Source organism: Tenacibaculum sp. M1.3A (assembly GCF_057732375.1).
Genome location: NZ_JBYJEF010000001.1, coordinates 461,370 through 576,712, shown reverse-complemented (window position 1 = coordinate 576,712; position 115,343 = coordinate 461,370). Strand labels below are relative to the sequence as shown.

Genomic DNA, 115,343 nt, shown 5'->3' with positions numbered 1-115,343 from the left:
TTTTAATTTTGATACAGAAGAAGGTGAGAAAATTAATATTAAGTTTGCTCTTTCTCCAGTAAGTACCAATGGTGCATTAAAAAATTTAGAAGCTGAAATACCGCATTGGAATTTTAATAAAACGAAAGAAGAAACCAAAACTAAATGGAATAATGAACTTTCAAAAATAGAAGTTACTTCTTTAACAGAAGGAGATAAAACAAATTTTTATACAGCGATGTATCATTCCAATCTTTCTCCAATACTATATGAAGATGTAGATGGGAAATACAGAGGTTTGGATCAAAATATTTATACTTCTGAAGGTTTTACTAACTATACAATTTTTTCACTTTGGGATACTTACCGTGCCTTACACCCATTATTCAACATTACACAACCAGAACGTAATAATGATATGATAAAATCTATGCTAGCACATCATGATCAAAGTGTTCATAATATGCTGCCTATTTGGAGTCATTACGCAAATGAAAATTGGTGTATGATAGGATATCACGCCACATCAGTTATTGCCGATGCTATGGCTAAAAACGTTGGTAATTTTGATCATAAACGAGCATTACAAGCTTCTGTAAACACAGCAAAAGTGCGTTATTTTGCTGGTTTAGGTGATTATATGGATTATAAATATGTACCAGATGATAAAAGTAGTTCTTCGGTTTCAAAAACATTGGAATATGCATATAATGATTGGTGTATTGCGCAAATGGCAAAAGAAGTAAATGCACCTTCTGTTGAAGATGAATTTACAAAACGTTCAGAATATTATAAAAATGTGTATGACTCTTCAATTGGTTTTATGCGACCAAAATTAGCAGATGGTACTTTTAGAAAAAACTTTGATCCAATGGATACACATGGACAAGGTTTTATTGAAGGAAATGCATGGAATTATGGGTTATATGTACCGCAAAATATTAACAAAATGATTAGTATGATGGGAGGTAAAGAACGTTTTGCAAAAAAATTAGATTCTTTATTTACCATGGAAATAGAAGAAAAATATATTGCAAACCACGAAGATATTACACGTGATGGTATTATAGGTAATTATGTGCATGGTAATGAACCAGGACATCATATTCCTTATTTATATAATTGGACAGGGTATCCTGAAAAAACACAAGCACGTGTTCGTATGATCATGAATACTATGTATGCTCCAACAGTTGAGGGTTTATGTGGAAATGATGATGCAGGTCAAATGAGTGCTTGGTATATTTTTAGTTCTTTAGGATTTTACCCTGTAATTCCAGGAGCTCCTGAATATGCTTTAGGTAGTCCGCTTGTTAAAGAAGCAATTATTCATTTAAATAATGGTGAAACATTAACTATAAAAACCGAAAATCAGCATAAAGAAAATGTTTATGTACAAAAAGTAGTCATTAATGGAAAGGAAATTACTGAATCTATATTACGTCACAAGGATATTATAGAAGGAGGTACTATTACTTTTCATTTAGGAAATAAACCTAAAAAATAAAAAAGTACAACGAGAAGTTATTTAAAAAACCATTATTCTGATGAAAAAAATAGTTTTAAGTCTTGCGGTTATCTTAATAATAGCTTGTACAAAAGATAGTACAAAAACACCTGTAGATTATGTAGATGTTTTTATTGGTACAAAATCTCCTGGGCACACTTATCCAGGAGCTACATTGCCTTTCGGTATGGTACAATTAAGTCTAGATACGAGAAACGATCACACAAGCTGGCCTACATGTGCGGGTTATGATTATACAGATACATCTATCTTTGGCTTCTCACATACACATTTATCTGGAACAGGAGTTCCTGATTTAGGTGATATTTTATTAATGCCAACAACTGGTAAAATTCATACAGAAACAGGAACTATTGAAAATACTGAAGCAGGATACCGTTCTAAGTTTAAACATGAAAATGAAACTGCTTCTCCAGGGTATTACAGTGTTGTTTTAGATGATTATAATGTAAAAGCTGAGTTAACTACTACATTAAGAACAGGTGTACATAGATATACATTTCCAGAAACCGATGCTGCTCATATTATTATAGATTTAGAGCATAGAGATCCTGTTATTGAAGCAGTGTTTAATATTATAAGTGATACTGAAATTTCTGGATATCGTAGATCAAAAGCTTGGGCAGGGAATCAACGACAGTATTTTGTAGCTAAGTTTTCAAAACCTTTTGTTTCTTATGAAGTTCTTCATGGAAATACAACTTCTTCAGAAGGAAAAAAGTTCAACAATAAAAAAATAATAGCAGCTTTAAATTTTGATGCCTCAAATAGTGAAATTTTAGTACAAGTAGCTCTTTCTGCGGTTAGTATTGAAGGCGCTAAAAAAAATTTAGATGCTGAATTTGCTAATTGGAATTTTAACAAAGTAAAGAAGGATGCTAAAGAAATATGGAATAAATCATTAAGCAAAATAGCGATTACTGATACGAATGAAGATAAAAAAGAAATATTTTACACTGCATTATATCATAGTCTTTTAACGCCAAATTTATATAGTGATGTAGATGGGAAATACAGAGGTATGGATGATGGTATTCATATTGCAGATGATTTTAATAACTATACGGTTTTTTCACTTTGGGATACTTTTCGTGGACTTCACCCTTTATTAACTATTGTAGAGCCTGAGGTTACTAGAGATATTGTAGTAACTCTTCAAAAAAAGTATGAACAATTTGGAGAACTTCCTATGTGGGAATTAGCAGGGAATGATACGCGTTGTATGATTGGTTATCATGCGGTTTCTGTGATGGCTGATGCCTATGTAAAAGGAATTACTAATGTCGATGCAAATAAAGTGCTAGAAGCCATGGTTGCCAGCGCAAATGTAGAAAAAAGAGGTGTTAATTATTATACTCAATTAGGTTTTGTACCTACAAATAAAAGCAGCCAATCCGTTTCAAAAACATTGGAATATGCATATGATGATTGGTGTATTTCTCAAATGGCAAAAGCAATTGGGAATACTAAAATTTATGAAGAGTTCTCTAAAAGAGCACGTTTTTTTGAAAACTTGTTTGATGCGGAAACTAATTTCATGCGCCCTAGGTATTCTGATCGAAAATGGTATGAAGATTTTGATCCAACTTCAGTAGGACAAACATATAATTTTAATTTTACCGAAGGAAATTCATATCAATACAGCCTTTTTGTTCCGCATGACATAGCTACCATGGTGAACTTAGTAGGAGGGGAGAAACAATTTGATAAATGGTTAGATAATTTATTTAATGCATATTCAAAACAGGAAGAAGAAGATTCAGACGTTTCTGGTTTAATTGGTCAGTACGCACATGGCAATGAGCCAAGCCATCATATTGCTTACTTGTATAATTATGTAGGTAAACCATGGAAAACACAAGAAAAAGTTCATGAGATATTAAACAAGTTATATACATCTGAGGCAGATGGTTTATGTGGTAACGACGATGCAGGTCAAATGTCTGCTTGGTATGTATTAAGTAGTTTGGGTTTTTATTCTGTAACCCCAGGAAGCCCGTATTATGTTATTAGTAGTCCAACTTTTACAGAGACTACTCTTAATTTAGATAATGGCAAAAAATTTACTATTAAGGCAAATAATGCTTCAAAAGAAAATATTTATTTTTCTTCTTTAACTTTAAATGGAAATCCATATCCATACTCTTATTTAAAGCACGAAGATATTTTAAAAGGAGGTGAATTGATTTTTGAAATGACTAATAAACCAAATAAACAATGGGCTACAGAAAAAGAATATTGGCCACTTTCTGATACTCAAAAAACAGTTAAAATTCCATACCTAAAATCTGATCACAATGTGTTTTTAACTGATTTGATTATTGATTTAGATTGTGACACAAAAGGTGCAGAAATTTTTTATACGACAGATGGTTCAGATCCATCAAAACAGAGTGAAAATTTTACAAAACCTTTTAAAATTAATAAAAGTACCACTGTAAAAGTAAAAGCTTTTCATAACAGTTTAAATCCAAGTTATATTGCGACTTATACATTAGAAAAGCAAAAACCAGTTAGTAATATAGATAGAAATGAATTGATACAAGGGCTTAATTATAATTACTACGAAGGTATTTTTCGCTCGGTTTATGATTTTTCAAGAGAGAAACCAATATGCACAGGTTCGATTAATAATGTTAACATTTCTAAAAGATTACGTGATGAATGGATCGGTTTTTATTTTGAAGGTTATATTGATATTCCTAAATCAGGAACTTATAATTTTGAAATAGTAGCAAATGATGGAGCTCAACTCTTAATTGATGGAAAAGAATTATTTGAAAGTGATGGTAGAAAGTCTTTTAGTTTTACTCAAAAAAATGATATCATCTTATCTAAAGGATTGCATAGATTCGAAGTTAAGTATTTTCAATGTTCAGATAATATAGGGGTATCTGCATTTTGGCGAGGACCTAATTTTGAAAGAGAAGAGATTCCAATAACTTCTTTTTATAGTAAACGATAAGTTTAAAAATATTTAAAGTCATAGTAAATGACAATTTATCAATAAACAAAATTGAATTATCTGAAGAGTAATAGTAAGAAATATTTTTCTGATAAAAAATAGTATAAACTTCTTAGTGCATTCAAAATATAAAAATAAAATAACCTTCACTTTTTTATGAATAAAAAAATAAAATTTAAACAAATGAAAAAAACTATTTTACTTATAGCTATACTATCCCTTTTTTTAGCAGGATGTGAAAACAAAAGTAAAAATGTAAATCCATTTAAACAAGGCTATAAAAATATTGTAGATGAACAAACGATAATAAAAAGTGAGCAATCAAGTTTTAGTAAAACTGAAAGTTTAAAAAAGGTATTTGATACAGATAGAAATACCAAGTTTTTGGTTAATAAACCTAAGAATATAATAATTGTAAAAAATAAAGCTAAATCAGTACTTAAAAAGTATGCGATTACCTCAGCTAATGATGCGCCAGGAAGAGATCCTAAAAACTGGATATTAAGCGGCTCAATAGATGGTGCTTCTTGGGATGTTTTAGATAAAAAAAATAATCAAAAATTTAAAAAAAGGAGCACAGCTAACCAATACGTTTTAGAAAGTAATGAGAAGGCATATTCTATATATAAGTTAGAAGTAGAACATTCACATACTTCTGTTTTTGGAGATGATTACCTCCAAATAGCAGAGATTGAATTGGTTGCTTTAACTAACGAGCCAGTTACTGAGTTTACAGTAAACTCTACCAAAGCAAAAATAAAAGATACAATTCACTTTAAAGATATATCAGCAAATTTGCCAGATGCTTGGCATTGGGTTTTTGAGAATGGAACACCTAGTACAAGTAATTTACAAAATCCAACAGTTATTTATAATACACCAGGAAATCATAATGTTACTTTAATAACTAAAAATAAGTTTGGGGTAGATACTTTATCTATAAAAAGAAAAGTAAAAGTTTATGACCCTGAAAACCCGTGGAAAGGTTTTTATTATCCTGAGATAACATTAACACCAAAGGATACGATTTCTGATGGTTATAAAAGAGCAATTTCTGTAATTCCAGATTTTAAAAAGGCTATTAATGAAGTTACTTTAGGAGTTTGTAAACAATTGTATCGTAATATATCCGAAGTTCCTGACTTTGAAAAAGTGAACTTCACATTTAATTGGAGTAATGTTTTAGCTGCCAGAGGAGGGAATGGATCAGCTATGGAGCTTTGGTTTAGTACAAAGTATATTCAAAATGCATTAAAAAACGAACCAGATGCGGCTGTAAAGTATGAACTGTATGGTGTACTTTGGCATGAACTGACGCATGGTTATCAATTTAGTCCATCAACTACCGATAATCAGTACAAACGAGGATATGATTATTTTGCTTTCTTAGAAGGAGAAGCAGATTTAGTGAGGATTAATGCAGGGTACCATAAAACAAGACATCCTGATTTGGGGGTTGATGAACATAAATATCTTTCGGGGTACACTTCTTCAGGATTTTTCTTAAAGTGGATTGTAGATACTTATGATGATGATTTCATTTATAAGTTTAATGCTTCCGTAAAAACTATTAAACCATGGAGTTATAAATTGGCAATACAAGAAATTCTAAATAAGAATATTGATGATCTATGGAAAGAATATGAAGGGTATATAGCCATTTATAATAAAAATAAGAAATCAATGAAAAAGAAAAGAATAGATTGGATTAATATGGGAGTTTAAAAGGTAAGAACTTTATTGACTAAGTTTGCATAACAGTAGTAGTAAATTTAAAAATATAGATCAAATTGAATATTTTTTATAGAGCATTATTAATAATAGTATGTCTTCATGGTAGTTTGTTGCTTCATTCGCAAACTACCAGAAAAGATTCAATACATGATTATTTTAAACGGGTTAAAACTTTAATTGATGAAACAAATAAATCGAAAAAGGAAGAATTACTTGATAAGGTACTCTTAAATAAGGTAGAAAGTACGCAAGATAGGGAAAAGGTACATGTCTTTTTGGATCTTTACACATTTTATAAATACAAAAATATTAGTTATGCGAGCAAGTATAATAACGAAGCTTTAGAACTTTCTGCAAAAATAAAATTTAAAAAAGGGGAATTAGAAGCGAGTTGTAATAATGCTTATTTATTGTTTGTTAATGGCGCTTTTGAAGAATCTATTAGTTTATTAAATAGAATTGACTTACCGACAAATTATGCTAATTTCCCTAATTTACACTCAGATATTATTTGTTTGAAATCATATATTTACTCAGAAAAAGGAGAATATGATATTGCTTTAGACGTATCTTTAAAATTATTAAGTTTAGGAGAAAAAGATAATAATGATTACATTTTAATGAGAGCACATGGAGCCTTATTTCATTATTATTTAAGGAATGAAAATTATTCTAGAGCATTAAATCATTGTTTAAAAGGTTTAGATTATATAATTAAAATTAGAGAAGTTCAATATTTATATTTTAAAATTGATGAAATTGCTCGGGTTTTATTTAAACTTGGTGATACAGAACAAGCTATAGAAACTTATAATTTTTATTTAAAATTAGAAAACAAAATGCCTCATTCAGGAGGATATATACAAAGTATTGTGTATATGAATATGTCTGATATTTATACTTCAAATAATCAATTTAATGAAGCTCAAAATTATATATCAAAAGCTTTAAATCTAAATTATAAAAATGATTTTAGATTTAGAATTCCAAGAGCTCTAATTTTACAAGCTAAGTTATATTTAAAAGAGAAAGATACTATAAAAGCAATAGAATTTTATGAGAAAAGTTTAAGTGCAGCAGAAGATATTAATGCTTTTGATGTAGTTCAATCGACAAGCAAAATTTTAGGAGATTTACATAAAAAAAAAGGAGATCCTTCTAAAGCTTACGAGTATATAGCGTTGCATAACTCTATTAAAGATTCACTTTTCACAAATGAAAAAGAGCAAAAAATTGTTATTCTAGAAGCAAAAAGAAAGTTAAAAGAGATTACACAAAAACAAAAAATTTTAGCACTTGAAAACAAAGCTCAAAAAGCTAAAATCCAAACGATAATAAGCATTTTATTAGGAATATTTATTTTAAGTCTAATAGTAGTTTTTGCATATTTAAAAGTAAAAGGTAAAAATAAATTATTGTACATAAGAACAGTTGAGTTAGCAAAAATTCAATTAGAAATGCGTGATAAAATTGCAAAATTAGAAAGTAAATATTCTTTACAAGAGGTTAATCAGTCAGAGCAATTTTTAACAAAATCAAGTACAAATAATGTAATAGATGACAATGTAAAAGCAATTATATTGAATAAATTAAATAAACTAGAAAAAGAATTATTTTTTATTGATCAAAATTGTACACTTAGAAATATTGCAGCGGAATTAAAAACAAACCCAAAGTATTTATCGCAGGTAATTAATCAAGAAAAAAAATCTAATTATAGTAATTACATAAATGAGTTAAGAATAAACTATTTATTAACGAAGTTACTTAAAGAAAAAGATTTTAGAGAAAGCAAATTAAGCTATATAGCGGTATCTATAGGTTATAATAATTTGAATACGTTTAATGCGGCTTTTAAGAAAAGACAAGGGATATTGCCATCTTATTTTATTAGAGAACTGATACAAGAAACTACTTAGTTTTCTAAAATAAAGAGGTTGTAACTTCCTATAATTTTTTACTTAATTTATACTTGTCTAACTACTTTTTTTAGATTGTATAGAGTCGGTAATATATTTATTAGGATAAAAAAATAACGTATTTCTACATATAAAAACACAAAAAATAAGTCTTAAACGCTAAGATTATTGGGTTGTTTAGGAGTATAAATAGTTTTTTTAAAAAAAATAGTAAAATAAATTAGGATATTAACTTTTTATAATTGAATATTTGTGTTCACGAAGTTCAATAACTTATTGACAATGTTATCAAGAAAGGTGGAGGGATTAGACCCTTTGAAACCTTAGCAACCCTTTGTTTAAGACAAAGAAGGTGCTAAATTCTACTTAATTTTAGATTCATTTATTTAAAATTGGATAGATAACTCAAAAGTAATTATTCATCTATAATTGCTATAATTCTTCATAACATTTTTCTAGTAGGTACGTCAAAATTTTGGCGCGTTTGGCTTTTGTTTTAATTTTTTATTAACTCAAAAAACAAGAAAAATGAGTACACAAAAATTCGCAACTAATGCGTTGCACAAAGGACATGATGTAAAACAAACAGGAGGTACAAGAGCAGTTCCTATTTATCAAACAACATCATATGTTTTTAATGATTCAGATCATGCAGCTAATCTTTTTTCATTAAAAGAATTAGGATTTATTTACACAAGATTAAATAATCCTACAAATCAAATTTTACAAGAACGTTTAGCCTCTTTAGAAGGCGGAACTGGAGCTGTAGTATTCGCATCTGGTACGGCAGCAATTTCAACGGGGTTATTAACCTTGTTAAGAGCTGGAGATCATATTGTAGCATCAAGTAGTTTATATGGTGGTACTTACAATTTATTAAGTGTTACTTTACCTCGATTGGGTATTACAACAACATTTGTTGATGCTTCTGATACTGATAATTTTGCAGAAGCAGTACAAGATAATACAAGAGCTTTTTTTGTAGAATCATTAGGTAATCCGAAGTTAGATGTGTTAGATTTAAAAGCAATATCTGTACATGCAAAAAAAGCTGAAGTTCCTTTTATTGTAGATAATACAGTCGCTACACCAGCATTGTTAAACCCAATAGCGCACGGAGCTAATATTGTAATACACTCTTTAACTAAGTATATTGGAGGGCACGGAAGTTCTTTAGGTGGCGCAATTATTGATGCAGGAACTTTTAATTGGGCAAATGGTAAATTTCCAGAATTTACAGAACCATCAGCAGGCTATCATGGTTTAGTATATCATGAGGCTTTAGGTGCTACATCTTATACATTCAAATTAATTTTAGAAGGCTTACGAGATTTTGGAGGAGCTTTGAGTCCGACCAATGCGTTTAATATTATTCAAGGATTAGAAACTCTTGATATCCGAATAAAAAAGCACAGTGAGAACGCATTAGATTTGGCTAAATGGTTGGAGGAACAAAGTGAAGTAACTTGGGTAAACTATCCTGGTTTAAAGAGTAGTTCATATAATGATTTAGCTAAAAAATACCTTCCAAAAGGACAAAGTAGTATAGTAACATTTGGTGTAAAAGGTGGTTATGAAGCAGCAAAAAAAATAGTAGACAACACCAAACTTTTTTCATTATTAGCAAATATTGGAGATACTAAATCTCTAATTATCCATCCAGCAAGTACAACCCATCAACAATTAAGTACAAAAGAGCAAGCAAGTGCAGGAGTAACGAATGATTTAATTCGTTTGTCTGTAGGGTTAGAAAATATAGAAGATTTAAAAAATGATTTAAAAGAATCTTTTTCTAAAATTTTAAACATAGAAAATCTAACATATTGATTCTTTTTTAAGAGGAATAAATTAACGTAAATCATTCGATCTTATATTAAAAAATAAACAAAGTTGACAGACAATTTACTACATATAAATATTATTGATTTTACCACAGAAAGCGGTATTTCAATGCCTAAAATACCATTAACCTATGAGGTTTTTGGAGAAGAGTTGGGAAGTACTCCTGTAGTATTAATCAATCATGCTTTAACAGGAAATAGCAATGTAGCAGATTCTAAAAATGGTTGGTGGAAAGATTTAATAGGGAAAAATAAAGCCGTAAACACAAATAAATATTCAGTCTTATGTTTTAACATACCAGGAAATGGATATGATGGTTTTTTAATAGAAAATTATAAAAATTTTATAGCAAGAGATATTGCTAAGCTATTTTTAATCGGATTAGAAAGACTGAAAGTTAAGCAATTATTTGCTTTAATAGGTGGATCTTTAGGAGGTGGAATAGCTTGGGAAATGGCTGTTCTTAAGCCAAAAATAACAAAACATTTAATTCCGATAGCAACCGATTGGAAAGCAACCGATTGGTTAATTGGTAATTGTCAAATTCAAGAACAATTATTATTAAACTCGATTAATCCTGTGAACGATGCTCGTATGCATGCAATGTTATGTTACAGAACTCCTAAGTCTTTTAAAGAGCGTTTTAATCGATCTAAAAATGAAGATTCTAAAGTGTTTAATGTAGAGCGTTGGTTGTTACATCATGGTAATAAACTACAAGAACGTTATCAATTAGCTTCCTATAAATTAATGAATCAATTATTAAAAACGATTGATGTTACAAAAGGAAAAAATAATTCAGAGATTTTAAAAACAATTGAAGCAGATATACATATTGTAGGTGTAGATTCTGATTTGTTTTTTACGGCTGAAGAAAATAGAGAAACTCAAAAAGAGCTAGCTTTAGTCAATGCCAACGTTACTTATAATGAAATAAATTCGGTTCATGGGCATGATGCTTTTTTGATTGAATATGAGCAATTAGAAAAAATAATAGCTCCAATTTTCAATTTAAATTCAAAAAATAACAAAATGAAAATAATAAAATTTGGCGGGAAATCGCTGTCTAATAAAGGAATTTCTAATGTGATTTCGATTATAAAACAAAAAGTAAACGAACAAGAAAATATAGTAGTTGTAGTATCAGCAAGAGGAAATGCTACAAATCAATTAGAAGAAATTTTAGAAAAAGCTGCAAAAAATATTCCTTATCAAGATGAATATGAAATACTGAAATACGAACAATCTCAATTAACACCGTTAGTTGATTTTTATCCTGAATTTTCTCGTTTAGAAAAACTTTTTGAAGGAGTTAGTTTATTAGGAGATTATAGTCAGAAAATAAAAGACGAAGTTTTAGCACAAGGAGAATTATTATCAACCAAAACAGTAGCTGCACTTTTAAATGAAAAAGGTATAAAAACAAATATTACAGATGCTAGAACGTTGATAAAAACAGATGATAATTTTGGAAACGCTCAGCCTATTTTCAATATATCTAAAGAAAATGTGGTTAATCATTTCAAAAAATACAATGATGATACTGTAAATATTGTAACTGGTTTTATCTCATCTAATTTAAAAGGAGAAACTACTACTTTAGGACGAAATGGTAGTAATTATACAGCGGCATTATTAGCTAATTATTTAGATGCTGAAGAATTACAAAATTATACGCATGTTGATGGTATTTTTACTGCGAACCCTGATTTGGTTGCAGATGCAAAGAAAATAGAAGAGTTATCTTTTTCTGAAGCCAATGAATTAGCAAATTTTGGAGCCAATATTTTACATGCGAAAACGATTATTCCTTTATTAGAAAAAAATATCAATCTTCGAATTTTAAATACTTTTAATTTAGAGGATAAGGGAACATTAATTACAGCTAAATCAAAATCAAAAGGCATTAAATCATTATCGGTTATAGATAATGTGGCACTATTAAATTTCGAAGGAAGAGGATTGTTAGGGAAAGTAGGTGTAGATGCACGTATTTTTAGAACCTTAAGTAATAACGGAATAAGTGTGAGTATTATTTCGCAAGGTTCATCAGAAAGAGGAATTGGTTTAGTAATTGATAAAAAGAAGGCAACAGCAGCTGTAAAAGCTTTAGAACAAGAGTTTGAAAGCGATTTTTATACGAAAGATGTAAATAAAATTTCGATAATAGAAAATGTAGCTGTAATATCAATTATAGGCCAAGATTTAAGTGAGTTTCATCACCCCTATAATGCGTTGATAAAAAATCAAATTGTACCGTTATTATTTAATAATACAATTTCAGGTAAAAATGTAAGTTTGGTTGTTAAAACAGCGCAATTACACAAAGCCTTAAACGTAATTCACGGACAAGTATTTGGAGTTACAAAAAAAATAAATATAGCCGTATTCGGTAAAGGGTTAGTTGGTAGTGCTTTAATTAATCAAATTATAAAAAATACGGAATCGATTTTAGAAAGAAAGAAAATTCAGTTAAATATTTTTGCGATAGCAGGCTCAAAAAAAGTGCTATTAAACAGGCTTGGTCTAGGTAAAAATTGGCAAACAATTTTAGAAAATAATGTAGAAGAAGCACATATTGTTGATACTGTAATAGATTTTGCTAAAAAACATCATTTAGAAAATTTAATAGCTATAGATAATACAGCAAGTAGTGAGTTTATAGAAAACTATTTACCGTTAATAGAACATGGTTTTGATTTAGTATCATCAAATAAAATTGCAAACACGGTATCTCACAATTTTTATAAAAAATTACGAGAAAAATTAGAAGTTAATAATAAATCATACTTATACGAAACCAATGTTGGTGCAGGATTACCATTAATTGATACGATTAAGTTATTACATGATTCTGGCGAAAATATAACCCGTATTAGAGGAGTTTTTTCAGGGTCTTTAAGTTATTTATTTAATAAGTTTTCTTCGGATGAAGTTCCATTTTCAAATGTCTTACAAGAGGCAATTGATAGCGGATTTACAGAACCAGATCCTAGAGAAGATTTATGTGGAAACGATGTAGCAAGAAAATTATTGATTTTAGCACGAGAATTAGACTTAGAAAATGAGTTTGAAGATATTGTTATAGAAAATTTAATTCCAACAGAATTTAGAGATATTTCATCTGCAGCATTTTTGTCAGGTTTAGATAAATTAAATGTATTATTTAAAGACAAAAAAGAAGGGCAAGAAAAAAATAACGTATTACGATATATAGGAGATTTACATGGCGATTTATCAAAAACAAAAGGAGAACTAGATGTAAAATTAGTATCCGTACCAACTAGTTCACCATTAGGAAGCTTAAAAGGATCGGATGCTATTTTTGAAATTTACACAGAGTCGTATGGTGCCCAACCAATTGTAATTCAGGGAGCAGGAGCAGGAGCAGAAGTAACTGCAAGAGGAGTCTTTGGTGATATTTTGCGATTAGCAAACAAACAATAATTAGACGCTAAGCGTCATTTGAATATACTAGATGTTGTTTAATCAATATCTATAAAAAATTAATAAATATGAGCAAGAACTTCGAAACCGTAGCAATTAGAACACAAACTGAACGGTCACAGTTTTCAGAACATTCTACACCATTATACTTAACCTCTAGTTTTGTTTTTGATGATGCTGAAGATATGCGCGCGTCATTTGCTGAAGAAAAAGATAAAAATTTATATAGTAGGTTTTCTAACCCAAATACAACAGAGTTTGTAAATAAAATTGTTGCTATGGAAAAAGCAGAAGCAGGTTATGCTTTTGCAACAGGCATGGCAGCAGTTTTTTCTACATTTGGAGCATTATTAAATGCAGGAGATCATATTGTTTCATGTCGTTCAGTTTTTGGATCTACTCATAGTTTGTTTACAAAATATTTACCAAAATGGAATATAGAAACTAGTTATTTTAATATTACAGAAGTAGATACAATTGAGAGCTTAATTAAATCAAATACTAAAATTTTATATGCTGAAACTCCAACAAATCCAGCAGTAGATATTATTGATTTAGAATTGTTAGGTGAGATAGCAAAAAAGCATGGTTTGTTATTGGTTATAGATAATTGTTTTGCTACTCCGTATCTACAAAATCCTATTAAGTTTGGAGCTGATTTAGTTTTACACTCAGCAACTAAGTTAATTGATGGACAAGGAAGAGTTTTAGGAGGTGTAGCTGTTGGACGTAAAGATTTAATAAAAGAAATTTATTTATTTTCAAGAAATACAGGACCTGCAATGTCGCCTTTTAATGCATGGGTTTTATCAAAAAGTTTAGAAACATTAAGTATTCGAGTAGATAGGCATTGTGAAAATGCTTTAAAAGTAGCCAACTTTTTAGAAGAACATCCGAAGGTAAATTTAGTAAAATACCCTTTTTTAAAATCGCATCCTCAATATGAAATAGCAAAAAAGCAAATGCGATTAGGAGGTAATATTGTTGCTTTTGAGGTTAAAGGAGGTATTGAAGCCGGACGTAAGTTTTTAAACGCTATAAAAATGTGTTCATTGTCTGCTAATTTAGGTGATACAAGAACTATTGTTACCCACCCAGCATCTACAACACACAGTAAATTAAGTGTTGAAGATCGATTAGAGGTGAGAATTACAGATGGGTTAGTAAGGTGCTCTATCGGTTTAGAAAATGTATTAGATATTATTAATGATTTAAAGCAAGCTTTAGAGAATTAACAATTAAATAAAAGTGTATTTTTGTAGTATGCTTTCTAAAAAAACAAAATACGGCTTAAAAGCGCTAGCATTTATTGCTAGGCAAGAAAAAGGAGATAAAGTTCAAATAGCAACGATTTCTAAGAGCGAAAATATTTCTCATAAATTTTTAGAAAGTATATTACTTACCTTAAGAAAAGCTGGGTTTTTAGGAGCTAAAAAAGGAAAAGGTGGAGGTTACTATATGTTAAAAGAAGCATCAGAAATTAAAATGACAGATGTTATAAGAACATTGGAAGGCCCTATTGCTATGCTACCTTGCGTAAGCTTAAATTACTATGAAAAATGTAGCGATTGTCCTGATGAAGAAACATGTTCTGTGCATAAACTTATGTTACAGGTTAGAGATAATACACTTTTAGTTTTACGAAACAATACACTTGCCGATTTAGTATAATTTTTTTTGTAAAAATATATAATTAAAGCGTTTTTATTTAAAATGGAAACATATATTTGTGCTTTATTAAAACCTACTTACTCTATAGGGTAAATATTTAATTATGATTTTAAAACAATTAATAGTAGATAAAAAAAAGTATAAACCAAATAAAAATTCAGAGAAAACTACTCGTAGTATGGTTAAATCGGTTAGTTGGAGGTTTATCGGTACTATTGATACCGTTTTAATTTCTTGGATAATAACTGGCGAACTGGCATTAGCTTTTTCTATAGGAAGTATAGAGTTGATAACAAAAATGGTTTTGTATTTCTTTCACGAGAGAATTTGGAACAAAATAAAATGGGGAAAATAATGAGTTTACAAGACAAATTTAATGTTGAAGAGTTAAACAAAGGATTAGAGAAATTAAGTCCAAAAGAAATTGTGGAATGGGTTTTTGAGTTAAACAAAAAAACAATAATTACTACTAATTTTAGACCTTACGAGGTAGCTCTTTTATATTTAGTAACTAAAGAGAATCCATCAATAAAAGTTGTTTGGTGTGATACAGGTTATAATACCCCTCAGACATATAAGCATGCAGAAGAGTTAATTGATAAGCTGAGTTTAAATGTTCGTTTATATGTGCCAAAACAAACTGTGGCTCATCGTAATATAACTATGGGACTTCCTTCTGTAGAAGATGAAAATCATGAAAAATTTACTGAACAAGTAAAGTTAGAACCATTTAAAAGAGCCATGGAAGAACATCAACCAGAAATATGGTTTACTAATTTACGTAAAGGGCAAACAGCTTTTAGAGATAGTATTGGTGTAATTTCATTTAGTAAAGAAGGAATTTTAAAAGTAAGTCCTTTTTATAACTGGTCAGATAAAGATTTAGATGAGTATTTAAGCGATAATAAGCTTCCAAACGAGTTTAAATATTTTGATCCAACAAAAGTAGAGAGTAACAGAGAATGTGGTTTACATATTTAATAATTTTATAATGAGTACAAAAACAATAAAAGTAGGCCCTTTAGAAAGTGAAGCCATATACATACTTAGAGAAGTAGTTTCTCAGTTTGAAAAACCAGTATTGTTATTTTCAGGAGGAAAAGATAGTATAACATTGGTAAGACTTGCTCAAAAAGCATTTTATCCAGCAAAAATCCCTTTTCCTTTAATGCATATAGATACAGGACATAATTTTCCTGAAACTATTGAATTTAGAGATCGTTTAGCAAAAGAGTTAGGTGTTGAATTAATTGTTAGAAACGTTCAAGACAATATTGATAAAGGAAGAGTAAAAGAAGAAACAGGTAAGTACGCTAGCCGAAACATGCTACAAACCGAAACATTATTAGATGCAATTGAAGAGTTTGGTTTTGATGCATGTATTGGTGGCGCGCGTAGAGATGAAGAAAAAGCAAGAGCAAAAGAACGTATTTTTTCTGTTCGTGATGATTTTGGTCAATGGGATGAAAAAAATCAACGACCAGAATTGTTTGATATGCTAAATGGAAGAATTGATTTAGGACAAAATGTACGAGTTTTTCCTATTTCAAATTGGACAGAGCTAGATGTTTGGTCATATATTAAAAGTGAAGAAATTGAAATTCCATCAATTTACTTTGCACATAAAAGAGCTACTTTTTTAAGAGATGGATTAATATGGTCAGCAGAAGACGATGTTGTTTATAGAGATGAAAATGAAGAGGTAGAAGAAAGAATGGTGCGTTTTAGAACTGTTGGAGACATGAGTTGTACAGCAGCTGTACTTTCTGATGCTGTTGATATAAATACAGTTGTAGATGAAATTAAAGTATCAACTATATCAGAGCGAGGTGCTCGTATAGATGATAAACGATCAGAAGCGGCAATGGAGAAACGTAAGCAACAAGGGTATTTTTAAAATTCACTAAAGTGAATTTTCCATTTAACTAAAGCATTTTAGTCTTTAGTAATTTAAATATAGGCAAATAGTAAAATATTGCTATGAGCCAAAAGCATAAAAAAATGAATGTATTAAAAATAGCAACAGCAGGTAGTGTAGATGATGGTAAAAGTACCTTAATCGGACGTATTTTATATGACACTAACTCATTAACAGATGACAAGCTAGAAGCAATTGAAGAAAAAAGTAAGCAAAGAGGTTTTGATTATTTAGATTTTTCATTAGCGACAGATGGTTTAGTTGCAGAAAGAGAACAAGGTATTACGATTGATGTAGCACATATCTATTTTTCGACTCCAAAAACGAGTTTTATTATTGCTGATACTCCAGGGCATATTGAGTATACACGAAATATGGTTACAGGAGCATCAAACTCACAAGCATCAATTGTTTTAATTGATGCACGTAATGGAGTAATTGAGCAAACTTACCGTCACTTTTTTATAAATACACTATTAAGAGTTGAAAACGTAGTTATAGCTATTAATAAAATGGATTTGGTTGATTTTTCAGAAGAGAAATTTAATCAAATAAAAAATGAAATTGAATATTTAGCAGGTAAAAGCTCTTATAAAAGTCAAAAATTAACTTTTATACCTATGTCAGCTTTACAAGGAGACAACGTTGTTAAAAAATCAGAAAATACACCTTGGTATAAAGGAGAAACATTATTAAACCATTTAGAAGGTTTAGTTTCTGAAGATTTACAAGAAAAGTCTCAAACACGTTTTCCTATACAAACTGTTATTCGACCTAAAACAGATAAATATCATGATTTTAGAGGGTATGCAGGTAAAATTTATGGAGGGGATTTAGCCGTAGGAGATTCGGTAACCGTATTACCATCAGCAACAGCATCTAAAATAAAAAGTATTCACTTTTTTGAGAAAGAGTATTTAGAAGCTAAAAGGGGAAGTTCAGTTACAATTACTTTAGAAGATAATGTAAATGTAAGCAGAGGTGATATGTTGGTAAAAACAAACGAACAGCCAACAGTTGCTAAAGAGTTAGATGCAACTATTTGTTGGATGGATAAAGACCCTTTAGAAGCTTCTAATAAGTATTATGTAAAACATGGAGTAAACGATGTGCAAGCAAAAATCATGTCATTATCATCCATTATAAAAACTGATTTTTCAGGAACAGAAGAAAACCCATCACAATTAACATTAAATGAAATTGGAGATGTAACTTTAAAATTAAGTAAACCGTTATTTTTTGATTCTTATGATAAAAATAAAGCAAACGGAACTTTTATTTTAATCAACCCAAAAACAAATAATACTGCCGGAGTTGGCTTTATTAAGTAATTCAGAATAGTATGGCAATTATAATAACCGACGAATGCATCAATTGTGGGGCATGCGAACCAGAATGCCCAAATACAGCTATTTATGAAGGGGCTGAAGATTGGAAATATAGTGAAGGAACTTCATTAACAGGAAATGTTAAATTAAAAGATGGTATTGAATTAGATGCAGATGAAACACAAGAAGCTGTATCTGACGAATATTATTTTATAGCACCTGATAAATGTACAGAATGTATAGGGTTTCATGAAGAACCACAATGTGCGGCGGTATGCCCAGTAGATTGTTGTGTGCCAGATGACAACCATGTAGAAACAGCAGAAGAATTATTGGCAAAACAAAAATTCTTACACAATTAAAAAGTAACGCTTACGAGCTTTAAGATATACAGTAATGCAAAGTTTTAGAACCGAAATAGAAAACCCAATTGTAGAAAAAGATATTCTAGAATTAGAGAGAAAAATCCAACTTTTTAAAGAAGGAAAAATAGACGAAGAACGTTTTAGAAGTTTACGTTTGGCAAGAGGAGTTTACGGTCAGCGTCAATTTGGAGTACAAATGATTCGTATAAAATTACCTTATGGTAAAGTTACTAGCGAACAATTACATAGAATTTCAGACGTTTCAGATGAATATTCTCGTGGAAGATTACATATCACTACAAGACAAGATATTCAAATACATCACGTAAGTTTAGATAGAACGCCAGAATTATGGGCGCAACTAGAAAAAGATGATATTACTTTAAGAGAAGCTTGTGGTAATGCAGTAAGAAATATTACAGCATCAGAAACAGCTGGGATTGATGTAAATGAGCCTTTTGATGTTTCACCATATGCAGATGCTACGTTTAAGTTCTTTTTAAGAAATCCTATATGTCAAGAAATGGGACGTAAGTTTAAAATGTCTTTTTCAGGAACAGATGATGATACTGCTATTAGTTTTATTCATGATTTAGGATTTATTGCAAAAGTAAAGACTGAAAACGGAGTAACTAAAAAAGGATTTAAGGTTTTATTAGGTGGTGGTTTAGGTTCACAACCAAGACATGCTGATGTTATTTACGATTTTTTAGATGAAGATATTTTAATACCAACAATTGAAGGTGTTTTAAGAATTTTTGATCGATTTGGAGAGCGTGCAAAAAGAGCAAAAGCAAGATTAAAGTTTTTAGTTAAAGAATTAGGTGTTGAAGCTTTTTTACAATTAGTTTCTGACGAAGTTAATGCTTTAGAGAATAAAACATTTAAGGTCGATACAACTGAATTTGAGAAACCTACACTTTTTCAAGAAATAACAATTCCTTCAGTAAAAATTGAAGATGAAGAAGCGTATGATAAATGGAAAGAAACGAATGTAATTAAACAAAAACAAGAAGGTTTATTTGCAATTGGAATTAAAGTTCATTTAGGAGATTTTTACACTCCAAAAGCAAGATTGTTAGCCAATTTAGTTAAAAAGTATGCAGCAAATGAAATTCGTTTAACATTACGTCAAAATATTTTAATTCGCCATATTAAAGAAGAATTGTTACCTTTTTTCTATGTAGAATTACAAAAATTAGGCTTTGCAAAAGCAGGTTATAATTCTACAGCTGATATTACAGCGTGTCCTGGAACAGATACTTGTAATTTAGGTATTTCTAGTAGTACAGGAATTGCTGTTGAGTTAGAAAAAGTATTAGAAGAAGAGTACCCAGCATATTTAAACAATAAAGAAATAGCTATTAAAATTAGTGGATGTATGAATGCATGTGGGCAGCATAATATGGCGCACATTGGTTTTCAAGGAATGTCTATAAAAGTAGGTAATTTACAAGCACCGGCTTTACAAATTTTAATAGGAGGAGGTATATTAGGTGATGGAAAAGGTCGTTTTTCTGATAAATTAGTTAAAATTCCAAGTAAAAAAGGACCAGAAGCATTACGCGTTTTATTAAATAATGTAGCTGAAAATCAACAAGAGAAAGAAACTTTTTTAGAATATTACGACAGACAAGGAAAAACGTATTTCTACGATCTATTAAAAAAATTATCTGATACGAGTGATTTAGTACCAAGTGATTTTATAGATTGGGGTCATTCAGAGAACTACGTAAAAGCAATTGGAGTAGGAGAATGTGCAGGAGTTGTGATTGATTTAATAGCGACACTTTTATTTGAAAGTGAAGAGAAAATAACCAATTCAGAAGAGGCGTTAAAAGAAAATTTATTTTCAGATAGTATCTATCATTCATATACATCTTTAGTTAATACAGCAAAAGCATTATTAATTGCAGAAAATGTAAAAACAAATACACAAGCAGGTATTATTACTAGCTTTCAAGAGTATTTTATAGCTACAGATAAAGTTAGTTTAGAGACCAGTTTTGAAGATTTTGTATATCAAATAAAGAAAGAAGCACCAACAAAAATATTTGCAGAGAGCTATTTAAACGATGCGAAAGCATTTTATAAAAAGATTGATGCTTATAGAAAAACAGCAGTAAGTAATGTATAATAAGATTCCGAAATTAACCGTTGTTGGCGCTGGTCCAGGAGATGTAGATTTAATTACGCTAAAAGCTATTAAAGTTCTAAAAACTGCAGATGTTGTTTTATATGACGCCTTGGTTAATGAAGAGTTATTAGATTTTATAAACCCAAATGCAGAATTAATTTTTGTAGGAAAACGTAGAGGTTGTTATAAATACCAACAAGAACAAATAAACGAGTTGATTGTTGAAAGAGCAAAAACTCATGGACATGTAGTTCGTTTAAAAGGCGGTGATCCTTTTATTTTTGGAAGAGGAGCAGAAGAAATGGAGTTTGCAGCAGCCTTTAATATAGAAACAGCAATGGTTCCAGGTATTTCATCTTCTTTAGCAGTACCAGCATATCAAAATATACCTGTTACAAAACGTGGAAGCGCAGAAAGTTTTTGGGTAATTACAGGTACAACAAAAGAACATAAACTATCTAACGATGTAGCTTTAGCAGCAAAATCTAAAGCTACAGTAGTTGTGTTAATGGGAATGGGGAAACTAGCTGAAATAGTAGCATTATTTCAAAAAGAAGGTAAAAATGAATTACCAGTAGCTATAATTCAAGACGGAACAACTTCTAGAGAGAAGGTAGGTATTGGAACTGTAGATACTATTTTAAATATTGTAAAAGAAAATGAGTTAAGTAACCCTGCAATTATTGTTTTAGGAGAAGTTGTAAAACATAGAGAAGCTTTAAAAAAGGCAAAAGAAGAATATTCAAGAGAGTTAATAGCTGTATAATGGAACAAAACGAATTATATCCAATTTTTTTAAAAACCAAACAGTTAGAAACACTTATTGTAGGAGGCGGTTTTGTAGCTTTAGAGAAATTAACATTTTTATTAAAGTCAAGTCCAAATTCTAAAGTAACAATGGTTTCTACATTTTTTAGAGAGGAAACACAAGCGTTAGCAAATAAGTTTGGTATACAAATGGTTATTAATAAGTATGATAGCTCTTTTTTAAAAAATAAACACGTGGTTATTGCAACAACAGACAATGTTGATGTAAATGTGCAAGTTTATAAAGATTGTAAGCAAAGAAATATTTTAGTAAATGTGGCAGATAACCCACCTTATTGCGATTTTTATATGGGAGGTATTGTAACAAAAGGAAATGTGAAAATTGCAATTTCTACCAATGGGAAATCACCAACTACGGCAAAAAGATTACGACAATTCTTTGAAGAAATAATTCCAGAAGACATTAACGAATTAGTTCAGAATTTAAATAAGTTTAGAAAAACAATTAAAGGAAACTTTGAAAATAAAGTAGTACAGTTAAATCAATTAACAAAAAGTTTAATCAGTTAAAAGATTATAACTTTTACAGAATAAGAAATAAAAGAATTAAAGTTCCTGTATCGCAGGAATAATACAAACACCAATGATACATACAGATATATTAATTATAGGGGCAGGACCTACAGGATTATTTACCATTTTTGAAGCAGGATTGTTAAAATTAAAATGTCATTTAATAGATGCATTACCACAACCAGGAGGGCAGTGTTCAGAAATATACCCTAAAAAACCTATTTATGATATTCCAGCATATCCAGAAATTTTAGCAGGAGATTTAACTGATAAATTGATAGAACAAACAAAACAGTTTAAACCTGGTTTTACGTTAGGAGAACGTGCAAATACTATTGAAAAACAAGAAGACGGAACTTTTATTGTAACCACCAATAAAGGAACAGAGCATCAAGCACCTGTGGTAGCTATTGCAGGAGGTTTAGGTAGTTTTGAGCCACGTAAACCACCGATTCCTAATATTGCTGATTTTGAAGATAAAGGAGTTGAGTATATTATTAGAGATCCAGAATTATATAGAGATAAAAAAGTAGTAATTTCTGGAGGTGGAGATTCAGCTTTAGATTGGGCAGTTTTTTTATCTGACGTAGCATCTGAAGTAACATTAATACACCGTAGAAATGAATTTAGAGGAGCTTTAGATAGCGTAGATAGAGTACAAGAGCTAAAAAACTTAGGAAAAATTAATTTAATAACTCCAGCTGAAGTAAAAGGGATTTTAGGAAAAGAACACGTTACAGGTGTTGCTGTTGAGAAAAAAGGTGAAGAACCTTTTATTATAGATACAGATCATTTTATACCGTTATTTGGTTTGTCTCCAAAATTGGGACCTATTGCTAATTGGGGATTAGAAATTGAGAAAAATGCAATTAAAGTGAATAACGCTCTAGATTATCAAACGAATATTCCTGGTATTTATGCTATTGGTGATGTAAATACATATCCAGGTAAGTTAAAATTAATTTTATGTGGATTTCACGAGGCAACCTTAATGTGTCAAAGTGCTTATAAACGTATCCATCCAGATAAAAAATATGTAATGAAGTATACTACTGTTGGTGGGGTTGAAGGTTTTGATGGGACTAGAAAAGAAGCGCCAAAAGCAGTTGTAAAAGCAATTCAGTAAAATGATTTAATAGTATTATAATGTCAGATATCAATATAAAAATAATAGATAGAAAAGGAGTACTTCATAAAATTATAGCGCCAACAGATATGGCAATGAATTTAATGGAAGTAATTCGTTCTTACGAATTAGCAGAAGAGGGTACTATTGGGGTTTGTGGTGGTATGGCAATGTGTGCTTCTTGTCAATGTTATGTAAAATCTGAACATGAATTACCAGAAATGGGAATTGATGAAGATATGATGCTTGCAGAAGCGTTTCACGTAGAAGATAATAGTCGTTTAGGTTGTCAAATTCAAATGAAGCCAGAATTAGAAGGATTAGAAGTTGAATTAGCACCCGAAATGTAATATGTCATTTAAAAACTACACACTTACATTAAAAGATACTGTAGAAGAGTTTACAAAGAAATTATTTTATGCCCTTTTTGATGAGCAGTATTACGAAGAGAATATAAAAACGATAGAAAATTTATTTTTTGACATAACTGGTAAATTAGACATAAAGGAAGCAAGTATAACTTGGTTACTTTATAAAGCTAAATTTAAAGAAATTCGTCAGAAATTAGATTTAGATGCTATTGCCTTTGAAAAAACCGACCCAGCAGCAAAAAGCTTAAGGGAGGTATATTTAGCATATCCTGGCTTTCATGCGATAGCAGTATATCGTTTAAGTCATGAATTAATAAAATTGAAAGTACCAGTTTTACCAAGAATGATGAGCGAATATACACATGGGGTAACAGGTACAGATATTCATCCAGGTGCAACGATTGGAAATTCTTTTTTTATAGATCATGCTACTGGAATTGTTATTGGTGAAACGACATTAATAAAGGAGAATGTAAAAATATATCAAGGAGTAACATTAGGAGGAATTCAAGTTAAAAAGAGTTTAGCAGAAACAAAAAGACACCCAACAATAGAAAACAACGTAACTATTTATGCAAATGCTACTATTTTAGGAGGCGAAGTTATTATTGGTGAAAGTAGTATTATAGGAGCTAATGTATGTGTTACTGAATCTGTGCCACCGAAATCGTTAGTAATCTATCAATCAGAAAATAAAATTATTTCACTAGAAGAAAAATAAATTATGAAAGCAAAAAAAATAACAGATTTTGTAGGTAATACACCTTTAATAGAGGTAAGTAATATTTTAAATAAAGAAGGAGTGCGTCTGTTTTTAAAACTAGAAGGAAATAATCCAGGAGGAAGTGTCAAAGACAGAGCTGCTTATAATATGATTTTTGAAGCTTTAAACCGAAGAAATATAAAAAAAGGAGATCATTTAGTAGAAGCAACAAGTGGTAATACAGGAATTGCTCTGGCGTTTATATCAAAAGTACTAGGGTTGCATATGACATTGGTAATGCCAGAAAATGCTACAGAAGAACGAGTGAAAACAATGAAGGCATACGGAGCAGAAGTATTGTTAACACCAAAAGAAGAAGGTATAGAAGGAGCAAGAGATCTAGCTCAGAAATTACGATATAAGAAAGGCTATTTTATGTTGAATCAATTTGAAAATAGTGATAATTGGAAAGCACATTATAAAACTACGGGACCAGAAATTTGGAAAGATACTGAAGGAGGGGTAACACATTTTGTGTCGGCTATGGGAACTACGGGAACAATAATGGGGGTTTCTACCTATTTAAAAGAACAAAACCCAAATATTCAAATTATTGGAGCACAACCAACTGATGGTTCAAGTATACCAGGAATTAGAAAATGGTCGGAAGAATATTTACCAAAGATTTTTGATAGATCAAAAGTAGATGAAATTATTGAAGTAAGTGAGAATCAAGCACGAAACATGACACGTAAATTAGCTAGTCAAGAAGGTGTATTTGGAGGAATGAGTAGCGGAGGTGCAGTGCATGTAGCGCTTCAGGTTGCAGAAAAAATTGAAAGTGGTATTATTGTGGTCATTATTTGCGATATCGGCGATAGATATTTATCATCTAATTTATATAATTATTAAAAAAGCGAGGTAAAAACAAAAAAAAATTGTTTATTTGTGTTTTAGTTCATTAACTTAATACGAATGTTATCAAGAAAGGTGGAGGGATAGACCCTATGAAACCTTAGCAACCCTTTGTGCAAACAAAGAAGGTGCTAAATTCTACTTAAATACTAATACAATAGTACTTAAGAGAGATAACGGAAAGAACTTTCCTCTTTTTCCTGATAACTTCTATAATACAATATCAGGAATGCCAAACATTTATAAAGAAATACAAAAACGAATTCTCGTACTCGATGGAGCTATGGGAACTATGCTACAAGCATATAAGTTTACTGAAGAGGATTTTCGAGGAGAACGATTTAAAGAATATCCAACACCACTACAAGGAAACAATGATTTATTGTCTATAACGCAACCTAAGGCAATTAAAGAAGTGCATGCAAAATATTTTGAAGCAGGTGCAGATATTATAGAAACGAATACTTTTTCAGGGACTACTATTGCAATGGCCGATTACCAAATGGAAGATTTGGTATATGAATTAAATTATGAGTCTGCAAGAATAGCGAAAGAAGTCGCAGATAAATTTACCGCAAAAGAACCCCACAAGCCAAGATTTGTAGCAGGCTCAATTGGACCAACAAATAGAACTGCAAGTATGTCTCCAGATGTTAATGACCCTGGTTATAGAGCGGTTACTTTTGATGAATTACGTATAGCTTATAAACTACAAGTTGAAGCTTTGATAGATGGTGGTGCTGATCTTTTACTAGTAGAAACTGTTTTTGATACATTAAATGCTAAAGCAGCTTTATTTGCAATAGAAGAAGTAAAAGATGAACGTAAAATTGACATTCCAATAATGTTAAGTGGTACGATTACCGATGCAAGTGGTAGAACTTTATCAGGGCAAACAGCCGAGGCATTTTTAATTTCGGTGTCTCATATTCCGTTATTGTCTGTAGGATTTAATTGTGCACTAGGTGCTAATTTATTACAACCACATTTAGAAGCAATTTCATCAAAAACAGAATTTGCTATATCTGCGCATCCTAATGCAGGACTACCAAATGCTTTTGGAGAATATGATGAAACTGCTGAGGAAATGGCAGATCAAATTGAAGATTATTTAAAGAAAGATTTAATCAATATTATAGGTGGGTGTTGCGGAACAACACCTGAGCATATTTCTGCAATTGCAGAATTAGCAGCTAAATATCAACCAAGAAAATGCAAATAAAACAAGATAAATATTTAAAGCTATCAGGTTTAGAACCTTTAATTTTAAGTGAATATACTAATTTTATTAATGTAGGTGAACGGACTAACGTTGCTGGTTCTAGAAAATTCTTACGATTAATAAAAGAAGAAAAATTTGATGAAGCATTAGCAATTGCTAGGCATCAAGTAGAAGGAGGTGCACAAATCATTGATGTAAATATGGATGATGGTTTGATTGACGGAAAGGAAGCAATGGTTCGTTTTTTAAATTTGATTGCTGCCGAACCAGATATTTGCAGAGTTCCATTAATGATCGATAGTTCGAAGTGGGAAATCATTGAAGCAGGTTTACAAGTTGTACAGGGAAAATGTGTTGTAAATTCTATTTCTTTAAAAGAAGGAGAAGAAAAATTCATCTGGGAAGCAACTCAAATAAAACGTTATGGAGCAGCAGTAATTGTAATGGCATTTGACGAAGTTGGTCAAGCTGATAATTATGAAAGAAGAATTGAAATTGCTGAACGATCTTATCGAGTTTTGGTTGATAAAGTTGGTTTTGCATCCGAAGATATTATTTTCGATTTAAATATTTTTCCTGTAGCAACAGGAATGGAAGAGCATCGTAAGAATGCTATTGATTTTATTGAAGCAACACGTTGGGTTAGAGAAAATTTACCAAATGTAAGTGTAAGTGGAGGTGTGAGTAATGTGTCATTTTCATTTAGAGGAAATAATACTGTTAGAGAAGCAATGCATTCTGTTTTCTTGTATTATGCTATTCAGGCAGGAATGAATATGGGAATTGTAAACCCTGCATTGTTGGAGATTTATGATGATATTCCGAAAGATTTATTAGAGCATATTGAGGATGTTGTTTTAGACCGAAGAGATGATGCTACTGAGCGTTTATTGGATTTTGCTGAAACAGTAAAAGGAGTTAAAAAACAAGATGAAACAAAAGTTTTAGAATGGAGAAGTTTCCCTTTACAAGAAAGAATTACACATTCTTTAGTGAAAGGAATAGATGAATTTATTATTGAAGATGTAGAACAAGCAAGACAAGAATCTGAAAAACCAATTCAGGTAATAGAAGGTCATTTAATGATTGGAATGAATGTGGTTGGAGATTTATTTGGTGCAGGGAAAATGTTTTTACCTCAAGTTGTAAAATCAGCTCGTGTAATGAAAAAAGCGGTAGCGTATTTAAACCCATTTGTTGAAGCAGAAAAAGGAGAGAAGCAACAAGCTTTAGGTAAAGTTTTAATGGCAACGGTAAAAGGTGATGTGCATGATATTGGTAAAAATATTGTGAGTGTTGTTTTAGGATGTAATAACTATGAGATTGTTGATTTAGGAGTTATGGTTCCGCCAGAAAAAATTATTGAAGCTGCTAAAAAAGAGAATGTAGATATAATTGGTTTATCTGGCTTAATTACACCTTCGTTAGATGAAATGGTGTATTTGGCAAAAGAAATGGAGCGCCAAGATTTTTCGGTGCCTTTGTTAATTGGTGGAGCAACAACATCAAAAGCACATACGGCTGTAAAAATAGATCCACAATATAAAAATGCTGTAGTGCATGTAAATGATGCTTCAAGAGCAGTAACTGTTGTAAGTGATTTATTAAATAAAGAAACAAGTAACGCTTACGTAACGAAATTGAAAAAAGATTATGATGAGTTTCGTGAAAAGTTTTTAAAGAGAGGAAAAACCAAAGCATATGTTTCTATAGAAGAAGCTCGTAAAAGGAAGCTTAAAATAGATTGGGAAACTACGATAATTGGAAAACCGAAAGAATTAGGTATTCAAATATTAGAGCAAGTAAGTTTAAAAGAACTACTGCCGTTTATTGATTGGAGTCCTTTTTTTAGAAGTTGGGATTTACACGGTAAATACCCAGATATTTTAACTGATGAGGTAGTTGGTGAACAAGCAACGCAATTGTATGAAGATGCGAAGGTGATTTTGGATAAAATAATTACGAAACAATTATTAAAACCAAAAGCAGTATTTGGGTTGTTTGAAGCAAATACAATTAATGATGACGATATTTCTATTCAGAAAAAAGGGGAAGAAATTGCTGTTTTTAGAACCTTACGTCAACAACTTAAAAAGAGAGAAGGAAAACCAAGTATTGCTTTGTCAGATTTTATAGCGCCAAAAGAATCTAAAAAGCAAGATTATATGGGAACATTTTGCACGGCTATTTTTGGAGCAGATGAATTGGCGAAAACGTATAAAGAAAAAGAAGATGATTATAATGCAATTATGGTACAAGCAATTGCTGATCGTTTTGCTGAAGCATTTGCAGAATATTTACACCATAGAGTTAGAACTCAACATTGGGGATATGCAGCTGATGAAACATTATCAAATGATGAATTAATAAAGGAAACTTATAAAGGAATTCGTCCTGCACCAGGTTATCCAGCCTGTCCAGATCATTTAGAAAAAGAAACGATTTGGGATTTATTAAAAGTTGAAGAAAAAATAGGAGTAACATTAACAGAAAGTCTAGCAATGTGGCCTGCAGCAGCAGTTTCAGGATATTATTTTGGTAATGAAGAAGCAAAATATTTCGGGTTAGGAAAAATTACAGATGATCAAGTACGTGATTTTGCTAATAGAAAAGGAATTAAGCTAGATAAGGCTAGAAAATGGCTTCATCCTGCAATAGCTGACAATTAAAAATAAACATAATGAGTGTAAAATTCATAGAATTAAATTTAAGGAATCATATTATTTCTCATGGATATGATGAAAATAATAAAGAGATAACTGAAGAATTTATTGCAGATGTTTTCTCACCAAAAACAATTGCCATTAGTAGAATTAAATCTTTGAGTGATAAATACGTTTTAACAGATTATATAGATGGTAGATGGATTTATTGGGAATATGAAGAATCGTACGAATCGGTTAAAAACAAATTATTAAAATAATAATATAAAACATAAAAATAATGCATATTTAATTAACAATAAATTATCCTTTAGGTAAGATTAAAACTGAAAAACGATAGTAATTTTGAAGCATAAAAAAATCAATAAAATTAGAACAAATGAAAAAGTATAGTTTAGAGATTAAGTTTGTGATTCAGATACTTATAATGTTTACGGTGTCATTATTTATAGCGTCATTTATGTAGTTAAATATGCCTTTGTACTTAAATTATGAAGGTAACTGAACATATTAAAAAAGCAAAAGGGAAAACATTATTCTCATTTGAAATAATTCCGCCAAAAAAAGGAAATAATATTCAAGATTTATATAACAATATAGATCCGTTAATGGAATTTAATCCGCCTTTTATAGATGTAACAACATCTAGAGAGCAACATTTATATATTGACAAAGGAAACGGTTTACTTGATAGAAAGATAACAAGAATGCGACCAGGAACTGTGGGTATATGTGCTGCAATAAAACATAAATATGATGTAGATACTGTACCGCATGTTTTGTGTGGAGGCTTTACGAAAGAAGAAACAGAATATTTATTGGTTGATTGCCATTATTTAGGTATTGAAAATGTAATGGCTTTACGTGGAGATGCAATGAGTCATCAACGTTATTTTGAAGCAAGTAAAAATGGCCATAAATACGCAATAGAGTTAGTAAATCAAATTGAAAACTTAAATAAAGGTAAATATTTACACGATGTAATTGAAGCAAACCACAAAGCAGATTTCTGCATAGGTGTTGCGGGTTATCCAGAAAAACATTTAGAATCACCGTCGCTACAAACCGACTTAAAGAGGTTAAGAGAAAAAGTTGATGCAGGAGCAGATTACGTGGTAACACAGATGTTTTTTAACAATCAAAAATATTTTGAATTTGTAAATGCTGCTAGAGAAATAGGAATTACAGTACCTATTATACCAGGTATTAAACCTATTTCGGTAAAAAGACATTTGCAACTATTACCACAAGTTTTTAAAATTGATTTACCAGAAATATTAATTAATTCGTTAGATAACTGTAAAAATAACAAAGAAGCTAGGCAAGTTGGTGTAGAGTGGTGTATAGAACAATCTAAAGAATTATTAGAAGCCGGAGTGCCGCTATTACATTATTACTCTATGGGAAAAAGTGATAATATTAAGGCAATTGCAAAAGCATTATTTTAAAATTACCTTTTATTTTGAATAAGCTTTTGCTTTATAACTACTGCAACTGGTTTATTTTCTATTTTAGATTCTAGCCAAGAAAGTATGTCTAAGTATAAAAAAGCTCTTTTCTCATAAGGATGATTTTCATAAATTTTTAAACGATCATAAATCTTTTTAAACTCTTTTTTAATTTGATGAGGAAAAACATCACCTAGCGCTTTTATTGATGAAATGAATTCTTTTTGAACTTCTTGAAGATTTTCCATTTTTAATAAAAAGCGATAGGTGTCCTTAAATTGTCTTTCAAAATCGTAATCTAAACCACATTCATAATGCGCAATTAAGCTTAAAATTCTAGCAAAACATTGTAAATCTTCAGCAACATGAATTTTTTTAGATTTAATAATTTTATTTAAATAAAAAATACACTCTTTATTTTTGTTCATACCAAAGTATAAACTAGCTATTTTATATAATAAAACAACAATGTGATGGTTATCAAGCCTGTTTTTATAGATTTCAATTTTAGTATTTATTGTTTCTACTAAATATTCACCTTCAGAAAAACTACCCTCTAAAAAATGTAAGTGTAATTTATTAGCATAATAATATTGAAAAATTAAAATTTCGGTATTACTATTTATTGGTATTAAGTTATTTTCAATTTCTTTTTCAAAAAAAGTTAGCTCTTCTTTAAATTTAGAATAGTGTTTTATAAAAAATAAACTTTCTAGTAAGTAATTTTTTCCTTTTAGATAAAAAACGGGGTGAATAGCAATATTTTTAGAATTGTTTTTAAACAAATCTACCCATTTGTTAGCATATTTATAACTTTGAAGAAAATCTTGTGTTAAAAAACTATGCCATAAATTAGCTTTATATAGCCATAACCTTTCTCTAAAACCTAAGTTGTCATATTCATAACTAGGTAATTTAGATTCAAAATAAAAATTAACTTTTTTAAGCTCGGCATCATTTCTTACATATCCAGTTTTTAATAAAGTACCGTATAACTTTAGCGATAAATTAGAAAGCTTACTAGCAATTACGTTTTGCTGACTTAATTTTTTAGCCTGAATAGTTAGTTCATCACCCCTAGTACTAATACTTCTGGTTATGTACTGACTTTCAATAACTTTTTCTAACTCAACAATTTCATAAGCAATATTTTTTTCCTCATTATCAATAGCAGTATTCTTAGCTTTGTCTAATAATTTTAAACTTTGCTTATATAGTCCTTTTTGATATAAGATAGTAGCAAAATCTAATAGCTCTCTTATTTGAATTCTTATATTTTTATGAGCAGGGTTCATTCGCAAACTAATTAATATTTGCTTATATAAATGAGCTTTTAAATTAGAAAGTTGTTGTTTACTTACAATACCGCTTTTTATAATTATTTTTTCATCATACTTTTTTTGTTTGTCTAAAAACTTAAAAAGAGAAAAAAATTTAGCGTCATTATTTCCATCTAAACGACCTACATAAAGATTAAATTGACGCTTTTCAGACTTAGATAAAGATTTTATTAAAACAAAAAGAGCATCGTTTTGTTGGTTGGATAGTGTAACGAGTTTCTTCATAACGTATTTGTTTTCAGTCTTTTGTGTTTTAATTTTTCAATTTTAATGTCGTAGGCAATAAGTTTGTAAACGACTTATTGAAGAATCTAATATATACATTTGGATTAATAAAAGGTAAATAAATTAATAGAGATGCAAAACGATAAAGTCCAAATTTTTGACACCACTTTACGAGACGGAGAGCAAGTCCCTGGATGTAAATTAGATACTAAACAGAAGTTAGTTATTGCTGAAAGACTTGATTTTTTAGGAGTTGATGTTATTGAAGCGGGTTTTCCTGTTTCTAGTCCAGGAGATTTTGCATCAGTAAGTGAAATAGCTAAGATTGTAAAAAATGCTACAGTTTGTGGGTTAACAAGAGCGATTGAAAATGATATTAAAGTTGCAGCAGAAGCTTTAAAATACGCTAAATTACCTAGAATTCACACAGGAATTGGAACTAGTGACTCTCATATAAAATTTAAATTTAACTCAACAAGAGAAAAAGTAATTGAACGTGCAATTGGTGCCGTTTCTTATGCTAAATCATTTGTAGAAGATGTAGAGTTTTATGCAGAAGATGCTGGTAGAACAGATAATGCTTTTTTAGCTAAAATATGTGAGGAAGCAATTAAAGCGGGTGCAACTGTTTTAAATATTCCTGATACTACAGGATATTGTTTGCCAGAAGAATATGGTGCTAAAATGAAATATTTACGAGAGAATGTAAAAGGTATTGAAAATGTAATTCTATCTTGTCATTGTCATAATGATTTAGGAATGGCTACTGCCAATTCTATAGCAGGAGTTATGAATGGAGCACGCCAAATAGAATGTACAATTAATGGTATAGGAGAACGTGCAGGGAACACTGCTTTAGAAGAAGTAGTTATGGTTTTAAAACAACACCCGTATTTGAATTTACAAACAGACATTAATACTCAGCTATTGTATGATACAAGTATAATGGTTCGTGAAAGTATGGGAATGCCAGTACAGCCAAATAAAGCAATTGTAGGAGCAAATGCATTTGCACATAGTTCAGGAATTCATCAAGATGGTGTGATTAAAAATCGCGAAACATATGAAATAATGGACCCTGCCGATGTAGGTGTAACTGAAAGTGCTATTGTATTAACAGCAAGAAGTGGTAGAGCAGCATTAGCATATAGAGCTAAAAAAATAGGATACGAGTTAACCAAATTACAATTAGATTCAGCTTATAAAACTTTTTTAAATTTTGCTGATAAACAAAAAGAAGTAATTGATGACGATCTTCATTTAATTATGCAAAAAGTAAATAAAATATCTAAAATAGTAATGGCATAATGGGAAAAACATTATTTGATAAAGTATGGGATGCCCATGTGGTAGATTCAATAGAAAATGGTCCACAGATTTTATATATAGACAAACATTTAATTCATGAAGTTACAAGCCCTCAGGCTTTTAATGAATTAAAGGAGCGTAACATACCAGTTGCACGTCCAAATAAAATTGTTGCAACGGCAGATCATAATACGCCAACAGAAAACCAACATTTACCAGTTAAAGACGAGTTGTCTAGAAATCAGTTAGAACAATTAACGAAAAATTGCAATGAAAATGATATTACTTTATATGGCTTAGGGCATAAAAATAATGGAATTGTACACGTTATAGCCCCAGAATTAGGGGTTACACAACCAGGAATGACAATGGTTTGTGGAGATAGTCATACCTCTACACATGGTGCTTTTGGTACAATTGCTTTTGGTATTGGTACAAGTCAAGTAGCTCAAGTATTTGCAAGTCAATGTTTATTATTACAAAAACCTAAGAGTTTACGAGTTTCTGTTAATGGAAAATTAAAGAAAGGAGTATCACCTAAAGATGTTATTCTTTATATCATAGCTCAATTAGGAACCAATTCAGGTACAGGTTATTTTTGTGAATATGCAGGAAATGTATTTGAAGAAATGTCTATGGAAGGTCGTATGACAGTTTGTAATATGAGTATTGAAATGGGAGCAAGAGGAGGAATGATTGCACCAGATGAAACTACTTTTAATTATGTAAAAGATAGAGAATTTGCACCAAAAGGAAGTGAATTTGAAAAGAAAGTAGCTTATTGGAAAACATTACCATCAGATACTGATGCTATGTTTGATCAAGAATATAGTTTTAATGCAGAAGACATTGAACCGATGCTTACTTATGGTACAAACCCTGGTATGGGGATAAAAATTTCAGAAACCATACCTAATGAAGTTGATGCTTCTTTTGAGAAATCATTAGCATATATGAACTTTAAAAAAGGGGAAAGTCTTATTAACAAAGAAGTTAATTATGTGTTTATAGGTAGTTGTACTAATTCTAGAATAGAAGATTTTAGAGAAGTAGCTAATTATGTAAAAGGAAAGCAAAAAGCAGGAAATGTAAATGCTTGGTTAGTACCTGGCTCACAAAAAGTAGCACAACAAATTCAAAATGAAGGGCTACAAACTATTTTTGAAGAAGCAGGCTTCGAATTACGACAACCAGGATGTTCAGCTTGCCTAGCAATGAATGATGATAAAATTCCTGAAGGAGAATATTGTGTTTCTACCTCTAATAGAAATTTTGAAGGAAGACAAGGACAAGGAGCAAGAACAATTTTAGCAAGTCCTTTAATGGCAGCCGCAACTGCAGTAGAAGGAAAGATTATTGATATAACGAAACACTTAAATTAAGATGGAAAAATTTGTAAAATTAATTGATACAGCAGTTCCATTAACAACTGAAAATGTAGATACAGATCAGATTATTCCTGCTCGATTTTTAAAAGCCACAGATAAAAAGGGGTTTGGAGATAATGTATTTAGAGATTGGCGTTTTCATAAGGATGGAAGCATAAATAACGAATTCATTTTAAATAATAAAAACTATAACGGAAGTATATTAATTGCTGGTGATAATTTTGGATGTGGATCGAGTAGAGAACATGCAGCATGGGCTTTAGCTGGTTATGGATTTAAAGTAGTTATAAGTAGTTTTTTTGCAGATATTTTTAAAGGAAACGCATTAAATAATGGTATCTTACCAGTACAAGTTTCTAAAGAGTATTTAGAGAAATTACTAAAAAAAGTAACAGAGAAGCCAGAAGCAGTTGTAATTATTGATTTAGAAGAGCAAGTAATTAAAACAGATGTTGGTATTAGTAAATTTGAAATTAATGCATATAAAAAATTATGTATGATTAATGGATATGATGACATTGATTTTCTAGTAAGTAAAAAAGATAAAATAGAAGCTTTTGAAGCATCATTATAAAAAATATAAGAATGAAATTTAATATAGCTGTAATTCCAGGAGACGGTATTGGACCAGAAGTAACGATACAAGCTCAAAAAGTTTTAGAAGCAGTTGCAAATGTATACGATCATACGTTTATATTTAAAGAAGCGTTAATGGGCGCTTGTGCTATTGATAAAATAGGTAATCCTTTGCCTGATGAAACAATTACTTTGTGTAAAAAAAGTGATGCTATTTTGTTTGGTGCTATTGGAGATCCTAAATATGATAATGATCCAACGGCAAAAGTTCGTCCAGAGCAAGGTTTATTAAAACTAAGAAAAGAATTGGGTTTATTTTGTAACGAGCGTCCTGTAAAAGCATATCAGCAATTGATAGATAACTCTCCATTAAAAAGAGAAATTATTGAAGGAACGGATATTACTATTTATAGAGAGTTAACAGGTGGGATTTACTTTGGAATTAAAGAAATTAGTGATGATAAGCAAATAGCTTTTGATGGATGTTCTTATTCAGTAGAAGAAATAGAACGTATTGCTCATTTAGCTTTTAAGGCAGCACAGAAAAGACGTAAAAAACTAACATTAGTTGATAAAGCAAATGTTTTAGAAACTTCAAGATTATGGAGAAAAACAGTTACTGCTTTAGCTAGTAATTATCCTGATGTAGCGTTAGATTTTATATTTGTAGATAATGCAGCAATGCAGTTAATTTTAAACCCAAAACAGTTTGATGTAATTCTTACCGAAAATTTATTTGGAGATATATTATCTGATGAAGCTAGTGTTATTGGAGGATCTATAGGGTTGTTAGCCTCGTCATCTATAGGAAAAGAGAATGCGTTGTTTGAGCCAATTCATGGATCTTTTCCACAAGCAAAGGGAAAAGATATCGCAAATCCATTAGCATCTATTTTATCGGCAGCGATGTTATTAAAGCACCTCGGTTTAAACGAAGAAGCTTTAGCGATTGAGAGCGCTGTTGAAAAATCATTAGAATTAGGAATAACTACAGAAGATATTAGTTCTGATAAGAATTTTGGAACAAGTAAAGTTGGAGATTTTATTGCAGATTATATTTACAATCAAGAAGATAGTAACCTCAACTTTCAAAATATTCATACAGGTCAGAGTACCATTATTTAATATATTGAAAATAAATTAGGGTAATTAAAAATAAATTTTTATATTTGTCAATATGTTTTTTATAAACTGAGATTAAAAGAATGAACAAACACATTTTAAATATTATTTCTATTGTAGTCGTTGTAATTATTTTACAAGGGTAAAGGAAGTATACTTTAAAATAATTTTTTAAAAGGCTTCCTATATTTTAGGAAGCCTTTTTTATTACAAGAATATGAATCAATTTTTTAACATTATCGCATTAATTATTGTCATTATTAGCTCACCACCGAGTTGATACTGATGTTTATTGCTATACAATAAAAAACCTGTGTCAATTTTGATACAGGTTTTTTATTTGTCATTGAATAGTGAATAGATTTAGTTGTAATCTATTATTTTTTAGGGTGTTAACTGGTTTTTGTTTTGTTTGGATATCATTGTAGAAAGAATAATAGAGAACGCATAAAAAAGAAATAAAATAATTTTGAATAACAAAATAACAAAATGTACTACAAAGAAGAAAGCGTAATTTTTTACAACGGAAAATTTATAAGAGCAGCAAAAGCCGTTGAAAGTCCATATAGTCAGAGCTTACATTATGGTAACGGAGTTTTTGAAGGTATAAGAGCTTACAACACACAAAACGGAACTCAGATTTTTAAGGCACTTGATCATTATAAACGGCTAAAATATGGAGCAGAGGTAATGAATATTAAATTTAATTATACGGCAGAAGAGTTGGTGAAAATAACGTACGAATTGTTAGAGCGAAACGGCTTAAAAGACGCTTATGTTCGACCTTTAATTACTACGGGTGCTGATATGAGTTTATTAACATCTAACAAATCTAATTTATTAATTCAATGTTGGGAATGGGGAAAGTATATGGGAGATAAATTATTGCGAGTAAAAACGTCTTCTTTTCAGCGTCCAAATCCAAAATCTTGTTTTGTTGAAGCAAAAGTAACAGGACATTACGTAAACTCAATTTTATCAACAAATGAAGCAAAAAAAGAAGGATATGATGAAGCTTTATTGTTAGACATGAATGATAATGTTGCTGAATGCTCAGGAGCAAATGTTTTTATGGAAAAAGATGGAAAATTATACACGCCTCCTCGTGGTCATATTATGGCAGGTATTACACGATCAACGATAATTGATTTATGTAAGGAAAATGGAATTCCACTAGAAGAAAAACATGTCACTTTAGAAGAATTAAAAAATATGGATGCTTGTTTTTTTACAGGAACAGCGGCAGAAGTTGTAGGATTAGAATCATTAGACGAGTATCAGTTTCCATTAGCATGGGAAAAATCATACGGATATCAATTAATGAAATTATATAAAAACGAAGTATTAGGATTACGTAATAAACGTAAAGCAAGTTAAAATGAAATTAAACAAACACAGTAGTAGGTTAACACAAGATGAATCTCAACCAGCATCACAAGCAATGTTGTATGCCGTTGGTTTAACAGATGAAGACATGAGTAAAGCTCAGGTTGGTATTGCAAGTACTGGCTATGATGGTAACCCATGTAACATGCATTTAAACAATTTAGCAGCCGAAGTTAAAGTTGAAACAAAAATTGCAGGTTTAGTTGGTTTAGGATTTAATACAATTGGAGTTTCTGATGGGATTTCGATGGGAACTTCAGGAATGAATTACTCGTTAGCTTCAAGAGATATTATTGCCGATTCTATAGAAACGGTTATGAATGCGCAAAGTTATGACGCATTAGTATCGGTAGTTGGTTGTGATAAAAATATGCCAGGAGCAGTAATAGCAATGTTACGTTTAAATCGTCCATCAATTATGATGTATGGAGGAACAATTGCTTCTGGAAACTACAAAGGAAAGAAATTAAATATTGTTTCTGCTTTTGAAGCTTTAGGCCAAAAAGTAGCAGGAGAAATAGAGGAAGATGAATATAGAGAAATTATAAAAAGAGCAATTCCTGGTGCTGGCGCATGTGGTGGTATGTATACTGCAAATACAATGGCATCAGCAATAGAATGTATGGGGTTTGCATTACCATATAATTCATCAATACCAGCAGAAAATCCTAATAAATTATCTGAAGCAGAAAGAACTGCTTTGGCTATTAAAAACTTATTAGAATTAGATTTAAAACCTTTAGATATTATATCTAAAAAGTCTTTAGAAAACGCAATGGCATTAGTAAATGCTTTAGGAGGTTCTACCAATGCGGTATTACATTTTTTAGCAATAGCACATGCTGCTGATATAGATTTTACTTTAGAAGATATTCAAAAAGTGAGTGATAGAACTCCATTAATTGCTGATTTAAAACCATCAGGGAAATATTTAATGGAAGATGTTCATTCAATAGGAGGTACACCTGCTGTTATGAAATATTTATTAGATAATGGTTATTTACATGGTGATTGTTTAACTGTTACAGGAAAAACATTGGCTGAAAACTTAGCAAATGTTGAGGCAATGGAGTTTGATGATCAAGATGTAATACACCCTAAAGATAAAGCTTTAAAAACATCAGGAAACATTCAAATAATCTATGGGAACCTAGCTACTGAAGGAGCTGTTGCAAAAATATCAGGAAATGAAGGATTACTTTTTGAAGGAAAAGCAGTTGTATATGATGGAGAACAGGCAGCAAATACAGGTATTTCTAACGGAGAGGTAGAAAGAGGTGATGTGGTTGTAATTAGATATGTTGGACCAAAAGGAGGACCTGGAATGCCAGAAATGTTAAAGCCAACTTCGCTTATTATGGGAGCAGGTTTAGGAAAATCTGTAGCATTAATTACTGACGGTCGTTTTTCTGGAGGAACGCATGGGTTTGTAGTTGGGCATATTACGCCTGAAGCACAATCTGGAGGAGCAATTGGTTTACTTAAAACAGGAGATAAAATTAGAATTAGTGCAGAAGACAATTCTATAAATGTATTACTTTCTGATGAGGAATTAGCAGAAAGAAAAGAACAATGGGTAGCACCTGCATTAAAGCATAAAAAAGGAATATTATATAAATACGCAAAAACAGTAGCGTCAGCATCTAAAGGGTGTGTAACTGATGCATTTTAATAGCTGAAATTATGAATACAAAAACGCAAACAAAACCTGAAACAGTTTCAAAGCAGAAAATACATATTTCTGGAGCAGAAGCTGTTGTTAAATGCTTACTTGAAGAAGGAGCAGATTTAATTTACGGTTATCCTGGTGGGGCAATTATGCCTGTATACGATGAGTTATACAAATATCAAGATAAAATTAATCATGTCTTAACGCGTCATGAACAAGGAGCAACACATGCTGCACAGGGATTTGCAAGAGCAACAGGTAAAGTAGGCGTTGCAATAGCAACTTCAGGACCTGGAGCTACGAATTTAATTACAGGTATTGCTGATGCGCAAATAGATTCTACACCGATGGTTTGTATAACAGGTCAGGTAGCGTCTCATTTATTAGGGTCTGATGCTTTTCAAGAAACTGATATAGTTGGTATTTCAACTCCTGTAACTAAATGGAATTATCAAATAACAAAAGCTTCTGAGATTCCAGAAATTTTTGCAAAGGCATTTTATATAGCAAAATCAGGTAGACCAGGACCTGTATTAATTGATATTACAAAAGATGCGCAATTTGAAACTTTTGATTTTGAATATGAAAAATGTACTTCAGTACGTAGTTACCAAGCAAAACCAGAAGTTAATATAACTGAAGTAGTAGCAGCTGCATCATTAATTAATAACGCTAAAAAACCAATGATTGTTTTTGGGCAGGGTGTTATTTTAGGGCAAGCAGAAGAAGAGTTTAAGGCGTTTATTGAAAAAGCAAATATTCCGTCAGCATGGACAATTTTAGGATTGTCTGCATTACCAACAGAACATGAATTAAATGTAGGTATGGTTGGAATGCATGGTAATTATGCGCCTAATAAATTAACAAACGAATGTGATTTATTAATAGCTGTAGGAATGCGTTTTGATGATCGTGTTACGGGAGATTTAAGTAGATATGCTAAACAAGCAAAAGTAATTCACTTTGAAATAGATTCTGCTGAAATTGATAAAAACGTAAAAGCAGATGTTGCTGTTTTAGGTGATGTTAAAGAGAGTTTAGCACAAATATTACCGTTAATCAACCAAAACAAACATAATCAGTGGTTAGAAGAGTTTACAAAACTAGAAGCTATTGAATATGAAAAAGTAAAGAAAGAAGATTTATACCCGACCAAAGATGGTTTAACAATGGCTGAGGTTTTAAAGGAAATAAATATAGCTTCAGGAGGAGATGCGATTATTGTTTCTGATGTAGGTCAGCATCAAATGTTTGCATGTCGTTATGCAAAGTTTAATCAAACAAAAAGTAATATAACTTCTGGAGGTTTAGGTACAATGGGCTTTGCATTACCAGCTGCAATTGGAGCTAAAATGGGTGTTCCAGAAAGAGAAGTTGTTATGATTGCTGGAGACGGAGGTTACCAAATGACAATTCAGGAACTAGGAACCATTTTACAAACCAAAGCAGCTGTTAAAATAGTAGTACTTAATAATGAGTTTTTAGGTATGGTACGTCAATGGCAGCAATTGTTTTTTGATAAACGATACGCATCAACAGAAATGACAAATCCAGATTTTGTAGCTATAGCAAAAGGTTATAGTATAGATGCAAAAAGAGTTACAAAAAGAGAAGATTTAGCAGGTACAGTTAAAGAAATGATGGAATCTAAAGAGGCATATTTTTTAGAGGTTTGTGTAGAAAAAGAGAATAATGTATTTCCGATGATTCCAACAGGAGCGTCAGTTTCAGATATAAGATTAACATAATTATGGAAGATAAACAAACATATACCGTTTCGGTTTATACGGAAAATAACGTTGGATTGCTGAATAGAATTTCAGGGATTTTTTTAAGAAGACATATTAATATTGAAAGCATGAATATTTCTAAATCAGAAATAAAAAGTGTGTCTAGATTTACGTTATTAGTTAAAGTAACAGAAGAACAAATAAAAAAAATTATAGGTCAAATAGAAAAGCAAGTAGAAGTTATAAAGGCGTATTATCATACAGATGAAAATACCGTATATCAAGAATCATGCTTGTTTAAATTGAGTTCTAACTTGTTAACAGAAAATAACGAAATTCAAACTATAATAAATAGTAGTAAATCTAGAGTGATTAATATAAATAAAGACTTTTTTGTACTTGAAAAATCAGGAGCTAAAGAAGAAATCGAAGAATTATATCATACGTTAGATCAACATGGTATTATGCAATTTGTTAGATCAGGACGAATTGCAATTACTAAAGACGAAATGAAAATATCAACATTATTATCAACAAACAACTAAAAAATGGCAACAAATTATTTCAATACATTATCATTAGCAGGAAAATTAGAACAATTAGCAAAATGTAGATTCATGGACTCATCAGAATTTACTGATGGAGTAAAAGCATTACAAGGAAAGAAAATTGTTGTTATTGGTTGTGGAGCTCAAGGATTAAACCAAGGTTTAAACATGAGAGATTCAGGATTAGACGTTTCTTATGCTTTAAGAGCTGCTGCAATTGAAGAAAAAAGAGCTTCTTTTAAAAATGCATCAGAAAACAATTTTAACGTAGGTACTTTTGAAGAGTTAATTCCTACTGCAGATTTAGTATTAAACCTTACACCAGATAAACAACACACAAAAGTTGTAAACACGGTAATGCCTTTAATGAAAAAAGGAGCTACATTATCTTATTCTCACGGTTTTAATATTGTAGAAGAAGGAATGCAAGTTCGTGAAGACTTAACAGTTATTATGGTTGCACCAAAATGCCCTGGTACAGAGGTAAGAGAAGAATATAAAAGAGGTTTTGGTGTACCAACTTTAATAGCAGTACACCCAGAAAATGACCCAGAAAACAAAGGGTGGTCACAAGCAAAGGCATATGCAGTTGCGACAGGTGGTCATAAAGCAGGAGTATTAGAATCATCATTCGTTGCTGAGGTTAAGTCTGATTTAATGGGAGAGCAAACTATTTTATGTGGTGTGTTGCAAACAGCTTCTATTTTATCCTTTGAAAGAATGGTTGAAGAAGGAATTGAACCTACATATGCATCTAAATTAATCCAATACGGATGGGAAGTTATTACCGAAGCTTTAAAGCATGGAGGAATAACAAATATGATGGATCGTTTATCAAATCCAGCTAAAATTAAAGCATTTGAAATTTCAGAACAATTGAAAACTATTTTAGCGCCACTGTTTACAAAGCATATGGATGATATTATGTCAGGTCATTTTTCAAGAACAATGATGGAGGATTGGGCTAATGATGATGTTAACTTATTATCATGGAGAGCAGCTACAGGAGAAACTTCTTTTGAAAAAACAACAGCTACAGAAATAGAGTTTAACGAACAAGAGTATTTTGATCATGGTACTTTAATGGTTGCTTTTGTAAGATCAGGTGTAGAATTAGCTTATGATAACATGGTAGCATCAGGTATTAAGGCTGAGTCAGCTTATTACGAATCTTTACACGAATTACCATTAATCGCGAATACCGTAGCAAGAAAGAAATTATATGAAATGAATCGTATTATTTCTGATACAGCAGAGTATGGATGTTATTTATTTGATCATGCTGCTAAACCAATGTTAGTTGATTTTATGAAAGACGTTGATACTTCTGTTATAGGTAAATCATTTACATCTTCTAATGAAGTAGATAATTTAGATTTAATTGCTGTAAATAATACAATTCAAGGACATCCAATTGAAGCTATTGGTAAAACATTAAGAGCGTCAATGACTGCCATGAAAACAATAGATCAAGAAGAAGAAAAAGAAGCAGTAGTTTTTCATTAATAATATGCAAGTAAACACCACATATTCACCAACAATAAAGGCAATTAAGGAGGCTGTAGCTACACTAAAAGGTGTAGCTATAGAAACTCCTTTATTTAAAAATTATATTTATTCAGAAAAGTTTAAGGCAAATATTTTCCTTAAAAGAGAAGACTTACAGCAGGTTAGATCTTATAAAATTAGAGGAGCATATAATAAAATTAGTTCGATAACTGAAGAACAACGACGTAATGGAATTGTTTGTGCAAGTGCTGGAAATCATGCGCAAGGAGTCGCTTTTGCTTGTAAGAAGTTAAAAATTCATGGTACTATTGTAATGCCAGCACCTACACCAAAACAAAAAGTAGAACAGGTTAAAATGTTTGGTGGAGATTATGTTGATATTGAATTGTCTGGTGACACTTTTGATGATGCTTATAAGTTTGCAAAACATGTGTGTGATACTTTAGGTAAAACATTTGTACACCCTTTTGATGATGAAAAAATTATAGAAGGGCAGGCAACAGTTGGTTTAGAAATGATAAACCAATCTAAAGAGGCTATAGATTATGTATTTGTTCCTGTAGGAGGAGGAGGATTAGCTTCAGGGCTATCTAGTGTATTTAAATTACTGTCTCCAAACACAAAAATAATAGGAGTAGAGCCAGAAGGAGCTCCATCTATGAAAACATCTATTTCAGCCAATAGAAATGTTAAGTTAGAAAAAATAGATAAGTTTATTGACGGTGCAGCAGTACAACAAGTAGGGAATTTAACTTTTAATATTTGTAAAGAAAATTTGCATGATATGATAACGGTTCCTGAAGGAAAAGTATGTCAAACGATTTTAGATTTATATAATAGAGAAGCTATTGTGGTTGAACCTGCTGGCGCTTTAACAATTACAGCGCTAGATTTTTTTGCAGATGAAATTAAAGGCAAAAATGTTGTTTGTGTTATAAGCGGTAGTAATAACGATATAACAAGAACTGCCGAAATTAAAGAACGCGCATTATTATATGGTAAATTAAAGCACTATTTTATTATTCGTTTTCCGCAAAGAGCAGGAGCATTAAAAGAATTTGTAATTGATGTTTTAGGAGAAAATGACGATATTACATATTTTGAATATTCAAAGAAAACGAGTAAAGAAAATGCACCAGCTGTTGTAGGTATTGAACTTGTTAAAAGTGAAGATTTAGCACCTTTAATAGCTAGAATGAAAGCACTTAATTTTTACGGTGAATACTTAAATGATAAACCAAATTTATTTGAATTTTTAGTTTAAATATTATTTAATTCATTTAAAATAAGATCACATCCTTCGTTAATTTCTTTATCAGAAATGGTTAATGGAGGAGTGATTCTTATAGCACTTCCTTCAAAAAGCAACCAAAATAAAATTAAGCCCTTATCTAAACAATTTAAAATAACTTTTGAAGCAATTTCAGGAGAGCCAACTAATAAAGCTAACATTAATCCACGCCCTCTAATTTCTTTAATGGCAGTGTTATTTTTAAATTTATCCCTAATTAATTTCTCTTTCCTTAGTGTTTCTTCGATGAGGTTTGATTCAGTAATTTCTTTTACAGTAGCCAAACCAGCACTTGCAATAACAGGATGTCCACCAAAAGTTGTAATATGTCCTAATTTTGGATTCTCTTTAAGGCAATTCATAATTTCAAAAGAAGCAATAAAAGCACCAATTGGCATTCCGCCACCTAAACCTTTACCAGTTATAATAATATCAGGAATAACATTGTAATTTTCAAAACCCCAAAATTTTCCGGTGCGCCCAATTCCTGTTTGAATTTCATCTAAAATTAATAAAGCACCAACTTCTTCACAACGTTGCTTTACTTTAGTTAAATAATTATTTTGTGGTTCAATAAAACCAGCACCACCTTGAATCGTTTCTAAAATAACACCTGCTGTTTTTGTAGTTATTTTTGCTAAATCGGCTTCGTTATTAAATTCAATAAATTTAATACCAGGAACCAACGGACGAAATGCGCGATTTTGTTGTTCGGCACCACAAACACTCATTGCGCCTTGGGTATTACCGTGATAACTGTTTTTAGCGGCTATCATTTCATCTCTGCCTGTAAAACGTTTTGCTAGTTTTAGGGCACCTTCAGTAGCTTCTGTTCCTGAATTAACCAAATAAACAGCAGATAAATTTTGAGGTAACGTATTCGCTAAAGCCTTGCAAAGTTCTAATTGAGGTTTTTGAATAAATTCTCCATAAACCATAACATGAGTATAGTAATCTAATTGATTTTTTATAGCGTCGTTAACTTTTGGGTGATTATGACCCAAACTATTTGCGGAAACTCCAGCTACAAAATCCAACATTTTTTTACCGTTCGTATCGTATATATAACTTCCGCTAGCATGAGAAATTTCAATAGCTAAAGGATGAGGAGTTGTTTGCCCTTGATATTTTAAAAAATCGTTTTTCACTAATTCTTGTTATTTTAATTTTTTTGATTTTAAAGAAGGCTTCAGTTTTGCTGATTTTTTCAAATCTTGCCTTTTTACAGTTTCTTTTAAGAACTGATTTTTAGCTTTTTTTACTGCAGAATTATTTTTTTCAGTAGAAGTGATGCTGGTAGTTTTATCTTTAATAAAAATATCTTCAACTGTTTTTGGCTGTTCATCTTCTCGCCAAATAAAACCTTTAAATTTTTTTTCTTCGGATGGGAATTCGGAAGGAGGAAATGTTTTTCCTTCGGATTTTTTAAAGTATTTTGTTTGTATAATCTCGTTGTCTTCTAAAGTAAACTCAATATCACTAGCTATTTCTTTCGTTATTGTTTCTAATAGCTGAGATTCATCATTTCTATTATAATACAACGATTCAGCGTTTCCTTTAACAAGCATGGCTCTCAGATCATTTTCTTGAAATTTACCATAAATATTTCGTCCTTTTATTTGATTATAATCATCATCAGATAAGGAATCTTTCTGAATCATAAATGCATTTTGTAATACTCTTAATGAATCGAGTTTGTTTGTTTTTTTATCAGTAATAAATTGAATACTATCACCAGTAATTTGACTTTTACCAGACCATAAAACAGGATTGTTAAACATTCTTGTAAGTCCTGTGGTTTGACTTGTGTGAATAGAATCGCATTTTCCTTGTAAATCAGATTTAAAAATTTTTACATTCTTAAAAATTCTAACAATTCTTTTTTCAGGCTTACCGGTTAGTAAAATTTTATCTCCAGCAACGTACATTGAATCTTTATCTAATACAGAAATAGCGACAGCTCTGTTGATGATAAAAAGCGAATCTTTCTTTTCATATAATTCAGCATAATTACCTTTGGTAACCATTTTCTGAAGTGTATCAATTACCTTTATTCTGTTCGTAGCAGAAGCAAAACCTTTGCGTTTATCATAATATAAACTATCGGCTAATATTGTGCGTTCTTTTAAAAAGAGCTTGGCGTTTTTTACGAAATAAGAAATATCAGTATTGGTATCATAAAAACCTCTTTCAGAATAAATTTTAGTACTATCTTTTAAATTAGTAACTGTACTTGGTCCGTATAAATATGCTAAATTAGAATTTGTATAATAATCTAAATGATCAGACTCTAAGTTGTTTTCAGGATTAACTACAGTAACTTTAGATTTTGCTGTAAATTTTTTATCCTTTAAAAAATAAGTTCCTTTAATACTTTTAAGCGTGTTTTTTTTATCGCGAATTGTACCTCCGTTAGGATAATATAATAGTTGATTTACTCTATCGAAATGAAGTGTATCTGTGGTGAGTTTCATTTCTTTATCATTAATTTCGACATTTCCCCAAGATTTTGCTTTTTTAGTATCTCCATTATAAATGGCAAAATCACTGTATTGAATAATACTATCACCTTGTTCGATAACAACTTCACCCAAGGCTTTAAAAATATTTTCTTTTTTAAAAAGAAACGCTCTCTTACATTCTAAAGTAGCTCCTTCATGTTTCATCTTTACTTTACCTATGAGTATAGTGGCCCCAGGATATTTTTCTTCATCTGCAGTACTTATCTCTGTTGAGAGTATCTTTATTTTTTTTGCTTGAGAATAATTAGAAACAGCAAGTAATAAAAAAAGTATAAGAAATAAATTTTTCAAAGTAATAATATTTTAGACAACAAAAATAATGAAAAGAACCTGCCATATTTCTTAATAAATCAATAAAATTATAAGAAGAATACGTAAGTGTCGTTTTTATAATGATTAATTTTGCATAAATATTTAAAAAGAATTTTATGAGCGCCCATTTTGATTTATCTCTAGAAGAAATGAAGTCTTATGGCTATAAAATAGTAGACTTGATTGCTGAGCATTGGGATACACTAGAAGAAAAAAAACCAGTTACTTCTGCTTCACGTAAAGAAATGGATAATTTATTTTTGCAAGAAGCACCTGATAAAGGTATGAATGCAAATGAAGTTTTAGATTTTGTGATGCAAAACGTAATACCTAACAGTACTGTTATCTCACATCCAAAAGCATATTCATTCGTGCCAGGACCTAGTAATTTTATTAGTACAATGGCGGATAGTTTGGCTACTGGGTTTAATATTTTTTCTGGAGGTTGGGTTGTATCTCCGGCAGCGGCAGAATTAGAAATAGTAACAATGAACTGGTTACTAAAAATGTTTAATTTTCCTGTTGAAAAAGGAGGAGGTATTTTTACAAGTGGTGGTTCTATGGCTAATTTAACGGCTTTAGTTACTGCACGTAGAATTAAATGTGGTGATGATTTTTCGAAAGCTGTAATTTATTTATCAGATCAAGCACACTCGTCTAATATTAAAGCGATTCGTGTTTTAGGATTTAAGAAAGAGCAGATTCGTGTTTTACCAACTGATATTGAGTTTAGAATAAGTATTAATAAATTAAAAAATGCGATAGCTAAGGATAGAATGGAAGGTTTACAGCCTTTTTGTTTTTTAGCCTCTGCAGGAACAACAAATACAGGAACTGTAGATCCGTTAAATGAACTTGCAGATATTTGTGAAGAAGAAAACTTATGGTTTCATATTGATGGAGCTTATGGCGGAGCAGCAATTTTAGCAAAAAAAGGCGAGAAAGCTTTACGAGGAATCGAAAGAGCAGATTCTTTAACCGTAGATCCTCATAAATGGTTTTATCAACCTTATGAAATAGGTTGTTTATTGGTTAAAGATTCATCTTGGTTGAGTAGTACTTTTAGTGAAACACCAGAATATTTACGTGATATTGAAGGAAATGAATCTGAAATAAATTTTTACGATTACGGAATTCAATTAACACGTAGGTTTAGAGCTTTAAAGTTTTATATGTCTATTAAAACGTATGGTTTAGATACTTTTAAGAAAGCGGTAGCTTATAATATTAAGTTAGCAGAAGATGTAGAAAAACAATTAAGAAAAAGTAGAACATGGGAAATTATATCTCCTGCAACTTTGGCAATTATTAATTTCAGATACAATCCTATTGGATTAAATTTATCAGAAAAAGAAATTGATAGCTTGAATCAAGAGATTTCTAAAAGAGTAATGGAGTCTAAAGAAGCACTTTTAGTTACGACTATTTTAAACAAACAAGTAGTATTACGTATGTGTTTGATAAACCCGAAAACAACAATTGATGATGTAAATGAAACATTAGCTTTGTGTCATAAATTCGGAGAAGAGATTTTAAAGATATAAATAAAAAGGGAGTTCTTAAAGAGCTCCCTTTTTTATTTTGAATTTTCTTGAAACAATTGTTTCATGTATTCTTTTGATTTTCCTTTGGCAATAGAAGCTGTTTGCCACTTATCATTTAAAATCATTTTACCCACATAAGTTATCTGACCAATATGATATGGATAATGAGCAATTTGCCTAGTAATACTTTCTATAAGTTTATGTTTTTTGTTTCTGATATAAATAGGTTTCTCGAAATTAGTCTCGTTTAATGAATTTAAAGCAGCAAAAAGACAATTCCATCCATTTTCCCATGTAGCTATTAATTCTTTTTTAGATAAGTTATGAGGTTCAAATTCTTTATCTCTATCTCTAGATTCTTTTTCACCATCCGAAGTAAAAAAATCCGTCCAACGCGATAACATATTTTCAGAAACATGTATTATGATTGAAGCGATGCTATTACTTTCTTCATTGTATTTAAAATGCAATTCTTTTTCTTGTAACTGATCTATAGTTTTATCGGCTACCTCTTTATAAGATTTAAATTGCTTGGTTATGTTGTGTAAATATTCCTCTATCATAAAGCACAAAAAAAGGAGCTCATAAAGAGCTCCTTTTAAATTTATCTATTAATTGTTTGTTTTCTGTCGGGCCCTACAGATACTACTGTTACCGGAACTCCAGTTTCTTTTTCAATAAAAGCAACATAGTCCAATAAGTTTTTAGGTAGCTGATCTGCAGCTGTCATTTTAGTTAAATCATCTTCCCATCCTTTAAATTCAGTATAATTTACTGAAATATTTTCAGGTTCGATATTATAAGGTAAGTGCGTAATTTCTTCACCCTTATAATTATATGATGTACATATTTTTAAGGTGTCGAATCCAGAAAGAACATCTCCTTTCATCATCATTAATTGTGTAACACCGTTTACATCAACAGCATATTTTAAAGCAACTAAATCTAACCAACCACATCTTCTAGCGCGACCTGTAGTTGCACCAAATTCGTGACCAATTCTTGCCATTTCCTCACCATCTTTGTCAAATAATTCGGTAGGAAAAGGACCAGAACCAACACGAGTAGTATAGGCTTTAAAAATACCAAATACATCACCAATTCTGTTAGGAGCAATTCCTAAACCAGTACAAGCACCAGCGGCTGTTGTGTTTGAAGAAGTTACAAATGGATACGTTCCGAAATCGATATCTAATAATGATCCTTGTGCTCCTTCAGCTAAAATAGTTTTTCCTTCTTTTATTGCTGAGTTTAAATATTCTTCAGAATCTATAAACTGTAAAGTTCTTAACTTTTCGATACCTAAATCGAATTCAGCTTCTAATTCATCTAAATCATACTCTACTTGAACATTAAAATAATCAAGCATGCTTAAATGCTTTTTTGTTAATGCTCTATATTTATCTTTCCAATTGTCTAATTCTAAATCTCCAACACGCATTCCGTTTCTACCGGTTTTGTCCATGTAAGTTGGGCCAATTCCTTTTAAAGTAGATCCGATTTTTGCTTTTCCTTTTGAAGTTTCAGAAGCGGCGTCTAATAAACGGTGAGTTGGTAAAATTAAATGTGCTTTTCTAGAAATTAATAATTTAGAAGTATAATCAATTTTATAAACGTCTAAATTTTCTAATTCTTTTTTAAAGATAACAGGATCAATTACCACCCCGTTACCAACTACATTTAAAGCGGTTTTATGAAAAATTCCAGAAGGAATTGTGTGTAAAACATGTTTGTTACCATCAAAAATTAAGGTGTGACCAGCATTTGGTCCTCCTTGAAATCGTGCAATAATATCGTAATTACCAGTTAATACATCTACGATTTTACCTTTTCCCTCGTCTCCCCATTGTAATCCGAGTAATAAATCTACTGCCATTTAGTGTGTTATTAAGTGTGTTTGTTGTTGTTATTTTGTGTTTCGTTTTGTTCCGTAAAAATAAAGAGAGTGGTTGTGAATATCAATATCAAAAACATCTTCAATCGTTTTTTTGATAATTTGAATTCTTGGGTCGCAAAATTCTTTTACTTCGCCAGAATCTGTCATAATTAAATGGTCATGGTTCTTGTCGAAATAACTCTTTTCGTAACGTGCCATTGATTGCCCGTCAAATTGATGTTTACGAACCAATCCACAGTCTAAAAGTAAATCAATCGTATTATAAAGTGTTGCTCTACTTACACGATAGTTTTTATTTTTCATTTTAATATATAAAGATTCTATATCAAAATGTTCTTCAGCAACATATATTTCTTGTAAAATAGCATAACGCTCTGGCGTTTTACGATGCTTGTTTTCTTCTAAAAAAGTAGTGAAAACTTTTTTTACAATTTCTTGATTTTCGGCTGAATTACTCATTATTATTTAAAAATTTACGGACGGACAAATTTACAGTTATTTATTGATAAAAAAACAAGGATATTAAAATGATATTTACATTGTATTAACACGCTCTACTTTTTGTACTCCTTCTAGTTTTTTCATGCTATCGATTAGCTTATTTAACTGCGCTCTGTTTTTAACACTTAAAGAGAGTTTACCTTCAAATACACCATGGTCTCCAGAGATATTAATGCTATGAATAAAAACATCCATACTGTTAGAAATAAGACGTGTAATGTTGTTTACAATACCTTTATTATCTATTCCTGATAAAAGTATAACTGCCGTAAATTCTTGCTTGGTAGAGTCGATCCATTTTGCAGGCATAATTCGGTACGCATAATTCGACTGTAAAGAAATGGCATTAGGACAGTTGTTTTTGTGCACTTTTATACCTTCATTAATAGTTACAAAACCAAAAACGGTATCGCCAGGAATAGGAGAGCAGCATTTTGCTAAGGTATAATCTAACGTTTGTTCGTCTTTACCAAAAACTAAAGCATCGTACTTATGTGTAACTTCTTCTTTTTCAGAAATTCCTTTTGATGGGTTTCTGCGGAAGGTATTTTTAATAAAGCCCATAATAAGGCCGCTTCTTTGCGAAACAAATTCTTTTAATTGGGTATTGTCAATAGCGCCGTTACCGATTCTAAAAAACAAATCGAAACTTGTTTTTAAACCAAAATAACTAGCAAGTTCGTTAATTATTTTTTCTCCAGAGCCTATTTTTAAATGACGTAATTTTCTTAATAAAATCGCTTTACCTTCTTCTGCAATTATTTTTTCTTCTGCATTTAATGCCGATTTAATTTTTGTGCGAGCTCTAGCAGTTATAACAAAATCTAACCAACGTACATTAGGTTTGTTATTACTAGCAGTAAGCACTTCTACTTGATCGCCACTATTTAGAGCGTAACTTAAAGGAACTAATTTACCATTTACTTTTGCACCACGGCATTTTAAGCCAACATCGGTATGAACAGAGAAAGCAAAATCTAACGCAGAAGCTCCTTTTGGAAGCGACTTTAAATCACCTTTTGGAGTAAAAACATATATTTCTTTGGCATATAAATTAAGTTTAAAATCTTCTACAAAATCAACAGCATCTGCACTATGGTTTTCTAAAGTTTCTTTTAACTTGTTCAACCAACCATCAAGTCCGTTTTCTTGTATTTCACCTTGTTTGTATTTAAAATGAGCAGCATATCCTTTTTCTGCTATTTCATCCATTCTTTCAGAACGAACTTGCACTTCTACCCATCTTGCTTGTGGCCCAATAACGGTGATATGTAATGCTTCATAACCGGTAGATTTAGGTTGAGAAATCCAATCACGTAAACGAGCAGGATTAGGCTTAAAAAAATCGGTTACGATAGAGTATATCTTCCAAGCATCAAATTTTTCATCATCAGAAGTTGGTTCGTAAATAATACGAATAGCAAATTTATCATATACTTCATCAAAACTTACGTTTTGTTTTCGCATTTTTCGTCTAATAGAAAAAATGGATTTAAAACGTCCTTTAATTTCATATTTAAAACCCTCCTTATCTAAAGCTTCGTTAAGTATACCTGTAAAAGTGTCAATATATTTTTGCTGTTCCTCTTTACTATCTTTAATTTTAATTAAAATATCTTTATAAACTTCAGGTTCTGTATATTTTAAACCTAAATCTTCAAGTTCTGTTTTAATATTATACAAGCCTAAGCGGTGTGCTAAAGGTGCATATATATATAAGGTTTCAGAAGCTATTTTTACTTGTTTATGAGGCGGCATTGCATCCATTGTTTGCATATTGTGCAAACGGTCGGCAATCTTTATTAAAATAACTCGTACATCATCATGTAAGGTTAAAAGCATTTTTCTAAAATTCTCTGCTTGTATCGAGTAATCTTGTTCTTTTTTTAAGCTAGATATTTTAGTAAGTCCACTAACTATACGCGCTATGTTTTCGCCAAATAAGCGCTCCATATCATCAATTGTATAGTGTGTGTCTTCAACAACATCGTGAAGTAGGGCAGCAGCAATAGAAGTAGCTCCTAAGCCAATTTCATAAGCAACAATTTTAGCAACTGCTATTGGATGAAAAATATAAGGCTCACCAGTTTTTCTACGCTGTTCTGAATGTGCTTCTACAGCAATTTCAAAAGCTTTACGTATTAGTTTTTTATCCTCTTCGGATAATGTTTGGTAAGTTCCTTTTAATAAATCTTTATATCTGTGGGCTATTTCTTTATTTTCTTCTTCTATCGTTGCATTATAACTCATACGCTTAAAGCTCTTTTGTTAGATATGTTTCAAAATAAAAATAGTGTAAAGTATTTTACTGAGCAAGTTTTCATCAGAAATGTTTATCATTAATTATTATATAATATTAAAGATGCTATTTTATTTTTTTAAAACTTTATTGTCGCACTTTGTGTAAAGTGTATAAAAACAATAAAAAAGCGCTAAAACTATAAAAATCAAGTGTTTTCCCTCTAACAAGTACAGGTTTAAAAAGGTATATTTGTAATATAATTCAGAGGTAATAAGACTTTAAAATATATAAGTCCCCCTGAAGTATCATTCAATATGATATTTGAATCTCCGACTTTTTTATAAAGTCGGAGATTTTTTTTGTTTTCAGGCAACCTTTTTTGCAATCTTCTAGTCTTTATATTTGTAGACAAGTAAATAAACTATTTGAGTTGAAAATTATCCAGTTACATAAAAAAGAAGCTGTATTAATAAAAAAAGCAAGCGAGCAAAATAGAGAAGCGCAGCAGTTGTTGTTTGAACAGTATTCTCCTAAAATGTTAGGTGTTTGCAGGCAATATGTAAAAGATATACATCATGCGGAAGATTTAATGCTATCAGGATTTTTAAAAGTATTTACAAAACTACATACGTTTAAGAGTGAAGGAAGTTTTGAAGGTTGGATTCGTAAAATTATAGTAAACACTTGTCTTACGTATTTGAGTAAAAAAAATCCAATTCAATTAACAGATGAAGAATTTGTTTTTAATGATGCGGCTACCGAAAATTTAGAGAATACTTCGGTAGATGATATTCAAAAATTAATAGACAAATTACCAGAAGGATATAAACTAGTCTTCAACTTATATGCTATCGAAGGCTACAAACATTCTGAAATATCAAAAAAAATAAATATTTCTGAAGGAACCTCTAAATCGCAATTATTTAAAGCGAGAAAATGGTTGCAAGAAAATTATATAAAAACAAATCAGATTAAAAATGCAGAGAAATAATATAGATACACATTTTGCTGATAAGTTAAAGGATCGAGAAATAAATCCATCCATATCAGCATGGGAACGTTTGAGTATTCAGTTAGATAAAGAGCAACAAAAGAAAAAAAGAAAACGATTTCTTTATTTAAGCTACGCTGCTAGTGTTGCCGTGTTAATTAGTATTGGTTTTTTTTATGAAAGCAATAATAATATTGTGAATATCGAAAATACAATAGTTAACGCTTCTTTAGATACGCTAAAAATAAAGGATATTAAATTACATGAAATGTCGCCAATTGAAGAAGCTATTGTTAATCAAGATAAAACAGTTATAGATAACAAAATTCCATCAAAAAGAATTAAAAAACCTGTAATTAAAAAACACAAAATAATTACAGAAAATGTAATGGCAACTGCAATAAAGAATCCTATAGAGGAGGGGAAAACAACAATAATGAAAGATGAAACTAAAACTATACAAGTTGTAAATGTTCAAAAAAATAAAGCTGTAAGACCAAGAATAAAGGTTAATAGTGATGATTTATTGTTTGCTGTAACGCACTCACAGCAAGAAGTAAAAGAATATTACGCTACCTATAAAATAAAAAGAAAAGATATGTTGGATACGATTCAAAAAGAATTGATAAGATCTAACTTAAAAATAAATCCGGAAACAATTTTAGCAGAAGTAGAGTACGACATTGAAGAAGCTGATTTTAAGCAAAACTTTATGCAGAAATTCAAATCAAAAATGTCAGATGTAATTGTTGCAATTGCAGATAGAAATAAATAAGCGCTTACCAATTATCGATAATTAAGATCATCCAATTTTACCGTTTAATTTAAAACTTAAAACCATGAAAAGAATACTACTTTTAGTGTTGTTAGTAACAACTATTGCCCAATCTCAAGTAAAAACATTTGAAAATGAAGTGCAAAAAATATCTAGAAAAATAGATAAAATAACAAAAGAGCAAAAAGACTCGTTAAAGGTTAAAATAAAAGAAATTAATTTTAAATTAACAGAAAATGAGCTTACAAATGCTGAAGCTATTTCTTTAAAAAAGGAAGCTGCAGTATATCATGCTTCTCAAATTGAAAAACGTGTAAGTTTTCAAGAACAAATGTTGCAACAATTAGTACAAGATAAAACTGAAGGGAAAGTTGTAAGTAATGATGATGTTGATGAAAAAAATATCTTTAAAATAGGAGGGACTACTTTTAAATTAAGTTTGTCAGGAAAAGACGAAAAGAAGAAAAAGTACAGAGAAAGTAAGCGAACAACAACTCAGTTTGTTTATGCAATGGGTGTAAATAATGTTTTAGCAAATAACGAATTTAACTCATTAAATAATTCGGATTATAAGTTTTGGCAATCGCATTTTTATGAAGTTGGTTTTACGTGGAAAACGCGTCTTTCACAACAACCATCAAAAACATACTTTAAGTACGGAGTTTCTTTTTTATGGAATAATTTAAGAGCTGAAAATAATATGTATCACACCGTAAATGGAAACGAAACAGTTTTAATTGAGCATCCAAATAAGTTAAGCGAAAGTAGGTTGCGTCATGTACAAATGACTTTTCCGATGCACTTAGAGTTTGATTTCTCAAAAAATAAAAAATATGCTGATAATAAAGTTGTTGATAGAACTCATAAAGCTATTCGTTTCGGACTAGGAGGTTTTTTTGGTTTTAAATTAGGAACCCGTCAATATTTAGAATACAAAAATGCAGAAGGAGTAAATGTAGAAGAACTTCAAAAAGCTAGCTTTAATACAAATACCATTAATTACGGATTAAGTGCTTATCTTGCTTATAAGAGTTGCGGATTATACGCAAAATATGATTTGAATTCGTTGTTTAAAAATACGGAAACAAGAAATATTTCATTAGGATTAAGATTTGATATTAATTAACAAAAAAGGAGAAGTTTTAAACTTCTCCTTTTTTGTTTTCTTCCCATTCTTGGCGTAAATCACCAGAAAGTTTCCCTGATCCGTCGTGTTTCCATCCAGGAGGTTTTAAAAAATATAAAATTCTTTTAGTTAAAGAAGTGTTACTTGTAAAAACATCTTTTAATAGGTTATACCATTCTATATATGCTATTTTAATAGGATTATGAGTATTTATATTTGCGACCAATCCGTATATAGGTTTTTCAATTTCAGGCTCAAAAGTACCGAAGAGTTTATCCCAAATAATAAAAATTCCAGCATGATTTCTGTCTAAATACTGCGGATTCGTAGCGTGATGTACTCTGTGATGACTTGGCGTATTAAAAACAGCCTCAAACCATTTAGGTAATTTTTTAATAAGTTCGGTATGAATCCAATATTGATATAATAGGCTAATACTCATTTGCGTTAAAATCATTAACGGATGAAAACCAATAAGAGCTAATGGTGCCCAAAAAATAAACGTATAAAAGCTACCAGACCAAGTTTGTCGTAAAGCAGTACTTAAATTATATTTGGTAGAAGAGTGATGCACAACATGACTTGCCCAAAATAATCTGCTTTCATGAGCAATCCTATGATTCCAATAATACACAAAATCTTCAGCAAATAATAATATAATCCACGACCACCATATAAAAGGTATTGTAAACACTCTGTAATTGTATAATAAAGTAAAAACAGCAAATACAACACCTTTGGTAATTAAACCAATAGCTACATTGCCTAAACCCATTGTTATAGAAGTAGCGGCATCTTTAAATTCGTAACCTACTAACTTAACCTTAATTGTTATTATTACTTCAATAATAATGGTAATAATAAAGAAAGGTATGGCATAATGAATTAAGTTAGGAATTTCAGGGATTTGCATAAAATTAGTTTAATTACAATAATACATAAAAAACATAAATTATTTTTAGTAGCAATAGATTGTTTACCTGATGAAAAACAGTATATTTGCAAACTTAAAATAAATTTTAAACAATTTAATTATGAATCATTACGAAACTGTTTTCATTTTGAATCCCGTTTTATCTGAAACTCAGATAAAGGAGACAGTAAAGAAGTTTGAGGACTACTTACTATCTAAAGGTGCAGAAATGATTTCTAAAGAAGATTGGGGCTTAAAAAAATTAGCTTACCCAATTGAAAAGAAAAAAAGTGGATTTTACCACTTATTAGACTACAAAGTAGCTGGAGATGCTATTACAGCTTTTGAATTAGAGTTCAGAAGAGACGATAGTGTTATGCGTTATTTAACTGTAAGGTTAGACAAGCATGCTGAAGCGTGGGCTGAAAAAAGAAGAGAACGTGTTAAATCTGCAAAAAAGTAAGAAATGGCGTCAACTACAATAGAACAACAATCAAAAGGAAACAAGCAAGGTGAAGTACGTTACTTAACGCCTCTTGATATCGAAACAAAAAAAGAAGCTAAGTACTGTCGTTTTAAAAAGAATGGTATTAAGTACATCGATTATAAAGATGCAGACTTCTTAATGTATTTAGTAAACGCACAAGGTAAAATTTTACCAAGACGTTTAACAGGAACATCATTAAAATATCAACGTAAAGTTGCACAGGCTATTAAAAGAGCTCGTCATTTAGCTTTAATGCCATACGTTGGTGATTTATTAAAATAATAAAGAAGTAGAGACATGGAATTGATACTAAGACAAGACGTAGAAAATTTAGGTTTTAAAGACGATGTTGTAACTGTAAAGAATGGTTATGGTCGTAACAGCCTAATTCCTAAAGGATATGCAATATTAGCTACTTCTTCAGCTAAAAAAGTATTAGCAGAAAACTTAAAGCAACGTGCTTTTAAAGAAGCTAAATTAGTAGAAGATGCTAGTAAAATAGCTGAAACTGTTAAAGGATACGAATTAAAAATTACTTCTAAAGTAGGTTCTGGTGATAAGTTATTTGGTTCAGTAAACAACATTGATGTTGCTGAAGCTTTAGCTAAAGCTGGTACTGTAATTGATAAGAAATTTATCAAAGTTACTGGAGGTAGTGTAAAAAGATTAGGTAAATATAACGCTGCTGTACGTTTACACAGAGCTGTTGTTGCTGATATCGTATTTGAAGTTGTTGCTGAATAGTAATACTTTAAAACTATTATAATAAAAAGCCTACTCATTTTGAGTAGGCTTTTTTATGGTTTAAACTTTATTATATAAAGAGTTCAATAAATTTGTTTCATGAAAAGGAGGTTTATCCTTACTGATTATTAAAAATAAGTCTCATATTTGTAATGTAATTAAAGTTAGGGGACTTTATTACGCTACTTAAAATATAATCTTTTGAGGGGTTGATTATATTTTAAATGAACTCTGATCTATTAAGATCAGAGTTTTTTTATAGTTTAATTTCTTCTTGGTTTCTAAGAATGTCATCCATGTTTTCTCTTTTTCTGATAACATAATCTTTACCTTTATACATCATAACTTCAGCAGGCTTAAATCTTGAATTGTAATTAGAAGCCATTGAATAACAATAGGCACCAGCATTGTGAAAACATAAAATATCTTCTTCGGATATTTCACTAATTCGCCTGTTAGAACCAAAAGTATCAGTTTCGCATATGTAACCTACAATACTGTAAAAACGTTCTCTTCCCTTCGGATTAGATAGGTTTTCAATATGATGATATGAGTTGTAAAGCATCGGACGAATTAAATGATTCATTCCACTGTCAATACCTGCAAATACTGTAGAAGTTGTTTGTTTTATAACATTAACTTTTGCTAAAAAATAACCAGATTCACTCACTAAATATTTACCAGGTTCAAACATTAGCGTGATGTTTTTACCATATTCTTTACAAAATTCATTGAATCTAAGTGATAATTTTTCTCCTAACTCAGTAATATCGGTAGAAATATCATCTTTTTTATAGGGAACTTTAAATCCGCTACCAAAATCAATAAAATCAATATTTTTGAATTGCTTTGCTACATCAAATAAAATTTCAGTTGCTCTTAAAAAAGTATCAATATCTAAAATGTCAGATCCTGTGTGCATGTGAATACCGTTAATGCGCATTCCGGTATTTTCAACAACTCTTTTTATATGAGGAACTTGGTGAATTGATATTCCGAATTTAGAATCTATATGTCCAACAGAAATATTACTATTTCCACCTGCCATAATATGTGGATTTATGCGAATACAAACAGGCACCTTAGGATGTTTTTGTCCAAATAGCTCTAGTATAGATAAATTATCAATATTAATTTGAACGCCTAATTTAGCAACTTCTTCAATTTCTTGTAAAGAAACCCCGTTTGGTGTATAAATTATGTCTTTAGGTTTAAAACCAGCATGTAACCCAAGTTTAACTTCCTGAATAGAGACGGTGTCTAATCCGCTTTTTAATGTGTTAAAAACTTTTAAGATATTAATGTTAGACAATGCTTTTACAGCATAGTTTATTTTTAGACTTTTAACTTTAGAAAAAGCACTGGTTATGGTTTTGTATTGATGTATTATTCTTTCGGTATCATACACATAAAGTGGTGCTCCGTGCTTGTTTGCTAAATTTATTAATTCCTCTCTATTCATTTTATTTGTTATTATGAGCGTCAAATGTAGATAAGCAATCTTTTTTAGCAAATTATTTATAAGAAATATACAAATCTGTTTTTTTTGTAGAAAAAAGGGTTTTATCAGGGGCTTAAAAGGTGGTTTTCCTAAATAAAAGTACTAATAAAAATCACATATTTGTAGTGAAATAAAAATAAGGGGATTTATTTCAAATTGAATGATATTTTCTATAAGGGGTGATAATATCATTGTAAGAAAGTTCTAGTGCTATGCATTAGAACTTTCGTTTTGTATAAGTTTAAAATATTAAAGTATTGTATTTGAGTGTTCTATGTTAGGTTAAGGGTGTTTTTCCTCTCATTTATTCACTAAAAAAGTGCGACTTTTGTAATGAAATAAAGAATTAAGGGGCTTTATTTTAATCTTTATGATATTTTCTGTAGGGGTAGATAATATCATAAAAAAAACTCTAGCTAATGCTAGAGTTTTTTGTTTTTTACATACTTAAGTTTATTTAAACTTAACAGCTACTTTTTCTGCAATACCAACAATTACTTCGGTAGCTTTTAAAATACTCTCTACAGGTACGTATTCGTAACGCCCGTGAAAGTTGTGTCCACCAGCAAAAATATTAGGGCATGGCAATCCTTTGTAAGATAATTGAGAACCATCTGTACCACCTCTAATAGGTTTAATTAATGGTTTAATCCCCATTTCATTCATAACCTCTTCGGCAATATCAACAATATGCATAACCGGAGTTACTTTTTCTTTCATATTGTAATATTGATCTTTAATTTCAATCTCAATTAAGTCTTTACCTAATTTCGTGTTCATTGCTGAAACTAAATCTAACATGGCTTGTTTACGATTTTTAAACAATTCCATATCATGATCCCTAATAATATATTGTAAAGTGGTTTGCTCAACCTTTCCTTCCATTTGGTGTAAGTGGAAAAAGCCTTCATAGCCAGTTGTTTTTTCAGGAACTTCATTGGTTGGCATTGCATTGATTAATTCGCTAGCAATTGTCATCGAGTTAATCATTTTTCCTTTCGCATAGCCTGGGTGAACTATTTTACCATTTATAGTAATTTTAGCACCAGCAGCATTAAAGTTTTCATATTCTAACTCACCAATCTGACTTCCATCCATGGTGTAAGCCCATTTAGCACCAAACTTTTCTACATCAAACATATGAGCACCTTTACCAACTTCTTCATCCGGAGGAAAACATACTCTAATTTTACCGTGTTTAATTTCTGGATGCTGAATTAAATATTCCATCGCAGAAACGATTTCGGTAACACCAGCTTTATCATCGGCGCCTAAGAGTGTTGTTCCGTCTGTAGTAATTATAGTTTGACCTTTGTATTGTAATAAGTCATCAAAATAATCAGGAGACAATACAATGTTTTGCTCTTTGTTTAAAATAATGTCTTTTCCGTCGTAATTTTCGTGGATTTGCGGTTTTACATTCGCACCAGTAAAATCAGGACTTGTATCTATATGTGCCACAAAACCAATAGTTGGTACTTCGTAATCTAAATTACTAGGTAGCGTAGCCATTAGGTAACAGTTTTCGTCTAAATCAACGTCTTCCATTCCTATTTCTACCAGTTCTTTTTCAAGAACCTTTGCTAAATCCCATTGTTTTTCGGTACTCGGAAAAGCAGGATTGTTAGGATCGCTTTCAGTATCAATAGTTACATATTTTATAAATCGATTGATGATATGTTGTTTGTTCATTGTTGTAATTTTTAGCGTTTCAAAAGTAACTAATTCAGTTGTGTTTTGTTAATTAAATTTAGGGCTTTGCAAATTCGTTCATCTACTAAAGAATCTCCATAAACTTCCGTTTTAACATGTAAGAAGTTGTCATCGTTAATTTTAGTAAACGTATTTAATATATGATACGAATAATTGCCTTTTTTACCTTCAGCATAACTATAATAAGAAGGTTTATTAAGAATATTTACATCGTTGGTTTTAATTTCTGATAAGCCCATTTTTTTATTATCATCCGTAATTTTCTGCTTAAAAGTATTGTCTAAAAAAACAGTTTTATGCACCAAAGTAACATCCATAAGTGTTGTTTTTGTTACGCTAATAGTTGTGTCGGCAGCATAGATAGATGTTTTAGTATTGTCATAATATAAGTTTACTTTCCAGTTTTCAGGAAATTGTACGCTAAACATATTTCTAACATCTTCACTTTTTTTAAGATTACCATAAGAATTGGTTTCTTTACAAGGAAACTCTTCTTTTAAATCGGGAAATGAATTACAAGAAATCATTAAAATCAAGACTAAAACAGTTATTATATTTTTCATTTTTTTTCTATTTCTTATGTTTAAAATAAGCGATTAACAAATCTACTACATAACTGTAAGATTTTATTCCTTTTGATTGATTGTTTGCCTTTAAATAAGAATTGTAACCTTTTTTTAAATAAGGCTCAATAGGGTTTTCAAATTGTTTCCAATGTAAATAACTATCTTTATAATCTTTATAAATTCCGATATTTACCGTTTTCTTAATTTCTGAAGCCAAACCTTTATCTCGCCTGTAAATTTGACCGATACAGTAATTATACGCCATTCTATATCCCGAATATTTAAAGTATAAATCATCATTTTTAATAGCAGCTAAGAAACCAACAAAATTTGCATCATTTTCTGCAGCCCAACCAATTTGATGCGCCATTTCATGACAAGTCGTTGACGGATATCCGGTTTTAGGAATCATATCATTTATTTGTGCCTCGCCTGTAATCGGATTTATATAACCTGCGGTTCCGTTATAAGATTGAAACAAACTCACCAAAGAACTTTTTATAGATGGGTTTTTATACGTTAACTGCGGATAAATAAAAGCTAAGTTTTTATAGCCATTTGTAGCTAATTGATAAATTTCTTTTTGAGAATAAGGAACGATAACTTTTATAGAATCATTATTGGTGATTTGTAAATGTATTTTGTTTAATTCTAAAACAATTTGTTGCGTAGTTTCAACCAATTGCTCGGTTGTGTATGTAGATTGTTGTAAACCTAAATTTTTAGCCAAAGGCTCGCGAAAATAATTGAATCCCCAAAAGGCATAAAAACAAAAATAAACAATAGATAAAGTCGTTATGAACTTTAGAAGCAACGGGATACTATTTTTAAATCGGTTTTTAATTAATTGATAAATAGCTTTAATGAACAAAAATATCAATATAAAACCTAAAAAATCCCCAAATGAAAAAGGAATCCATCCTAAAATAAAACGAAAAAAATTAGAAATATAAGGATATACTCCTGTGCTATAATATTGCTCTACCCATTGTGTTTTTTGGCTAAAAAAATGCACAAATAATATTTGAAAAGGTAAAGTTAAAGCTATTGTAAGCTGTTTTTTATTGTACTGCATAACATCAAAAATAAGAAAGTTAGTACGTTATCAACAAGTTAATAACAGTTTTGTTTACAAAATTTGTGCATAAAGAAAGTTAAAGATAGCTCCTAGAAGTATCAGCTTAAAAAATTACATTTGCAGTTATGGAAAGAACTCAATCTCTCAGAGGAACTAAAACTGACAAGGCTAAAATTATTAGTCTTGAAAAAGGAAAATTACCACCACAAGCTTTAGAATTAGAAGAAGCTGTTTTAGGTGCTATGATGATTGATAAAAAAGGTATTGATGAGATAATTGATATTCTTAAACCTGATTCTTTTTATGATAAAAGGCATCAAGAAATTTACGCTGCCATTTATACACTTTTTCAAAATTCAGAACCGATTGATTTACTTTCAGTATCTAATCAGTTAAAGAAAAATGGGACTTTAGATTTAGCGGGAGGTGATTTTTTCTTGATAGGCTTAACTCAAAAAGTAGCCTCTTCGGCGCATATTGAGTTTCATGCAAGAATTATATTAGAAAAATATATTCAACGAAAATTAATTACAATTTCATCTGAAATTATAGAAAATGCTTACAACGAAACCGTCGATGTTTTTGATTTATTAGACGATGCCGAAGGTAAGTTATTTGAAGTAACCCAAGGTAACCTTAAAAAGGGAGCAGAAAGAGCCGATTCACTAGTACAGCAATCTATAACTAAAATACAAGAAATTTCGGGTAAAGAGGGGATGAGTGGTTTGGCTACTGGATTTACGAAATTAGATGCATTAACTTCGGGTTGGCAACCATCCGATTTAATTATTATTGCTGCACGTCCGGGTATGGGTAAAACAGCATTTGTAATTTCAATGGCTAAAAATATGGCGATTGATTTTGGACATGGTGTTGCCGTTTTCTCATTAGAGATGTCATCGGTACAGTTAATTACTCGTATGATTTCTTCGGAAACAGGATTAACTTCAGAGAAACTACGTAAAGGAAATTTAGAACCACATGAATGGGAACAGTTAAATGTAAAGGTTAAAAAACTTTCTGATGCTCCTATATTTATTGATGATACTCCGGCGCTTTCAATTTTCGATTTACGTGCAAAAGCAAGACGTTTAGTATCGCAACACAATGTAAAAATTATTGTAATTGATTATTTACAACTAATGACCGCTGGTGGAGCAGGAGGAAACCGTGAACAAGAAATATCAACAATTTCGCGAAACTTGAAAGCATTAGCAAAAGAATTAAGTATACCGGTTATTGCATTATCTCAGTTATCTCGTGCGGTAGAAACGCGTGGAGGCTCTAAGCGTCCGTTATTATCAGATTTACGTGAATCTGGAGCAATTGAGCAGGATGCCGATATTGTATCATTTATTTTTAGACCAGAATATTATGGTATGACAGAGTGGGACGATGATGATCATTCACCCTGTGAAGGGCAAGGAGAGTTTATTGTAGCAAAACACCGTAACGGGGGAATGGACAATATCCGTTTAAAATTTACAGGGCATTTAGCTTTATTCTCAGATTTAGAAGAAGGTATTAGTAGCGAGTTTCAATCGAGTATGAACTCTGGTATTGAATCTGGTTTTAATACAGATGTAGCTTCTAGTAATTTTGCATCACCAGAAGATGCATTCGGACCAAGTGAGGATGATGTTCCGTTTTAAAACTTAAACAATTTATAAATTATAATAAATACACAATTGCTACATAGTAATTGTGTATTTTAGTTTTTAATTATGAAGAAAATATTATATCTACTTACTTTTATTCTTTTTTCAAACTCAATTTGGGCATCTTTTATTTATGTTCCTATGAGTAATGAGAATCAGAAAAATCATTTAAAAGCATACGGAATTGTTTATTACGCGTTGCAAAACGGATTAAAAGCAAAATGGTTGTTAAATTACGATGGCGGTGCTTTTTTAATAGAAAACAATGATTCTGTAGAAAAAGAATGTAAAATAAGAGGAGTTTCATATAAGGTAATTTCAGATGCTAAATCAGCATTAATTTTAGAAGAAATTTCATCACCTTCAAAAAATCAAGAAGCAGTAACTTTAGAAAAAGCGCCCAAAATAGCTGTGTATTCGCCAAAAGGTAAAATGCCTTGGGATGATGCTGTAACTATGGTATTGGCTTATGCAGAGATTCCGTTTGATGTAATTTACGATGAAGAAGTGTTAAGTGATAAGTTACTACTGTACGAATGGTTGCATTTGCATCACGAAGATTTTACGGGTCAATACGGTCGTTTTTACGGAGCTTTTAGAACGGCACCTTGGTATATTCAACAAAAAAAAGATGCCGAAGCATTGGCTAAAAAATTAGGCTACAGTAAAGTATCAGAAGAAAAAAGAGCAGTAGCAAAAAAAATTAGAGACTACGTAGTTGGTGGCGGATTTATGTTTGCCATGTGCTCTGCAACTGATAGTTTTGATATTGCCTTAGCTGCAGATGGAGTTGATATTGCGGAAGGAATGTTTGATGGCGATGCTTCAGAACCAAATTATCAATCTAAAATAGATTTTAATAAAACCTTTGCTTTTAAAGATTTTGAGTTGATTCGTAATCCAACAACTTACGAGTTTTCGTCGATTGATATGACTCGTAAACGCAGAATTAAAAAAGAGGTTGATTATTTTACGTTAGGAGAGTTCTCTGCAAAATGGGATCAAGTGCCAACCATGTTAACTCAAAACCACACACAGTTGGTAAAAGCATTTATGGGACAAACAACTTCTTTTGATCGCAGTACTGTAAAATCTACCGTAATGATTTTAGGAGAAAATAAAACCAACGGAGAAGGTAAATATATTCACGGAACTAAAGGAAAAGGTATGTTTACTTTTTATGGAGGTCATGATCCAGAAGATTATCAGCATAGAGTAGGAGACCCGAAAACGGAGTTAGATTTACATCCAACATCACCAGGGTATCGTTTAATTTTAAACAATGTGTTATTTCCTGCTGCAAAAAAGAAAAAGCAAAAAACTTGATTGTATTGGTGTCATAGCGAATGAAACGAAGTAATATTTTTTGTTTGTATTTTAAATAGTAATAGGTCGTTTATTTATTAAAGACTACTTCGCAACTTGTAGCTACGTTACGAATAGTTTTTTGAAGCGTCATTACGAATGAAATTAAGTAATCTTTTTTTTTGGACAAAAAATAAAGCCAATAAATTTAATGCTTAGTATTCTTTTTTTCTAATTCTTTAATGAAGTATGAAGGTTTAATATCTGTAACCTTATAAAAAGCTTTCGAAAAAGATTCAGTATTTTTAAAGCCGACTTCGCTGGCGATAGCCTTAATTGTATATTTTCTTAGCAAAGAATCTGTTTTTAGTTTCTCAATAATATAATTGATTCTAAGGTTATTAATATAGTTAGAGAAAGTGGTTTTTTTATGTTGATTTATTATTTTAGATAAATAGTTGCTATTGGTGTTAAATTTTCTAGCTAAGCTCTGTAAGCTATTATCAGTATCTAAAAATGATTCTTTTTTTTCAAAAACCTCTAACTCTTTTAAAATAAGAGAAACGATGTCTTTTGGTATGTTATGCTTAACAGCAATAGTATTGGTAGCGTTTCTAAAAATTACAGGTTTTTTAGTAATCAAATTTTCTTGATTAACCAAAGCTAAAAAACGTTTCTTATAAACGCTTTTTTTTCTTAATTGATACATGATTAATATAAAACCAATAATAAGAAGTGAGATGTAAATAAATTTATTTCTTTGAGCTTTTTTTACGCGATTTTCTAATTGACTTATAATTGTTTTCTTTTCAGATAATAAGTTCGGTATATCGTATTCTTCAGTAAAGGTTTTATTAATTTTATTTTTTTCGTTAAGGCTATAATCCTTTAATTCTAGAAGTTTATTAAGATAAATTAATTGTTCTTTTAAATTAGCATTCTTTTTATGATAGTTGTAAAGAAATTGATAAGTTTTATCTAATGAAGAGCTTGAAATATTTTTTAAAACATTTAATGAGTCGGCTTTTAAATGATATTTTAAAGAGCTATTTAAATCGTTTATAGAATCATATAAAATTCCGATTTTGGTATATACCCTCGTCAAAGTTCTATAATTTTCATCACTAGTTATAGAGGGAATAGCTTTTTTAAAAGATTTTACAGCTTTCTTATATTCTCTCATTTTGTCTTGAATATACCCAAGAGTATAAAATGAGTAACCAAGACTTATTGTATCATTTATTTTTTCATACAAATTGATAGCTATATTGTTGTAAAAATAAGCAGAATCAATTTCGTTCAAATTTCTATATGTTAATGATATATTTAGAGGAAGAGTAGAAAATTCATCACTCTTTAAGTAGTTTTTCTTGTAAGCATATTCATATGCTTTTTTTTGAAGTAATAATGCTTCTTTATTATCTCCAATAGAATTTTTTATAGAAGATAATTGTATTAAAGCTAAAGACTTTATACTGTCATTTTTATTATTGCTCAAATAATTATTTAAATTAACTAATTCTTTTAAAGAATTACTATTTTCTTTTTTATGAAAATAAAATTTTGCTTTATTAATATATATAGCAGCAGGGAAATTTTTAGAAGGTTTCTTTTTTGTAATCTCAATTAAAGAGTCACAATAGTTTAAATAAATACTTTCGTCATTTTTTATATCAGCTAAATAATATTTCCCATCTAACATTTCAATAGTATCTTTCATCTTTAGAGCTTTAAAATAAACAGCATTGGCATATGCTATTGCTTTTAAGGTGTCAGGTTTGCTATTGTAGAATAAATCAGATAACTCTATATAACTTTTACTCGATAATGAATCCGGTAAAGAAGTTGTGTTTTGACTGTTAATAGTTAAACTGAAAGATAAAAAAGTAAAAAAACAAAGTGTTCTTTTTATTGTAAAGTACATATAGTGTTATTAGGATACTCAAATCTACCATTTTTATGATAAAAAGCATTTTTTTTAAAAGTCTGAAAAAGATATGGTTGTGTTTTTGATAACACGGTATTCATGAAAACAGACTACAGTGTTTTGTCAATTAAGCATAAATTCTTGTTCTTTGGAATACGTAAATGAAGGGTTCGGAAACTGTATTGTTTAGAAGGGAAAATTAAATGAAAAAGAAATTTTAAATTCACGAACCCTTTTTATTTTTAAGAATTAAAAAAAGTAATTGGCAATTGTTTTATAAACAGTTACTTTTGTTGCTATAAAACAAAACAACAATGCCAACAACACAACAGCTTCAAGATTTTACACAACAAGTTCGTAGAGATATCGTTCGAATGGTTCACGCAGTAAATTCAGGGCATCCGGGAGGTTCTTTAGGGTGTGCAGAGTTTATAACCTGTTTATACCAAGAAATCATGGATTATTCTACTGATTTTAAAATGGACGGAAATAACGAAGATTTATTCTTTTTATCAAACGGACATATATCGCCAGTTTACTATAGTGTTTTAGCACATAGTGGTTTTTTTCCTGTTGCAGAGTTAGCAACGTTTAGAAAATTAGATTCTCGTTTACAAGGGCACCCAACAACACACGAAAAATTACCAGGTATTCGTATCGCGTCAGGATCATTAGGTCAGGGTATGAGTGTTGCTATTGGCGCTGCGCAAGCAAAGAAGTTAAACGGAGATAATAAAATTGTATACACATTACATGGTGACGGTGAATTACAAGAAGGTCAGAACTGGGAAGCGGCAATGTATGCATCTGGAAAAAAAGTTGATAATATAATTTCAACTATTGATGTAAACGAAAAACAAATAGACGGAACTACTGATCAAGTACTCGCAATGGGAAGCTTAAGAGCAAAGTTTGAAGCTTTTGGTTGGGATGTATTAGAAGTAAGAGAAGGAAACAATGTAGAAGCTATTTTAAGCGGAATGGCAGATGCAAAATCTCGTACAGGTAAAGGAAAACCAGTTTGTGTGTTATTATACACAGAAATGGGTAACGGTATCGATTTTATGATGAATACACATGCTTGGCATGGTAAAGCTCCAAACGATGAACAATTAGCTTCGTCATTGGCTCAAAACCCTGAAACATTAGGAGACTATTAAAAAAATAAACTCAGAGTTTATATTATAAACGTCATTGCGAGGAAGTATGAAAGCAATCTTAAGTTATAAGATTACTTGACTTCGTTCGTAATGACGTTTTTTTATGCTTTTATTCACAAAAAAACGTAAGTAATACCGTAAATTTACGTTAGTAATCTTACTGTAATAATCAAGCGTAAATATGAGAATAGGAATAGTATGTTATCCTACATTTGGAGGAAGTGGAGTAGTAGCAACAGAGTTAGGAATGGCTTTAGCAGATAAAGGACACGAAGTACATTTTATAACTTATAATCAACCTGTTCGATTAGATTTTTTCTCGCATCGTTTACATTTTCATGAAGTAGTTTTAGAAGAATATCCATTATTTCAATATCAACCCTATGAATTAGCGTTGTCTAGTAAAATGGTTGAGGTGGTACAGAAACATCAACTAGAAGTTTTACATGTTCATTATGCAATTCCGCATGCATATGCCGCTTACATGGCTAAAAAAATGCTAGAAGACAAAGGTATAACCATTAAAGTAGTAACCACATTACACGGTACCGATATTACTTTAGTAGGTAGTCATCCGACATATAAAACAGCAGTGGAGTTTAGTATTAATAAATCAGATGAAGTAACGGCAGTATCTAACAGTTTAAAGGAAGACACCTTGCGGTTATTTAATATAGATAAAGATATTAAAGTCGTTTATAACTTTATTGATGGTGAAAAATATAATAAAGCACATCAAGATGAGTGTAAAAGGATTGCTTTAGCTACACCAGAAGAAAAAATAATTACGCATGTTAGTAATTTTCGCCCAGTGAAACGTACCAATGATGTGATTAAAATTTTTAATGAAATTCAAAAAGAAGTACCCTCGAAATTATTAATGGTAGGAGATGGCCCTGAGCGTTTAAAAGCTGAAAAATTAGCAAAAAAATTACACATTGAAGATAAAGTATTATTTATGGGTAACTCTAATGAAGTTGCTAAAATACTGTGTTACTCTGATGTTTTTTTATTGCCTTCAGAAACCGAAAGTTTTGGTTTGGCAGCATTAGAGGCTATGGCAGCAGGTACAGCAGTTATTTCAACCAATTGTGGAGGTTTACCAGAAGTAAATATTCATGGTGAAACAGGGTATTTAAGTAATTTAGGAGATGTAGATGATATGGCTAAAAATGCCATTAAAATATTAAAAGACGATGTTGTTTTAAATAGATTTAAAGAAAATGCGAAAGAACATATTAAGTTGTTTTCTTTAGAGAAAATATTGCCAGTTTATGAAGATATTTATAAAAGTTGTTCCATAAAATAACAAAAAAAAGCAAGACATCGTCTTGCTTTTTTTTGTTGTAATTTTAAATTATTTCTTTTTTACAAAACCAGAAATAACTAGTATTGCTACACCTACAGCTAAAGAAATGTAAGCTTTTTTATTATCTTGTGAACTAAATTCTGCAATACCAATATCTACTGTTGCCTCAGGAGCAATAACTTTATATACACCGTATGCAGTTAATACCAATCCTGAGATAATTAATAATGTTTTGACGATCTTATCCATAATGTTTTTATTTTAAGGTTAATTGAGTTTTTTTTTTTATTATTAGAACTGGTATCTGATACCTAAGGCAATATCTAAATCTAAATCATCACTATATTCATTATTTAAACCTAGTTCTGGTCTAATATCTAAAGACATAATTAAAGGAATATCAAAATTATATTCGATACCTAAATCACCCGCAACTAAAGCAAAAAAACCATCGTTTCCAGGAGTGTTGTAAGAACCAATACCAGCACCAGCACCTACAAACCAATTAAAGTTACCATCTAATTTGTGTACCCATTGGTATAAACCTACAAGTTTAAAGGCATCAACGTTTTTTGAGTTTCTAAAACCTAAATCAAATTCTAATCTATTATTTTCTTTTAAATAGTGTTGATAAGAAAGCTCTCCTCCAAATCCGTCATTATCACCGATTCTAACACCAATGGCATTTTTTGATATTTGCTGAGCGCTAGCGCTTAAAGCTAAAAAAAAGAAAGAACTTATAAGTACTATTTTTAAAATTTTCATTTATTTATGTTTTTTAATGTTACAATGCAAAATTACGACATCATTATAAGTGAGTTTAGCTCATATGTTTTTGATGTTTGCTCATACCAAATAAAAATTAACATATTTTAACATATTAACAATAAATATCTGTAAATTTATACCCAAAAACGAATGACGACTATAAAAATTACTGCTACTGATACTGTTGGGGCGGTTAAGCAGTTGCAAGAAGTAATTGGAGGGACTTTAACAGAAAGATGGGGAGAGCATATTTTAGAGGTTGATAATGAGTTTGCACAAGGAAAAATTACTTTTTTAAGTTTTGAATGGGGAGGAAGCGTATTACAATATGATATTGTTTTTTTAGATGATATTACAATAGCTATAGACGCTTCTGAATTTAATCCAATTCATTTTACATATACTACAGAAGGTTATAGTTATCATAGGTTTGAACTAGAAAATAAAAAAAGAAAACTAGAGGAATATCAATCTGTAATTATATCAAGTAAAGAAGGAGGGCATAATTATAAACATTTTGAAAAGAATGTAAAAATAAAAATGCATTTAATTCAAATTAATAGAATAAAGTTTATCAAGAAGCGACTAAATGATGCTTCTGTGTTGAATAAGAAATTATATGAAGTCTTTTATGATAAACAACACGAAAAGGTTTTTGCTTATTTTGGTACGTATAATTTAAAATTGGCGAATTTTATTAAACAGTATAATGCTATTAAACAAAAAGGGATGATTCGTATTTTGATAAAAGAGGGTATTGTTTACCAAATTTTATCAGAACACATGCTCCAGCACAATAAAGATGTAGAGAGAGATAAAAAACCGAGTACATCTTTAACAAAAAAGGAAATTAGCTTAGTAAGAAAAGTAGGTCAGAAGATACTTAAAAAAGTAGCTGAAGACTATAGTGTAGAAGATTTAGCTAATGAAATAGGTTTGCCACAAGCTAAACTACAAGAAGGATTTAAATTGCTTTTTTCAAGAACTGTTACAGAGTATGTAAGGCATGTTCGGTTAGAGGAGGCACGTGATTTAATTAATAATACGGATTACAACATTTCGCAAATAGTGTATTCAATTGGTTTTTCTAGTAGAAGTTATTTTTCTAAAATTTTTAAAAGAAAATATGGTATTAGCCCGAGTGAGTTTTTAAAAAACAAACAAGAAAGTAAAATAAAAATATGTTAACAAGTTTTTAAAAGCATAGCTAAGAAGCTATTATTTGAATATTTAGTTTTGTGCCATAAGGGTTGTCAATTAGATAATCAATTTCATCAATATCGGTTTTAGAATTAAGCCACATACTTTTAAATATTTTAGGTATTTGTAATGGCATAACTTCATAAATGTTATTAAAAGAATTTAATTCTTCAGTACTTTTTGTGTTAATTACAGAGCAGGTTATAAAACCATCGCTTGTTACATTGTAAATGCCAGCTAAATAAAAAGGTTCTTGATTTTTTTTCTCTACCAAGTAATTTTTAATAGTATTATCAATAATTTTATGGGTGTAAAAACCAGTAACTATTAATAAGCACCTTCTGTTAAATAACGCTTCTTTAAATAATATATTTTTTTTAATATCTAACTTATTAGTGTGTAGTGTGTTTTTAATATTTTGAAACTTGCTCCAGTTTTCGGTGTAATTTTGTGGTAGTAATCCCCAAATACCTTGTGTAATTATACTGGGGTTTTCTAAAGTAATAAGGCTAACAGTTTGTTCTTTAAGACCATTTATTTTACGTTTAGGCTTGTATAAATAAGGATATTTAAAAGATAATTTAGTAAAATCTTTTATTCGTTCTTTTGTTGCTATGTTAGAGAGTTTGTAATTCATGTTTATTAATTTATTTTCTTCATTAAAACATTAGTAAGCGTCAGTAACAAGTATATGTTTACCTTTTAAATAAGGTGTTTATTAAATATACTTTAATGTTTTTCTATTCATATTCTACAGCAACAAATTTAAATAGAAGAATAGAGTATTCTTGCTTCAAAAGAAACAGTTCTTAGCTCATTTCAGTTTTTGTGTTGTTTTTTAAATGAGTTAACAATTAAAGTAAATGAGTAAAGTATTATTTAAGTTTGTAGGTAATTTTGTAGTGCACAATAGTTGTGCTCATTATTAACTATAAAAACAAAAAATATGTTACGTTGGACAATCACATTTATTATTATAGCATTAATTGCAGGATTTTTAGGATTTAGTGGAATTGCAGGAACAGCAGCAGGCTTTGCTAAAATTGCTTTCTTTATTTTTATTATTCTTTTTGTTATTTCTCTTATCACAGGAAGAAAAAAATTATAAGAATATAAGTTGTAAAATATAAAAATAAACATGAGAATCATGTTTATTTTTTTTTGCCTTTTTTTTACGATTATTTTATGAAATGAGCAAAGAATGACTTTAAACGAGCAAAGTAAAACTGATTACTACCAATATCTTTGTAGTATGAAAAGAGAATAATTACAAATTGCTATTTAAAAAAGAAAAAAAGTGATAAAAAGTGTGCACTTAGCAAAAAGCACTTATAATTTAAAATATATTAAAAATGAAAAATTTATTCATAGGGTTACTATTAGTAGGAGTAATTACGACAGTAAACTCACAAACAGAAGTTGTAAAAACAACAAAAGTAGAAAAATCACAAAAAGTAGATAAAGACGGTGTTAAATACGATACTAAGGTAAAGGTTATTACTGAGAAATCGCAGAAAACAAAGTTCGATCCGAATCAGAAAAACAAATTGAATCAAAAAATTGTAGATAGCCCTATTACAGTGTCTAAAACAATAATGGTTGATAATGATAAAGATCCGTTTTATGATACAAAAACAAAAATAATATACTTCAAGTATAAAGATATAAAATATGATTTTTTAATCAATCAAAATGATTTATTAATTACTTATAAATTAGATGATAAAGACATTACATCAGCAAAAGCATTAAAATCAATAAATAATAATTTTTATATTGTTGAAGGGAATGATTTTAACGGAGTAGGATATTTTAATAAACACGGCGATTTTATAATTGAATACAAAAATAAAAAGTCAAATAAATTAGAATATGCAGTTTTTGAGACTTTTAAAATGTAAAATAAAATAATAGAACCTCCTTTTTTATTTAAAAGTGAGTTTTTATTAAAATCAATGAGGTCTCCCCGTATTGAAATACCAATACGAAAATCTCTAAAAGGATGAGTTTTACTCATCCTTTTTTTATGCTTATAACTTAGGTAAAATGAAATGAGCAAGGATAGATATTAAATGAGCAAAGTAGTGTTGCCATTACTATTTATTTTTGTAGGAGAATTAAATTATTAAAACTAAAAATAAAACAATATGAGTTATTTAAATATGCAGAATGAAAATGTTTTACCAGTAGCAAAAGAATTAAATCAATTATTAGCAGATTATCATATTTACTACCAAAAATTAAGAAATTTTCATTGGAATATAGTAGGTAAAAACTTTTTTGAGCTTCATAATAAATTTGAAGAAATGTATGGTGATGCAAGAGTTAAGATAGATGAAATTGCTGAACGCATTTTAACATTACAATACCATCCGATTAGTAGATATAGTAGGTATTTAAAAATTGCAGCAATATCAGAAGAAAGTCCGTTTCAAACCGATACAGATATGGTTTATATCTTATTAGATGATCATAAGGTTCTGTTAGAACAAATGTCTCGCATTATAAAAAAAGCAGAAACAGCAGGAGATGAAGGTACGATTGATTTAATGGGTGGTTATATTGCTTCTTTAGAAAAAACCAGTTGGATGTTAAATGCATGGACTAAGAGTACTGTAGAACAGTTAAAAGAAGATATTGTTTTATCATAAAACATTTATCAATAATAAGATAAACTATTAAAAAACATACTAATAACGAAATTAAATTATGATAAAATTAAAAAACGCTATTCAAATATATTGGAATGAATTTATACAACAAGTTCCCAATATTTTTATAGGAATACTTATTATAACAATAGGTTTTTTAATAGCAAATACAATTTCTAAAATTTTTAGAAAAACAATATCAGTTAGAACTAATGACCCTTTAATGACTAATTTTTTAGCAAAAACTGTTAAAGCAGGGTTGGTAATTTTAACTATTATGTTAGCTTTAAAGGCTGCAGGTTTAGGTGGTGTTGCAACAGGTTTATTAACAGCTGCAGGTGCGGGTGCTGTTATAATTGGTTTTGCCTTTAAAGATATTGGTGAAAACTTTATATCGGGAGTAATTTTATCTTTTAACCGACCGTTTGATGTAAATGATACGGTAATGATTGGTGATATATTCGGTAAAGTAAAAATGATGGAATTTAGGTTTACAAAACTTAAAACTTTTGATGGTAGAGATGTTTATATTCCGAATAGTGATATTATTAAAAAAGCAGTTTATAACTACACCGAAGATGGCTTTTATCGATTAGATTTTACTGTAGGTATAGATTATGAAGATGATGTTGATTTAGCAAAAAAAGTAATTATAGATTCGGTTATAAATACCGCAGGTGTAATTGATACTGATGAGCATCAGTGCTTTGTTACTTTAGATAGTTTAGGTGTAAGTACAGTTAATTTAAAAATTATTTTTTGGACCAAAACTAAAGAGTATAAACGTGGTGCATCGGAAGTTAAAAGTGATGTTATTAAAAATGTTAAAAGAGTAATTACTAAAAACGGTTTAAATATGCCTGCTGATATTACAGAAATTAAACTCTACGGATCTCAGGATAGTATACCAATAACAATAACTAAATAAAACAAAACAGCGCAACTTAAGTTGCGCTGTTTTGTTTTATTATGAATTATAGTATTCTAAACTTTCGATTATTAATTTATTGGAGACTTTACAATTTATTTGAAAATCACCATAATCTTTTAAGAGTACAAAGTTAATTTTTCCTCCAACATTTTTCTTGTCATGTTTCATTAATTCTGTAATAGAAAAGAAGTCTTTTTCTTTAACTTCAACTTTACCATAAATAGCAATAATTGTATTTTTAACCTCTTTAAGTTTATCCGAAGGAAAATCTAACATTTTAGAAGAAATATATGTTTCACAAACCATCCCAATAGCTATGGCTTCACCATGTGTTAAGTTTTCTTTGTTAGGAGTGTCTAAAAAGTAAGATTCTATTCCGTGGCCAATGGTATGTCCCCAATTTAAAACCTTACGTACGTTTTGCTCTGTAGGATCTTCTAAAACAACTTCGTTTTTAATTTCAATAGATCGATGTATTAAATCTACAATGTTTAATTCGGTATTATCTTTAATTTCATTAAACAAACGAATATCGTGTGTCATTCCGTATTTAATAATTTCGGCAGTTCCCGATCTAATTTCACGAGCAGAAAGTGTGTGTAAATATTCAGGATCTAATACAACCATTTTAGGATTAGCAAATAAACCTATCTGATTTTTTAAAACACCTAAATCTACACCCGTTTTTCCACCTACAGAAGCATCAACCATGCTTAATAATGTAGTTGGGATGTTAACGAAATCAATTCCTCTTTTAAAAGTAGAAGCCACAAAACCACCTAAATCTGTAATAACACCACCACCTAAAGTAATTAACAAGCTTTTTCTGTCTGCACCTAGTTCGGTCATTACATTCCAAACACCAACACAGGTTTCAATATTTTTATGAACTTCGCCAGCATCAATCTGAATTACTTCAATAGTTTTATCGGTTTCTAGTAAAGGTATAAAACGAGGATAACAATGGGCAAACGTGTTATCATCAACCAATATAAAAATAGAAGTGTAATTGTTAGAGCGAATTAAATTGGTTAATTCGATATACGCTTTTTCATTAAAATGAATAGGGTATGTTGCAGCTTTAATAGAAGTCATTTTAATCTTTAATTTACAGCGAAAATAAATAGAAAAATTTAAAATATATCATACAGGTAATTTATATTTGTCTTTACAAATAAAATACTATAAGACTTCAAGTAATGAGACTTTTTAATAATACAGAAACTGCTTTTAAATTAAAATCTGACTCAGAGTTAGAAAGAGCCTATTTTTTATTTAAGATGATACAAAACCAACCAATGGTTCGTATTGGTACTGCAGTTACCAATTTTGCCCTAAAAGCACACTTACCTGTTGAGGGCTTAATTCGTTCTACAGTCTTTGATCATTTTTGCGGAGGAGTAACAGAAGAAGATTGTTTACCCAATATAGAAAAAATGTTTGAAAATGCAAATGTACATAGTATTTTAGATTACTCTGTTGAAGGAAAAGAAGATGAAGATCAGTTTGATGATGCATTAAGAATGACATTGAAAACGATAGATTTTGCAGAAGAAAAGCAATCGATACCATATGCAGTTTTTAAGCCAACTGGTTTTGGGCGTTTTGCTTTGTATCAAAAATTAACAGAAAAAGAAGCGCATACAGCTGAAGAAAAAATAGAATGGAAAAGAGTTGTTGCTCGTTTTCATACCGTATGTAAAGCTGCGGTAAAGAAAGATGTTCCTTTATTAATAGATGCTGAAGAAAGTTGGATGCAAGATGCTGCAGACGATTTAATAGAGGAATTAATGGAGACTTACAATAAAGACAAAGCAATTGTTTTTAACACTTTACAAATGTACCGTCATGATCGGTTGGATTATTTACGTAATCTATATCAAAAAGCGCATCAAAAAGGTTACCACATTGGTATGAAAGTAGTTCGTGGTGCTTATATGGAGAAGGAAAGAGTAAGAGCAGAAGAAAAAGGATACGATTCACCAATTTGCCAAGACAAACAAGCTACAGACATTAATTATAATGAGGCAGTTCGTTTTATGATGGAGCATAAAAATATGGCCATTTTTGCAGGAACTCATAATGAAGAGAGCTCTTATTTGTTGATGGATCTATCTAAAGAGTATAATATAGCAGCAAACGATGCCCGTATGTGGTTTGGTCAATTATATGGTATGAGCGACCATATAAGTTTTAATTTAGCCGCAGAAGGGTATAATGTAGCAAAATATGTTCCTTTTGGTCCTGTACGAGATGTTATGCCATACTTAATTCGTAGAGCAGAAGAAAACACCTCAGTAGCAGGGCAAACATCAAGAGAGCTTAACTTATTAAAAACAGAAAGAAAACGTCGTAAAGAGTAATGAGTACGGTCGATGAAATTAAAGAAGCTATTCAAATAAATAAAAAACGATTAGCGCAAGAACTTCAAGAAAGCAAAGAATTGGTTTTTTTGATTAAAAAATCGATTGCTACACCCTTAACATCCGAAGAAAAAGCGAAAGTAAAAGAACAAACGATAGATATTTGTAAAGCAATACCGGCTTTTACAGTATTTATGCTCCCTGGAGGAGCATTACTGTTACCTTTATTGATAAAATTAATTCCAGATATTCTACCAAGTGCTTTTAGAGGAAATGATGAAGAGATGACCGAAAAAAAATAATTCGGCTACATTTATATAGTATTCATTTTTAATACACTACTTTTGCACTTTTAAAAAACGAGCAAGAATGCAACCAATTAGAAACATCGCTATTATAGCACACGTTGATCACGGTAAGACTACCTTGGTAGATAAAATTATAGATCAAGCAAAAGTTTTAGACGATCGTAAAGAACGTACTGATTTATTGTTAGATAATAACGACTTAGAGCGTGAAAGAGGAATTACAATTCTTTCTAAAAACGTATCAGTAAACTATAAAAACACAAAAATCAATGTAATTGATACACCTGGTCACGCCGATTTCGGAGGTGAAGTAGAACGTGTATTAAAAATGGCTGATGGTGTTTTATTATTAGTTGATGCATTTGAAGGGCCAATGCCACAAACTCGTTTTGTATTAGGTAAAGCTTTAGAATTAGGATTAACACCTATCGTAGTTGTTAACAAAGTAGATAAAGAAAACTGTACTCCTGACATCGTTCACGAAAAAGTTTTTGATTTAATGTTTGCTTTAGAAGCTACTGAAGAGCAGTTAGATTTTACTACCATTTATGGTTCTGCAAAGAACAACTGGATGAGTACTGACTGGAGAAACGAAACTGATAATATCGTACCTTTATTAGATGCTGTATTAGAATCTATTCCAGAAACTAAATACAATGAAGGAACTCCACAAATGCAAATTACTTCTTTAGATTTTTCTTCTTTTACAGGAAGAATTGCTATTGGACGTGTTTTTAGAGGAGATTTAGAAGCTGGTAAAGATTACATGTTATGTAAAGCTGACGGTACAACTAAAAAAGTAAGAATTAAAGAACTACACGTATTCGAAGGAATGGGTAAAGTTCAAGTAGATAAAGTTCCTTGTGGAGATATTTGTGCTATTACAGGTATTGACGGATTTGAAATTGGTGATACGATTGCTGATTTAGAAAACCCAGAAGCACTACCAAGAACAGAAATTGACCAACCTACAATGAGTATGTTGTTTACAATTAACAATTCTCCTTTCTTTGGTAAAGAAGGTAAATTTGTAACATCTCGTCACATTCGTGATCGTCTGTTTAAAGAATTAGAAAAGAATTTAGCTTTAAAAGTTGAAACTACAGATTCTGAAGACAAGTTTAACGTATTTGGTCGTGGAGTATTACACTTATCAGTATTGATTGAAACAATGCGTCGTGAAGGATATGAATTACAAGTGGGAAGACCACAAGTAATTATTAAAATGGTAGATGGTAAGAAACATGAGCCAATGGAAACATTGTCTATCGATGTACCAGAAGATGTTGCTTCTAAAGCTGTAAACTTAGTTTCTTTACGTAAAGGAGATTTAATGATTATGGAGCCTAAAGGAGATTTACAGCACTTAGAGTTTACGATTCCTTCTCGTGGATTAATTGGTTTAAGAAACAAAATCTTAACAGCAACAGCTGGTCAAGCAATTATTAACCACAGATTTAGTGAATATGGTCCTTATAAAGGAGACTTTACAGAAGAAGTAAAAGGAGCTATCGTTTCTGCAGCAACTGGTAAAGCTACTGCATATGCATTAAACCGTTTACAAGATAGGGGTAAGTTTTTTATCGATGTAAACCAAGAGATTTATATTGGTCAAGTAATTGGAGAAAACAGTAAATCTGATGACATGGCTGTGAACTTAATTAAAGGAAAGCAATTAACAAACATGCGTAAATCTGGTACAGATGACGCTATGAAAATTGCTCCGAAAATTGATTTCTCTTTAGAAGAAAACATGGAATATATTAAAGCAGATGAGTATTTAGAAGTTACTCCATTAAGCTTACGTATGCGTAAAATTAATTTTAAAGCATAATTTGGCTTTAAATTCAATGATAAAAAAACCACCTATTTTAGGTGGTTTTTTATTTTTATACAAAAAGCTTGTGTATTTTAAAATAAAGTGAAATATTTGCAGCATCAAAAAAAGAACAATGAACTTTATTCAATTACATCATCAACATCATCATATTTGCACTCAGGCGAACTAAAGATGTATTGAATAAAATCAACATATATTTTAAACCCGTTTGAGTAAATCAAACGGGTTTTTTATTTCCAAAAAGGAAATTATCTCCAAACTAAGATTTACTCAAATAAATTAACAAAAACAACATGAGTAAATTAAGAATAGCCATTCAAAAATCAGGAAGATTAAATCAAGATTCATTACAACTTTTAAAAGATTGTGGTATTTCTATAGATAATGGTAAAGACCAATTAAAAGCATCTGCTAGTAACTTTCCGTTAGAAGTTTTTTATTTACGTAACGGAGATATTCCTCAGTATTTAAGAGACGGCGTTGTTGATATTGCAATTATTGGTGAAAATGTATTGATAGAAAAAGGAAATGATTTAGAATTTGTAGCGCGTTTAGGTTTTTCTAAATGCAAGGTTTCTATCGCAGTCCCTAAAGAATCTAGTGCAAACTCTTTAAAAGATTTAAACGGAAAAAGAATCGCAACTTCATATCCAGAAACAGTTAAAAAATATTTAGCTAAAAATCAAATAAATGCTCAATTACACATCATTAATGGTTCTGTAGAGATTGCACCAAATATAGGTTTGGCAGACGGAATTTGTGATATCGTTTCAAGCGGATCTACTTTATTTAAAAATGGCTTAAAAGAAATTGAAGTATTATTAACTTCAGAAGCAGTTTTGGCTAATTCACCATTAATTTCTGAAGAACGAAAAGCTATTTTAAATAAATTACAATTCAGAATTCAAGCTGTTTTAAAAGGAAAGCGTTCTAAATATGTCTTGTTAAATGCACCCAATGATAAATTAGAAAAAATTATCGATATCTTACCAGGAATGAGAAGTCCAACAGTTTTACCATTAGCAGAAGAAGGATGGAGCTCTGTGCATTCAGTATTAGATAAAGATGAGTTTTGGGATATTATAGATGAGCTAAAACTTAATGGAGCAGAAGGTATTTTAGTTTGTCCTATAGAGAAAATGGTTGTTTAAAAATTAAGGTAGATGAGAGCAGTAGAATTAAATAAAGATAATTGGGAATCGTTATTAGAAAGACCCACAAAATCTGTTGAAGATATAGCACAAACTGTAGATGATATTTTCAAAGAAGTTAAAGAGTTAGGTGATATTGCAGTAAAAAAGTATACAGCCCTTTTTGACGGTGTAAATTTAGATACTTTAGAAGTTAGTTTAGAAGAGATTAAAAATGCCGAAAACTTAGTTTCTAAAGAATTAAAAAATGCTATTCAACAAGCAAAAGCAAATATTGAAGTTTTTCATGCTGCTCAAAAAACCGAAAGAATAACAATAGAAACAACAAAAGGAGTACAATGTTGGCAAGAAAAAAGACCTATTGAAAAAGTAGGCTTGTACATTCCTGGCGGAACTGCTCCCTTATTTTCTACTGTTTTAATGCTAGCAACACCAGCAAATATTGCAGGTTGTAAAGAAATTATTTTATGTTCTCCTCCGGATAAAAAAGGAGAAATTAACCCTGCGATTTTATATACAGCAGCACTTTGTGGTGTAACTAAAATATATAAAATTGGTGGTATACAAGCTATTGCTAGTTTTACATTTGGTACAGAAACGATACCAAAAGTATCTAAAGTTTTTGGACCAGGAAACCAATATGTAACGGTAGCAAAACAATTGGCAACGCAATACGGAATTGCAATTGACATGCCAGCTGGGCCAAGTGAATTATTAGTTATGGCTGACGACTCGGCTAATGCTGCATTTGTAGCATCCGATTTATTAAGTCAGGCAGAACACGGAGCAGATAGCCAGGTTGTTTTAGTCTCAGATTCATTAGATTTAATAGCCGAAGTATCAAAAGAAATAGATGCACAACTTCTTAATTTATCAAGAAAAGAGATTACTGAAAAAGCATTAAAAAACACAAAAGTTGTTTTAATTAAAGATGAGTATGAAGCTATTAATTTTGTAAATGATTATGCTCCAGAACATTTAATTATAGTAACTAAAAATGATGACTTTTTTATAGATAAAATAGCCAATGCAGGTTCGGTATTTATAGGAAACTATACTCCAGAAAGTGCTGGTGATTATGCTTCAGGAACGAATCATACCTTACCAACAAACGGATTTGCAAAAGCTTATTCAGGTGTTAATTTAGATAGTTTTACAAAAAGTATTACGTTTCAAAAAATATCTAAAGAAGGGATACAAAATATTGGGAAAACGATTGAAATAATGGCAGCCGCAGAAGGGTTACAGGCTCATAAAAATGCTGTTACATTAAGATTAAAAGATATTAAAAATGTTTAGTTTAGAAAAAATAGTTCGCAAGAACATTCAAAAGTTAAAAGCATATTCATCAGCAAGAGATGAGTTTAAAGGAACAGCTGAAGTGTATTTAGATGCTAACGAAAATCCGTTTGGAACTTTAAATAGGTATCCAGATCCGAAGCAAACAAAAATTAAAGAACGTTTATCAACTATAAAAAACGTTGAGGATAATCAGATTTTTATAGCAAATGGAAGTGATGAAGTAATTGATTTAGCTTTCAGAATTTTCTGTGAACCAGGTAAAGATAAAGCGCTAACTTTTTCGCCTACTTATGGTATGTACGATGTATCGGCAAGTATTAATGATGTTGAGTTAATTAAGCAACCTTTAGTAAATGATTTTCAAATAAGCTTAAACCAGCTACAGCCATATTTAGATATGGAGGATGTAAAAATTATATTTATTTGTTCGCCAAACAATCCAACAGGGAATTGTTTTGAAGATGAAACGATTCAATATATTCTCGATAATTTTAACGGAATGGTAATTATCGATGAAGCTTATATCGATTTTAGTACAAGAGATTCGTATGCAACACAATTGGCTAATTATCCGAATTTAATTGTAAGTCAAACTTTTAGTAAAGCATGGGGATTGGCAGGAGCAAGAGTAGGAGTTGCCTATGCAAATTATAACATTATAGATTTATATAACAAAGTAAAGCCACCTTATAATGTAAGTACTTTAAATCAAGAAGCAATTATTGCTTCATTAGATAATATTCCTTTATTCGAAAAGAATAAAAACACAATCATTAACGAAAAAAATCGCTTATTGAATGAGTTTGAGAATATAAAACTGATTAAAAAAATATACCCAACTGAAGCTAATTTTATTTTAATAGAAGTAACCGATGCAAATGCAGTTTATAATAGATTGGTTACTAAAAAAATAATTACACGTAACAGAAATAGTTTAGTAAACAATTGTTTACGAATTACCGTTGGTAGCAAAGAAGAAAACACACAACTAATTACAGCATTAAAATCAATCGTATAATTATTGTTACCTCTTGCGTAGTCGAGAGGTTTTAGTGTAGAATATTGATTTTAATAAAAAGAAAACACATGAAAAAAGTATTATTTATAGATAGAGACGGAACTTTAATTAAAGAACCTGCAGATGAACAAACAGATTCGTTTGAGAAATTAGAATTTTATCCGAAGGTATTTCAAGGGTTAAGTAAAATAGCAAATGAGTTAGATTTTGAGTTGGTTTTAGTAACCAATCAAGATGGTTTGGGAACCGAAGTATATCCTGAAAATAGTTTTTGGCCAGTACATAATTTTGTAATGAGAACCTTAAAAGAAGAAGGAATTGTATTTTCTGAAGAAATTATTGATATCACTTTTGCAAAAGATAATCAGCCAACAAGAAAGCCAAATACAGGTTTATTAACCAAGTTTTTTTCTGAAGAATATGATTTAGCAAACTCATTTGTAATCGGAGATCGTTTAACGGATATTGAATTGGCAAAAAACTTAGGATCAAAAGGAATTTACATCAATGATGAAACTTTTTTAGGAACCGATGAAATTACGGTAAAAAGAAGTGATTTAGATGAATTTATTGCTTTAGAAAGTAGTGATTGGAATGCTATTTATGAGTTTTTAAAATTAGAAGAAAGAACAGACGGTATTGTTAGAAACACGAACGAAACCAAAATTGATATTCAATTAAACCTAGACGGAACAGGAAAAAGTAATATTAGTACTGGAATCGATTTTTTCGACCACATGTTAGATCAAATTGCGCGTCATGGGCAAATGGATTTAGATATTCAGGTTAAAGGAGATTTAGAAGTTGATGAGCACCATACTATTGAAGATACTGCTATTGCGTTAGGAGAAGTTTTTAATAAAGCATTAGGAAATAAATTAGGAATAGAGCGTTACGGATTTTGTTTGCCAATGGATGATTGTTTAGCGCAAGTAGCTATTGATTTTGGAGGTAGAAATTGGTTAGTTTGGGAAGCAGATTTTAAAAGAGAAATGGTAGGTAAAATGCCAACAGAAATGTTTTTCCACTTTTTTAAATCATTTACCGATGGAGCAAAGTGTAACTTAAACATTAAAGCAGAAGGAACAAACGAGCATCACAAAATAGAGGCAATTTTTAAAGCTTTTGCAAAAGCAATAAAAGTAGCAGTGAAGAGAGATACGAGTAAAATGATTTTACCATCAACCAAAGGAACGCTCTAGAGAATTATAAGTTTTATGTAGTTCTATTATGATTTTTTGTCATTTCGAGTGAAATTAGTTGTAGCGAAGCGGAAATTAATTTTGTATCGAGAAATTGTTATTATTACAATAACTACAAATCATAATTGAAGCCTCATAATTAAAAATTAATATATGATTGCAATTATAAAATACAATGCTGGTAATATACGATCGGTTCAAAATACACTTAACCGATTAGGTTATGAAAGTATAATAACTGATAATCCAACAGAAATACAACAAGCTGATAAAGTAATATTTCCGGGTGTTGGTGAAGCAAGTTCGGCAATGGCTTATTTAAAAGAGCGTAAATTAGACGAGCTTTTAGTATCTCTTACCCAGCCAGTATTGGGTATTTGTTTAGGTTTACAATTAATGTGCAGATCATCAGAAGAAGGTAACACAACATGTTTAGGTATTTTTGATACGGTAACAAAACAATTTCCTCCTTTAATGAAAGTACCACACATGGGATGGAATAACTTTTCAGAAATAAAACCATCAAAAATAGTAGAGAATCTAGCTATTAATGAAGATGTATATTATGTACACGGTTATTATGCTGAAGTTTGTGAAAATACTATTGCAACTTGTGATTATATAAAACCATTTAGTTCGATTATGCAAAAAGATAATTTTTATGCCATGCAATTTCATCCAGAAAAATCAGCAAGCATCGGTGAAAAATTATTAAAAAACTTTTTAGAATTATAAAATTAAGAAAATGAGAATTATACCTGCCATAGATATTATTGACGGAAAATGTGTACGCTTAACAAAAGGCGATTATGCAACCAAAAAAATATATAACGAAAATCCTGTTGAAGTAGCGAAAGAATTTGAGGATAGTGGAATCGAATATTTACATTTAGTAGATTTAGATGGTGCTAAATCGCAACATATTGTAAATTACAAAGTGTTACAAGAAATAGCGGCTAAAACAAATTTAAAAATCGATTTCGGTGGTGGATTAAAATCAGATGAAGATTTACGAATTGCTTTCGATAACGGCGCAAGTCAGATAACAGGAGGAAGTATTGCTGTTAAAAACCCTGATATTTTTACAGGATGGTTAACAGAATATGGTAGCGATAAAATTATTTTAGGTGCCGATTGTATCAATAGAAAAATTGCTACACACGGATGGTTAGAAACATCAGAAGTAGAGGTGATTGATTTTATCATAAAATATGAGAAATTAGGAATTAAAAATACTATTTGTACGGATGTCGCTAAAGACGGAATGTTACAAGGAGCATCTGTTGAGTTATATCAAGAAATATTAAGTAAAAGTGGCGTTAACTTAATAGCAAGTGGTGGTGTTGCTAATATTGATGATTTAATACGATTGAAAGAAATAGGTTGTGAAGGTGCAATTTTAGGTAAAGCGATTTACGAAAATAGAATTTCGTTAAAGCAATTAGAAAATTTTATAATAAAATAATACATCATTGTAGGGAAGAATGACGAATTAATCTTTTAAAGGTTTCTTTTGTATTTTAAAAATGATGATAACTATTAAATATGTTAAAAAAAAGAATAATACCTTGTTTAGATATCAAAAACGGACGCACAGTAAAAGGTGTTAATTTTATTGATATTAAAGACGCTGGTGATCCGATTGAATTGGCTAAGCAATATGTAAAAGATGGTGCTGATGAGTTGGTGTTTTTAGATATTACTGCAACGCTCGAAAACAGAAAAACGTTAGTTGAGTTAGTAGAGAAAATAGCGCAAGAAATAAATATACCTTTTACAGTTGGTGGTGGAATAAGTACAGTGGATGATGCTTTGGTTTTAATAAAAGCAGGTGCAGATAAAGTAAGCATCAATTCATCGGCAGTTAAAAATCCGCAGTTAATAACCGATTTAAAAAAACGTTTTGGAAGTCAGTTTGTAGTAGTTGCTATTGATACTAAAAATGTAGCTAATAATTGGAAAGTATTTACAAAAGGAGGAACTCATGAAACTGATTTAGAAACGGTTGCTTGGGCTAAGGAAGTTGAAAAATTAGGTGCAGGTGAAATTTTATTAACATCAATGAATAACGACGGAACAAAAGCAGGTTTTGCACTAGATATAACAAATGATGTTAGTAAAGCGATAAATATACCTGTGATAGCATCAGGCGGAGCTGGTAAAGAAATACACTTTAAAGATGTATTTACAAAAACAGAAGCGAGTGCAGGTTTAGCAGCCAGTATTTTTCATTTTGCTGAAATACCAGTGCCAAAGCTTAAAGAATATTTAAAAGAACAAAATATACCAGTACGATGAATATAGATTTTACAAAAGGAGACGGGTTAGTTCCTGTAATAATTCAAAATGATACCACTTTACAAGTATTAATGTTAGGGTATATGAACGAAGAAGCTTTCTTAAAAACAAAGAAAGATAATAAAGTAACTTTTTTTAGTAGAAGTAAAAATAGGTTATGGACAAAAGGTGAGGAGTCTGGTAACTTTTTAGAGGTAAAAGATATTAAGATAGATTGTGATAACGATACTATTTTAATAAAAGTAATGCCAGCAGGTCCAACTTGTCATAAAGGAACTATATCTTGTTTTGCGGAAGAAACTCCAAAAGGTTTTTTATATGAATTAGAACGAATTGTTAGCGAGCGAATAGATACTAATCATCCAACGTCATATACAAACAAACTATATAAACGCGGAATTAATAAAGTAGCACAGAAAGTAGGAGAGGAAGCTGTAGAATTGGTTATTGAAGCAAAAGACAATGATGCCGATTTATTTAAAAATGAAGCAGCCGATTTATTTTATCATATAGTAATACTTTTAAAGGCAAAAGGATTTACCTTATCAGAAATAGAAGCTGTTTTAAAAGAAAGAAATTAATTAAATTTCTTTCTTTTAAAACATTTTTCATCATAATATATTTTACCAATACCTTTTAGTTAATTCTAGGAGGTATTTTTTTTTAACATAAAAATAACGTTTAATTTATTAGGCGTTTAGTTAAACGTTTATATATTTGTGTATCACTAATTACTATAGGTATTAATTGATATTTTTATATCTAATTTTAATTTGTTTATTAATCTGTAAAATAAAATAAACAAAATAATTTTATTTCAATAAAAATTATCAAATAACAAACACTAATTATTAATTAAAAAATTATTAAAAATGGTTATTAAAAAATTTAAAAGTATTGCGGCACTTGGTTTATTACTAAGTTTATCATTATTAACATCTTGTAGTGATGACGATGATCCTGTAGTAGTTATCGACAGTCCTAAAGACATTGTAGAAATTGCTTCAGCTACACCATCATTAAGTATATTAGTTGATGCGGTTGTAAAAGCCGATTTAGTAGATGCTTTAAAAATGAATGGACCTTACACTGTATTTGCACCAAATAACGATGCTTTTGCTGCGTTATTAGATTCAAACGACGATTGGAGTACTTTAAACGACATTCCTACTGAAACTTTAGTAACAGTATTAAAGTTTCATGTTTTAACATCTAAAGTAACATCATCAGATCTTTCAGATACTTATGTTAAAACTTTAGCAACAGGACCAAACGATGAAAATTTATCATTACAGGTTGAAACTACTGGAGGTGTAGAGTTTAATGGAGATTCTAAACCTATAACAGTAGATGTTGAAGCAAGTAATGGTGTTGTACATATTATAGATAAAGTAATGTTACCACCTACTATTGTAACTTTAGCGTTAAACAATAGCGGGCTTACAAGTTTAGTAGCTGCTTTAACAGATACAAGACATACTACAGATTTTGTTTCAGTATTAAATAGTGACGGACCATTCACTGTTTTCGCACCAACCAACGCAGCTTTTCAAGCTTTATTAGATAGTAATGATGATTGGAATGGTTTAGGAGATGTACCAATTGAAACTTTAGATTCAGTATTAAGATTCCACGTTTTAAATGGAGCAAATGTACAATCAGCAGGTCTTTCAGATACTTATGTAAATACATTAGCAACAGGACCTAATGATGAGAGTTTATCATTACAAATTGAGACAACTGGAGCGGTAGAATTTAATGGAGATTCTAAGCCAGTAATTGTAGATGTTCAAGGGAGTAATGGTGTAGTTCATGTTATTGATAAAGTAATGTTACCAGCAAACATTGTAACTTTAGCTTTAAATAATTCAGGTTTTACAAGTTTAGTTGCTGCCTTAACAGATGATAGACATACAACTGATTTCGTTGCTGTATTAAACGGAGACGGACCTTTTACAGTATTTGCACCAACTAACGATGCTTTTCAAGCATTATTAGATAGCAATGACGATTGGAATAGTTTAGGAGACGTACCAATTGCAACTCTAGATGCGGTTTTAAAATACCACGTTGTGAACGGAGCAAATGTACAAGCTGTTCAGTTGATGGATAATCAGGAAATTACAATGTTATCAGGAGGAATGGTAACTGTAGATTTAACAGATGGAGCTAAATTAGAAACATCAAGCGGTCAATCAGTAGTTATTTCGGTAACAGATGTACAAGGAACAAATGGAGTAATTCATGCAGTTAATAATGTTCTTTTACCATAAATAAAAAATTTAAGTTAGTCGTTAAATTTATAAACGGTAATAAACAGTAATGTTTATTACCGTTTTTTTGTTGAATAAAAAGTTTTATATCGTTTTACGATATAACAAAGCTTATTAACTATTTTTGCAGTATGAATGAATTCCAACAATTAAGAGATACGTTAAACGAAAGTGTTTTAGAATCTAAATTTGTAAAACTAACTTTAAGTAAACCTATAAAGAAAAGTGATGGATTGCCAAACGTATATGTTCGTTTAGTAACTATTAAAGGAGCAGAAATGATGCAATTTACGTATCATTATACAACAAATGATAAGGTTAAAAATTATACGATTACCGAAGCATTATCTGAATTAGAAATCTTACTGATGGATAATTTTAGAGCGGCAACTTTATTTACATTATCTAAAGATTTATTGGTTTTTATATCAAAAAAGAAAAAGGTTTCTTATCGTGAAAATGCGGCAAGTTTTAAAAATAAATTACCGGTAACTCATGATAAACCAAAAGAGCGTTTAGCAGAAGCAGGTAGTTATTTACAGCATTTAGGTATTACAGATAAAGAAGGAAAGGTTATTCATAAAATGGCCGATAAATACCGTCAAATTAATAAATATTTAGAGATTATTGAAGGTTTATTAAAGTCTACCAAATTACCAAAACATATTAATATTGTTGATATGGGGTCTGGTAAAGGTTATTTAACATTTGCTTTGTATGATTATTTGGTAAATCAAAAAAAATACAGCGCTACAGTTACAGGTATTGAGTTACGTAAAGAATTAGTAGATTATTGTAACGATGTTGCCGAAAAATCTGAGTTTAAAAAATTATCGTTTGTAGCACAGCCAATTCAGGAATATGACAATAATAAAATTGATATTTTAATTGCTTTACATGCTTGTGATACCGCAACAGACGATGCCATTTACAAAGGATTATCAGCTAAAGCTGAATTAATTATTTGTGCACCATGTTGTCATAAACAAATCCGCCAGCAAGTAAAAGGAAAAGAGCAGGAGAGTCCGCTTTTAAAATACGGAATATTTAAAGAACGCCAATTCGAAATGGTTACTGATACTATTCGTGCGCTTATTTTAGAAAAAAGTAATTATAATACGAAAGTATTTGAATTTATAAGTAACGAACATACGCGTAAAAATGTAATGTTGGTAGCAAGTAAATCATCTAAAAAGAATGATATTTCTAAAATAGATGATAAAATATCTAGCTTAAAAGAAGCATATGCTATAGAAAGTCATTATTTAGAAACACTTACATAAGAGTATTTGATCCTGAAATAAATTCAAAAAGACGATTTGATATTTATAAAATATACTTTGATATATTTTATGAAAAAATCACCAATATTGGTGGTTTTTTTGTTTTTAAAAATCTCACATGTTTTAATAAAATAACTAGAAATATAAATATTAGCCATAATTTAATAAGGAGTCTAGCCCCGATTGTAGCATTTGTTAGAGCTCCTCGTAGAGAGCGAGTGCGAAAAGCGGGAAATAGCTTCTAAAAAAATATATTTAAAGCACTTTTATAAATTACAATTATAGTATTTTTACTTTATAAACTAAGTAAGTATGAAAAACTCCAAACTATTAATTATTGCAGCATTTTTTTCGATATATATTATATGGGGATCTACTTATTTATTTAATAAAATTGCGGTAACCGAATTGTCTCCTTTATTTTTGGCTTCTATTCGGTTTTTAGTGGCAGGTGTGTTGATTATGATCATTGCAACATTGTTAAAAATATCAATAAAAATTACCAAAACTCAACTTTTAAATTCTGCAATAGCAGGTTTTTTGTTTTTAGTATATGGAAACGGGGTGTTTGTTTGGGCTTTAAAATATGTTGATACAGGTTTTGCGGCATTATTAGCATCTACACAACCATTATTTGTGCTTTTTTTATTGCGCTTAATAGATGGTAAAAAAATGCAACGAAAATCAATAATCGGAGTGTTGTTTGGTTTAGCGGGAATGTATTTATTGGTAAGTCAGAAAGAAATAGCAACTTCTGAAGGCGGAGTTTTAGGTATTTTTATGATCTTAACCTGTGTGCTAAGTTGGAGCTACGGAAGTGTCTTTGTATCGAAAGCAGATTTACCTAAAAATTACTTGGTTGCTACGGGATATCAAATGTTAATAGCAGGATCTATATTAGCGGTATCAAGTTTAATTTTTAAAGAAACTTGGGTTTCACCACTAAATTGGGCTTCTAAAACACAAGGAGCTATGATATTCTTAGTTATTTTTGGTGGTATTGTCGCATTTACGGCCTTTAACTACCTTTTAAAATCAGTATCACCAGAAAAAGTGGCAACATCTGCTTATGTAAATCCGATAATAGCCTTGTTTTTAGGTTGGAGTTTATTAGATGAGCAACTTACTGAACAATCGGTAATAGCATCTGTAATTTTATTAACAGGTGTTTATTTTATTACATCTAGAAAAAGATTGGTGAAAACTGTTGCAAGAAAGGGATCGTAGTTAAATCCCTTCACCATTCACAAAAATTACAAGAGAGCCAAACTCATGAAAAATCGTTAAACCAGCTTCTTTTTTTCCTAAACTTTTTGGGGAGAAAAGAATATTGAATTTTAGTTTATCTTCTGTTAGATAAGTGCCTTCTGCAATTCCCTGAATTGTAAACTCACTAGCATTTTTACCTCGGATTTTTATATCGGTAACTTTTATTTTATAAGGGCATGTATTATAAATTTCGAATTCAATAATTTTATTTGTAAAAACAGCTGTTCCTAAAACATTATAACCTTGTGAGATTTTATCGAATTCTAAACACGATGCGCTTTTAATTTCATCTGCAACACATGAAGAAAGTGCGAAAATAAAAAGTAGAGAAAGGGTAAATAATAAGCTCTTTACTGTTTTCATAATTTATTTTTATAAGTGATATCAAAAATTCCACCAAACAACAAAAAACTTCATGATTTTACCGTTCGGATGTTTTATCCAGCATAAAGGTGCTCTTTTCTCTTCTAGAAAAGTGTTTGCTTCTTTAGTATAGCTTTCAAAATTTAACCAATCAATATTTGTATGTGCTTTTACCAACCAATCATGTTTATTCGGAATGTGAAATTTACATTTCTTAAATTGTTCGAGTTCTTTTAAGGTTGCATAAAAGCCAATAATACAGTCATTATTTATCAGAGGGAAATTGTTTCCAAATTCTTTTAACGGAACAAATAATTGGGCTTTAAAATAGAGTTGTTGATCAATTTCGTTGGTAACTAAATTTAATTTATCTAAATAAGTTTCGCATTGTTTGGAGTATAGTAGAGGTAATTGTTTTTCTTTAAGTTTGGTTAGTTTTTGTACTAATGAATCTTTTCTGTTTGGCCCAATCCAATGTGCTATTTCTGTATTTCCTACTGTATTATCATATAGATAAAATTTGTAAACAATTTCTACATGTATTGGTTTTTCATTTTTATATAAAATACAATCTAACTCGCCTAAAGTTAATTTTTCTTGTTGAATTTGAATGTTTTCTACAATAATTTTAATAGATGAGTCTTGCTGTAGCTCATAAGAAACAAAACGTTCTACTAATTTTCCTAAGCGTAAATTTTGAGTAATTACTGCGTTAAAAATAGCATTTTTGCTAGTATTTGTATCAAATTGTTGAAAATCAAAAACACCTTTTCCAATCCATAGAAAAGGTGTTTGTAAAAAGCCTTCGTATTGTAATTGTAGGTCTTTCGATTTTTTATCCATTAAAAAGAAATAGGATTATTTTTAATTTTATTAGCAATAAGAAAGCCTATTCCAGCACCAATTAAGATTCCGGAAATAAAATTAATAATTTCATTTTTTAGCATCAATTGTATTATGATTCCAATAAATATTAATGCGAGTCCTATGATTTCTTTTTTATTCATACTCGTTAAAGTTATAAAATTATTCTTTTATTCCTAATTTATCTAAAACTAATTGAGTGATATCAAAATTTTCATCAACATAACCAAATTCATTTCCATCGGTAGTTAAAATTTGAGTATAACCGTTTGCTTTAGCAACTTCGCTAATAACTTCACTCAGTTTTTTATATAACGGACGCATGTATTCTTCTCTTTGTAATTGCATCATTTTTGTACCGTTAACACGAAATTTTTGTAAATCTTTCTCTAAAGAAACCAACTCTTGATATTTTGTTTTTTTATCAGCTTCACTTAGTGTTTTTTGAGTTTCATTAAAAGCTTGAGATTTTGCTTGAAATTCTGTAGCTTTAATACTAAAAGAAGAATCTAATTTTTTACCTGAATTTTCAACTCTTCGTAAAACACTTTTCATTTGCGGCATTTTACCAATAATTAAGTTACTATTTACAGTGCCTAACTTAGTTTGTGAAAATGTTATGGTTGATAAAAGGATTACGGCTAAAAATATAATTTTTGATTTCATTGTTTTTGTTAATTATTTCGACAAATATATAAAAGTGAATATCCTAAGTTCTTTAAAATTCGTTAAATTTTATTTTCTAGCGATTGTATAACTTGTTTTACAGGATTTTTAAAATCAAACCAAACGATTTCTTTATCTTTTCTAAACCAAGTTCCTTGTCGTTTTGCAAAACGACGTGTGTTTTTTTTAATTTCTTCAATAGCAAACTCTTTGGTGAAATTGCCATCTAAATATTCAAATAACTCTCTATAACCAACCGTTTTTAAAGCATTTAATTTTTTATGAGGATACATTGTTTTAGCTTCTTCTAATAAACCAGTATCCATCATCATATCAACACGTTTATTAATACGATCGTACATGATTTGTCTATCCGCAGTCAATCCAATTTTTATCGATTGAAAATTACGAGGTGCTTTTGGTTTGTTTTTAAACGAAGCGTATGTTTTACCTGTACCTATACAAATTTCTAAAGCACGCATAACACGATGCGGATTATCAATAGTTATCGAATTATACGTTTCAATATCTAGTGATTTCAATTTGTTTTGAAGTGTTTCTATGCCGTTTTCTTCTAATTCTTTGGTAAGATTTATTCTTATTGATGGATCAATTTCTGGAAAATAATCTAACCCTTTTAAAACAGCATCAACATATAAACCACTACCACCAACCATTATTTGAATTGGATTTTTCATGAATAATTCATCTAACTTACTTAAAGTATCTTTCTCAAACTGACCAACAGAATACTCTTCGAAAATGCTTTTATTTTGAATAAAATGATGTGTAGCTGCTGCCAATTCATCAGAATCAGGCACGGCAGTTCCGATAGTCATTTCTTTAAAAAACTGACGAGAATCACACGAAATAATATCGCAATTAAAATGCTGTGCTAATTTTATGCTAAGTGCAGTTTTACCAATAGCTGTAGCACCAACAATGGTTATTAATATATTTTTTTGAGACATTTAATTAAGTTTTGTTCCGCAGTTATAACAAAATTCAGCATCATCTTTATGCCCCGTAGTTGAACAACCAGCGCATTTTTTTGAATCTGATAAAACTTGTTTTCTTGCCATTTCAGAACTTACAATTCCTGTAGGAATCGCAATAATAGCGTATCCAATAATAACAGTAATACTTGCGATTAATTGACCTAAAGCAGTTTGTGGAGCAATGTCACCGTAACCAACTGTTGTTAATGTTACGATAGACCAGTATATGCTTCTAGGAATACTTGTAAAACCATTTTCAGCACCTTCTATAAAATACATTACAGAGCCTAAAATAATACAAATGATAAGCACAAAATATAAAAACACACCTATTTTAGCTTTACTAGCGTTTAAAGATTTTATAAGTTGATTAGATTCACCCACATATCTCGAAACCTTAAGGATTCGAAAAATTCGTAGTAATCTAAACGCTCTTAACGCAACTAAACTATGTGAACCTATTAAAAATAGTGATAAGTATTTAGGTATGGTAGATAAAAAATCAACAACGCCATAAAAACTAAAAATATATTTTGATGGTTTTTTAATAGATATTATTCTAGCAAAATATTCTATTGTAAATAAGAAGGTAATTACCCATTCAGCAGTATTTAAAAAATCATGGTACTTAGTATCAAAACTTTCAATACTCTCTAGCATAACTAATAAAATACTAATTAAAATGGCAAATAGTAACACGATGTCAAACAACTTACCGGCAGGAGTATCAGTGCCGTAAATTACATCATGTAATTTGTCTTTCCAATTTTTAGTTTTGTCTTCCAAGAATATATGTTTGTGATGTTTAAATACTACTACAAATTACTTTCTACCTGTAGTCTTACTATTTTAGATACTTTATTTTTAAGTAAATAATTTTTAATAATTGTCTTGGCTAAATCAGCACTTTCTATTTTGGTAAGCATTGATTTTAATATACTTAAATTATTTTCCTGAAAAGCTAAGTTAGTATACGTGTACCCTAAAACGATATTTTTTTCTATTAAAATAACAGCATGTTCTTCGGGAGTTCTACCTTTATCGATTATCAGTAAATTATCATGGTTAAAGCCTTTGTTGGCATTTTTTAATCTGCGAATAACATTAAATTTTGGTTTTAATCTTGTTAGCTCTAAATGATACTTTAATCTTGTAAAAAGAGGGTTGCCAGTTTCTTGATGCGTAACATCATTAACTCTTTTTATTATTTTTTTAGCTTTAGGACTGTCTTTTATGAAGAGTTTATTTACTTCTTGTTTTATGTTTTTACCTCTACCTATAAATATAATAGTACCTTGTTCATTGTGTACATAAAATACACCTTGTTTTTCAGGTAATTTATTTAATATTTTTATAAAAAGTTGTTTTTCTTGCCTTTTATCAGCATATTTTATTGATTGTTGAATAATACTTTTACCAAGATCTTTTTCTAATAATAATTTAAATAACTGTATAGTTGCTAAAGCATCTCCATTAGCTCTGTGCCTATCAGACATAGGAATACCAATAAAACGACACAATTTACCTAAACTATGTGAAGGAGATTCGGGAATTAATTTTTTACTAAGCGCTACAGTACAAAGTGTATTTCTTTTAAAATCATAACCTAAACGCTTAAATTCTATACGTAAAATGCGGTAATCAAAATTAGCGTTGTGAGCAATAATAATACATCCTTCAGTAATTTCTATAATTCGTTTTGCAACCTCGTAAAACTTAGGTGCATTTCGAAGCATTTTATTATTTATACCTGTTAATTTAACAACAAATTCTTGAATATCTCTTTCTGGATTTACCAAACTAATAAACTGATCGACTACTTGGTGTCCATCAAATTTATGAATAGCAATTTCAGTCATTCCTTCTTCATTAAATTTCCCTCCAGTTGTTTCAATATCTAATATTGCGTACAATTTTTTCTTTTTTTAGCTGATTAATGTAAATCTAAACAATATAATTTCGAACTCCAAAAATAGCACTACCAATTCGCACCATATTACTACCATTTTCGATCGCTAATTGATAGTCACCGCTCATTCCCATTGATAATATAATGAGTTTCGAGTTTTTACTTTGGTTTTTAGTGAAAAATGTAGCCAACGATGAAAATTCTTCTTTTAACTGCTCCTGATTATCGGTAAAAGTAGCCATTCCCATAAAGCCAACAACTTTTATGTTTTGTAATTCAGAAAATTCTTCTGATGAAATAATTTTATCAATATCTAAAAAAGACAAGCCAAATTTGGTATCTTCTTTTGCAATACGAGCTTGAAGTAAGCAGTTAATTACACGGTTGTGTTTTTTAGCTTGTTTGTTAATTTCTTTCAAGGTTTTAAAACTATCTACCCCGTGAATTAAATCAACAAAATGTGCCATGTATTTTACTTTGTTGCGTTGTAAATGCCCAATCATATGCCATTTAATGTCTTTTGGTAAAGCATCAAACTTTGTAACCATTTCCTGAATTTTGTTTTCACCAAATACACGCTGGCCAGCATCGTATGCTTCTTGAAGGTCGGCAATAGGTTTGGTTTTAGAAACAGCAACTAAGGTTACATTTTCTGGAATAGTATTTTTTATTTCTTGAAGATTTTCTTTAATTCTTGTCATCTTATCAAAATTCATAAATAGTTAAAGCACTTCTTAGTTTAGGTTCTATATAAGTTGTTTTAGGCGGCATTAACATATTTGCATCCACAATTTCTTTTAACTCGTTTATAGTAGTTGGTAACATTCCGAAAGAAACTTTAAAATCGCCACTATCAACTTTTGTTTTCAACTCTAAACTGTCTGATTTATCTTGCGAATACATTATTTTTGATGCATTTCTGATATCTTCAATTCCTAATATCGGATTTAAAATGGTTTGATATAAAATTTCAGCATCTAATTTACTTAAAGCATCTGTGAATTTATAAACTGATTTACGCAAGTGCAAAGCGTAAAAATCTCCATTTAAATACATGCTAAATTGATGCTTTTCTTTTGGTTTGTATAATTCCTGACCTCTGTTTTCTATCCTAAAAAAGGTGTCTAATTCAATTAAAAACTCATCAACAGCTAAGCCGTTTAAATCTTTTATAAATCGATTAAATTCATAAATACTTAGTTGGCTTTCTGGCAGCAAATAGCTCATGAAGAAATTATATTTTTCGTTACCAGTATGCTTCAAATTTTCTTTTGCTAAGTTTTTTGCAAGTAAACAAGCAGAAGTAGAGCGATGATGGCCATCAGCAATATATAAAGTGTTTACCTGTGAAAAAGCATTAGAAATTTGAGCAATATCTTTTTCATCATCAATAACCCATAATAAATGTGAATCTTTATCGGTTGTAGAAAATTCGTATTCAGCTCTGTTTTTACGATATTTTTCAATAATACTATTAATAGTATCATTATCAGGATACGTTAAAAGCACAGGTTCTGCATTAAACCCAGTGTTTTTTAAGTAGTTTTCGAATAATAATTCTCTTTCTCTTAAAGTGCCTTCGTGTTTTTTAATGATATTGTTATGGTAATCTTCTACAGAGGTAGCTGCTATAATTCCGCAAAAAGAATTTGTAGGTGTAGTTTTTTGATAAATATAAAAACCAGGATTCTTATCTTTTGTGAAAATACCATCTTCTTTAAATTCTAAATAACGATTGTGTACCAATTTAAAGCGTTGTTCACCAGTAATATCTTGTTTATGATATTTATACCCAGGATTAATTACATGTAAAAATGTATAAGGATTAAAAGCTAGCTTAGCGTTTAACATTTCTGGTGGATAAACCTCATATGATTTAGAAGATACCATGGCAACTTTATCTCGAGTTGCTCGTACTGCTTTAAATGGTTTTACAATTGCCATTAATAATTTGAGTTTTTAATGTAAAGAATTAATAATTTTATCAGCCAACTCTGTGCCTATTTTATGCTGTGCTTCTATAGTGTAAGAAGCAATATTAGGACTTAAAGAAAGTTCTGGATTCATTAATAACTGAATCTCTGGGTTTGGTTGGTTTTCGAAAGTATCTAAGCCTGCATACTTTACTTTACCACTTCCTATAGCATTAATTAAGGCAACCTCATCTACCAATCCACCTTGAGCAACGTTAATAAAACCAACTCCGTCTTTCATTTTTTCAAATTCTTTAACACCAATTAGATGATTTTCTTGTGCTGATAAATGCAAACTGATAAAATGTGCTTCCTTTAAGAGGTCATCAGAACTTAACATATCAATTTGAATATCAATAATTTCACCGTTAAAAAACTCCACCGGAATTGTTATCGTATTATCGAAGTTAACATCAAAGGCAACCACTTTCATTCCAAGTCCTAAAGCTAGTTTAGCTACTTGTTGTCCTGCAGCACTCATACCAATAATACCAAGTGTTTTACCACGTAATTCGGTTCCGTTAGAAAATTGAGATTTTAAAGCATTAAAACTTACATCACCTTCTAAAGGCATTTCTCTGTTGGCTTGGTGTAAATAACGTACCATTCCTAATAAATGCGCAAAAACTAATTCGGCAACAGCATTGGCACTAGCATCAGAAATATTTACAACTTGTAAACCAGCTTCTTCTGCATAAATAACATCTATGTTGTCGTTATTTGTGCTTGCGTTTGCAATTAACTTTAAGGTTGGACAATTATCTATAAGTTCAGCATGTATTTCTGTAGTATTTTTAATAATGATGACATTAATTTCTTCATCATTTATAAAATTCTCTAATTGCTCTTGCGCAACTTTAGTAACTATTACTTCAAATCCTGCATTTTCTAAAGTAGCTTTTCCACTTTCTGAGATTCCGTCGTTTGCTAATATTTTCATTCTTACTTTTATAATGTCATTGCGAGGAATAAAATGATATGAAAATCATTATAAATAGATTTCTTCACTTTGTTCGGAATGACGTTTGTATTATGCTTTTCGTTCTAATTCTTGCATTACATCTACCAATGCTTGCACACTATATAATGGCAATGCATTGTACATGCTTGCTCTATAACCACCAACACTTATGTGACCATCTAAACCATTAATATTGGCTTCTTTCCACATGGTGTTGAATTTTTCCTTTAAATTATTGTTTGTTAAAGAAAAGGTAGCGTTCATGTGGCTTCTATCTTCTTCAACAACAGCTCCTTTAAATAAAGGGTTTCTATCTATTTCACTATATAAAAGCGCTGATTTTTGCTTGTTTACTTTTTCTATAAACTCAATTCCGCCTAAATCTTTTAACCACTCTAAAGTTAACATAGATGTATACACGGCAAAAACAGGTGGCGTATTAAACATGCTATCTTTATCAATAAAAGTTTGATAGTTTAACATTGATGGAATCTCGCGTGTTACTTTTCCTAAAATATCTTCTTTTACAATTACTAAAGTTGTTCCGGCAGGACCCATGTTTTTTTGGGCACCAGCATATATTAAATCAAATTTTGAAAAATCTAATTGACGCGAAAATATATCAGAACTCATATCACAAATTAATGGAACATTGGTTTCTGGAAATTTTTTTATTTGTGATCCGTAAATTGTATTGTTACTCGTGCAATGAAAATAATCTACATCTGTAGGGATTTCATATCCTTTAGGAATGTAATTAAAGTTTTTATCTTCGGATGAAGCTACCTCAACCAATTCGCCAAATAATTTTGCTTCTTTAATAGCTTTGCTACTCCAAGTACCGGTATTTAAATACGCTGCTTTTTTGTTTAGCAAATTATAAGCTGTCATTAAAAACTGATTGCTTGCTCCGCCTTGTAAAAAGAGCGCTTTGTAGCCTTTGTTTTTTAAGCCTAATAATTCTAAAGCTAAACTTCGTGCGTTTTCAATAACAGCAACAAAAGGTTTGCTTCTGTGCGATATTTCTAACAACGATAAATTATCATCATTAAAGTTTATAATAGCTTCAGAAGCTTTTTGTAACACTTCTTCAGGTAAAATACAAGGACCTGCACTAAAGTTATGTTTTTTCATTATTTAGTAGTCTTTTCTTAGTACAAAGGTGCGAAATTTATAAGGAGTTTATCTTTAAATTTTTGATAAAAATTCTAAGGTATTTACGCCATCAGCATAATCCCATAATTGCGGATTTTGTGTTTCGCCAAAAGCAATTTCTCTTTCCATAAAATTATTGGCAACTACGCACTGTATTTTTTCTTCGTCTTGCTTTAGTTTTGTTTTTAAATCATCTGCATTGTCGTAATATTCATAAAAAACAGAAGCGATAGGAGAGGCGTAGCTTTGATCCTCCTTAATCATTAAAAATCCGTTTTCTAAAATATCAAACTCGCTCATTAAGTATACCGCTTTGTTGTAATCGTAATTATTGGCATATTTTGCATTGTTGATGATTTCTTGTTTGTTAAACATTCCTGTAAAAAAAGGATCGAAATTATAATCTTTAGGAACATATAATTTAGATACCGAACGACAACCTAATCCGAAGTAACAAAATACATCGTTACTTAAATTTTCAAAATCTTGTGCAGTTTCGTTTCCTGTTAAAACAGCAACCGAATTTCTACTTTTTCTAATAATACTAGGTTTGTCTTTAAAATAGTACTCGAAATAACGCGCCGTATTGTTACTTCCTGTAGCAATAACCGCATCAAAACCAGTTAATTTTTGTTCCGTAAACGTAATTTTACCTTTTAATTCTGGCTGAACATATTCTAAATATTTAGCTAAAAAAGGCAATAAGCTTTTGTCGTTAGAAGATTGTTTAACTAAAACCGAATGCCCAGAAATTAAAACAGATAAAAAGTCATGAAATCCGACTAACGGAATATTTCCGGCCATAATAACGGCAACTTGCTTAGTGTCGTTTTTACCTAAACTTTCGTTAGCAATCCATTGTTGAATATTTTCGTTTGTTAAGGCTTTAGACCAACTTTCGGAAGCAAACAATAAGTTTTCTTTGGTAAACCAAGTATTTTTTTCTCCTGCTATTTTTAATTGATGTTTAAACCCTTCAAAAAACAAATCATTGAACTGGATATCGTTTTTTTGAGCAGTTTCTTTTTGGGTAAACTGGCTTAAAAATTTCCCTAATTCTACAAAAGCTGAAATTCTATTTTGGATTGTATCCATTTATTTTGTTTCTAAGTTAATTTGGAACTATTTTTGCGATTGCAAAGTTACAAAACTGAAACAGATTAATTATGGCAATTATTATAACAGATGAATGTATAAATTGTGGTGCATGTGAACCAGAATGTCCGAATACAGCAATTTATGAAGGAGCTGATGATTGGAAATATGCAGACGGAACAGATTTAACTGGAAATGTGGTTTTACCAAATGGTAAAAAAGCAAATGCAGATGAAACTCAAGAGCCTATTTCTGATGAAATATATTACATTGTTGCAGACAAGTGTACCGAATGTAAAGGTTTTCATGAAGAGCCTCAATGTGCAGCAGTTTGTCCTGTAGATTGTTGTGTTCCTGATGATGATAACGTTGAAACTGAAGAAGCGTTGTTAAGTAAGCAGAAGTTTATGCATAACGAATAAAAATATTTTAGAAATATAAAAAAGTCCTGAGTTTAGCTCAGGACTTTTTTTTTCCCAAAAAAGCCGAAATCGTTACGATTTCGGCTTTTTATCAAATAATTATAAAAACGTGTAATATTAAAATTGATAATTAACCGATAAGTTAAACATAGTACCTAATTGGCTAAATTGATAACCGTCATACGTCATTTGAGAATAACGTTGGTTAAAAGTAATTAAGTTAGACTGAACTTTTACTCGAGTAGGATCAGCTAAAAGAGCTTTACCATCTGCATTTTCTGCTTTAAAGTTCCATTCAGGTAAAACGTTTAATAAGTTGTTTACGTTTAAGGCAACTGTCCAGTGATTATCTACATTATAGTTTATACCTAAATCGGTAACAACATTAGGTGTGAATTCTGTTCTTAAATTAGAATCCATTCCTGATTGTTTAAATGTGGTTTTACCAAAATAGGTGTTATTTAAAGAAAAATCGAATTTACCTACGTTGTAATTAGCTCCTAAAATCCATTTTGTTTTTGGCCTAGAAGTAAATAATAAGGCTTCTTGTGTAGCATCAATAATTTCAGTTCCGTTTAAAGTAGGTATACTACTTGTTCTTTCATTAGAAATAGTGTAATTACCTGATAAATTTAAACCAATTTTTCCATTACCTAATTCAATTCCTTTATAACCAACTACTACATCTAAACCAGATGTTTCAGTATCAAAAGCATTAGAGAAATAACTAATAGTACCAAATTGAGTAGCTAATTCGTTACTTAAAATTACACGGTCCTTTATTTTTATGTTATAGTAATCAAAAGTAAAACTTAAATTTCTTGTTGGTTTACCACCAATACCTACGGTAACATTTGTTGATTTTTCAGCATCAAGTTTAGGAACTCCTAATTGTTTTGCTTGTGGTGATACATTATTAATTAAACCACTAACTTGAATAGCTTGTCCAGGAACAAAAGAATATTGAGATTTTTGTGTATAAATTTGGTGCAATGTAGGTGCTCTAAACCCTGTAGAAACAGAACCTCTTAAACTGTACTTATCTTCAGCAAATTTATAACGAGAACTAATTTTCCAAACAAATGCGCTTCCAAAATCTGAATAATTTTCAGCTCTTACTGTTGTATTAATTAAAAAATCTTTATTAACATCCCAATCTAAACTAGCATATCCTCCTAAATTATATCGATTAAATTTTCCTGAATTTTCAGGTCTGTTACCCGCAAATGAATCAGCACCAAGACCATCATAAGAGGCTAAATCACCTTCAATAACTTCAAAAGTTTCAGATCTAAATTCAGATCCAAAAGCGATTGAAACTTCATCAGATAATATTTTAGAAATATCAATATTTCCTACAATATGACTAAATGCTGTTCCTCCAGGTTTAAAAGCAATAGGGCTATTTCCTTGGTATAACAAATTACCCCTAATTAATTCAACACCTTCATTAATGTCTATTGTTCCATTACTATCCATATCATAAGGAGTAACATCAACTACTCCATTACCATTTAAATCACCTAAATACTCATTTTCACCTCTTGTATTTGATCTGTTATGAGAATTAGTTACGCTATAAGTCTGCTCATTACCACCAATAGTAATACTGGCATCTGTATTCCATCCATTTTTTTCTGATTTAATACCTAAAGTTGCATTGTAATCATTTAAATTACCTTCAAAAGTAGGTAGATATCCATCATATCCTCCTGCATTGTTGGGGTTGTTACCCGGAAAAAAATCTGCTAAATAATCAAACTCATCTACAGCTCTCCAAAAAGGAGTTCTGTAATTTGCAAAACTATTTACTTTTTTGTAAACATAAGCAGCATCAAAATATAAACTACTTTTTTCAGTTAAGTTATATTTTCCATTAATTAAAAATTTTGCAGCTGTAGTTTCAGGAGAGCCATTAATGTTTCCTGCATCAGGTTTTCTTGATAAAAATTCTTGAACATCAGATAATGAACCACCAAAATCGGCCATTTCACCTGTAATATCAACTTTTCCTGGTCTATTAGCTAAAGCTACCTTAGAAAAATCAACAGTATAATTAATAAAGCCATTTTCTTCCCCAATTGATGTACCGTTATTAACACTTACTCCTAACATTTCTCCATCACCTTCACCAGTAATACCTGATCTGAATGTGGCAGAACCATTTTTATAGTCATCTTTTAAGATTATATTCATAACCCCTGCAATAGCATCAGAACCATATTGAGCAGAAGCTCCATCACGTAAAATTTGAATAGATTTTATAGCGTCTGTAGGAATACCTGAAATATCTGCACCAGTTTCTCCACGCCCTGGTGAAGTTTGTGTATATAATAAAGCAGATAAGTTTTTACGTTTACCGTTAATTAAAACTAATGTTCTACTAGGTCCCATATTTCTAATTTCATACGGATCTAGTAAAGAAGTAGCATCATTAACCGGTGTTTGTACTGTATTAAATGAAGGTATCTTATATTGTAGCGCTTTATCGAAAGATGTTTGCCCAGTAGATTGTAAGTCTTTAGAGGAAACAATATCTATAGGTAAAGCACTTGTGGTGTTACTTCTAGAAGGTGTCCTAGAACCTGTTATGATTACTTCGTCTAACTCCAATCCCTCTTTAAGAACAATATTGAAATTAGTTTTTCCATTAACAGCTATTTCTTGAGTTTCAAAACCAGAGAAACTAATAATAAGTGTAGCGTTTGTATTTACACTTAAACTAAAATTTCCATCTAAATCAGAAGAACCACCATTGGTAGTTCCTTTCTCTAGAATATTAGCACCAGGTAAAGGGCTGTTCCCTGTGTCTTTAATTGTTCCTTTAATTTGTATTTGAGCACTTAAAAAGTGCACACTGGCAAGCATAAATACAATAAAAAAAAGTGTTTTTTTTCTCATAATTTTTAATTTAGGTTAGTTAAATTTTCTTAAATGTAGTAAAAATCAATTAATTACAGTTTTTTATTTTAATTTTTAATGTTTTTTATTGAAAAAATTTATGATTGATAATAAAAACCAAAATAGTATATTTGCAAACGCAAAATTTTCAATAAAAGAACAGAATGAAAGCAGGAATTGTAGGGTTACCAAACGTAGGAAAATCAACGTTATTTAATTGTTTATCTAATGCAAAAGCGCAAAGTGCTAACTTTCCTTTTTGTACTATCGAACCGAATGTAGGTGTTGTAAATGTGCCAGATCCTAGAATTCAGGTTTTAGAAGGTATGGTAAATCCAGAAAGAGTAGTGCCTGCAACTGTAGAGATTGTAGATATTGCAGGATTGGTAAAAGGAGCAAGTAAAGGAGAAGGATTAGGAAATCAATTCTTAGCAAATATTCGTGAAACAGATGCAATTATTCATGTTTTACGTTGTTTTGATAATGAAAATATAATTCATGTTGACGCTTCTGTAGATCCTATTAGAGATAAAGAAACGATTGATATTGAATTGCAATTAAAAGATTTAGAAACTGTTCAGAAGCGTTTAGAGCGTGTAAAAAGAACCGCTAAAACTGGTAATAAAGAAGCGCAAATAGAATTAGAAATTTTATTAAGAATTGAAAAAACTTTATTAGAAGGGGTTTCAGTAAGAGCTATTGAGTTTTCAGAAAAAGACCAAGAAATTGTTCAGTCATTACAATTTATTACTGCAAAGCCAGTGTTATATGTATGTAATGTTGATGAAGGTGCTGCTGTAAACGGTAACGATTATGTAACCAAAGTAAGAGAAGCTGTAAAAGATGAAAATGCAGAAGTAATTGTTTTAGCAGTGGGTACAGAAGCCGATATTACGGAGTTAGACGATTACGAAGAGCGTGAAATGTTTTTAGCTGATATGGGCTTAAAAGAAGCAGGAGCTTCTGTTTTAATTAGAGCAGCATATAAGTTATTAAACTTACAAACTTATTTTACCGTAGGTGTAAAAGAAGTAAGAGCTTGGACAATTAATATTGGAGATACTGCACCACAAGCAGCCGGAGTAATTCACACCGATTTCGAAAAAGGATTTATCCGTGCCGAAGTAACTAAGTACCAAGATTATACTACTTTAGGTGGTGAGCAAAAAGTAAAAGAAGCAGGTAAATTAGGTATTGAAGGTAAAGAATACGTTGTGCAAGACGGTGATATTATGAATTTTAGATTTAACGTTTAAAATACTAGTTTGGGCGTTCGAGCGGGCTTTCATTACTCGCTTTTTTTATTGTATTCTCGATAATAATTTGCGAAAAGCAAATTCACTCGAATAGACAATAAAAAAGAGCTCAAACAAATCATTCAATCCCTAACGCAAAAGCATAAAATATATAAACGCTGTCGATTTTTTCTACAGCGTTTTTTTGTACCTTTCAAACTGTAAAAAATCAACATCTATGCAATTAGAAAAATCAACGCTTCAATTTTTAAAAGAATTAAAAGAAAACAACAATCGCGATTGGTTTGCAATACAAAAAGATGCTTTTAAAGAAGTGCAAGACCATGCAAAAGATTTTTACGCACACATAAGAGAAGATTTAGAAAAACACGATGAAATAGATAAATTTAAGTTATTCAGAATTTATAGAGATGTTCGTTTTTCGAAAGACAAAACACCATATAAACCACATTTTGCAGGCTCTTTTTCTAGAAAAGGAAAACATTTACGTGGAGGGTATTACTTACGCATTCGTCCGGGAGAAAGTTTTTTAGCAGGCGGATTTTGGGAACCTAATAAAGAAGATTTATTACGTATTCGGAAAGAAATAGAAATGGATGCTGCTGATTTTAGAACTATTTTAAAAGATCCAGAATTTGTAAAGAATTTTGGAGATAGTTTTGATGGGGCTGAACTAAAATCTGCGCCAAGAGGATTCGATAAGAACCATCCTGATATCGATTTACTACGAAAAAAAGGATTTATTGCAGTTCGTAATTTTACAGATCAAGAAGTACTATCTAAAGATTTTTTATCAGAAGTAAATACATCTTTTAAAGCTTTACGTCCGTTTTTTAACTTAATGAGCGATGTGTTAACTACAAATTTAAATGGGGAAAGCCTAATTTAAACTTCGTTTAATCTCTCTATTTAAATATAAGTAAGTAACCAACGTAGCTAATATATCAGCAATAGGAAAAGACATCCAAACACCGTTTATGCCAAAAAATTTAGGTAAAATATATACTAACGGAATTAAGAAAAACCCTTGCTTTAATAAAGTTAACAATAAAGCAGGCAAAGCTTTTCCGGCTGCTTGAAAATAAGCAGAACCTATTAATTGTATTGTAATGACTGGCGTAGCTAAAAATGTTATAATTAAAGCACTAGAAGTAAGGTTAATCAGATCAACATCATCAGTAAAAAGGCTTACGAGTTCAGTAGGAAAAACCATTATTAATATAAAAATAAGTGTAGCTATTGCTGTACCAAAAGTTATCGCAATTTTTATAGATTCTTTAACCCTTACGGCATTGTTAGCACCATAATTAAAACCTGCAATAGGTAAAAAACCTTGTGTTATACCTAATACAGGAAAGAGAGAAAATAGCATTACGCGGTTTATAATTCCGTATACTGCAATTGATATTTCTCCGCCATATTTAAATAACGTATAATTTAAAATAATTATTAAAAGACTAATGGTTCCTTGCCTGATAATGGTAATTCCACCTAAAGCAATAATTTCTTTTAAAATTGAAAAATCAATACTAAAATACTTCGGAATAATTTTTAATTCGGTGTTTTTAGATAAGAAAAACCATAATATAAATAAACCACTTACTGCATAAGAGAAAGAAGTTGCTAATCCGGCACCATACATTCCCATATCCATAAACTTTATAAAAACAATATCTAAAAGAATGTTTATAATGGCAGGAAAAATTAAGGTAAGCATGGCATAATTAGGTTTTCCAACGGCTCTTACCACGGGATTTCCCATCATAGCAAAAGCTAAAAAAGGAACTCCCCAAAGAATTACATTAAAATAATCGGTAGCAGGAGTTAATATTTCTCCTTTAGCACCAAACAATTGTAAAAGCGGAAAACCAAAAAAGATACCTATAGCTACAAATAATACAGATAAGAAAACAGTTAAACTAATTTGATTTCCGAATACTTTAAAAGCTTTAGAGGTATCACCTTTACCTAAAGCTCTTGAAATAATAGAACTACCACCAATACCAATTCCCATTCCGATAGATGAAATTAAAAAAGCGATCGGCAAAACAACGGTAATGGCAGCAATTGCCATTACACTAATCCAACGACCCACAAAAATAGTATCGACAATCATATTTAACGACATTACTAAAATTCCTATAGAAGCAGGTATTGCTTGTTTTAAAAGAAGTTTACTAATCTTTTCGGTACCAAAGTTACTTGTAGTTTTATTCATACTTAGTTTTCAATCTTCGAAGATCAGCAATAAAATGATATAGATATAAAATCGAGGGTATATTTAAGTAATAATTAACATCATTGGCGTAGTTTTGTGAAATGAATTTTCATGAAAAAAAATACATTGCTACTGCAAATGAAATAGATGAGTACAACCATGTTAATAATGTGGTATATGTAAAATGGATGCAGGAAGTATCTGCAGATCATTGGTCGCTGTTAATAAAAGATGCACCAAAACCAGATTATGTTTGGTTTGTAATTCGCCATGAAATAGATTACAAACAGCAAGGTGCTTTAGGAGATGAAATTACCGTTAAAACGTGGGTTGGTGAAACAGCAGGAATAAAATCTGTTCGCCATTTCGAAATACGAAGAGGAGCAACTCTTTTAGTGAAGTCGCAAACTACATTTTGTCTTTTAGACGCAAAAACACAAAAGCCCAAAAGAGTTACTAAAGAAATAACAAACTTACTTTTAGGGAAAAAATAAAGCAATATCTTTGCATTTATAAATAAAGAGAATGACAACATTTACAGCATTAGGAATACGAAAAGAATATGTTCAGGGATTAAAGGAGTTAGGAATAACAACACCTACTGAAGTACAAGAACAAACAATACCTTATTTATTACAAAACGATGCTGATTTTATTGGGTTGGCACAAACAGGTACGGGTAAAACTGCTGCCTATGGTTTGCCTGCTTTACATAAGATAGATACATCAAAAGACACAATTCAGGCGCTAATATTATCGCCTACAAGAGAGTTGGTGCAACAAATAAAAAAACAATTATTTAAGTTTACAAAATATGTAGATGATAAGATTTTTATAGAAGCTGTTTATGGTGGAGAAAAAATTGACCGTCAAATTAATAATCTAAAAAGAACTACACATGTAGTAGTCGCAACTCCAGGTCGTTTAATTGATTTGATAGAAAGAGGTGAAGTTGATTTAAAAGACATTAACACCTTGGTGCTTGATGAAGCTGATGAAATGTTAAGTATGGGGTTTAAATTAGATATAAACCGTATTTTAAAATATACTTCAGGCACAAGAAAAACATGGTTGTTCTCGGCAACAATGCCAGATGAAATAAGAAATATTATTAAAAAATATATGGATGCTTCAGCAAAACAGGTTGAAGTGAATAAAAACTCATTGGTAAACGCAAACATAACGCATCAGTTTGTGCAAACTACAATTCCAGAAAAAGTAGATGTAATTGTTAAGTTTTTAGAAAAAAGAAATGCTGAAAGAGGAATTATTTTTGCTAGAACAAAAGCAGGAGCTCAAAAATTAACGAAAGAGTTAAAAGAAGAAGGTTTTTCTGTAGAGGCTTTAGAAGGTGATATGCAGCAAAGAGATCGTGAAAAAGTAATGCGTGCTTTTAAAAATGAAAGTCTTCAAATTTTAGTATCAACAGATGTTGCCGCAAGAGGAATTGATGTACATAATTTAGGTTTTGTTGTACATCATCAATTACCAGAACAAATTGAATATTACACACACAGAAGTGGTAGAACTGCAAGAGCAGGTAAAAAAGGAGTTTCTTTAGTATTGATTCTTAACAATGAAAGAAATAATATAAAAGAGGTAGAAAGAACTTTACAAATACGAATTTCTGAAATAAAGATATAAGTGGATATTATTTATGCTCTTGACATTGCAGGTACATTTGCATTTGCCATAAGTGGCTCACTAGTGGCAATGAAAAAAAACTTTGATTTATTCGGAGTTATTATTATTGCTTTTGTTACCGCAGTAGGTGGTGGTATGATGCGAGATGTTTTAATTAATGCACATCCAATAAATTGGATTGGTGATATTAATTATATCTGGACGATTTTAATAGCTGTAGCTGTTACATTTCTTTTTAGAAGTAAAATTGCGCCGCTAAGAAAAACCATGTTTCTATTTGATACTATTGGTATAAGTGTATTCACATTATTAGGATTAGAGAAAGGATTAGCATACGATTTACACCCGTTTATTGCATTGGTTATGGGAATGGTTTCTGCCGTTTTTGGTGGAGTAATAAGAGATGTACTTACCCGAAAAGTACCGCTAATCTTTAAAAAAGAAATATATGCTTCCGCTTGCTTAGCAGGCGGTGTGGTATATCTTATTTTGGCAAACTTTAAAATAAACGACGATCTTCATTTTATAATACCAGCAATTGTTATTTTTATTATAAGAACAATTGCTGTAAAATATGAATTAGAGTTACCAAAAGTAAAAGATGATGTTTATGGTAAGTAAATAATAGTATTGATATGAGTAAATTAGTTTTTGAAAATTTAGCAGCATTACATAGTTTAGAAGGGAAAACATTGCCAGAAGGAACTTGGTTTACAGTTACTCAACAAATGATTAATGATTTTGCCAATGCTACTTTAGATAAACAATGGATTCATGTTGATGAAGAAAAAGCAGCTAAACACTCTCCTACAGGATCTACGATAGCTCACGGATTTATGTCTGTTGCCATGTTGTCAGAGTTAATATCAGATTTAATAGTAATTAAAAGTGTTAAAATGGGCTTGAATTATGGATTAAATAAAGTCCGTTTTCCAAATTCAGTCCCAGTAAATAGTCAATTACGATTGATAAGTGCTTTAAAACAAATTGAAGATTTTACTAACGGAAAAAAATTAACGTTCAATTGCTTGATAGAAATAAAAGGGCAAGAAAAACCAGCTTGTGTGGCTGAATTTATTTTTGTCTTAATAGAATAATAAAGCTGTCTAAAAAGACAGCTTTATTATTTTAAATACTAAGATAGCCAGCCGTTGCTTTCACACTTTTTAGTATGCCATAGTATAAAAAAGGCAAATCCGATAACCATAAAAGGCATTATTAAAACTCCAGCACCATATACCTCTATAGCTCCACTTATAAACACGTTGTATGTCATTTGTATAACAATAGCTATTAGAGAAATTAAGAATATAGGTTTTGCTATTTTTTTACGTAGTAATAAAAATACACTTCCAAGAAAACCTCCAAAAACAGCAATGGCAAAAGCGGCCATAACCCAAGACGGAGTGTTTTGCGCCATTTCTAATACTTTTTCATCAGGATACATTGCTTTAAAAGTAGTAGTGTTATAAGCTTGCTGTAGGTATTGATTAACACCCATTGCATTCCATAATAATGAAATTACACCAATAACCCAAAACAAGGTATTTGGTTTCTTTGAATTTGTCATAAGTTTAAAATTTTAGTTAGTTGCCTCTAAAATAAGTATAAACGATTATATATGAAAATTTATAAAAGTGGCGAGTGTTGTTTTAAGCTAAAACAAGTAATCTTAAAAAAGTGTTAAAGTAAGGTTTCTGTGTAACGATGTAAGAACTGTATCGTCATATAAGTGTAATTACATAACTATTCGTTTTGTATTACGTTAGTTTTTAATAGTTGATTGAAAAAGGCTCGTGATTTAAAAATCACGAGCCTTTTGAATTTTATGAAAAATATCATTCTAAAATAGAAATGATGCTGAAATATTATTTTCTAACTAATTGAGCCATGTAAAATCCGTCGAAACCAAATTTATGAGCCAATACCTTATTGTCTTTTACAAGTGAAAAATCTTTACCATCTTCAGAAGCTAAAAATATTTTTACTTGATCTTGATTTTCAGAAGGTAATACAGAACAAGTAGCGTACACTAATTTACCACCTGGTTTTACCATTCTAGAATATCGTTGTAAAACATCTTGCTGAATCTCTTTAATGTTATCTATAAATTCAGGTTGTAGTTTCCATTTACTATCAGGGTTTCTACGCAATACACCTAAACCAGAACAAGGAGCATCAATTAAAACTCTATCAGCTTTACCATATAGTTTTTTAATTACTTTGGTAGAATCAATTACTTTTAAATCGATATTACTAATACCATTTCTACGCGCTCTAACTTTTAATTTTTTCAATTTACTTTCGTAAATATCCATGGCAACAATTTGCCCTTTGTTTTTCATTAAAGCAGCTAAATGTAATGTTTTACCACCGGCACCAGCACAAGTATCAATTACTTTCATACCTGGTTCAACATCTAAATAAGCCGCTACTAATTGAGACGAAGCATCTTGTACTTCAAAGAAACCTTTATGAAAAGCTTCTGTTTTAAAAACATTGGCACGTTCTACTAAACGTAAAGCATCATCACAACCATCAATAAATTCGGTTTCAATACCTTCTTGTTTTAAATCGTTTTGTAAGTGTTCTTTAGTTACATTTAAAGTATTTGTACGTAAAATAACATCAGCTCGTTTATTTAAAGCTGCAATTTCTTTTGTCCAAATATCTTCACCTAATTCTTTAACACCTAATTCATCTATCCAATCAGGAATAGATTCTCTGTATTTTCTAGTTTGTGAAAGCTCATCAAACTTACCTTTAATTCTTCTTGTTGGAGTTTCTTCAATCTGATTCCAATCTGGTAATTTAATACCTCTTAACACACACCAAACTACTAGTAAACGCCATAAATCGGGTCTAGAATACGGAGTTTTTACATCGGCAATTTCACCGTATAAACGTTTCCAACGTACGATATCGTAAATAGTTTCAGCAACAAATTTTCTATCACGTGCTCCCCATCTTTTATCTCTTTTCAATGCCTTTTCAACAGCTTTGTCTGCGTATACGTCGTCGTTAAAAACGTCACGTAAACTATCAATCACTGCGTAAACTAAATTTCTATGTAATCTCATTTGGTGAATTTAAGAGTGCAAAGATAGTTGATTTTAATGTCTTTTTGTATTTTCGTATTTAATGAATTTAAATCATCCTGTAACATACATAAAAGGCGTTAGTGTAGCCCGAGCAGAATTGTTGTATACCGAGTTAGGTGTAAGAACGTGCAATGACTTACTGTACCTTTTTCCGTTTCGCTATATTGATAAAACTCAGTTTTATACTATAAAAGAATTGTCGCAAAATACTGCTGAGGTTCAGGTGGTTGGTAAGATTACGAGTGTTAAAGAAGTTAAGCAAAAAAGAGGAAGTAGGTTAGTGGCAACATTTTCTGACGCTACGGGTTCGATAGATTTAGTTTGGTTTAAAGGCGCAAAATGGATAAAGGATAGTTTAAAAACGGATGTTCCGTATGTAATTTACGGAAAATTAAATTGGTATAATAATGTTGCAAACATGCCGCATCCAGAAATGGAAACGGTAAAAGAGTATAAAAGTAAGTTGCAAACGTCTATGCAGCCTGTATATCCATCCACAGAAAAATTAAGTAATAAAGGAATTAGTAATAAAGTTTTAAGAGGTTTTATTCAGAATTTATTTCAGCAAGTATTCGGGCAAATAGAAGAATCGCTACCAACCTATTTAATTGATGAAAATCAGTTGTTAGGAAAAAAAGATTCTTTGTTAAATATCCACTTTCCTAAAAGTCAAGAATTATTAGCAAAAGCTCAATATCGCTTAAAATTTGAAGAATTATTTTTTATTCAATTACAGTTACTGCAAAAAAAACTCATCCGTAAATCAAAAATTAAAGGCTATGTTTTTGAGAAAGTAGGAGAGGAATTTACTAATTTTTATAAAAATAATTTACCTTTTGAATTAACCAATGCTCAGAAAAGAGTTTTAAAAGAGATAAGAAAGGATATTGGTTCTGGTGCGCACATGAATCGTTTATTGCAAGGTGATGTTGGTTCTGGTAAAACAATTGTAGCTTTATTAACCATGTTAATTGC

105 protein-coding genes and 2 riboswitches (2 of these 107 cut by a window edge) are annotated in these 115,343 nt (G+C 30.5%); of the genes, 72 read left to right on the top strand and 33 right to left on the bottom strand.

All coding sequences use genetic code 11. The features are described 5' to 3' along the window. The 24 genes from AC28QF_RS02605 to metF all read left to right on the top strand — a co-directional run. Positions 1–1,486: the 3' portion of a GH92 family glycosyl hydrolase gene (locus tag AC28QF_RS02605; RefSeq protein ID WP_488199912.1), read on the top strand. The gene continues 848 nt to the left of window position 1, outside the view; the window shows 1,486 of its 2,334 coding nt (coding positions 849–2,334); its start codon lies off the left edge, out of view; its stop codon occupies positions 1,484–1,486. 40 nt (positions 1,487–1,526) lie between these two features. After that, on the top strand, positions 1,527–4,472 hold the full coding sequence (locus AC28QF_RS02600; RefSeq protein WP_488199913.1) for a GH92 family glycosyl hydrolase: 2,946 nt from the start codon (positions 1,527–1,529) through the stop codon (positions 4,470–4,472). A gap of 183 nt (positions 4,473–4,655) precedes the next feature. Further along, the gene (locus AC28QF_RS02595) at positions 4,656–6,197 is read left to right on the top strand and encodes a basic secretory protein-like protein (protein ID WP_488199914.1); all 1,542 of its coding nucleotides are present in this window, start codon (positions 4,656–4,658) and stop codon (positions 6,195–6,197) included. 65 nt (positions 6,198–6,262) lie between these two features. Then, positions 6,263–8,125 carry a helix-turn-helix domain-containing protein gene (locus AC28QF_RS02590; RefSeq protein ID WP_488199915.1) on the top strand — a complete coding sequence of 621 codons (1,863 nt, stop codon included), beginning with the start codon at positions 6,263–6,265 and terminating at the stop codon, positions 8,123–8,125. 282 nt (positions 8,126–8,407) lie between these two features. Further along, a riboswitch (SAM riboswitch) is annotated at positions 8,408–8,532 on the top strand. Positions 8,533–8,653: 121 nt separating this feature from the next. Beyond that, positions 8,654–9,952, top strand: coding sequence for an O-acetylhomoserine aminocarboxypropyltransferase/cysteine synthase family protein (locus tag AC28QF_RS02585; RefSeq protein WP_488199916.1), 1,299 nt, complete (start codon positions 8,654–8,656; stop codon positions 9,950–9,952). Between the two features lie 63 nt (positions 9,953–10,015). Further along, positions 10,016–13,414, top strand: a complete 3,399-nt coding sequence (gene thrA / locus AC28QF_RS02580; RefSeq protein WP_488199917.1) for a bifunctional aspartate kinase/homoserine dehydrogenase I — start codon at positions 10,016–10,018, stop codon at positions 13,412–13,414. 68 nt (positions 13,415–13,482) lie between these two features. Further along, positions 13,483–14,649, top strand: a complete 1,167-nt coding sequence (locus AC28QF_RS02575) for a trans-sulfuration enzyme family protein (protein ID WP_488199918.1) — start codon at positions 13,483–13,485, stop codon at positions 14,647–14,649. A gap of 28 nt (positions 14,650–14,677) precedes the next feature. After that, complete coding sequence (locus AC28QF_RS02570; RefSeq protein WP_488199919.1) at positions 14,678–15,085, top strand: RrF2 family transcriptional regulator; 408 nt, start codon at positions 14,678–14,680, stop codon at positions 15,083–15,085. A 103-nt stretch (positions 15,086–15,188) separates the two neighbouring features. Then, positions 15,189–15,440 (top strand): DUF2061 domain-containing protein, encoded by a 252-nt coding sequence (locus AC28QF_RS02565; protein WP_488199920.1) that lies wholly within the window; start codon positions 15,189–15,191, stop codon positions 15,438–15,440. Then, the gene (locus AC28QF_RS02560) at positions 15,440–16,066 is read left to right on the top strand and encodes a phosphoadenosine phosphosulfate reductase domain-containing protein (RefSeq protein WP_488199921.1); all 627 of its coding nucleotides are present in this window, start codon (positions 15,440–15,442) and stop codon (positions 16,064–16,066) included. Before AC28QF_RS02565 ends, AC28QF_RS02560 begins: the two co-directional genes overlap by 1 nt. A gap of 10 nt (positions 16,067–16,076) precedes the next feature. Next, positions 16,077–16,982 (top strand): sulfate adenylyltransferase subunit CysD, encoded by a 906-nt coding sequence (cysD, locus tag AC28QF_RS02555; protein ID WP_488199922.1) that lies wholly within the window; start codon positions 16,077–16,079, stop codon positions 16,980–16,982. A gap of 104 nt (positions 16,983–17,086) precedes the next feature. Continuing rightward, a complete protein-coding gene (locus AC28QF_RS02550) occupies positions 17,087–18,334 on the top strand; it encodes a sulfate adenylyltransferase subunit 1 (RefSeq protein ID WP_488199923.1) in 1,248 nt (415 codons plus the stop codon). An 11-nt stretch (positions 18,335–18,345) separates the two neighbouring features. Continuing rightward, complete coding sequence (locus tag AC28QF_RS02545) at positions 18,346–18,693, top strand: 4Fe-4S dicluster domain-containing protein (RefSeq protein ID WP_488199924.1); 348 nt, start codon at positions 18,346–18,348, stop codon at positions 18,691–18,693. Positions 18,694–18,727: 34 nt separating this feature from the next. Then, on the top strand, positions 18,728–20,833 hold the full coding sequence (locus AC28QF_RS02540; RefSeq protein ID WP_488199925.1) for a nitrite reductase: 2,106 nt from the start codon (positions 18,728–18,730) through the stop codon (positions 20,831–20,833). Then, positions 20,826–21,599: a uroporphyrinogen-III C-methyltransferase gene (gene cobA / locus AC28QF_RS02535; protein ID WP_028888188.1), complete on the top strand. Its 774-nt coding sequence runs from the start codon at positions 20,826–20,828 to the stop codon at positions 21,597–21,599. Before AC28QF_RS02540 ends, cobA begins: the two co-directional genes overlap by 8 nt. Beyond that, positions 21,599–22,171: a precorrin-2 dehydrogenase/sirohydrochlorin ferrochelatase family protein gene (locus AC28QF_RS02530; protein ID WP_488199926.1), complete on the top strand. Its 573-nt coding sequence runs from the start codon at positions 21,599–21,601 to the stop codon at positions 22,169–22,171. The genes cobA and AC28QF_RS02530 overlap by 1 nt, the downstream gene beginning before the upstream one ends. A 73-nt stretch (positions 22,172–22,244) precedes the next feature. Continuing rightward, positions 22,245–23,300, top strand: a complete 1,056-nt coding sequence (locus AC28QF_RS02525) for an NAD(P)/FAD-dependent oxidoreductase (protein ID WP_488199927.1) — start codon at positions 22,245–22,247, stop codon at positions 23,298–23,300. Positions 23,301–23,320: 20 nt separating this feature from the next. Then, positions 23,321–23,650, top strand: a complete 330-nt coding sequence (locus AC28QF_RS02520) for a 2Fe-2S iron-sulfur cluster-binding family protein (RefSeq protein WP_488199928.1) — start codon at positions 23,321–23,323, stop codon at positions 23,648–23,650. A 1-nt stretch (position 23,651) separates the two neighbouring features. Next, positions 23,652–24,392, top strand: a complete 741-nt coding sequence (gene epsC, locus AC28QF_RS02515) for a serine O-acetyltransferase EpsC (protein ID WP_488199929.1) — start codon at positions 23,652–23,654, stop codon at positions 24,390–24,392. A 3-nt stretch (positions 24,393–24,395) separates the two neighbouring features. Next, on the top strand, positions 24,396–25,286 hold the full coding sequence (gene cysM / locus AC28QF_RS02510) for a cysteine synthase CysM (RefSeq protein WP_488199930.1): 891 nt from the start codon (positions 24,396–24,398) through the stop codon (positions 25,284–25,286). Between the two features lie 63 nt (positions 25,287–25,349). Next, positions 25,350–25,469, top strand: a riboswitch (SAM riboswitch). 49 nt (positions 25,470–25,518) lie between these two features. Beyond that, positions 25,519–26,511: a homocysteine S-methyltransferase family protein gene (locus AC28QF_RS02505; protein ID WP_488199931.1), complete on the top strand. Its 993-nt coding sequence runs from the start codon at positions 25,519–25,521 to the stop codon at positions 26,509–26,511. Further along, positions 26,502–29,180: a methionine synthase gene (gene metH, locus AC28QF_RS02500; RefSeq protein WP_488199932.1), complete on the top strand. Its 2,679-nt coding sequence runs from the start codon at positions 26,502–26,504 to the stop codon at positions 29,178–29,180. The genes AC28QF_RS02505 and metH overlap by 10 nt, the downstream gene beginning before the upstream one ends. A gap of 11 nt (positions 29,181–29,191) precedes the next feature. Beyond that, a complete protein-coding gene (locus AC28QF_RS02495; protein WP_488199933.1) occupies positions 29,192–29,434 on the top strand; it encodes a hypothetical protein in 243 nt (80 codons plus the stop codon). A gap of 231 nt (positions 29,435–29,665) precedes the next feature. Continuing rightward, the gene (gene metF, locus AC28QF_RS02490) at positions 29,666–30,622 is read left to right on the top strand and encodes a methylenetetrahydrofolate reductase [NAD(P)H] (protein WP_488199934.1); all 957 of its coding nucleotides are present in this window, start codon (positions 29,666–29,668) and stop codon (positions 30,620–30,622) included. A gap of 2 nt (positions 30,623–30,624) precedes the next feature. Here metF and AC28QF_RS02485 read toward each other — a convergent pair whose 3' ends face one another. Further along, entirely contained in the window at positions 30,625–32,187 is a 1,563-nt protein-coding gene (locus tag AC28QF_RS02485; RefSeq protein WP_488199935.1) for a hypothetical protein, read from the bottom strand. A 132-nt stretch (positions 32,188–32,319) separates the two neighbouring features. Here AC28QF_RS02485 and AC28QF_RS02480 point away from each other — a divergent pair, with 132 nt between their 5' ends. From AC28QF_RS02480 to ilvA, 10 genes are all read left to right on the top strand, one after another. Then, positions 32,320–33,495 (top strand): 2-isopropylmalate synthase, encoded by a 1,176-nt coding sequence (locus AC28QF_RS02480; protein WP_051263679.1) that lies wholly within the window; start codon positions 32,320–32,322, stop codon positions 33,493–33,495. Continuing rightward, positions 33,495–34,877, top strand: a complete 1,383-nt coding sequence (leuC, locus tag AC28QF_RS02475; RefSeq protein ID WP_488199936.1) for a 3-isopropylmalate dehydratase large subunit — start codon at positions 33,495–33,497, stop codon at positions 34,875–34,877. Before AC28QF_RS02480 ends, leuC begins: the two co-directional genes overlap by 1 nt. 1 nt (position 34,878) lies before the next feature. Continuing rightward, positions 34,879–35,457, top strand: a complete 579-nt coding sequence (gene leuD / locus AC28QF_RS02470) for a 3-isopropylmalate dehydratase small subunit (RefSeq protein ID WP_488199937.1) — start codon at positions 34,879–34,881, stop codon at positions 35,455–35,457. Positions 35,458–35,468: 11 nt separating this feature from the next. Beyond that, a complete protein-coding gene (gene leuB / locus AC28QF_RS02465; RefSeq protein WP_488199938.1) occupies positions 35,469–36,584 on the top strand; it encodes a 3-isopropylmalate dehydrogenase in 1,116 nt (371 codons plus the stop codon). A 486-nt stretch (positions 36,585–37,070) separates the two neighbouring features. Further along, a complete protein-coding gene (locus tag AC28QF_RS02460; RefSeq protein ID WP_488199939.1) occupies positions 37,071–37,958 on the top strand; it encodes a branched-chain amino acid transaminase in 888 nt (295 codons plus the stop codon). 1 nt (position 37,959) lies between these two features. Next, positions 37,960–39,639, top strand: coding sequence for a dihydroxy-acid dehydratase (gene ilvD / locus AC28QF_RS02455; protein WP_488199940.1), 1,680 nt, complete (start codon positions 37,960–37,962; stop codon positions 39,637–39,639). Positions 39,640–39,650: 11 nt separating this feature from the next. Next, a complete protein-coding gene (gene ilvB / locus AC28QF_RS02450) occupies positions 39,651–41,384 on the top strand; it encodes a biosynthetic-type acetolactate synthase large subunit (protein WP_488199941.1) in 1,734 nt (577 codons plus the stop codon). Positions 41,385–41,386: 2 nt separating this feature from the next. After that, entirely contained in the window at positions 41,387–41,911 is a 525-nt protein-coding gene (gene ilvN / locus AC28QF_RS02445) for an acetolactate synthase small subunit (RefSeq protein WP_488199942.1), read from the top strand. Between the two features lie 3 nt (positions 41,912–41,914). Further along, the gene (ilvC, locus tag AC28QF_RS02440) at positions 41,915–43,420 is read left to right on the top strand and encodes a ketol-acid reductoisomerase (RefSeq protein ID WP_488199943.1); all 1,506 of its coding nucleotides are present in this window, start codon (positions 41,915–41,917) and stop codon (positions 43,418–43,420) included. A gap of 4 nt (positions 43,421–43,424) precedes the next feature. After that, positions 43,425–44,687 (top strand): threonine ammonia-lyase IlvA, encoded by a 1,263-nt coding sequence (gene ilvA / locus AC28QF_RS02435; protein WP_488199944.1) that lies wholly within the window; start codon positions 43,425–43,427, stop codon positions 44,685–44,687. Here the strand turns inward: ilvA and AC28QF_RS02430 are convergent. Together AC28QF_RS02430 and AC28QF_RS02425 are read right to left on the bottom strand one after the other, a co-directional pair. Next, complete coding sequence (locus tag AC28QF_RS02430) at positions 44,684–45,862, bottom strand: aspartate aminotransferase family protein (protein WP_488199945.1); 1,179 nt, start codon at positions 45,860–45,862, stop codon at positions 44,684–44,686. The genes ilvA and AC28QF_RS02430 overlap by 4 nt on opposite strands. Positions 45,863–45,871: 9 nt before the next feature. After that, positions 45,872–47,527 (bottom strand): OstA-like protein, encoded by a 1,656-nt coding sequence (locus AC28QF_RS02425; protein WP_488199946.1) that lies wholly within the window; start codon positions 47,525–47,527, stop codon positions 45,872–45,874. A gap of 137 nt (positions 47,528–47,664) precedes the next feature. Between AC28QF_RS02425 and AC28QF_RS02420 the strand changes: the two genes are divergently transcribed. Continuing rightward, positions 47,665–49,092 carry a pyridoxal phosphate-dependent decarboxylase family protein gene (locus tag AC28QF_RS02420; RefSeq protein ID WP_488199947.1) on the top strand — a complete coding sequence of 476 codons (1,428 nt, stop codon included), beginning with the start codon at positions 47,665–47,667 and terminating at the stop codon, positions 49,090–49,092. A 32-nt stretch (positions 49,093–49,124) separates the two neighbouring features. Here the strand turns inward: AC28QF_RS02420 and AC28QF_RS02415 are convergent, their stop codons facing one another. The 4 genes from AC28QF_RS02415 to AC28QF_RS02400 form a co-directional block, all read right to left on the bottom strand. Then, the gene (locus AC28QF_RS02415) at positions 49,125–49,655 is read right to left on the bottom strand and encodes a DUF1572 family protein (protein ID WP_488199948.1); all 531 of its coding nucleotides are present in this window, start codon (positions 49,653–49,655) and stop codon (positions 49,125–49,127) included. 41 nt (positions 49,656–49,696) lie between these two features. Then, the gene (locus AC28QF_RS02410; RefSeq protein ID WP_488199949.1) at positions 49,697–50,968 is read right to left on the bottom strand and encodes an adenylosuccinate synthase; all 1,272 of its coding nucleotides are present in this window, start codon (positions 50,966–50,968) and stop codon (positions 49,697–49,699) included. A gap of 30 nt (positions 50,969–50,998) precedes the next feature. Next, entirely contained in the window at positions 50,999–51,448 is a 450-nt protein-coding gene (locus AC28QF_RS02405) for a Fur family transcriptional regulator (protein WP_488199950.1), read from the bottom strand. Positions 51,449–51,523: 75 nt separating this feature from the next. Continuing rightward, positions 51,524–53,740, bottom strand: a complete 2,217-nt coding sequence (locus tag AC28QF_RS02400; protein WP_488199951.1) for a RelA/SpoT family protein — start codon at positions 53,738–53,740, stop codon at positions 51,524–51,526. A gap of 422 nt (positions 53,741–54,162) precedes the next feature. Here AC28QF_RS02400 and AC28QF_RS02395 point away from each other — a divergent pair, with 422 nt between their 5' ends. From AC28QF_RS02395 to AC28QF_RS02385, 3 genes are all read left to right on the top strand, one after another. Next, entirely contained in the window at positions 54,163–54,723 is a 561-nt protein-coding gene (locus tag AC28QF_RS02395; RefSeq protein ID WP_488199952.1) for an RNA polymerase sigma factor, read from the top strand. Then, on the top strand, positions 54,710–55,498 hold the full coding sequence (locus tag AC28QF_RS02390) for a hypothetical protein (RefSeq protein WP_488199953.1): 789 nt from the start codon (positions 54,710–54,712) through the stop codon (positions 55,496–55,498). The genes AC28QF_RS02395 and AC28QF_RS02390 overlap by 14 nt, the downstream gene beginning before the upstream one ends. A 64-nt stretch (positions 55,499–55,562) precedes the next feature. Then, positions 55,563–56,624 carry a hypothetical protein gene (locus tag AC28QF_RS02385; RefSeq protein ID WP_488199954.1) on the top strand — a complete coding sequence of 354 codons (1,062 nt, stop codon included), beginning with the start codon at positions 55,563–55,565 and terminating at the stop codon, positions 56,622–56,624. A gap of 16 nt (positions 56,625–56,640) precedes the next feature. Here AC28QF_RS02385 and AC28QF_RS02380 read toward each other — a convergent pair whose 3' ends face one another. Continuing rightward, entirely contained in the window at positions 56,641–57,537 is an 897-nt protein-coding gene (locus tag AC28QF_RS02380) for a sterol desaturase family protein (RefSeq protein WP_488199955.1), read from the bottom strand. Positions 57,538–57,658: 121 nt separating this feature from the next. Here AC28QF_RS02380 and rpsF point away from each other — a divergent pair, with 121 nt between their 5' ends. Genes rpsF through rplI form a run of 3 tightly spaced genes read left to right on the top strand, consistent with a single transcriptional unit; the run spans position 57,659 to position 58,768 of the window. Next, positions 57,659–58,000 carry a 30S ribosomal protein S6 gene (gene rpsF / locus AC28QF_RS02375; RefSeq protein WP_101044420.1) on the top strand — a complete coding sequence of 114 codons (342 nt, stop codon included), beginning with the start codon at positions 57,659–57,661 and terminating at the stop codon, positions 57,998–58,000. A 3-nt stretch (positions 58,001–58,003) separates the two neighbouring features. Beyond that, on the top strand, positions 58,004–58,306 hold the full coding sequence (gene rpsR / locus AC28QF_RS02370) for a 30S ribosomal protein S18 (RefSeq protein ID WP_483706440.1): 303 nt from the start codon (positions 58,004–58,006) through the stop codon (positions 58,304–58,306). A gap of 15 nt (positions 58,307–58,321) precedes the next feature. After that, positions 58,322–58,768 (top strand): 50S ribosomal protein L9, encoded by a 447-nt coding sequence (rplI, locus tag AC28QF_RS02365; protein ID WP_488199956.1) that lies wholly within the window; start codon positions 58,322–58,324, stop codon positions 58,766–58,768. Positions 58,769–59,024: 256 nt separating this feature from the next. Here rplI and lysA read toward each other — a convergent pair whose 3' ends face one another. From lysA to AC28QF_RS02345, 4 genes are all read right to left on the bottom strand, one after another. Beyond that, positions 59,025–60,230 carry a diaminopimelate decarboxylase gene (gene lysA, locus AC28QF_RS02360; RefSeq protein ID WP_488199957.1) on the bottom strand — a complete coding sequence of 402 codons (1,206 nt, stop codon included), beginning with the start codon at positions 60,228–60,230 and terminating at the stop codon, positions 59,025–59,027. A 492-nt stretch (positions 60,231–60,722) separates the two neighbouring features. Further along, the gene (gene pepT, locus AC28QF_RS02355; RefSeq protein WP_488199958.1) at positions 60,723–61,961 is read right to left on the bottom strand and encodes a peptidase T; all 1,239 of its coding nucleotides are present in this window, start codon (positions 61,959–61,961) and stop codon (positions 60,723–60,725) included. 29 nt (positions 61,962–61,990) lie between these two features. Next, positions 61,991–62,545 carry a hypothetical protein gene (locus AC28QF_RS02350; RefSeq protein ID WP_488199959.1) on the bottom strand — a complete coding sequence of 185 codons (555 nt, stop codon included), beginning with the start codon at positions 62,543–62,545 and terminating at the stop codon, positions 61,991–61,993. Between the two features lie 7 nt (positions 62,546–62,552). Next, positions 62,553–63,623 (bottom strand): DUF3810 domain-containing protein, encoded by a 1,071-nt coding sequence (locus tag AC28QF_RS02345; RefSeq protein WP_488199960.1) that lies wholly within the window; start codon positions 63,621–63,623, stop codon positions 62,553–62,555. Positions 63,624–63,751: 128 nt separating this feature from the next. Between AC28QF_RS02345 and dnaB the strand changes: the two genes are divergently transcribed. Together dnaB and AC28QF_RS02335 are read left to right on the top strand one after the other, a co-directional pair. After that, positions 63,752–65,278 carry a replicative DNA helicase gene (gene dnaB, locus AC28QF_RS02340; RefSeq protein WP_488199961.1) on the top strand — a complete coding sequence of 509 codons (1,527 nt, stop codon included), beginning with the start codon at positions 63,752–63,754 and terminating at the stop codon, positions 65,276–65,278. 72 nt (positions 65,279–65,350) lie between these two features. Continuing rightward, positions 65,351–66,610 (top strand): asparagine synthetase B, encoded by a 1,260-nt coding sequence (locus AC28QF_RS02335; protein WP_488199962.1) that lies wholly within the window; start codon positions 65,351–65,353, stop codon positions 66,608–66,610. A 187-nt stretch (positions 66,611–66,797) separates the two neighbouring features. Here AC28QF_RS02335 and AC28QF_RS02330 read toward each other — a convergent pair whose 3' ends face one another. Beyond that, a complete protein-coding gene (locus tag AC28QF_RS02330; RefSeq protein ID WP_488199963.1) occupies positions 66,798–68,309 on the bottom strand; it encodes a helix-turn-helix domain-containing protein in 1,512 nt (503 codons plus the stop codon). 521 nt (positions 68,310–68,830) lie between these two features. Here AC28QF_RS02330 and AC28QF_RS02325 point away from each other — a divergent pair. Both AC28QF_RS02325 and bshA read left to right on the top strand, forming a co-directional pair. Then, positions 68,831–69,676, top strand: coding sequence for a transketolase (locus tag AC28QF_RS02325; protein ID WP_488199964.1), 846 nt, complete (start codon positions 68,831–68,833; stop codon positions 69,674–69,676). A gap of 181 nt (positions 69,677–69,857) precedes the next feature. Beyond that, positions 69,858–70,985 carry an N-acetyl-alpha-D-glucosaminyl L-malate synthase BshA gene (gene bshA, locus AC28QF_RS02320; RefSeq protein ID WP_488199965.1) on the top strand — a complete coding sequence of 376 codons (1,128 nt, stop codon included), beginning with the start codon at positions 69,858–69,860 and terminating at the stop codon, positions 70,983–70,985. A 48-nt stretch (positions 70,986–71,033) separates the two neighbouring features. On the opposite strand, the gene AC28QF_RS02315 is transcribed toward bshA, so the two are convergent. Next, positions 71,034–71,234, bottom strand: a complete 201-nt coding sequence (locus AC28QF_RS02315; RefSeq protein ID WP_488199966.1) for a hypothetical protein — start codon at positions 71,232–71,234, stop codon at positions 71,034–71,036. Between the two features lie 42 nt (positions 71,235–71,276). Further along, positions 71,277–71,750 (bottom strand): hypothetical protein, encoded by a 474-nt coding sequence (locus AC28QF_RS02310; RefSeq protein WP_488199967.1) that lies wholly within the window; start codon positions 71,748–71,750, stop codon positions 71,277–71,279. Between the two features lie 153 nt (positions 71,751–71,903). Between AC28QF_RS02310 and AC28QF_RS02305 the strand changes: the two genes are divergently transcribed. Beyond that, the gene (locus AC28QF_RS02305; protein WP_488199968.1) at positions 71,904–72,941 is read left to right on the top strand and encodes a helix-turn-helix domain-containing protein; all 1,038 of its coding nucleotides are present in this window, start codon (positions 71,904–71,906) and stop codon (positions 72,939–72,941) included. Positions 72,942–72,960: 19 nt separating this feature from the next. On the opposite strand, the gene AC28QF_RS02300 is transcribed toward AC28QF_RS02305, so the two are convergent. Then, positions 72,961–73,590, bottom strand: coding sequence for an SOS response-associated peptidase family protein (locus tag AC28QF_RS02300; protein ID WP_488199969.1), 630 nt, complete (start codon positions 73,588–73,590; stop codon positions 72,961–72,963). 309 nt (positions 73,591–73,899) lie between these two features. Here AC28QF_RS02300 and AC28QF_RS02295 point away from each other — a divergent pair, with 309 nt between their 5' ends. The 4 genes from AC28QF_RS02295 to AC28QF_RS02280 all read left to right on the top strand — a co-directional run bounded on the left by AC28QF_RS02295 (position 73,900) and on the right by AC28QF_RS02280 (position 76,532). Further along, positions 73,900–74,061, top strand: a complete 162-nt coding sequence (locus AC28QF_RS02295; protein WP_483706423.1) for a DUF1328 domain-containing protein — start codon at positions 73,900–73,902, stop codon at positions 74,059–74,061. Between the two features lie 244 nt (positions 74,062–74,305). Further along, the gene (locus AC28QF_RS02290; protein ID WP_488199970.1) at positions 74,306–74,854 is read left to right on the top strand and encodes a hypothetical protein; all 549 of its coding nucleotides are present in this window, start codon (positions 74,306–74,308) and stop codon (positions 74,852–74,854) included. A 246-nt stretch (positions 74,855–75,100) separates the two neighbouring features. After that, entirely contained in the window at positions 75,101–75,604 is a 504-nt protein-coding gene (locus AC28QF_RS02285) for a Dps family protein (protein ID WP_488199971.1), read from the top strand. 58 nt (positions 75,605–75,662) lie between these two features. Next, positions 75,663–76,532, top strand: coding sequence for a mechanosensitive ion channel family protein (locus tag AC28QF_RS02280; protein WP_488199972.1), 870 nt, complete (start codon positions 75,663–75,665; stop codon positions 76,530–76,532). Positions 76,533–76,571: 39 nt separating this feature from the next. Here AC28QF_RS02280 and aroB read toward each other — a convergent pair whose 3' ends face one another. Then, on the bottom strand, positions 76,572–77,630 hold the full coding sequence (aroB, locus tag AC28QF_RS02275; RefSeq protein WP_488199973.1) for a 3-dehydroquinate synthase: 1,059 nt from the start codon (positions 77,628–77,630) through the stop codon (positions 76,572–76,574). A gap of 104 nt (positions 77,631–77,734) precedes the next feature. Between aroB and AC28QF_RS02270 the strand changes: the two genes are divergently transcribed. The 14 genes from AC28QF_RS02270 (at position 77,735) to AC28QF_RS02205 (ending at position 92,800) form a co-directional block, all read left to right on the top strand. Further along, positions 77,735–78,898 (top strand): proline dehydrogenase family protein, encoded by a 1,164-nt coding sequence (locus AC28QF_RS02270; protein ID WP_488199974.1) that lies wholly within the window; start codon positions 77,735–77,737, stop codon positions 78,896–78,898. Further along, on the top strand, positions 78,898–79,200 hold the full coding sequence (locus AC28QF_RS02265; RefSeq protein ID WP_488199975.1) for an LETM1 domain-containing protein: 303 nt from the start codon (positions 78,898–78,900) through the stop codon (positions 79,198–79,200). The genes AC28QF_RS02270 and AC28QF_RS02265 overlap by 1 nt, the downstream gene beginning before the upstream one ends. A gap of 67 nt (positions 79,201–79,267) precedes the next feature. Next, positions 79,268–81,040: a translational GTPase TypA gene (gene typA / locus AC28QF_RS02260; RefSeq protein WP_488199976.1), complete on the top strand. Its 1,773-nt coding sequence runs from the start codon at positions 79,268–79,270 to the stop codon at positions 81,038–81,040. 299 nt (positions 81,041–81,339) lie between these two features. Beyond that, complete coding sequence (gene hisG, locus AC28QF_RS02255) at positions 81,340–82,197, top strand: ATP phosphoribosyltransferase (RefSeq protein WP_488199977.1); 858 nt, start codon at positions 81,340–81,342, stop codon at positions 82,195–82,197. A 12-nt stretch (positions 82,198–82,209) separates the two neighbouring features. Next, positions 82,210–83,496 (top strand): histidinol dehydrogenase, encoded by a 1,287-nt coding sequence (gene hisD, locus AC28QF_RS02250; protein WP_488199978.1) that lies wholly within the window; start codon positions 82,210–82,212, stop codon positions 83,494–83,496. Next, the gene (gene hisC, locus AC28QF_RS02245; RefSeq protein ID WP_488199979.1) at positions 83,489–84,517 is read left to right on the top strand and encodes a histidinol-phosphate transaminase; all 1,029 of its coding nucleotides are present in this window, start codon (positions 83,489–83,491) and stop codon (positions 84,515–84,517) included. Before hisD ends, hisC begins: the two co-directional genes overlap by 8 nt. Before the next feature lie 68 nt (positions 84,518–84,585). Continuing rightward, the gene (gene hisB / locus AC28QF_RS02240) at positions 84,586–85,719 is read left to right on the top strand and encodes a bifunctional histidinol-phosphatase/imidazoleglycerol-phosphate dehydratase HisB (RefSeq protein ID WP_488199980.1); all 1,134 of its coding nucleotides are present in this window, start codon (positions 84,586–84,588) and stop codon (positions 85,717–85,719) included. Positions 85,720–85,872: 153 nt separating this feature from the next. Continuing rightward, the gene (gene hisH, locus AC28QF_RS02235; RefSeq protein ID WP_488199981.1) at positions 85,873–86,454 is read left to right on the top strand and encodes an imidazole glycerol phosphate synthase subunit HisH; all 582 of its coding nucleotides are present in this window, start codon (positions 85,873–85,875) and stop codon (positions 86,452–86,454) included. A 10-nt stretch (positions 86,455–86,464) separates the two neighbouring features. Further along, the gene (gene hisA / locus AC28QF_RS02230; protein WP_218772329.1) at positions 86,465–87,184 is read left to right on the top strand and encodes a 1-(5-phosphoribosyl)-5-[(5-phosphoribosylamino)methylideneamino]imidazole-4-carboxamide isomerase; all 720 of its coding nucleotides are present in this window, start codon (positions 86,465–86,467) and stop codon (positions 87,182–87,184) included. Positions 87,185–87,264: 80 nt separating this feature from the next. Further along, positions 87,265–88,017, top strand: coding sequence for an imidazole glycerol phosphate synthase subunit HisF (hisF, locus tag AC28QF_RS02225; protein WP_488199982.1), 753 nt, complete (start codon positions 87,265–87,267; stop codon positions 88,015–88,017). Then, positions 88,014–88,598, top strand: a complete 585-nt coding sequence (gene hisIE, locus AC28QF_RS02220; RefSeq protein ID WP_488199983.1) for a bifunctional phosphoribosyl-AMP cyclohydrolase/phosphoribosyl-ATP diphosphatase HisIE — start codon at positions 88,014–88,016, stop codon at positions 88,596–88,598. The genes hisF and hisIE overlap by 4 nt, the downstream gene beginning before the upstream one ends. A 291-nt stretch (positions 88,599–88,889) precedes the next feature. Continuing rightward, a complete protein-coding gene (locus AC28QF_RS02215) occupies positions 88,890–90,290 on the top strand; it encodes a fasciclin domain-containing protein (RefSeq protein ID WP_488199984.1) in 1,401 nt (466 codons plus the stop codon). Between the two features lie 131 nt (positions 90,291–90,421). Then, on the top strand, positions 90,422–91,573 hold the full coding sequence (locus AC28QF_RS02210; RefSeq protein WP_488199985.1) for a class I SAM-dependent methyltransferase: 1,152 nt from the start codon (positions 90,422–90,424) through the stop codon (positions 91,571–91,573). 312 nt (positions 91,574–91,885) lie between these two features. Beyond that, positions 91,886–92,800 carry an EamA family transporter gene (locus tag AC28QF_RS02205; protein WP_488199986.1) on the top strand — a complete coding sequence of 305 codons (915 nt, stop codon included), beginning with the start codon at positions 91,886–91,888 and terminating at the stop codon, positions 92,798–92,800. Here AC28QF_RS02205 and AC28QF_RS02200 read toward each other — a convergent pair whose 3' ends face one another. The 12 genes from AC28QF_RS02200 to AC28QF_RS02145 all read right to left on the bottom strand — a co-directional run bounded on the left by AC28QF_RS02200 (position 92,801) and on the right by AC28QF_RS02145 (position 102,826). After that, positions 92,801–93,205: a hypothetical protein gene (locus AC28QF_RS02200; RefSeq protein WP_488199987.1), complete on the bottom strand. Its 405-nt coding sequence runs from the start codon at positions 93,203–93,205 to the stop codon at positions 92,801–92,803. Between the two features lie 21 nt (positions 93,206–93,226). Then, positions 93,227–94,048, bottom strand: a complete 822-nt coding sequence (locus AC28QF_RS02195; RefSeq protein ID WP_488199988.1) for a DUF1853 family protein — start codon at positions 94,046–94,048, stop codon at positions 93,227–93,229. Next, on the bottom strand, positions 94,048–94,212 hold the full coding sequence (locus tag AC28QF_RS02190) for a hypothetical protein (RefSeq protein WP_488199989.1): 165 nt from the start codon (positions 94,210–94,212) through the stop codon (positions 94,048–94,050). Before AC28QF_RS02190 ends, AC28QF_RS02195 begins: the two co-directional genes overlap by 1 nt. A gap of 19 nt (positions 94,213–94,231) precedes the next feature. Next, the gene (locus tag AC28QF_RS02185; RefSeq protein ID WP_488199990.1) at positions 94,232–94,735 is read right to left on the bottom strand and encodes an OmpH/Skp family outer membrane protein; all 504 of its coding nucleotides are present in this window, start codon (positions 94,733–94,735) and stop codon (positions 94,232–94,234) included. Positions 94,736–94,797: 62 nt separating this feature from the next. Beyond that, positions 94,798–95,706, bottom strand: a complete 909-nt coding sequence (miaA, locus tag AC28QF_RS02180; RefSeq protein WP_488199991.1) for a tRNA (adenosine(37)-N6)-dimethylallyltransferase MiaA — start codon at positions 95,704–95,706, stop codon at positions 94,798–94,800. After that, positions 95,707–96,519 (bottom strand): ion transporter, encoded by an 813-nt coding sequence (locus AC28QF_RS02175; RefSeq protein ID WP_488199992.1) that lies wholly within the window; start codon positions 96,517–96,519, stop codon positions 95,707–95,709. A 29-nt stretch (positions 96,520–96,548) separates the two neighbouring features. After that, positions 96,549–97,646 (bottom strand): exonuclease domain-containing protein, encoded by a 1,098-nt coding sequence (locus AC28QF_RS02170; protein WP_488199993.1) that lies wholly within the window; start codon positions 97,644–97,646, stop codon positions 96,549–96,551. A 31-nt stretch (positions 97,647–97,677) separates the two neighbouring features. Beyond that, positions 97,678–98,343, bottom strand: coding sequence for a YggS family pyridoxal phosphate-dependent enzyme (locus AC28QF_RS02165; protein ID WP_488202405.1), 666 nt, complete (start codon positions 98,341–98,343; stop codon positions 97,678–97,680). Between the two features lie 4 nt (positions 98,344–98,347). Then, positions 98,348–99,586, bottom strand: coding sequence for a DUF1015 domain-containing protein (locus AC28QF_RS02160; protein WP_488199995.1), 1,239 nt, complete (start codon positions 99,584–99,586; stop codon positions 98,348–98,350). Between the two features lie 15 nt (positions 99,587–99,601). Next, a complete protein-coding gene (locus tag AC28QF_RS02155) occupies positions 99,602–100,555 on the bottom strand; it encodes an NAD(P)-dependent oxidoreductase (protein WP_488199996.1) in 954 nt (317 codons plus the stop codon). A gap of 90 nt (positions 100,556–100,645) precedes the next feature. After that, positions 100,646–101,710, bottom strand: coding sequence for a 3-phosphoserine/phosphohydroxythreonine transaminase (gene serC / locus AC28QF_RS02150; RefSeq protein WP_488199997.1), 1,065 nt, complete (start codon positions 101,708–101,710; stop codon positions 100,646–100,648). 54 nt (positions 101,711–101,764) lie between these two features. Continuing rightward, positions 101,765–102,826, bottom strand: coding sequence for an acyl-CoA reductase (locus AC28QF_RS02145; RefSeq protein ID WP_488199998.1), 1,062 nt, complete (start codon positions 102,824–102,826; stop codon positions 101,765–101,767). Between the two features lie 71 nt (positions 102,827–102,897). Between AC28QF_RS02145 and AC28QF_RS02140 the strand changes: the two genes are divergently transcribed. Continuing rightward, on the top strand, positions 102,898–103,248 hold the full coding sequence (locus tag AC28QF_RS02140) for a 4Fe-4S dicluster domain-containing protein (RefSeq protein ID WP_488199999.1): 351 nt from the start codon (positions 102,898–102,900) through the stop codon (positions 103,246–103,248). Between the two features lie 117 nt (positions 103,249–103,365). Here AC28QF_RS02140 and AC28QF_RS02135 read toward each other — a convergent pair whose 3' ends face one another. Then, positions 103,366–106,149, bottom strand: coding sequence for a TonB-dependent receptor (locus tag AC28QF_RS02135; protein WP_488200000.1), 2,784 nt, complete (start codon positions 106,147–106,149; stop codon positions 103,366–103,368). A 164-nt stretch (positions 106,150–106,313) separates the two neighbouring features. Here AC28QF_RS02135 and ychF point away from each other — a divergent pair, with 164 nt between their 5' ends. Further along, positions 106,314–107,405: a redox-regulated ATPase YchF gene (ychF, locus tag AC28QF_RS02130; protein WP_488200001.1), complete on the top strand. Its 1,092-nt coding sequence runs from the start codon at positions 106,314–106,316 to the stop codon at positions 107,403–107,405. Between the two features lie 217 nt (positions 107,406–107,622). Continuing rightward, positions 107,623–108,294: a DUF2461 domain-containing protein gene (locus AC28QF_RS02125; protein WP_488200002.1), complete on the top strand. Its 672-nt coding sequence runs from the start codon at positions 107,623–107,625 to the stop codon at positions 108,292–108,294. Here the strand turns inward: AC28QF_RS02125 and AC28QF_RS02120 are convergent. Further along, positions 108,286–109,623, bottom strand: coding sequence for an MATE family efflux transporter (locus AC28QF_RS02120; protein ID WP_488200003.1), 1,338 nt, complete (start codon positions 109,621–109,623; stop codon positions 108,286–108,288). The genes AC28QF_RS02125 and AC28QF_RS02120 overlap by 9 nt on opposite strands. Positions 109,624–109,724: 101 nt before the next feature. Between AC28QF_RS02120 and AC28QF_RS02115 the strand changes: the two genes are divergently transcribed. From AC28QF_RS02115 to AC28QF_RS02100, 4 genes are read left to right on the top strand one after another with little or no spacing between them, the layout of a single operon-like run. Further along, a complete protein-coding gene (locus tag AC28QF_RS02115; protein WP_488200004.1) occupies positions 109,725–110,117 on the top strand; it encodes an acyl-CoA thioesterase in 393 nt (130 codons plus the stop codon). A gap of 31 nt (positions 110,118–110,148) precedes the next feature. Next, on the top strand, positions 110,149–111,267 hold the full coding sequence (locus AC28QF_RS02110) for a DEAD/DEAH box helicase (protein ID WP_488200005.1): 1,119 nt from the start codon (positions 110,149–110,151) through the stop codon (positions 111,265–111,267). Continuing rightward, positions 111,268–111,888, top strand: a complete 621-nt coding sequence (locus AC28QF_RS02105; protein WP_488200006.1) for a trimeric intracellular cation channel family protein — start codon at positions 111,268–111,270, stop codon at positions 111,886–111,888. A 14-nt stretch (positions 111,889–111,902) separates the two neighbouring features. Then, on the top strand, positions 111,903–112,364 hold the full coding sequence (locus tag AC28QF_RS02100) for a MaoC family dehydratase (RefSeq protein WP_488200007.1): 462 nt from the start codon (positions 111,903–111,905) through the stop codon (positions 112,362–112,364). A 38-nt stretch (positions 112,365–112,402) separates the two neighbouring features. Here the strand turns inward: AC28QF_RS02100 and AC28QF_RS02095 are convergent, their stop codons facing one another. Further along, entirely contained in the window at positions 112,403–112,837 is a 435-nt protein-coding gene (locus tag AC28QF_RS02095; protein WP_488200008.1) for a hypothetical protein, read from the bottom strand. Positions 112,838–113,135: 298 nt separating this feature from the next. Further along, positions 113,136–114,347, bottom strand: coding sequence for an RsmB/NOP family class I SAM-dependent RNA methyltransferase (locus AC28QF_RS02090; RefSeq protein ID WP_488200009.1), 1,212 nt, complete (start codon positions 114,345–114,347; stop codon positions 113,136–113,138). A 61-nt stretch (positions 114,348–114,408) separates the two neighbouring features. On the opposite strand from AC28QF_RS02090, the gene AC28QF_RS02085 reads away from it, so the two are divergent. Then, a protein-coding gene (locus AC28QF_RS02085; protein ID WP_488200010.1) for a DEAD/DEAH box helicase crosses the window boundary here: on the top strand, positions 114,409–115,343 show its 5' portion. It continues 1,594 nt past the right edge of the window; only the first 935 of its 2,529 coding nucleotides appear in the window; its start codon is at positions 114,409–114,411; its stop codon lies off the right edge, out of view.

Coding starts and splice junctions, on each gene's coding strand:
- AC28QF_RS02600 (WP_488199913.1), top strand. CDS start 1,527: ATGAAAAAAATAGTTTTAAGTCTTGCGGTTATCTTAATAATAGCTTGT.
- AC28QF_RS02595 (WP_488199914.1), top strand. CDS start 4,656: ATGAAAAAAACTATTTTACTTATAGCTATACTATCCCTTTTTTTAGCA.
- AC28QF_RS02585 (WP_488199916.1), top strand. CDS start 8,654: ATGAGTACACAAAAATTCGCAACTAATGCGTTGCACAAAGGACATGAT.
- AC28QF_RS02575 (WP_488199918.1), top strand. CDS start 13,483: ATGAGCAAGAACTTCGAAACCGTAGCAATTAGAACACAAACTGAACGG.
- AC28QF_RS02570 (WP_488199919.1), top strand. CDS start 14,678: ATGCTTTCTAAAAAAACAAAATACGGCTTAAAAGCGCTAGCATTTATT.
- AC28QF_RS02565 (WP_488199920.1), top strand. CDS start 15,189: ATGATTTTAAAACAATTAATAGTAGATAAAAAAAAGTATAAACCAAAT.
- AC28QF_RS02560 (WP_488199921.1), top strand. CDS start 15,440: ATGAGTTTACAAGACAAATTTAATGTTGAAGAGTTAAACAAAGGATTA.
- cysD (WP_488199922.1), top strand. CDS start 16,077: ATGAGTACAAAAACAATAAAAGTAGGCCCTTTAGAAAGTGAAGCCATA.
- AC28QF_RS02550 (WP_488199923.1), top strand. CDS start 17,087: ATGAATGTATTAAAAATAGCAACAGCAGGTAGTGTAGATGATGGTAAA.
- AC28QF_RS02545 (WP_488199924.1), top strand. CDS start 18,346: ATGGCAATTATAATAACCGACGAATGCATCAATTGTGGGGCATGCGAA.
- AC28QF_RS02540 (WP_488199925.1), top strand. CDS start 18,728: ATGCAAAGTTTTAGAACCGAAATAGAAAACCCAATTGTAGAAAAAGAT.
- cobA (WP_028888188.1), top strand. CDS start 20,826: ATGTATAATAAGATTCCGAAATTAACCGTTGTTGGCGCTGGTCCAGGA.
- AC28QF_RS02530 (WP_488199926.1), top strand. CDS start 21,599: ATGGAACAAAACGAATTATATCCAATTTTTTTAAAAACCAAACAGTTA.
- AC28QF_RS02525 (WP_488199927.1), top strand. CDS start 22,245: ATGATACATACAGATATATTAATTATAGGGGCAGGACCTACAGGATTA.
- AC28QF_RS02520 (WP_488199928.1), top strand. CDS start 23,321: ATGTCAGATATCAATATAAAAATAATAGATAGAAAAGGAGTACTTCAT.
- epsC (WP_488199929.1), top strand. CDS start 23,652: ATGTCATTTAAAAACTACACACTTACATTAAAAGATACTGTAGAAGAG.
- cysM (WP_488199930.1), top strand. CDS start 24,396: ATGAAAGCAAAAAAAATAACAGATTTTGTAGGTAATACACCTTTAATA.
- AC28QF_RS02505 (WP_488199931.1), top strand. CDS start 25,519: ATGCCAAACATTTATAAAGAAATACAAAAACGAATTCTCGTACTCGAT.
- metH (WP_488199932.1), top strand. CDS start 26,502: ATGCAAATAAAACAAGATAAATATTTAAAGCTATCAGGTTTAGAACCT.
- AC28QF_RS02495 (WP_488199933.1), top strand. CDS start 29,192: ATGAGTGTAAAATTCATAGAATTAAATTTAAGGAATCATATTATTTCT.
- metF (WP_488199934.1), top strand. CDS start 29,666: ATGAAGGTAACTGAACATATTAAAAAAGCAAAAGGGAAAACATTATTC.
- AC28QF_RS02485 (WP_488199935.1), bottom strand. CDS start 32,187: ATGAAGAAACTCGTTACACTATCCAACCAACAAAACGATGCTCTTTTT.
- AC28QF_RS02480 (WP_051263679.1), top strand. CDS start 32,320: ATGCAAAACGATAAAGTCCAAATTTTTGACACCACTTTACGAGACGGA.
- leuC (WP_488199936.1), top strand. CDS start 33,495: ATGGGAAAAACATTATTTGATAAAGTATGGGATGCCCATGTGGTAGAT.
- leuD (WP_488199937.1), top strand. CDS start 34,879: ATGGAAAAATTTGTAAAATTAATTGATACAGCAGTTCCATTAACAACT.
- leuB (WP_488199938.1), top strand. CDS start 35,469: ATGAAATTTAATATAGCTGTAATTCCAGGAGACGGTATTGGACCAGAA.
- AC28QF_RS02460 (WP_488199939.1), top strand. CDS start 37,071: ATGTACTACAAAGAAGAAAGCGTAATTTTTTACAACGGAAAATTTATA.
- ilvD (WP_488199940.1), top strand. CDS start 37,960: ATGAAATTAAACAAACACAGTAGTAGGTTAACACAAGATGAATCTCAA.
- ilvB (WP_488199941.1), top strand. CDS start 39,651: ATGAATACAAAAACGCAAACAAAACCTGAAACAGTTTCAAAGCAGAAA.
- ilvN (WP_488199942.1), top strand. CDS start 41,387: ATGGAAGATAAACAAACATATACCGTTTCGGTTTATACGGAAAATAAC.
- ilvC (WP_488199943.1), top strand. CDS start 41,915: ATGGCAACAAATTATTTCAATACATTATCATTAGCAGGAAAATTAGAA.
- ilvA (WP_488199944.1), top strand. CDS start 43,425: ATGCAAGTAAACACCACATATTCACCAACAATAAAGGCAATTAAGGAG.
- AC28QF_RS02420 (WP_488199947.1), top strand. CDS start 47,665: ATGAGCGCCCATTTTGATTTATCTCTAGAAGAAATGAAGTCTTATGGC.
- AC28QF_RS02415 (WP_488199948.1), bottom strand. CDS start 49,655: ATGATAGAGGAATATTTACACAACATAACCAAGCAATTTAAATCTTAT.
- AC28QF_RS02410 (WP_488199949.1), bottom strand. CDS start 50,968: ATGGCAGTAGATTTATTACTCGGATTACAATGGGGAGACGAGGGAAAA.
- AC28QF_RS02405 (WP_488199950.1), bottom strand. CDS start 51,448: ATGAGTAATTCAGCCGAAAATCAAGAAATTGTAAAAAAAGTTTTCACT.
- AC28QF_RS02400 (WP_488199951.1), bottom strand. CDS start 53,740: ATGAGTTATAATGCAACGATAGAAGAAGAAAATAAAGAAATAGCCCAC.
- AC28QF_RS02390 (WP_488199953.1), top strand. CDS start 54,710: ATGCAGAGAAATAATATAGATACACATTTTGCTGATAAGTTAAAGGAT.
- AC28QF_RS02385 (WP_488199954.1), top strand. CDS start 55,563: ATGAAAAGAATACTACTTTTAGTGTTGTTAGTAACAACTATTGCCCAA.
- AC28QF_RS02380 (WP_488199955.1), bottom strand. CDS start 57,537: ATGCAAATCCCTGAAATTCCTAACTTAATTCATTATGCCATACCTTTC.
- rpsF (WP_101044420.1), top strand. CDS start 57,659: ATGAATCATTACGAAACTGTTTTCATTTTGAATCCCGTTTTATCTGAA.
- rpsR (WP_483706440.1), top strand. CDS start 58,004: ATGGCGTCAACTACAATAGAACAACAATCAAAAGGAAACAAGCAAGGT.
- rplI (WP_488199956.1), top strand. CDS start 58,322: ATGGAATTGATACTAAGACAAGACGTAGAAAATTTAGGTTTTAAAGAC.
- lysA (WP_488199957.1), bottom strand. CDS start 60,230: ATGAATAGAGAGGAATTAATAAATTTAGCAAACAAGCACGGAGCACCA.
- pepT (WP_488199958.1), bottom strand. CDS start 61,961: ATGAACAAACAACATATCATCAATCGATTTATAAAATATGTAACTATT.
- AC28QF_RS02350 (WP_488199959.1), bottom strand. CDS start 62,545: ATGAAAAATATAATAACTGTTTTAGTCTTGATTTTAATGATTTCTTGT.
- AC28QF_RS02345 (WP_488199960.1), bottom strand. CDS start 63,623: ATGCAGTACAATAAAAAACAGCTTACAATAGCTTTAACTTTACCTTTT.
- dnaB (WP_488199961.1), top strand. CDS start 63,752: ATGGAAAGAACTCAATCTCTCAGAGGAACTAAAACTGACAAGGCTAAA.
- AC28QF_RS02335 (WP_488199962.1), top strand. CDS start 65,351: ATGAAGAAAATATTATATCTACTTACTTTTATTCTTTTTTCAAACTCA.
- AC28QF_RS02330 (WP_488199963.1), bottom strand. CDS start 68,309: ATGAAAGATACTATTGAAATGTTAGATGGGAAATATTATTTAGCTGAT.
- AC28QF_RS02325 (WP_488199964.1), top strand. CDS start 68,831: ATGCCAACAACACAACAGCTTCAAGATTTTACACAACAAGTTCGTAGA.
- bshA (WP_488199965.1), top strand. CDS start 69,858: ATGAGAATAGGAATAGTATGTTATCCTACATTTGGAGGAAGTGGAGTA.
- AC28QF_RS02315 (WP_488199966.1), bottom strand. CDS start 71,234: ATGGATAAGATCGTCAAAACATTATTAATTATCTCAGGATTGGTATTA.
- AC28QF_RS02310 (WP_488199967.1), bottom strand. CDS start 71,750: ATGAAAATTTTAAAAATAGTACTTATAAGTTCTTTCTTTTTTTTAGCT.
- AC28QF_RS02305 (WP_488199968.1), top strand. CDS start 71,904: ATGACGACTATAAAAATTACTGCTACTGATACTGTTGGGGCGGTTAAG.
- AC28QF_RS02300 (WP_488199969.1), bottom strand. CDS start 73,590: ATGAATTACAAACTCTCTAACATAGCAACAAAAGAACGAATAAAAGAT.
- AC28QF_RS02295 (WP_483706423.1), top strand. CDS start 73,900: ATGTTACGTTGGACAATCACATTTATTATTATAGCATTAATTGCAGGA.
- AC28QF_RS02290 (WP_488199970.1), top strand. CDS start 74,306: ATGAAAAATTTATTCATAGGGTTACTATTAGTAGGAGTAATTACGACA.
- AC28QF_RS02285 (WP_488199971.1), top strand. CDS start 75,101: ATGAGTTATTTAAATATGCAGAATGAAAATGTTTTACCAGTAGCAAAA.
- AC28QF_RS02280 (WP_488199972.1), top strand. CDS start 75,663: ATGATAAAATTAAAAAACGCTATTCAAATATATTGGAATGAATTTATA.
- aroB (WP_488199973.1), bottom strand. CDS start 77,630: ATGACTTCTATTAAAGCTGCAACATACCCTATTCATTTTAATGAAAAA.
- AC28QF_RS02270 (WP_488199974.1), top strand. CDS start 77,735: ATGAGACTTTTTAATAATACAGAAACTGCTTTTAAATTAAAATCTGAC.
- AC28QF_RS02265 (WP_488199975.1), top strand. CDS start 78,898: ATGAGTACGGTCGATGAAATTAAAGAAGCTATTCAAATAAATAAAAAA.
- typA (WP_488199976.1), top strand. CDS start 79,268: ATGCAACCAATTAGAAACATCGCTATTATAGCACACGTTGATCACGGT.
- hisG (WP_488199977.1), top strand. CDS start 81,340: ATGAGTAAATTAAGAATAGCCATTCAAAAATCAGGAAGATTAAATCAA.
- hisD (WP_488199978.1), top strand. CDS start 82,210: ATGAGAGCAGTAGAATTAAATAAAGATAATTGGGAATCGTTATTAGAA.
- hisC (WP_488199979.1), top strand. CDS start 83,489: ATGTTTAGTTTAGAAAAAATAGTTCGCAAGAACATTCAAAAGTTAAAA.
- hisB (WP_488199980.1), top strand. CDS start 84,586: ATGAAAAAAGTATTATTTATAGATAGAGACGGAACTTTAATTAAAGAA.
- hisH (WP_488199981.1), top strand. CDS start 85,873: ATGATTGCAATTATAAAATACAATGCTGGTAATATACGATCGGTTCAA.
- hisA (WP_218772329.1), top strand. CDS start 86,465: ATGAGAATTATACCTGCCATAGATATTATTGACGGAAAATGTGTACGC.
- hisF (WP_488199982.1), top strand. CDS start 87,265: ATGTTAAAAAAAAGAATAATACCTTGTTTAGATATCAAAAACGGACGC.
- hisIE (WP_488199983.1), top strand. CDS start 88,014: ATGAATATAGATTTTACAAAAGGAGACGGGTTAGTTCCTGTAATAATT.
- AC28QF_RS02215 (WP_488199984.1), top strand. CDS start 88,890: ATGGTTATTAAAAAATTTAAAAGTATTGCGGCACTTGGTTTATTACTA.
- AC28QF_RS02210 (WP_488199985.1), top strand. CDS start 90,422: ATGAATGAATTCCAACAATTAAGAGATACGTTAAACGAAAGTGTTTTA.
- AC28QF_RS02205 (WP_488199986.1), top strand. CDS start 91,886: ATGAAAAACTCCAAACTATTAATTATTGCAGCATTTTTTTCGATATAT.
- AC28QF_RS02200 (WP_488199987.1), bottom strand. CDS start 93,205: ATGAAAACAGTAAAGAGCTTATTATTTACCCTTTCTCTACTTTTTATT.
- AC28QF_RS02195 (WP_488199988.1), bottom strand. CDS start 94,048: ATGGATAAAAAATCGAAAGACCTACAATTACAATACGAAGGCTTTTTA.
- AC28QF_RS02190 (WP_488199989.1), bottom strand. CDS start 94,212: ATGAATAAAAAAGAAATCATAGGACTCGCATTAATATTTATTGGAATC.
- AC28QF_RS02185 (WP_488199990.1), bottom strand. CDS start 94,735: ATGAAATCAAAAATTATATTTTTAGCCGTAATCCTTTTATCAACCATA.
- miaA (WP_488199991.1), bottom strand. CDS start 95,706: ATGTCTCAAAAAAATATATTAATAACCATTGTTGGTGCTACAGCTATT.
- AC28QF_RS02165 (WP_488202405.1), bottom strand. CDS start 98,343: ATGACAAGAATTAAAGAAAATCTTCAAGAAATAAAAAATACTATTCCA.
- AC28QF_RS02160 (WP_488199995.1), bottom strand. CDS start 99,586: ATGGCAATTGTAAAACCATTTAAAGCAGTACGAGCAACTCGAGATAAA.
- AC28QF_RS02155 (WP_488199996.1), bottom strand. CDS start 100,555: ATGAAAATATTAGCAAACGACGGAATCTCAGAAAGTGGAAAAGCTACT.
- serC (WP_488199997.1), bottom strand. CDS start 101,710: ATGAAAAAACATAACTTTAGTGCAGGTCCTTGTATTTTACCTGAAGAA.
- AC28QF_RS02145 (WP_488199998.1), bottom strand. CDS start 102,826: ATGGATACAATCCAAAATAGAATTTCAGCTTTTGTAGAATTAGGGAAA.
- AC28QF_RS02140 (WP_488199999.1), top strand. CDS start 102,898: ATGGCAATTATTATAACAGATGAATGTATAAATTGTGGTGCATGTGAA.
- AC28QF_RS02135 (WP_488200000.1), bottom strand. CDS start 106,149: ATGAGAAAAAAAACACTTTTTTTTATTGTATTTATGCTTGCCAGTGTG.
- ychF (WP_488200001.1), top strand. CDS start 106,314: ATGAAAGCAGGAATTGTAGGGTTACCAAACGTAGGAAAATCAACGTTA.
- AC28QF_RS02125 (WP_488200002.1), top strand. CDS start 107,623: ATGCAATTAGAAAAATCAACGCTTCAATTTTTAAAAGAATTAAAAGAA.
- AC28QF_RS02120 (WP_488200003.1), bottom strand. CDS start 109,623: ATGAATAAAACTACAAGTAACTTTGGTACCGAAAAGATTAGTAAACTT.
- AC28QF_RS02115 (WP_488200004.1), top strand. CDS start 109,725: ATGAATTTTCATGAAAAAAAATACATTGCTACTGCAAATGAAATAGAT.
- AC28QF_RS02110 (WP_488200005.1), top strand. CDS start 110,149: ATGACAACATTTACAGCATTAGGAATACGAAAAGAATATGTTCAGGGA.
- AC28QF_RS02100 (WP_488200007.1), top strand. CDS start 111,903: ATGAGTAAATTAGTTTTTGAAAATTTAGCAGCATTACATAGTTTAGAA.
- AC28QF_RS02095 (WP_488200008.1), bottom strand. CDS start 112,837: ATGACAAATTCAAAGAAACCAAATACCTTGTTTTGGGTTATTGGTGTA.
- AC28QF_RS02090 (WP_488200009.1), bottom strand. CDS start 114,347: ATGAGATTACATAGAAATTTAGTTTACGCAGTGATTGATAGTTTACGT.